General features: G+C 67.1%; 103 protein-coding genes and 8 tRNA genes. 47 read left to right on the top strand and 64 right to left on the bottom strand.

Going from position 1 to position 113,124, the window contains the following annotated elements; genetic code table 11:
• The coding region (locus LMJ29_RS21080) for a serine dehydratase beta chain (RefSeq protein ID WP_150124714.1) at positions 1–68 on the bottom strand (68 nt) is incomplete at its 3' end.
• Positions 69–338: 270 nt separating this feature from the next.
• Here LMJ29_RS21080 and LMJ29_RS12730 point away from each other — a divergent pair.
• The 8 genes from LMJ29_RS12730 to betA all read left to right on the top strand — a co-directional run bounded on the left by LMJ29_RS12730 (position 339) and on the right by betA (position 10,228).
• A complete protein-coding gene (locus LMJ29_RS12730; protein ID WP_229605889.1) occupies positions 339–1,253 on the top strand; it encodes a glycine betaine ABC transporter substrate-binding protein in 915 nt (304 codons plus the stop codon).
• A 683-nt stretch (positions 1,254–1,936) separates the two neighbouring features.
• A complete protein-coding gene (locus tag LMJ29_RS12725; protein ID WP_229605888.1) occupies positions 1,937–3,133 on the top strand; it encodes a quaternary amine ABC transporter ATP-binding protein in 1,197 nt (398 codons plus the stop codon).
• The gene (locus LMJ29_RS12720) at positions 3,133–4,026 is read left to right on the top strand and encodes an ABC transporter permease (RefSeq protein WP_229605896.1); all 894 of its coding nucleotides are present in this window, start codon (positions 3,133–3,135) and stop codon (positions 4,024–4,026) included. The genes LMJ29_RS12725 and LMJ29_RS12720 overlap by 1 nt, the downstream gene beginning before the upstream one ends.
• A gap of 35 nt (positions 4,027–4,061) precedes the next feature.
• The gene (locus LMJ29_RS12715; protein ID WP_229605887.1) at positions 4,062–5,012 is read left to right on the top strand and encodes a choline ABC transporter substrate-binding protein; all 951 of its coding nucleotides are present in this window, start codon (positions 4,062–4,064) and stop codon (positions 5,010–5,012) included.
• A 188-nt stretch (positions 5,013–5,200) separates the two neighbouring features.
• Positions 5,201–6,046, top strand: a complete 846-nt coding sequence (locus LMJ29_RS12710; protein ID WP_377657007.1) for a glycine betaine ABC transporter substrate-binding protein — start codon at positions 5,201–5,203, stop codon at positions 6,044–6,046.
• 147 nt (positions 6,047–6,193) lie between these two features.
• Entirely contained in the window at positions 6,194–6,784 is a 591-nt protein-coding gene (gene betI, locus LMJ29_RS12705; protein ID WP_229605885.1) for a transcriptional regulator BetI, read from the top strand.
• A gap of 231 nt (positions 6,785–7,015) precedes the next feature.
• Entirely contained in the window at positions 7,016–8,488 is a 1,473-nt protein-coding gene (betB, locus tag LMJ29_RS12700) for a betaine-aldehyde dehydrogenase (protein ID WP_229605884.1), read from the top strand.
• Positions 8,489–8,542: 54 nt separating this feature from the next.
• On the top strand, positions 8,543–10,228 hold the full coding sequence (gene betA / locus LMJ29_RS12695; protein ID WP_229605883.1) for a choline dehydrogenase: 1,686 nt from the start codon (positions 8,543–8,545) through the stop codon (positions 10,226–10,228).
• A gap of 182 nt (positions 10,229–10,410) precedes the next feature.
• On the opposite strand, the gene LMJ29_RS12690 is transcribed toward betA, so the two are convergent.
• The 9 genes from LMJ29_RS12690 to rnr form a co-directional block, all read right to left on the bottom strand.
• Positions 10,411–12,690 (bottom strand): YgiQ family radical SAM protein, encoded by a 2,280-nt coding sequence (locus LMJ29_RS12690; protein WP_229605882.1) that lies wholly within the window; start codon positions 12,688–12,690, stop codon positions 10,411–10,413.
• Positions 12,691–12,914: 224 nt separating this feature from the next.
• Positions 12,915–13,988 carry an alanine racemase gene (alr, locus tag LMJ29_RS12685; RefSeq protein ID WP_229605881.1) on the bottom strand — a complete coding sequence of 358 codons (1,074 nt, stop codon included), beginning with the start codon at positions 13,986–13,988 and terminating at the stop codon, positions 12,915–12,917.
• 336 nt (positions 13,989–14,324) lie between these two features.
• Complete coding sequence (gene dnaB, locus LMJ29_RS12680; RefSeq protein WP_229605880.1) at positions 14,325–15,719, bottom strand: replicative DNA helicase; 1,395 nt, start codon at positions 15,717–15,719, stop codon at positions 14,325–14,327.
• A 113-nt stretch (positions 15,720–15,832) separates the two neighbouring features.
• Positions 15,833–16,279, bottom strand: a complete 447-nt coding sequence (gene rplI, locus LMJ29_RS12675; RefSeq protein WP_229605879.1) for a 50S ribosomal protein L9 — start codon at positions 16,277–16,279, stop codon at positions 15,833–15,835.
• A 21-nt stretch (positions 16,280–16,300) separates the two neighbouring features.
• Positions 16,301–17,194 (bottom strand): hypothetical protein, encoded by an 894-nt coding sequence (locus LMJ29_RS12670; RefSeq protein WP_229605878.1) that lies wholly within the window; start codon positions 17,192–17,194, stop codon positions 16,301–16,303.
• A gap of 34 nt (positions 17,195–17,228) precedes the next feature.
• Positions 17,229–17,459 (bottom strand): 30S ribosomal protein S18, encoded by a 231-nt coding sequence (rpsR, locus tag LMJ29_RS12665; protein WP_229605877.1) that lies wholly within the window; start codon positions 17,457–17,459, stop codon positions 17,229–17,231.
• Between the two features lie 30 nt (positions 17,460–17,489).
• The gene (rpsF, locus tag LMJ29_RS12660) at positions 17,490–17,900 is read right to left on the bottom strand and encodes a 30S ribosomal protein S6 (protein WP_229605876.1); all 411 of its coding nucleotides are present in this window, start codon (positions 17,898–17,900) and stop codon (positions 17,490–17,492) included.
• 164 nt (positions 17,901–18,064) lie between these two features.
• Complete coding sequence (gene rlmB / locus LMJ29_RS12655; RefSeq protein ID WP_229605875.1) at positions 18,065–18,817, bottom strand: 23S rRNA (guanosine(2251)-2'-O)-methyltransferase RlmB; 753 nt, start codon at positions 18,815–18,817, stop codon at positions 18,065–18,067.
• A complete protein-coding gene (gene rnr / locus LMJ29_RS12650) occupies positions 18,814–21,462 on the bottom strand; it encodes a ribonuclease R (protein ID WP_229605874.1) in 2,649 nt (882 codons plus the stop codon). Before rnr ends, rlmB begins: the two co-directional genes overlap by 4 nt.
• 210 nt (positions 21,463–21,672) lie before the next feature.
• On the opposite strand from rnr, the gene LMJ29_RS12645 reads away from it, so the two are divergent.
• Positions 21,673–21,759 (top strand) — tRNA-Leu (locus tag LMJ29_RS12645).
• Between the two features lie 76 nt (positions 21,760–21,835).
• A tRNA-Leu gene (locus tag LMJ29_RS12640) sits at positions 21,836–21,922 on the top strand.
• A gap of 163 nt (positions 21,923–22,085) precedes the next feature.
• Here the strand turns inward: LMJ29_RS12640 and LMJ29_RS12635 are convergent.
• From LMJ29_RS12635 to LMJ29_RS12580, 12 genes are all read right to left on the bottom strand, one after another.
• Positions 22,086–23,381 carry an adenylosuccinate synthase gene (locus LMJ29_RS12635; RefSeq protein WP_229605873.1) on the bottom strand — a complete coding sequence of 432 codons (1,296 nt, stop codon included), beginning with the start codon at positions 23,379–23,381 and terminating at the stop codon, positions 22,086–22,088.
• Positions 23,382–23,435: 54 nt separating this feature from the next.
• Positions 23,436–24,623, bottom strand: coding sequence for an ATP phosphoribosyltransferase regulatory subunit (locus LMJ29_RS12630; RefSeq protein WP_229605872.1), 1,188 nt, complete (start codon positions 24,621–24,623; stop codon positions 23,436–23,438).
• 33 nt (positions 24,624–24,656) lie between these two features.
• Entirely contained in the window at positions 24,657–24,842 is a 186-nt protein-coding gene (locus tag LMJ29_RS12625) for a DUF2065 domain-containing protein (RefSeq protein WP_229605871.1), read from the bottom strand.
• A 105-nt stretch (positions 24,843–24,947) separates the two neighbouring features.
• On the bottom strand, positions 24,948–25,817 hold the full coding sequence (gene hflC, locus LMJ29_RS12620) for a protease modulator HflC (RefSeq protein ID WP_229605870.1): 870 nt from the start codon (positions 25,815–25,817) through the stop codon (positions 24,948–24,950).
• The gene (hflK, locus tag LMJ29_RS12615) at positions 25,817–26,974 is read right to left on the bottom strand and encodes an FtsH protease activity modulator HflK (protein WP_229605869.1); all 1,158 of its coding nucleotides are present in this window, start codon (positions 26,972–26,974) and stop codon (positions 25,817–25,819) included. Before hflK ends, hflC begins: the two co-directional genes overlap by 1 nt.
• A gap of 98 nt (positions 26,975–27,072) precedes the next feature.
• Positions 27,073–28,374 carry a ribosome rescue GTPase HflX gene (gene hflX / locus LMJ29_RS12610; RefSeq protein WP_229605868.1) on the bottom strand — a complete coding sequence of 434 codons (1,302 nt, stop codon included), beginning with the start codon at positions 28,372–28,374 and terminating at the stop codon, positions 27,073–27,075.
• Positions 28,375–28,389: 15 nt separating this feature from the next.
• Entirely contained in the window at positions 28,390–28,638 is a 249-nt protein-coding gene (gene hfq / locus LMJ29_RS12605) for an RNA chaperone Hfq (RefSeq protein ID WP_229605867.1), read from the bottom strand.
• A gap of 110 nt (positions 28,639–28,748) precedes the next feature.
• Positions 28,749–29,720, bottom strand: coding sequence for a tRNA (adenosine(37)-N6)-dimethylallyltransferase MiaA (miaA, locus tag LMJ29_RS12600; RefSeq protein WP_229605866.1), 972 nt, complete (start codon positions 29,718–29,720; stop codon positions 28,749–28,751).
• Positions 29,721–29,755: 35 nt separating this feature from the next.
• The gene (gene mutL / locus LMJ29_RS12595; protein ID WP_229605865.1) at positions 29,756–31,660 is read right to left on the bottom strand and encodes a DNA mismatch repair endonuclease MutL; all 1,905 of its coding nucleotides are present in this window, start codon (positions 31,658–31,660) and stop codon (positions 29,756–29,758) included.
• A complete protein-coding gene (locus LMJ29_RS12590) occupies positions 31,657–33,192 on the bottom strand; it encodes an N-acetylmuramoyl-L-alanine amidase (protein ID WP_229605864.1) in 1,536 nt (511 codons plus the stop codon). The genes mutL and LMJ29_RS12590 overlap by 4 nt, the downstream gene beginning before the upstream one ends.
• A gap of 3 nt (positions 33,193–33,195) precedes the next feature.
• The gene (gene tsaE / locus LMJ29_RS12585) at positions 33,196–33,663 is read right to left on the bottom strand and encodes a tRNA (adenosine(37)-N6)-threonylcarbamoyltransferase complex ATPase subunit type 1 TsaE (RefSeq protein ID WP_229605863.1); all 468 of its coding nucleotides are present in this window, start codon (positions 33,661–33,663) and stop codon (positions 33,196–33,198) included.
• On the bottom strand, positions 33,651–35,153 hold the full coding sequence (locus LMJ29_RS12580; protein ID WP_229605862.1) for an NAD(P)H-hydrate dehydratase: 1,503 nt from the start codon (positions 35,151–35,153) through the stop codon (positions 33,651–33,653). The genes tsaE and LMJ29_RS12580 overlap by 13 nt, the downstream gene beginning before the upstream one ends.
• Positions 35,154–35,215: 62 nt before the next feature.
• On the opposite strand from LMJ29_RS12580, the gene queG reads away from it, so the two are divergent.
• Positions 35,216–36,280, top strand: coding sequence for a tRNA epoxyqueuosine(34) reductase QueG (gene queG / locus LMJ29_RS12575; protein ID WP_229605861.1), 1,065 nt, complete (start codon positions 35,216–35,218; stop codon positions 36,278–36,280).
• A gap of 6 nt (positions 36,281–36,286) precedes the next feature.
• Here the strand turns inward: queG and LMJ29_RS12570 are convergent, their stop codons facing one another.
• Positions 36,287–37,048: a YdcF family protein gene (locus tag LMJ29_RS12570; protein WP_229605860.1), complete on the bottom strand. Its 762-nt coding sequence runs from the start codon at positions 37,046–37,048 to the stop codon at positions 36,287–36,289.
• 518 nt (positions 37,049–37,566) lie between these two features.
• Between LMJ29_RS12570 and leuS the strand changes: the two genes are divergently transcribed.
• From leuS to arfA, 4 genes are all read left to right on the top strand, one after another.
• The gene (gene leuS / locus LMJ29_RS12565) at positions 37,567–40,185 is read left to right on the top strand and encodes a leucine--tRNA ligase (RefSeq protein ID WP_229605859.1); all 2,619 of its coding nucleotides are present in this window, start codon (positions 37,567–37,569) and stop codon (positions 40,183–40,185) included.
• Positions 40,186–40,243: 58 nt separating this feature from the next.
• Positions 40,244–40,828, top strand: a complete 585-nt coding sequence (locus LMJ29_RS12560; RefSeq protein WP_229605858.1) for an LPS-assembly lipoprotein LptE — start codon at positions 40,244–40,246, stop codon at positions 40,826–40,828.
• A gap of 37 nt (positions 40,829–40,865) precedes the next feature.
• Complete coding sequence (holA, locus tag LMJ29_RS12555) at positions 40,866–41,903, top strand: DNA polymerase III subunit delta (protein ID WP_229605857.1); 1,038 nt, start codon at positions 40,866–40,868, stop codon at positions 41,901–41,903.
• Positions 41,904–42,000: 97 nt separating this feature from the next.
• Complete coding sequence (arfA, locus tag LMJ29_RS12550; RefSeq protein WP_229605856.1) at positions 42,001–42,177, top strand: alternative ribosome rescue factor ArfA; 177 nt, start codon at positions 42,001–42,003, stop codon at positions 42,175–42,177.
• A gap of 6 nt (positions 42,178–42,183) precedes the next feature.
• Here arfA and LMJ29_RS12545 read toward each other — a convergent pair whose 3' ends face one another.
• Genes LMJ29_RS12545 through LMJ29_RS12535 form a run of 3 tightly spaced genes read right to left on the bottom strand, consistent with a single transcriptional unit; the run spans position 42,184 to position 43,792 of the window.
• On the bottom strand, positions 42,184–42,906 hold the full coding sequence (locus LMJ29_RS12545) for an energy-coupling factor ABC transporter permease (protein WP_229605855.1): 723 nt from the start codon (positions 42,904–42,906) through the stop codon (positions 42,184–42,186).
• Positions 42,903–43,370, bottom strand: coding sequence for an FAD/FMN-containing dehydrogenase (locus LMJ29_RS12540; RefSeq protein ID WP_229605854.1), 468 nt, complete (start codon positions 43,368–43,370; stop codon positions 42,903–42,905). The genes LMJ29_RS12545 and LMJ29_RS12540 overlap by 4 nt, the downstream gene beginning before the upstream one ends.
• On the bottom strand, positions 43,367–43,792 hold the full coding sequence (locus LMJ29_RS12535) for a GNAT family N-acetyltransferase (RefSeq protein WP_229605853.1): 426 nt from the start codon (positions 43,790–43,792) through the stop codon (positions 43,367–43,369). Before LMJ29_RS12535 ends, LMJ29_RS12540 begins: the two co-directional genes overlap by 4 nt.
• A gap of 216 nt (positions 43,793–44,008) precedes the next feature.
• On the opposite strand from LMJ29_RS12535, the gene LMJ29_RS12530 reads away from it, so the two are divergent.
• Both LMJ29_RS12530 and LMJ29_RS12525 read left to right on the top strand, forming a co-directional pair.
• Positions 44,009–44,182, top strand: a complete 174-nt coding sequence (locus LMJ29_RS12530; protein WP_229605852.1) for a DUF3094 family protein — start codon at positions 44,009–44,011, stop codon at positions 44,180–44,182.
• 57 nt (positions 44,183–44,239) lie between these two features.
• Entirely contained in the window at positions 44,240–45,538 is a 1,299-nt protein-coding gene (locus tag LMJ29_RS12525) for an NAD(P)/FAD-dependent oxidoreductase (RefSeq protein WP_229605851.1), read from the top strand.
• Positions 45,539–45,661: 123 nt separating this feature from the next.
• Here LMJ29_RS12525 and LMJ29_RS12520 read toward each other — a convergent pair.
• The 3 genes from LMJ29_RS12520 to LMJ29_RS12510 all read right to left on the bottom strand — a co-directional run bounded on the left by LMJ29_RS12520 (position 45,662) and on the right by LMJ29_RS12510 (position 45,903).
• A tRNA-Lys gene (locus LMJ29_RS12520) sits at positions 45,662–45,736 on the bottom strand.
• Between the two features lie 5 nt (positions 45,737–45,741).
• A tRNA-Pro gene (locus tag LMJ29_RS12515) sits at positions 45,742–45,818 on the bottom strand.
• A gap of 9 nt (positions 45,819–45,827) precedes the next feature.
• Positions 45,828–45,903, bottom strand: a tRNA-Asn gene (locus LMJ29_RS12510).
• A gap of 174 nt (positions 45,904–46,077) precedes the next feature.
• Between LMJ29_RS12510 and LMJ29_RS12505 the strand changes: the two genes are divergently transcribed.
• Positions 46,078–48,474, top strand: a complete 2,397-nt coding sequence (locus tag LMJ29_RS12505) for a DUF1631 domain-containing protein (RefSeq protein ID WP_319942220.1) — start codon at positions 46,078–46,080, stop codon at positions 48,472–48,474.
• Between the two features lie 93 nt (positions 48,475–48,567).
• On the opposite strand, the gene clpB is transcribed toward LMJ29_RS12505, so the two are convergent.
• From clpB to rluD, 3 genes are all read right to left on the bottom strand, one after another.
• A complete protein-coding gene (gene clpB / locus LMJ29_RS12500; protein ID WP_229605849.1) occupies positions 48,568–51,132 on the bottom strand; it encodes an ATP-dependent chaperone ClpB in 2,565 nt (854 codons plus the stop codon).
• Positions 51,133–51,479: 347 nt separating this feature from the next.
• Positions 51,480–52,229, bottom strand: a complete 750-nt coding sequence (pgeF, locus tag LMJ29_RS12495; RefSeq protein ID WP_229605848.1) for a peptidoglycan editing factor PgeF — start codon at positions 52,227–52,229, stop codon at positions 51,480–51,482.
• The gene (rluD, locus tag LMJ29_RS12490; RefSeq protein ID WP_229605847.1) at positions 52,226–53,188 is read right to left on the bottom strand and encodes a 23S rRNA pseudouridine(1911/1915/1917) synthase RluD; all 963 of its coding nucleotides are present in this window, start codon (positions 53,186–53,188) and stop codon (positions 52,226–52,228) included. The genes pgeF and rluD overlap by 4 nt, the downstream gene beginning before the upstream one ends.
• Positions 53,189–53,329: 141 nt before the next feature.
• On the opposite strand from rluD, the gene LMJ29_RS12485 reads away from it, so the two are divergent.
• A complete protein-coding gene (locus LMJ29_RS12485) occupies positions 53,330–54,346 on the top strand; it encodes an outer membrane protein assembly factor BamD (RefSeq protein WP_229605846.1) in 1,017 nt (338 codons plus the stop codon).
• Between the two features lie 112 nt (positions 54,347–54,458).
• On the opposite strand, the gene LMJ29_RS12480 is transcribed toward LMJ29_RS12485, so the two are convergent.
• A complete protein-coding gene (locus tag LMJ29_RS12480) occupies positions 54,459–56,093 on the bottom strand; it encodes an NAD+ synthase (RefSeq protein ID WP_229605845.1) in 1,635 nt (544 codons plus the stop codon).
• 180 nt (positions 56,094–56,273) lie between these two features.
• On the opposite strand from LMJ29_RS12480, the gene LMJ29_RS12475 reads away from it, so the two are divergent.
• The 6 genes from LMJ29_RS12475 to LMJ29_RS12450 all read left to right on the top strand — a co-directional run bounded on the left by LMJ29_RS12475 (position 56,274) and on the right by LMJ29_RS12450 (position 63,465).
• Positions 56,274–56,498, top strand: coding sequence for a PP0621 family protein (locus LMJ29_RS12475; protein ID WP_229605844.1), 225 nt, complete (start codon positions 56,274–56,276; stop codon positions 56,496–56,498).
• Complete coding sequence (locus tag LMJ29_RS12470) at positions 56,464–58,086, top strand: sensor histidine kinase (protein ID WP_377656973.1); 1,623 nt, start codon at positions 56,464–56,466, stop codon at positions 58,084–58,086. Before LMJ29_RS12475 ends, LMJ29_RS12470 begins: the two co-directional genes overlap by 35 nt.
• 2 nt (positions 58,087–58,088) lie before the next feature.
• On the top strand, positions 58,089–59,438 hold the full coding sequence (locus LMJ29_RS12465; RefSeq protein ID WP_229605843.1) for a sigma-54-dependent transcriptional regulator: 1,350 nt from the start codon (positions 58,089–58,091) through the stop codon (positions 59,436–59,438).
• Positions 59,439–59,739: 301 nt separating this feature from the next.
• Positions 59,740–61,077 carry an NADP-specific glutamate dehydrogenase gene (gdhA, locus tag LMJ29_RS12460; protein ID WP_229605894.1) on the top strand — a complete coding sequence of 446 codons (1,338 nt, stop codon included), beginning with the start codon at positions 59,740–59,742 and terminating at the stop codon, positions 61,075–61,077.
• A gap of 246 nt (positions 61,078–61,323) precedes the next feature.
• A complete protein-coding gene (locus tag LMJ29_RS12455) occupies positions 61,324–62,175 on the top strand; it encodes a response regulator transcription factor (protein WP_229605842.1) in 852 nt (283 codons plus the stop codon).
• A 67-nt stretch (positions 62,176–62,242) separates the two neighbouring features.
• Positions 62,243–63,465 (top strand): IS3 family transposase gene (locus LMJ29_RS12450; protein WP_229605841.1). Its coding sequence is split into 2 segments (ribosomal slippage): positions 62,243–62,588 and positions 62,588–63,465, totalling 1,224 coding nucleotides; the frame shifts between segments, so codons are not numbered across the junction.
• Between the two features lie 135 nt (positions 63,466–63,600).
• Here the strand turns inward: LMJ29_RS12450 and LMJ29_RS12445 are convergent.
• The 14 genes from LMJ29_RS12445 to LMJ29_RS12380 form a co-directional block, all read right to left on the bottom strand.
• Positions 63,601–64,704: a tetratricopeptide repeat protein gene (locus LMJ29_RS12445; protein ID WP_229605840.1), complete on the bottom strand. Its 1,104-nt coding sequence runs from the start codon at positions 64,702–64,704 to the stop codon at positions 63,601–63,603.
• A 1-nt stretch (position 64,705) separates the two neighbouring features.
• Positions 64,706–65,668 carry a type II secretion system F family protein gene (locus LMJ29_RS12440; RefSeq protein ID WP_229605839.1) on the bottom strand — a complete coding sequence of 321 codons (963 nt, stop codon included), beginning with the start codon at positions 65,666–65,668 and terminating at the stop codon, positions 64,706–64,708.
• A 30-nt stretch (positions 65,669–65,698) separates the two neighbouring features.
• Complete coding sequence (locus tag LMJ29_RS12435; protein ID WP_229605838.1) at positions 65,699–66,685, bottom strand: type II secretion system F family protein; 987 nt, start codon at positions 66,683–66,685, stop codon at positions 65,699–65,701.
• Entirely contained in the window at positions 66,682–68,118 is a 1,437-nt protein-coding gene (locus LMJ29_RS12430) for a CpaF family protein (RefSeq protein WP_229605837.1), read from the bottom strand. Before LMJ29_RS12430 ends, LMJ29_RS12435 begins: the two co-directional genes overlap by 4 nt.
• Positions 68,108–69,343, bottom strand: a complete 1,236-nt coding sequence (locus tag LMJ29_RS12425) for an AAA family ATPase (RefSeq protein WP_229605836.1) — start codon at positions 69,341–69,343, stop codon at positions 68,108–68,110. The genes LMJ29_RS12430 and LMJ29_RS12425 overlap by 11 nt, the downstream gene beginning before the upstream one ends.
• Complete coding sequence (locus LMJ29_RS12420) at positions 69,337–69,837, bottom strand: TadE/TadG family type IV pilus assembly protein (protein WP_229605835.1); 501 nt, start codon at positions 69,835–69,837, stop codon at positions 69,337–69,339. Before LMJ29_RS12420 ends, LMJ29_RS12425 begins: the two co-directional genes overlap by 7 nt.
• On the bottom strand, positions 69,837–70,301 hold the full coding sequence (locus LMJ29_RS12415) for a TadE/TadG family type IV pilus assembly protein (RefSeq protein WP_229605834.1): 465 nt from the start codon (positions 70,299–70,301) through the stop codon (positions 69,837–69,839). Before LMJ29_RS12415 ends, LMJ29_RS12420 begins: the two co-directional genes overlap by 1 nt.
• 50 nt (positions 70,302–70,351) lie before the next feature.
• Positions 70,352–71,638: a pilus assembly protein TadG-related protein gene (locus LMJ29_RS12410; protein ID WP_229605833.1), complete on the bottom strand. Its 1,287-nt coding sequence runs from the start codon at positions 71,636–71,638 to the stop codon at positions 70,352–70,354.
• Positions 71,639–71,732: 94 nt separating this feature from the next.
• Positions 71,733–72,002, bottom strand: a complete 270-nt coding sequence (locus LMJ29_RS12405) for a hypothetical protein (protein WP_229605832.1) — start codon at positions 72,000–72,002, stop codon at positions 71,733–71,735.
• Positions 72,003–72,016: 14 nt separating this feature from the next.
• Positions 72,017–73,414 (bottom strand): type II and III secretion system protein family protein, encoded by a 1,398-nt coding sequence (locus LMJ29_RS12400; RefSeq protein ID WP_229605893.1) that lies wholly within the window; start codon positions 73,412–73,414, stop codon positions 72,017–72,019.
• Positions 73,415–73,630: 216 nt separating this feature from the next.
• Positions 73,631–74,440 (bottom strand): Flp pilus assembly protein CpaB, encoded by an 810-nt coding sequence (gene cpaB, locus LMJ29_RS12395; protein ID WP_229605831.1) that lies wholly within the window; start codon positions 74,438–74,440, stop codon positions 73,631–73,633.
• The gene (locus LMJ29_RS12390) at positions 74,437–75,792 is read right to left on the bottom strand and encodes an AAA family ATPase (protein ID WP_229605830.1); all 1,356 of its coding nucleotides are present in this window, start codon (positions 75,790–75,792) and stop codon (positions 74,437–74,439) included. The genes cpaB and LMJ29_RS12390 overlap by 4 nt, the downstream gene beginning before the upstream one ends.
• A gap of 36 nt (positions 75,793–75,828) precedes the next feature.
• Positions 75,829–76,326: an A24 family peptidase gene (locus tag LMJ29_RS12385; RefSeq protein WP_229605829.1), complete on the bottom strand. Its 498-nt coding sequence runs from the start codon at positions 76,324–76,326 to the stop codon at positions 75,829–75,831.
• Between the two features lie 52 nt (positions 76,327–76,378).
• Entirely contained in the window at positions 76,379–76,591 is a 213-nt protein-coding gene (locus LMJ29_RS12380; RefSeq protein WP_229605892.1) for a Flp family type IVb pilin, read from the bottom strand.
• Positions 76,592–76,921: 330 nt separating this feature from the next.
• Between LMJ29_RS12380 and cueR the strand changes: the two genes are divergently transcribed.
• Together cueR and LMJ29_RS12370 are read left to right on the top strand one after the other, a co-directional pair.
• Positions 76,922–77,335 carry a Cu(I)-responsive transcriptional regulator gene (gene cueR, locus LMJ29_RS12375; RefSeq protein WP_229605828.1) on the top strand — a complete coding sequence of 138 codons (414 nt, stop codon included), beginning with the start codon at positions 76,922–76,924 and terminating at the stop codon, positions 77,333–77,335.
• Positions 77,336–77,439: 104 nt separating this feature from the next.
• On the top strand, positions 77,440–78,768 hold the full coding sequence (locus LMJ29_RS12370; RefSeq protein WP_229605827.1) for a lytic murein transglycosylase: 1,329 nt from the start codon (positions 77,440–77,442) through the stop codon (positions 78,766–78,768).
• 127 nt (positions 78,769–78,895) lie between these two features.
• Here the strand turns inward: LMJ29_RS12370 and hemH are convergent, their stop codons facing one another.
• Both hemH and LMJ29_RS12360 read right to left on the bottom strand, forming a co-directional pair.
• A complete protein-coding gene (gene hemH / locus LMJ29_RS12365; RefSeq protein WP_229605826.1) occupies positions 78,896–79,921 on the bottom strand; it encodes a ferrochelatase in 1,026 nt (341 codons plus the stop codon).
• Between the two features lie 11 nt (positions 79,922–79,932).
• Positions 79,933–80,835, bottom strand: coding sequence for a TIGR01777 family oxidoreductase (locus LMJ29_RS12360; protein WP_229605825.1), 903 nt, complete (start codon positions 80,833–80,835; stop codon positions 79,933–79,935).
• Positions 80,836–81,030: 195 nt separating this feature from the next.
• Between LMJ29_RS12360 and LMJ29_RS12355 the strand changes: the two genes are divergently transcribed.
• On the top strand, positions 81,031–82,017 hold the full coding sequence (locus tag LMJ29_RS12355; protein WP_229605824.1) for an NAD(P)/FAD-dependent oxidoreductase: 987 nt from the start codon (positions 81,031–81,033) through the stop codon (positions 82,015–82,017).
• A gap of 156 nt (positions 82,018–82,173) precedes the next feature.
• Here the strand turns inward: LMJ29_RS12355 and LMJ29_RS12350 are convergent, their stop codons facing one another.
• The 6 genes from LMJ29_RS12350 to hemA form a co-directional block, all read right to left on the bottom strand.
• Complete coding sequence (locus LMJ29_RS12350; protein WP_229605823.1) at positions 82,174–82,689, bottom strand: acyloxyacyl hydrolase; 516 nt, start codon at positions 82,687–82,689, stop codon at positions 82,174–82,176.
• Positions 82,690–82,822: 133 nt separating this feature from the next.
• Positions 82,823–83,617, bottom strand: coding sequence for a glutamate racemase (gene murI / locus LMJ29_RS12345; RefSeq protein ID WP_229605822.1), 795 nt, complete (start codon positions 83,615–83,617; stop codon positions 82,823–82,825).
• On the bottom strand, positions 83,610–84,365 hold the full coding sequence (locus LMJ29_RS12340; RefSeq protein WP_229605821.1) for a molybdopterin-synthase adenylyltransferase MoeB: 756 nt from the start codon (positions 84,363–84,365) through the stop codon (positions 83,610–83,612). The genes murI and LMJ29_RS12340 overlap by 8 nt, the downstream gene beginning before the upstream one ends.
• Positions 84,355–85,215: a peptide chain release factor N(5)-glutamine methyltransferase gene (gene prmC, locus LMJ29_RS12335; RefSeq protein WP_229605820.1), complete on the bottom strand. Its 861-nt coding sequence runs from the start codon at positions 85,213–85,215 to the stop codon at positions 84,355–84,357. The genes LMJ29_RS12340 and prmC overlap by 11 nt, the downstream gene beginning before the upstream one ends.
• A gap of 112 nt (positions 85,216–85,327) precedes the next feature.
• Entirely contained in the window at positions 85,328–86,410 is a 1,083-nt protein-coding gene (gene prfA, locus LMJ29_RS12330) for a peptide chain release factor 1 (protein WP_229605819.1), read from the bottom strand.
• Between the two features lie 55 nt (positions 86,411–86,465).
• Positions 86,466–87,731: a glutamyl-tRNA reductase gene (hemA, locus tag LMJ29_RS12325; RefSeq protein ID WP_229605818.1), complete on the bottom strand. Its 1,266-nt coding sequence runs from the start codon at positions 87,729–87,731 to the stop codon at positions 86,466–86,468.
• Between the two features lie 167 nt (positions 87,732–87,898).
• Here hemA and LMJ29_RS12320 point away from each other — a divergent pair, with 167 nt between their 5' ends.
• The 11 genes from LMJ29_RS12320 to ctlX all read left to right on the top strand — a co-directional run bounded on the left by LMJ29_RS12320 (position 87,899) and on the right by ctlX (position 97,389).
• On the top strand, positions 87,899–89,623 hold the full coding sequence (locus LMJ29_RS12320) for a tetratricopeptide repeat protein (protein WP_229605817.1): 1,725 nt from the start codon (positions 87,899–87,901) through the stop codon (positions 89,621–89,623).
• A complete protein-coding gene (gene lolB / locus LMJ29_RS12315; RefSeq protein WP_229605816.1) occupies positions 89,620–90,234 on the top strand; it encodes a lipoprotein insertase outer membrane protein LolB in 615 nt (204 codons plus the stop codon). The genes LMJ29_RS12320 and lolB overlap by 4 nt, the downstream gene beginning before the upstream one ends.
• Positions 90,235–90,256: 22 nt before the next feature.
• Positions 90,257–91,123 (top strand): 4-(cytidine 5'-diphospho)-2-C-methyl-D-erythritol kinase, encoded by an 867-nt coding sequence (gene ispE, locus LMJ29_RS12310; RefSeq protein WP_090351734.1) that lies wholly within the window; start codon positions 90,257–90,259, stop codon positions 91,121–91,123.
• An 18-nt stretch (positions 91,124–91,141) separates the two neighbouring features.
• Positions 91,142–91,216 (top strand) — tRNA-Gln (locus LMJ29_RS12305).
• Between the two features lie 50 nt (positions 91,217–91,266).
• Positions 91,267–91,341, top strand: a tRNA-Gln gene (locus LMJ29_RS12300).
• Positions 91,342–91,437: 96 nt separating this feature from the next.
• Positions 91,438–92,379: a ribose-phosphate pyrophosphokinase gene (locus tag LMJ29_RS12295; RefSeq protein ID WP_229605815.1), complete on the top strand. Its 942-nt coding sequence runs from the start codon at positions 91,438–91,440 to the stop codon at positions 92,377–92,379.
• A 106-nt stretch (positions 92,380–92,485) separates the two neighbouring features.
• Positions 92,486–93,073 (top strand): 50S ribosomal protein L25/general stress protein Ctc, encoded by a 588-nt coding sequence (locus LMJ29_RS12290; RefSeq protein ID WP_229605814.1) that lies wholly within the window; start codon positions 92,486–92,488, stop codon positions 93,071–93,073.
• 34 nt (positions 93,074–93,107) lie between these two features.
• Positions 93,108–93,692, top strand: a complete 585-nt coding sequence (gene pth, locus LMJ29_RS12285; RefSeq protein WP_229605813.1) for an aminoacyl-tRNA hydrolase — start codon at positions 93,108–93,110, stop codon at positions 93,690–93,692.
• Positions 93,693–93,736: 44 nt separating this feature from the next.
• On the top strand, positions 93,737–94,837 hold the full coding sequence (gene ychF, locus LMJ29_RS12280) for a redox-regulated ATPase YchF (protein WP_229605812.1): 1,101 nt from the start codon (positions 93,737–93,739) through the stop codon (positions 94,835–94,837).
• 288 nt (positions 94,838–95,125) lie between these two features.
• Entirely contained in the window at positions 95,126–96,172 is a 1,047-nt protein-coding gene (locus tag LMJ29_RS12275; protein WP_229605811.1) for an ornithine cyclodeaminase, read from the top strand.
• A 299-nt stretch (positions 96,173–96,471) separates the two neighbouring features.
• Positions 96,472–97,389: a citrulline utilization hydrolase CtlX gene (gene ctlX, locus LMJ29_RS12270; RefSeq protein ID WP_229605810.1), complete on the top strand. Its 918-nt coding sequence runs from the start codon at positions 96,472–96,474 to the stop codon at positions 97,387–97,389.
• A 165-nt stretch (positions 97,390–97,554) separates the two neighbouring features.
• On the opposite strand, the gene rocF is transcribed toward ctlX, so the two are convergent.
• Positions 97,555–98,502 carry an arginase gene (gene rocF, locus LMJ29_RS12265; RefSeq protein ID WP_229605809.1) on the bottom strand — a complete coding sequence of 316 codons (948 nt, stop codon included), beginning with the start codon at positions 98,500–98,502 and terminating at the stop codon, positions 97,555–97,557.
• 157 nt (positions 98,503–98,659) lie between these two features.
• Between rocF and LMJ29_RS12260 the strand changes: the two genes are divergently transcribed.
• The 8 genes from LMJ29_RS12260 (at position 98,660) to LMJ29_RS12225 (ending at position 104,025) form a co-directional block, all read left to right on the top strand.
• Positions 98,660–99,091 carry an Lrp/AsnC family transcriptional regulator gene (locus LMJ29_RS12260; protein WP_229605808.1) on the top strand — a complete coding sequence of 144 codons (432 nt, stop codon included), beginning with the start codon at positions 98,660–98,662 and terminating at the stop codon, positions 99,089–99,091.
• A gap of 275 nt (positions 99,092–99,366) precedes the next feature.
• A complete protein-coding gene (locus LMJ29_RS12255) occupies positions 99,367–100,146 on the top strand; it encodes an ABC transporter substrate-binding protein (protein WP_229605807.1) in 780 nt (259 codons plus the stop codon).
• A 72-nt stretch (positions 100,147–100,218) separates the two neighbouring features.
• Complete coding sequence (locus tag LMJ29_RS12250) at positions 100,219–100,944, top strand: ABC transporter permease (protein ID WP_377656949.1); 726 nt, start codon at positions 100,219–100,221, stop codon at positions 100,942–100,944.
• Positions 100,941–101,654: an ABC transporter permease gene (locus LMJ29_RS12245; RefSeq protein ID WP_229605806.1), complete on the top strand. Its 714-nt coding sequence runs from the start codon at positions 100,941–100,943 to the stop codon at positions 101,652–101,654. The genes LMJ29_RS12250 and LMJ29_RS12245 overlap by 4 nt, the downstream gene beginning before the upstream one ends.
• Positions 101,655–101,753: 99 nt before the next feature.
• A complete protein-coding gene (locus tag LMJ29_RS12240) occupies positions 101,754–102,515 on the top strand; it encodes an ABC transporter ATP-binding protein (RefSeq protein WP_229605890.1) in 762 nt (253 codons plus the stop codon).
• Position 102,516: 1 nt separating this feature from the next.
• Positions 102,517–103,023, top strand: coding sequence for an Lrp/AsnC family transcriptional regulator (locus tag LMJ29_RS12235; protein ID WP_229605805.1), 507 nt, complete (start codon positions 102,517–102,519; stop codon positions 103,021–103,023).
• 148 nt (positions 103,024–103,171) lie between these two features.
• A tRNA-Met gene (locus LMJ29_RS12230) sits at positions 103,172–103,248 on the top strand.
• Between the two features lie 114 nt (positions 103,249–103,362).
• On the top strand, positions 103,363–104,025 hold the full coding sequence (locus LMJ29_RS12225) for a hypothetical protein (RefSeq protein WP_229605804.1): 663 nt from the start codon (positions 103,363–103,365) through the stop codon (positions 104,023–104,025).
• 8 nt (positions 104,026–104,033) lie between these two features.
• Here the strand turns inward: LMJ29_RS12225 and LMJ29_RS12220 are convergent, their stop codons facing one another.
• The 8 genes from LMJ29_RS12220 to LMJ29_RS12185 form a co-directional block, all read right to left on the bottom strand.
• Positions 104,034–104,942: a DMT family transporter gene (locus LMJ29_RS12220; protein WP_229605803.1), complete on the bottom strand. Its 909-nt coding sequence runs from the start codon at positions 104,940–104,942 to the stop codon at positions 104,034–104,036.
• Between the two features lie 174 nt (positions 104,943–105,116).
• A complete protein-coding gene (locus LMJ29_RS12215) occupies positions 105,117–106,439 on the bottom strand; it encodes a flavin monoamine oxidase family protein (protein WP_229605802.1) in 1,323 nt (440 codons plus the stop codon).
• A 68-nt stretch (positions 106,440–106,507) separates the two neighbouring features.
• Positions 106,508–106,960 carry a ribosomal protein S18-alanine N-acetyltransferase gene (gene rimI / locus LMJ29_RS12210; protein WP_229605801.1) on the bottom strand — a complete coding sequence of 151 codons (453 nt, stop codon included), beginning with the start codon at positions 106,958–106,960 and terminating at the stop codon, positions 106,508–106,510.
• On the bottom strand, positions 106,957–107,772 hold the full coding sequence (locus LMJ29_RS12205; RefSeq protein WP_229605800.1) for a hypothetical protein: 816 nt from the start codon (positions 107,770–107,772) through the stop codon (positions 106,957–106,959). Before LMJ29_RS12205 ends, rimI begins: the two co-directional genes overlap by 4 nt.
• The gene (locus LMJ29_RS12200) at positions 107,769–109,316 is read right to left on the bottom strand and encodes a 2-isopropylmalate synthase (RefSeq protein ID WP_229605799.1); all 1,548 of its coding nucleotides are present in this window, start codon (positions 109,314–109,316) and stop codon (positions 107,769–107,771) included. Before LMJ29_RS12200 ends, LMJ29_RS12205 begins: the two co-directional genes overlap by 4 nt.
• A gap of 134 nt (positions 109,317–109,450) precedes the next feature.
• A complete protein-coding gene (locus LMJ29_RS12195; protein ID WP_229605798.1) occupies positions 109,451–111,733 on the bottom strand; it encodes a PqiB family protein in 2,283 nt (760 codons plus the stop codon).
• Complete coding sequence (locus LMJ29_RS12190; RefSeq protein WP_229605797.1) at positions 111,726–112,346, bottom strand: paraquat-inducible protein A; 621 nt, start codon at positions 112,344–112,346, stop codon at positions 111,726–111,728. Before LMJ29_RS12190 ends, LMJ29_RS12195 begins: the two co-directional genes overlap by 8 nt.
• Positions 112,333–112,989, bottom strand: coding sequence for a paraquat-inducible protein A (locus LMJ29_RS12185; protein ID WP_229605796.1), 657 nt, complete (start codon positions 112,987–112,989; stop codon positions 112,333–112,335). The genes LMJ29_RS12190 and LMJ29_RS12185 overlap by 14 nt, the downstream gene beginning before the upstream one ends.
• Between the last annotated feature and the right edge of the window lie 135 nt (positions 112,990–113,124).

Here is a 113,124-nt window from a genome sequence, read left to right as displayed (position 1 = left end):
GGGCCGACGGTATGCGAGCTGGACGGGCCGATACCGATCTTGAACAGGTCGAACACGCTGATGGCCACGACGTTACTCCCGAACTGACTGATGGCGATGCGGCCATCTTCGGGATTTCCGCCCACGACGGTCGCCCGATACCGACCCGCGCTTATCCAAAGACGCCAGTAGGCACAGTCAACCACGCTGCGGCGAACGGCCGCTTCCCGATGCGACCTCCACTGCTCCGTCCGCGACACCCCCTCTGGACGCCGACCCGGCGCACCTGCCATTTGCATCGCCGCCTGCCACGCGCTGCCGCGCGACCAGGCCCCCACCCTCAGGAAAAGGATGCGCCCATGAACATGCTGTTCCCGCGTTGCCTGCTGCTCACCGCCCTCGCCAGTGCCCCGCTGGCCCAGGCCGCCGATCCGGCGACCTGCGACGTCGTGCGCTTCTCCGAAGTCGGCTGGACCGATCTGACCGTCACCAACACCGTCGCCCGCCTGCTGCTCGACGAGCTGGGCTACCGCACCGAGATCCGCCGCCTGTCGGCCCCCGACACCTACCGGGCGCTGAACGACGGCAAGATCGATGCCTTCCTCGCCAACTGGATGCCGACCTCGACCGCCGATATCCAGCCCTATCTGGACAAGGGCAGCATCGAGATGCTGGCGGTCAACCTGGAGGGCGCCAAGTACACCCTGGCGGTGACCCGCGAAGCCTACGAGGGCGGGGTGAAGAGCTTCGCCGACCTGGCGCGCCACAAGGAGCGCTTCAAGGGCGAGATCATCGGCCTGGAGCCGGGCAACAACGGCAACAAGCTGGTCAAGAAGATGATCGACGAAAACGCCTTCGGTCTCGGCGACTTCCGCCTGGTGGAGGCCGGCGAGACGCGCATGATGGCCAGCGTGCACCACGCCCAGGAACTCAAGCAGTGGCGGGTGTTCCTCGGCTGGGCGCCGCACCCGATGAACGACCAGATCGCCATGGAGTACCTGGCCGGCGGCGACCAGTACTTCGGCCCCAACTACGGCGGCGCCACCGTGTACACCAACATCCGCGCCGGCTACGCCGCGCAGTGTCCCAACGCGGCGCGTCTGCTGAAGAACCTCAAGTTCAGCATCGGCATGGTGAACCATCTGATGGTCGCGGTGCAGGCTGGCAACACCAACCCGCGCCGCGAGGTCAAGGCCTGGATGGAGGCCAATCCGCAGGCGCGCACGCAGTGGCTGGAGGGCGTCACCCGCCGCGACGGCAGCCCGCGTCAGTAACCCGCCGGCAACCCTCGCCCCACCAGGCTGGCGAACCCTTGCGGTTCGCCAGTCCTCCTCGCCAGCCGCCCGTGCCAAAAGCGCACCGCCCGCCTGCAGCCCGCGGCCGGCGCGGCCCTGGCCCGATGCGCGAAGGTCGCGCCCGGCGCTCGGGTCCTGCCCCGCAAGGCCCGATGTCGCCGCCCAGTACGCGAGGGTCGCAATTCGATAATTGCGACTATCCCAAGGCTATATCGTTGAGTCACAGATTACGTCGCTGCCGCCGCCGAACAGGCCAGGCAGACCGGAGCCCACCTCTCCGGACCGAGGATTAAATATGGCTGGCCTCCCTCCTTTCAGGCGCCAGCCCAACAAGAAATTTCGGATGTACGTGCACTCCGCCGGAAACCCCGGCGGAACTGGACTTCGAAACACTGCCAGAGGAATTGGAACGCGGTTTGCCTTGCGGCCGGACCCGGACCATTCGCCATTCGCTTGTCGTGCCCACCGACGCCCCCGCGGCGCCGGCGTCGCGGTGGGCGCTGCGCGAATGCCCGTCCCTGCTGCCCGGCAGGACGCTGCCCACGCCTCGAAACCGTGCCAACACCCAAACAGGCAATAACGGCCGTCCATACCCGCATTGCCACGAGGCGCAGTGCCTGGCAGGGCGCCGGTCCAATAGCCTTCTGAAGGGGAAACGTCCCATGCAGTCTGGAAAAATCGTGGTGCAGAACCTGTTCAAGGTTTTCGGTGAGCATCCACAACAAGCGATCGACATGCTCAAGCAGGGCAAGAGCAAGGAGCAGATCCTCGCCGAGACCGGCTCGGTGATCGGGGTCAGCGACGTGTCGTTCAGCGTCGAGGAAGGCGAGATCTTCGTCCTCATGGGGCTTTCCGGCTCCGGCAAATCCACCCTCATCCGCCTGATCAACCGGCTGATCGAACCCAGCGCCGGCGATGTCTACATCGACGGCCAGAACGTCGCCCGCCTGCCGCAGTCGCAGCTGATCGACCTGCGCCGCCGCGACATGAGCATGGTGTTCCAGTCCTTCGCCCTGATGCCCTCGCGCAGCGTGCTGGACAACGCCTCCTTCGGCCTGGAGATCGCCGGCATGGGCCGCGGCGAGCGCCACCGCCGCGCCATGGAGGTGCTCGAACAGGTCGGTCTGGCCAGCTTCGCCCACAAGTATCCCCACGAGCTGTCCGGCGGCATGCAGCAGCGCGTCGGCCTGGCCCGCGCCCTGGCGGTCAACCCGTCGATGATCATCATGGACGAGGCGTTCTCCGCCCTCGACCCGCTCAAGCGCCGCGAGATGCAGGACGTCCTCCTCGACCTGCAGAAGAAGCACCGCCGCACCATCATCTTCGTCTCCCACGACATCGAGGAAGCCATCCGCATCGGCACCCGCATCGGCATCATGGAGGGCGGCCGCCTGGTCCAGGTCGGCACCCCGCGCGAGCTGATCGAGAACCCCGCCGACGACTACGTGCGCAACTTCTTCGACACCGTCGACACCAGCCGCTACCTCACCGCCGGCCACCTCAAGGCCGACAGCGTTCCCCTCTACGTGCACAACGGCAAGGCGCCCGACACCCACAAGGTGTGCCGCGAGCTGCAGGCGATGGACAAGCACTACGCCTTCATCATCGACGAGCAGAAGAACTTCCGCGGCTCGATCAGCCTGGAGCGCGTCGCCCTGCTGCTCGAGGAAGGCCGCCATCCGCGTCTGGAGCAGGATCTGCTCAAGCAGATCGACCCGGTACCCGAGGACCTGCCGCTGGAGAAGGTCATCGAGCGCCTGGTGGTCAACGAAGGTCCCATCCCGGTGATCGACGGCCGCGGCCGCTATGCCGGCGCCATCAGCAAGGGCCGGCTGCTCAGCCGCCTGCAGGGGGAATGATCATGAGCGAGAAACTGGATCTGGGCAGCTGGGTCAACGACGTCGTCCAGCACCTGCTCGACAACTACAGCGGCGCCTTCGACAGCGTCGGCCAGGTGGTCAGCGGCTTCTCCGAGGCCATCGAGAAACTGCTCCTGCTGCCGCCGGCCTGGCTGCTGATCTCGCTGTTCGTCGCCCTCGGCCTGTGGCGCATCGGCGCCAAGTTCGCGGTGTTCACCGCGGCGTCCTTCGTGCTGATCGTGCTGACCGGCTTCTGGGAACAGACCGTGGTGACCCTCGGCCTGACCTTCTCGGCCACCCTGATCAGCCTGCTGCTCGGCGTGCCGCTGGGTATCTGGGCGGCGCGCAGCGAGCGGGTGGCGATGATCACCCGCCCGGTGCTCGACTTCATGCAGACCATGCCGGCGTTCGTCTACCTGATCCCGGCGGCCATGCTGTTCGGCCTCGGCCGCGTGCCGGGGATCATCGCCACGGTGATCTTCGCCATGCCGCCGGCGGTGCGCCTGACCAGCCTGGGCATCCGCCAGGTCAACAAGGAGCTGGTCGAGGCCGGCCAGTCGTTCGGCTGCACCAGCCGCCAGCTGCTGTTCAAGGTCCAGCTGCCCAGCGCGCTGCCGTCGATCATGGCCGGGGTCAACCAGACCATCATGATGGCCCTGTCGATGGTGATCATCGCCTCGATGGTCGGCGCCGGCGGCCTGGGCAACGACGTGCTGGCCAGTATCCAGCGCCTGGACATCGGCCTGGGCTTCGAGAGCGGCATGGCCGTGGTGCTGCTGGCGATCATCCTCGACCGCATCACCGAGAGCTTCGGCACCCGCCGTGCGGCGACCAGCAAGAGCCTGTTCGGCCGGCTGTTCTGCAAGCTGCAGCGCCCGCAGTCGGCACCGTGAATCCCGCTTTCCGCCACCCACACAGGGAGCCGCAGATGCACACGTTCAAGACCAAGAAGTTGATCGGCGCCGGGCTGTTGTCGCTGGCCCTGGCGCAAGGCGCCTGGGCCCAGGAGCCGCAGAGCTGCCAGCAGGTGCGTTTCGCCGAGATCGGCTGGGCGGACATCTCCGCCACCACCGGCGTGGCCATGACCCTGGCCGAGGGCCTGGGCTATGCGCCGAAGAAGGTGATGGCCTCGGTGCCGATCGCCTTCACCGGGGTGAAGAACAAGCAGATCGACGTGTTCCTCGGCTACTGGGCGCCGTCGATGGACAGCGTGATCGCGCCGTTCACCAAGGACGGCGGCGTCAAGGTGCTGGAGAAGGCCAACCTGGAGGGCGCCAAGTACACCCTGGCGGTGCCCAGCTACGCCGCCGAGGCGGGCCTGAAGAGCTTCCAGGACATCGCCAAATTCAAGGACCAGTTGGACGGCAAGGTCTACGCCATCGAGCCGGGCAACGACGGCAACCTGCTGATCGACAAGATGATCAAGGGCAACCAGTACGAGCTGGGCGGCTTCCGCATGGTCGAGTCGAGCGAGGCCGGCATGCTGGTGCAGGTGCAGCGGGCGATCAAGAAGAAGGAGCCGGTGGTGTTCCTGGCCTGGGCACCGCATCCGATGAACACCCAGTTCGACATCACCTACCTGGCCGGCGGCGACGAGGTGTTCGGCCCCGACTACGGCGCCGCCAAGGTCTACACCGTGGTGCCGCCGGACTACGAGGCGCGCTGCGCCAACGTCGGCAAGCTGCTCAACAACCTGCAGTTCAGCGTCGAGATGGAAAGCCAGCTGATGGAGAAGGTGCTGGCCAAGAAGGACCCGGTCGAGGTCGCCCGGACCTGGCTGAAGGCCAACCCGCAGTACCTCGACCAGTGGCTGGCCGGCGTCACCACCTACGACGGCCAGGACGGCGCCGCGGCGGTAAAGAAGCACCTCGGCCTGTGAACCTGACGGCGCGGCCCCGCCGCGCCAGCAGCCACGACATCGCAATCGATACCCGGGGCCGACGGCCGAGCCCCGGCCGGGCATAGCCTTGCCCGCGACCGGAGCACGTCGCCGGCCCGTTCCACCCGTACGAGCCAGTACCAGCACTGCCACTCAACCCGATGGAGCAACGAACGATGCGCAAACTGATGAACCGCTGCATGCAGGGCCTGGGCGCCCTGACCCTGGCCCTCGGCCTGTCCACTGCCATGGCCGCGGACAAGCCGACCCTGAAGATCGGCTACGTCAACGGCTGGGACGACAGCGTCGCCGCCACCTTCGTCGCCGGGGAAATCCTCGAAGCCAAGCTCGGCTACCCGGTGGAGCTGCAACCGCTGGAGCCGGCGATCATGTGGCAGGGCGTGGCCCGCGGCGACATCGACGCCACCCTGTCCGCCTGGCTGCCGGCCACCCACGGCGAGTACTACGCCAAGCTCAAGGACAAGGTCACCGTGCTCGGTCCCAACTACGAGAACGCGCGCATCGGCCTGATCGTGCCGGATTACGTGAAGGCCAAGACCATCGACGACCTCAATACCTACAGCAAGGACTTCGGCGGCAAGATCACCGGCATCGACGCCGGCGCCGGGGTGATGCGCCGCACCGAGGAAGCCATCAAGCAGTACGACCTCGACCTCAAGCTGATGGCCAGCTCCGGCCCGGCCATGGCCACCGCGCTGGCGCGCGCCGAGAAGGCCCAGGAGCCGATCGTGGTCACCGGCTGGATTCCGCACTGGATGTTCGCCAAGTGGAACCTGCGCTTCCTCGAGGACCCCAAGCAGGTCTACGGCGCCGCCGAGCATGTCGACACCGTGATCAACCCGGCGCTGGCCAACAAGGCCGCCGACGCCACCGCCTTCCTCAAGCAGTTCTCCTGGAGCGGCGCGGAAGTCGGCGCGGTGATGCTGGCCATCCGCGAGGGCGCCAAGCCCGAGCAGGCCGCCAAGGACTGGGTCGCCGCCAACCCGGAGCGGGTCGCCGGCTGGCTCAAGTAAGCTGACGCTGTAATGCGAAGAAGCGGGCCTCGGCCCGCTTTTTTATTTTCTGCCTCCACCGCACGGATATTCGACTTTTTACTTGATTGCCCGTTCAACAAAAAAACCTCAGACTAGGCGCCGTTTTCCTCGACAGCCGGAGGTCCCATGCCCAAGGTCGGAATGCAGCCGATCCGCCGTTCGCAGCTGATCTCCGCGACCCTCGAGGCGGTCGACCAGGTCGGCATGGGCGAGGCCAGCATCGCCTACATCGCCCGCCTCGCCGGGGTGTCCAACGGCATCATCAGCCACTACTTCCGCGACAAGAACGGCCTGCTCGAAGCGACCATGCGCCACCTGATGCAGGTCCTCGGCCAGGGCGTGCGCCGCCGCCGCGCCGCGCTCAAGGACCCCAGCCCGCGCGCCCACCTGCGTGCCATCGTCGACGGCAACTTCGACGCCAGCCAGGTCAGCGGGCCGGCGATGAAGACCTGGCTGGCGTTCTGGGCCAGCAGCATGCACCACCCCGCGCTGCAGCGCCTGCAGCGGATCAACGACCACCGCCTGTACTCCAACCTGTGCGGCGAGTTCCGCCGCGCCCTGCCGCTGGCCGACGCGCGCGCCGCCGCCCGCGGCCTGGCCGCGCTGGTCGACGGCCTGTGGCTGCGCGGCGCGCTGTCCGGCCAGGCCTTCGATACCCAGCAGGCGCTGCGCATCGCCTACGACTACGTCGACCTGCAGCTGGCCAAGGCCGGCTGAGCTCCCCTTCCCTCCTCCCGTGCGGGTTCCCCTGCCACCTGCGCCATGCGCCGGCGGTGCAGCCCATTGTTCCGTCCATCGCCCGGCTCGCGCTCACGACTGCCCGTGTCGCCCGCAGGCCTGCCCCTGTCGTTTTATTGAATGAACGTTCAATAAAAAAGCCGTAGCCTCGTCGGCAACATCCCCGCCCCGCGCCCGCCGCGGACGGACCACCGCCTACGAGGATTCGCCATGCCCCGCTTCGACGAACAGCAGCTCTACATCGGCGGCCGCTACGTGCCGGCCACCAGCGGCGCCAGTTTCGAGACCGTCAACCCGGCCAACGGCGAGGTGCTCGCCCGCGTGCAGCGCGCCAGCCAGGCCGACGTCGAGCGCGCGGTGGCCAGCGCCGTCGAAGGACAGAAGGTGTGGGCGGCGATGACCGCCATGCAGCGCTCGCGCATCCTGCGCCGCGCGGTGGCAATCCTGCGCGAGCGCAACTTTGAGCTGGCCGAGCTGGAAACCCTCGACACCGGCAAGCCGCTGGCCGAGACCCGCGCGGTGGACATCGTCACCGGCGCCGACGTGCTGGAGTACTACGCCGGGCTGATCCCGGCCATCGAGGGCGCGCAGATCCCGCTGCGCGAGTCGAGCTTCGTCTACACCCGCCGCGAGCCGCTGGGCGTGGTCGCCGGCATCGGCGCCTGGAACTATCCGATCCAGATCGCCCTGTGGAAGTCGGCGCCGGCGCTGGCCGCCGGCAACGCGATGATCTTCAAGCCCAGCGAGGTAACCCCGCTCTCCGCGCTAAAACTGGCCGAGATCTACACCGAGGCCGGCCTGCCCGACGGGGTGTTCAACGTGCTGACCGGCAGCGGCCGCGAGGTCGGCCAGTGGCTGACCGAACACCCGCAGATCGCCAAGATTTCCTTCACCGGCGGCACCAGCACCGGCAAGAAGGTGATGGCCAGCGCATCGAGCTCGACCCTCAAGGAGGTGACCATGGAGCTGGGCGGCAAGTCGCCGCTGATCGTCTGCGCCGACGCCGACCTCGAACGCGCCGCCGACATCGCGGTGATGGCCAACTTCTTCAGCTCCGGCCAGGTGTGCACCAACGGCACCCGGGTGTTCGTGCCGCGCGAACTGCAGTCCTCGTTCGAGGCGCTGGTGCTGGCCCGCGTGCAACGCATCCGCCTGGGCGATCCGCTGGACGAGGCCACCAACTTCGGCCCGCTGGTCAGCTTCGCGCACATGGACAGCGTGCTCGGCTACATCGACCAGGGCCACGCCGAGGGCGCGCGCCTGCTGTGCGGCGGCGCGCGGGTCACCGCCGGCGCCTATGCCAGCGGCGCCTACGTGGCACCGACGGTGTTCAGCGACTGCACGGACGAGATGAGCATCGTCCGCGAGGAGATCTTCGGCCCGGTGATGAGCATCCTGACCTACGACAGCGAGGAGGAAGTGATCCGCCGCGCCAACGCCACCGAATACGGCCTCGCCGCCGGCGTGGTTACCCGGGATCTCGCCGGCGCGCACCGCATCATCCACCGCCTGGAGGCCGGCATCTGCTGGATCAACACCTGGGGCGAGTCGCCGGCGGAGATGCCGGTGGGCGGCTACAAGCAGTCCGGGGTCGGTCGCGAGAACGGCCTGACCACCCTGGAGCACTACACCCGCCTGAAGTCGGTGCAGGTCGAACTGGGCGAGTTCCACTCGGTGTTCTGACCCACGATTCCCGCGCCCTCGCCGAGGGCGCCCCCGCTTACCGAGGGATGCTCCATGACCCAGGAATTCGACTACATCGTCATCGGCGCCGGCTCCGCCGGCAACGTGCTCGCCACCCGCCTCACCGAGGACGCCGACGTCAGCGTGCTGCTCTTGGAAGCCGGCGGCCCCGACTACCGCCAGGACTTCCGCACCCAGATGCCCGCCGCGCTGGCCTATCCGCTGCAGGGCCGTCGCTACAACTGGGCCTACGAGACCGATCCCGAGCCGTACATGAACAACCGGCGCATGGAGTGCGGGCGCGGCAAGGGCCTGGGCGGCTCCTCGCTGATCAACGGCATGTGCTACATCCGCGGCAACGCCCTGGACTTCGACCACTGGGCCAAGGCCAAGGGGCTGGAGGACTGGACCTACCTGGACTGCCTGCCCTACTTCCGCAAGGCCGAGACCCGCGACACGGGCGCCGACGACTACCACGGCGGCGACGGCCCGGTCAGCGTGACCACGCCCAAGGCCGGCAACAACCCGCTGTTCCACGCCATGGTCGAGGCCGGCGTGCAGGCCGGCTTCCCGCGCACCGCGGACCTCAACGGCTACCAGCAAGAAGGCTTCGGCCCGATGGACCGCACCGTCACCCCCGAGGGCCGCCGTTCGAGCACCGCGCGCGGCTACCTGGACCAGGCGCGCGGCCGGGCCAACCTGACCATCGTCACCCACGCGCTCACCGAGCGCATCCTGTTCAGCGGCAAGCGCGCCATCGGCGTCGCCTACCTGCACGGCGACGCCAGCCAGCCGACCACCGTGCACGCGCGCCGTGAGGTGCTGCTGTGCGCCGGCGCCATCGCCTCGCCGCAGATCCTGCAGCGCTCCGGGGTCGGCCCGGCCGCCCTGCTGCGCGATCTGGACGTCAAGCTGGTCTACGATCTGCCCGGCGTCGGCGCCAACCTGCAGGACCACCTGGAGATGTACCTGCAGTACGCCTGCAAGCAGCCGGTGTCGCTGTATCCCGCGCTGCAGCTGTGGAACCAGCCGGCGATCGGCGCGCAGTGGCTGCTCAAGGGCAGCGGCATCGGCGCCAGCAACCAGTTCGAGGCCGGCGGCTTTATCCGCACCCGGCCGGAATTCGCCTGGCCGAATATCCAGTTCCACTTCCTGCCGGTGGCGATCAACTACAACGGCAGCAACGCGGTGAAGGAGCACGGCTTCCAGGCCCACGTCGGTTCGATGCGCTCGCCGAGCCGCGGGCGCATCCACCTCAAATCCAAGGACCCGCGCCAGCACCCGAGCATCCTGTTCAACTACATGAGCCACGAGCAGGACTGGCAGGAGTTCCGCGACGCCATCCGCATCACCCGCGAGATCATGAACCAGCCGGCGCTCGACCCGTACCGCGGCCGCGAGCTGAGCCCGGGGCCGAACCTTACGAGCGACGCCGAGCTGGATGCCTTCGTCCGCGAGCACGCGGAGACCGCGTTCCACCCCTCTTGCTCGTGCAAGATGGGCGAGGACGACCTGGCGGTAGTGGATGGCCAGGGCCGCGTACACGGCCTGGAGGGGCTGCGGGTGGTGGATGCGTCGATCATGCCGGAGATCATCACCGGCAACCTCAACGCCACCACCATCATGATCGGCGAGAAGATCGCCGACCGCATCCGCGGCCGCCAGCCGCTGCCGCGCAGCCAGGCGCGCTACCACGTGGCGGGCGACGCGCCGGTGCGCGGCCGGCCGGTACGCGGCTGAAACCCGCCGGCGTGTGCAGCACGCCGGCAACACCCTATCTCAGAGCCTGTTCACGATCCTGCGAGCTAGAGCCAGGCAAGGCGAAATCGGTTGAGGAAGCGGAGTTTGCTGGCTGCAAATGAGCATTCCGAAACCGATTTCAACGCAGCATGGCCGACGCGCAGCTAATCGTGGGCAGGCTCTCAGCGCGCGCCGGGACGCTTGCCGGCCGGCTTCTTCTTGCCCTTGGCGAAGGCCTGCGCCTTGCCCTCCTCGCCCTTGCTCCACGGCTTGCCGCCGTCGCTGGCGCGCGGCGGCAGGCCGTTGTGCTGGGTGAGCAGCGGACGGCCCACCGCGGCGCCGACCTTCTTGCTGCCCACCGGCGTGGAGTTCTTGCGCCGCGCGCTCTGGTAGCTGCCGTCGCCCGCCGGCTGGGTGGCCGGAATCAGCTGGTGTTTGGCGGGACCGATCAGGTCGCTGCGGCCCATATCCTTCAGCGCCTCGCGCAGCAGCGGCCAGTTCTTCGGGTCGTGGTAGCGCAGGAAGGCCTTGTGCAGGCGGCGCTGGCGCTCGCCCTTGACGATGTACACCTCGTCGCTCTTGTAGGTGACCTTGCGCAGCGGGTTCTTCTTGCTGTGGTACATCGCCGTGGCCGAAGCCATCGGCGAGGGATAGAAGGCCTGCACCTGGTCGGCGCGGAAACCGTTGCGCTTGAGCCACAGGGCGAGGTTCATCATGTCCTCGTCGGTGGTCCCGGGGTGGGCGGCGATGAAGTAGGGGATCAGGTACTGCTCCTTGCCCGCCTCCTTGGAAAACTTCTCGAACATCTTCTTGAAGCGGTCGTAGGTGCCGATGCCCGGCTTCATCATCTTGTCCAGCGGGCCGCGCTCGGTGTGCTCGGGGGCGATTTTCAGGTAGCCGCCGACGTGGTGGGTGACCAGCTCGCGGACGTACTCCGGCGACTCCACGGCGAGGTCGTAGCGCAGGCCGGAGGCGATGAGGATCTTCTTCACCCCGGGCAGCGCGCGGGCGTCGCGGTACAGCTGGATCAGCGCCGAATGGTCGGTGTTGAGGTTTTCGCAGATGCCCGGGTACACGCAGGACGGCTTGCGGCAGGCGGCCTCGATCTCGCGGCTCTTGCAGGCGATGCGGTACATGTTGGCGGTGGGGCCGCCCAGATCGGAGATCACCCCGGTGAAGCCCGGCACCTTGTCGCGGATCTCCTCGATCTCGCGCAGGATCGACTCTTCCGAGCGGTTCTGGATGATCCGGCCCTCGTGCTCGGTGATCGAGCAGAAGGTGCAGCCGCCGAAGCAGCCGCGCATGATGTTGACCGAGAAGCGGATCATCTCGTAGGCCGGGATCTTCTCGCCGTTGTAGGCCGGGTGCGGCACGCGGGCGTAGGGGAGGCCGAAGACGTAGTCCATCTCCTCGGTGGTCAGCGGGATCGGCGGCGGGTTGAGCCAGACGTCCTGCTCGCCGTGGCGCTGCACCAGGGCGCGGGCGTTGCCGGGGTTGGTCTCCAGGTGCAGCACGCGGTTGGCGTGGGCGTAGAGCACCGGGTCGCCCTTGACCTTGTCGTAGGCCGGCAGGCGGATCACCGTCTTGTCGCGGGTGAGCTTGGGATGCGGCAGCAGCTCGACCGGCCTGGCTTCGTACGGATCGTCCACCTCGCCGCGGTCGGCCGCCCCCTTGGCCTGCTCGATGGCGCAGGCGGCGGTGTCCTGGGTGTTGACGTAGGGGTTGATGATCTTGTCGACGTGCCCCGGACGGTCGATGCGTGTGGAGTCGAGCTCGAACCAGCCCTCGGGGGTGTCGCGGCGCACGAAGGCGGTGCCGCGCACGTCGGTGATCGACTGGATCGGCTCGCCGGCGGCCAGGCGCTGGGCGACCTCGACGATGGCGCGCTCGGCGTTGCCGTAGAGCAGGATGTCGGCCTTGGCGTCCATCAGGATCGAGTGGCGCACCTTGTCCTGCCAGTAGTCGTAGTGGGCGATGCGGCGCAGCGAGGCCTCGATGCCGCCGAGCACGATGGGCACGCCCTTGTAGGCCTCGCGGCAGCGCTGCGCGTAGACCATGCTGGCGCGGTCCGGGCGCTTGCCGGCCACGCCGCCGGGGGTGTAGGCGTCGTCGGAGCGGATCTTCCGGTCGGCGGTGTAGCGGTTGATCATCGAGTCCATGTTGCCCGCCGCCACGCCGAAGAACAGATTCGGCGCACCGAGCTTCATGAAGTCGTCCTTCGACAGCCAGTCCGGCTGGCTGATGATGCCGACGCGGAAGCCCTGCGCTTCGAGCAGGCGGCCGATGATGGCCATGCCGAACGACGGATGGTCGACATAGGCGTCGCCGGTGACGATCACCACATCGCAGGAATCCCAGCCGAGCAGGTCCATCTCTTCCCGGCTCGTCGGCAGGAAGGGCGCGGGCCCGAAACACTCGGCCCAGTACTTGGGATAGTCGAACAGCGGCTTGGCGGCTTGCATGGCGATGACCAGGGAATCTCGGCGGGAATTGCGCGGGCGCGGAGGATAGCACAAAAAGTGAGCAAATCCGACGTCTGGAGTCGGGATTGGGCGAAGCTTCTGCCGCGGTTACGGCGCGCGTGCGTGGGAGGCCGTAGGGTGGACAACGGCGCAGCCTTGTCCACCACTCCGCATCGCTGCGGTGGGCAATCGCTACGCGAGTTGCCCACCCTACGGGACGACGATCAGTAGCTGTGGCGGCGCGGCACCCGCGCGGTGACCTTGCTGAGCAGCTCGTAGCCGATGGTGCCGCAGGCGCTGGCCACCTCGTCGACCGGCAGCTGCGCGCCCCACAGCTCGACCGCGGTGCCGACCTGGGCCTCGGGCACGTTGCTGAGGTCGACGGTGAGCATGTCCATCGACACCCGACCGACCAGCGGCACGCGCTGGCCGGCGACCAGTACCGGCGTGCCGGACGGCGCGCTGCGCGGGTAGCCATCGGCGTAGCCGCAGCTGATGGTGCCGATGCGCGTCGGCCGCTCGGCGACCCAGCTGGCGCCGTAGCCGACGCTCTCCCCGGCCGCCACCTCGCGCACGGCGATCAGGTGGCCGCTCAGGGTCATCGCCGGCTTGAGCCCCAGCTCGGCGGCCGACCGCTCGGCGAACGGGCTGGCGCCGTAGAGCATGATGCCCGGACGCAGCCAGTCCAGATGCGCCTCGGGACGGGTGAGCACGGCCGCCGAGTTGGCCAGCGAGCGGTTGGCGAAGGCCAGGTCGTCGAGGCTGCGGTAGCAGTCCAGCTGCGTCTGGTTGAGCGGATGCTCGGGCAGGTCGGCGCAGGCGAAGTGGCTGAGCAGGTTGAGCTCGCCGACCTGCTCGGCGCCGCAGAGCCGCGCGTGCCAGGCGCGCAGCTGGTCCGCGGCGAAGCCCAGGCGGTGCATGCCGGAATCGAGCTTGAGCCATACGTTCAGCGGCCGGACGAGGTGGCAGCCGAGCAGCGCCTCGGCCTGCTCGCGGCATTGCACCACCACGTCGAGGCCCAGTTGGGCCGCCATCAGGTATTCCTTGGCCTCGAAACAGCCCTGCAGCAGCAATATCCGCGCCTTGCCGTGCAGGCCGCGCACCTCGCCGGCCTCCTCCAGGCAGGCGACGGCGAAGCCGTCGGCGTCCGGCAGGGCACTGACCGCCTCGCGCGCGCCATGGCCGTAGGCGTTGGCCTTGACCACCGCAAACGCCCGGCACGCCGGTGCGCAGGCCTTGGCCAGCGCATAGTTGTGGCGGATAGCGGACAGATCGATGGTGGCAACCAGGGGACGCATGGCGGTTCGGCCTCGAAACGAAAACGGGCGCCCATCTTACCCGCTGGGCGCCCGTTTTCCTTGATCTGCCTACCGGTCAGAGTCTGCTCAGGGGCTCGCGAGCTAAGGTGAGGCAAGGCGAAACCGGCTGAGGAAGCGGAGTTTACGAGGTGTAAATGAGCATGACTCGCTCCGCTCGCCCCTTAGGGGCCGCCCTTGCGGGCGTTCAGTGGCAAGCCACTGTCCGAAGCCGGTTGACTCGCTTCGCTCGCCCTGCGGACCTGCCTTCGGCTGTTACTTCGCTTCGCTACGTTGCAACGCAGCATCGCCGACGCGCAGCAGCCCCTGAGCGGGCTCTTACTCGTCCTCGAAGTTGTACATCCCCGGGGCGAGGTTCTCGAAGCGCGTGTACTTGCCGAGGAAGGCCAGGCGCACGGTGCCGATCGGACCGTTACGCTGCTTGCCGATGATGATCTCGGCGACGCCCTTGTGCTCGGTCTCCGGGTGATACACCTCGTCGCGGTAGACGAACATGATCACGTCGGCGTCCTGCTCGATGGCGCCCGATTCGCGCAGGTCGGAGTTGACCGGGCGCTTGTTGGGGCGCTGCTCCAGCGAGCGGTTGAGCTGCGACAGGGCGATCACCGGGCAGTTGAATTCCTTGGCCAGCGCCTTGAGCGAGCGGGAGATCTCGGAGATCTCGTTGGTGCGGTTCTCGCCGCCGCCGCCGCCGAGCTGCATCAGCTGCAGGTAGTCGACCATGATCAGCGCCAGCTCGCCATGCTCGCGCACCAGGCGACGGGTGCGCGCACGCATCTCCGAGGGACTGATGCCGGCAGTGTCGTCGATGAACAGCTTGCGTTCGTTGAGCAGGTTGACCGCCGAGGTCAGTCGCGGCCAGTCGTCGTCGTCGAGGCGGCCGGAGCGCACCTTGGTCTGGTCGATGCGGCCGAGCGAGGACAGCATACGCATGATCAGCGATTCGCCGGGCATCTCCAGGGAGTACACCAGCACCGCCTTGTCGCTGCGCAGCACGGCGTTCTCCACCAGGTTCATGGCGAAGGTGGTCTTACCCATCGACGGACGGCCGGCGACGATGATCAGGTCGGCCGGCTGCAGGCCGCTGGTCTTCTCGTCCAGATCGGCGAAGCCGGTGGAAATGCCGGTGATCGCCTCGTGGGTGTTGAACAGGGTGTCGATACGGTCGATGGCCTTGGCCAGCAGTTCGTTGAGGCCCACCGGGCCGCCGGTCTTCGGCCGCGACTCGGCGATCTCGAAGATCTTGCGCTCGGCCTCGTCGAGGATCTCGTCGGCGCCGCGGCCCTGCGGGTTGTAGGCGCTGTCGCCGATGTCGTTGCTGATGCCGATCAGTTTGCGCAGGGTGGCGCGCTCGCGAATGATCTGCGCGTAGGCCTTGATGTTCGCCACCGAGGGGGTGTTCTTGGCCACCTCGCCGAGATAGGCCAGACCGCCGACCTGGCTCAGTTGGCCCTCCTTGTCCAGTTGCTCGGACAGGGTGACCACGTCGAACGGCTGGTTGCGTTCGGCCAGCTTGTAGATGGCGCGGAAGATCAGCCGATGGTCGTGGCGGTAGAAGTCGCCGTCGGAGACCAGATCCAGCACCCGTTCCCAGGCGTTGTTGTCCAGCATCAGGCCGCCGATCACCGCCTGCTCGGCCTCGATGGAGTGCGGCGGCACCTTGAGGGCGGCGGTCTCCAGGTCGTATTGCGCGGGGACACTGCTCTCGTTCATCGCTTCCCTACCTGTTCACGTAGTGCAGAAAGACAAAGGGCACGCCTGCAGGTGCAGGGCGTGCCCGATGTTAGCTGCCCGGCATCAGGGATGCACGGGCATCGATGGCGGCCTTAGGCGGCCACCACCACCACGCGAACGGTGGCGTCGACGTCGCTGTGCAGGTGCACGGCCACGTCGTACTCGCCGACCTGACGGATGGCACCGTTGGGCAGGCGGATTTCGCTCTTGGCCACTTCCACGCCGGAGGCGGTCAGGGCGTCGGCGATGTCGTGGGTGCCGATGGAGCCGAACAGCTTGCCTTCATCGCCAGCGGTGGCGGTGATGGTGACTTCCAGCTCGGCCAGTTGGGCAGCGCGGGATTCGGCGTAGGCCTTCTTCTCGGCAGCCAGCTTTTCCAGCTCGGCGCGACGGGCTTCGAACGCGGCAACGTTCGCGGCGGTAGCGGCGGTGGCCTTGCCCTGCGGCAGCAGGTAGTTGCGACCGTAACCGGCCTTGACGTTCACCTTGTCGCCCAGGTTGCCCAGGTTAGCGACTTTTTCCAGCAGGATAACTTCCATTTGGCATTAACCTCTTAACTTTTAACCTTCGCCGTTCGTGGGGCCATCGACGCCACTGCGTGCGGAGCGCCCACGAAAATCAATCAGACTGTCGACCACGGCCAACACGACCAGTAACGGATACACCAGCTGCATGAACAACAGCAGCGCCACGTACAACCCCACCAGCCAGAAGCGCGCCAGACGCTGCTGAGCCACCAGCCCGTGCAACAGGGCCACGCCGGCGAACGCCAGGGGCACGCTGCACAGCGGCGTCAGCATGGCCAGCTCGATGCTCACGCCCGGCAGCAGGAATATTCCCACCAGCAGGGCCACCGCCATCGGCGCCGGCAGACGCACCGCCTGGAACTCGCGGGCGAAACCACCCGGGTTGTACAACAACGCCTGCCAGTAACGGCCCAGCGTCAGGCACAGCAGGCTGAGCAGCTGCAGCAGGGCGGCCATCAGCCCGGTGAGTACCGGCGTCAACAGCTCGCCGAGGCGAGCCTTTTCGTCGGTGCCCATCTGCTGGTAGGTATCGCCCAGCATCTGCGGCATCAGCTCGAGCAGCTCGGCGGCGTTGCGCTTGACCGTCTCGCCGAACACGGCATCGATGGTCGCGCCATACAGCACGCCGATCAGCACACTGGTCAGCAGCACCCGCGCCCAGGAGACGCTGGTCCGCAACACCAGGGCCAGCACCAGGCTGCCCAACAGCACCAGCAACGGCCGTGGCTCACCGAAGTGCCACCACAGCAGGGTCGGCAGCAGCGCCCACAACACGATGCCCAGGGCATCGTTGAGACCGCGGCGCAGCAGGACCAGCGAGCCGGCGGCGGCACTCACCCAAAACAGCAGGGGTAGCGCCGCGCTGACGACCACCGCCAGGGTGGCCTGCAGGCGCCCACGCATGACAAAGTCAGCCAGTGCCCGCATGCATTACATCCGTTGACCTGTCGACAGCCTGGTCTTAACGACCGTGGCTGTCGGTGTAGGGCAGCAGGGCCAGGTAGCGGGCGCGCTTGATGGCGCTGGCCAGCTGACGCTGATACTTGGCTTTGGTACCGGTGATACGGCTCGGAACGATCTTGCCGGTTTCGGAGATGTAGGCCTTCAGGGTGTTGAGATCCTTGTAATCGATCTCCAGGACGCCTTCAGCGGTGAAACGGCAGAACTTGCGACGACGGAAGAAACGTGCCATGTGGTGGCTCCTCAATACTGGTTACGAAGATTACTCGTCGGCGCCTTCGCCGTCGGTGCCTTCAGCGACGCCTTCGGCGTTTTCGCTGCGGTCACGACGCTCGCGGCGCTCGCTGCGGCTTTCTTCGGCCTTCAGCATTTCGGACTGCTCGGTCACGGCGGCGTCGCGACGGATCACCAGATTGCGGATCACGGCGTCGTTGTAGCGGAAGTTGTCTTCCAGCTCGGCCAGGGCAGCGGCGCTGCACTCGACGTTCATCAGCACGTAGTGAGCCTTGTGGACGTTGTCGATGGCGTAGGCCAGCTGACGACGACCCCAGTCTTCCAGGCGGTGAACCTTGCCACCGTCTTCTTCGATGGTCTTGGTGTAACGCTCGACCATACCGCCAACCTGCTCACTCTGATCCGGGTGAACCAGGAAGACGATTTCGTAATGACGCATAAATGCTCCTTACGGGTTATGCAGCCTGCCGCGGGAAGCGGTCAGGCAAGGAGTGGATGTTTCGTTCGTGCTTGCCAAGGGCGGGCGCATTGACGCCTGCCGGGACGGCAAGGCGCAGCATTCTACGGAGAGGAAGGCCGCCCCGCAAGCGACGGGACGGCAATTCAGGCAGCCGGGGACGGCCGGCGCTGGCGCACCGCCTCGAACAGGCAGACGCCGGTGGCCACCGAGACATTGAGGCTGCTGACGCTGCCGCCCATCGGCAGCTTGGCCAGGTAGTCGCAGTGCTCGCGGGTCAGCCGGCGCATGCCCTTGCCTTCGGCGCCCATCACCAGCACGGTCGGGCCGCGCAGGTCGAGGTCGTAGATCTCCTGGGTCGCCTCGCCGGCGGTGCCGACCACCCACAGGCCCTGCTGCTGCAGCTTTTCCAGGGTCCGCGCCAGGTTGGTGACCGCCACCAGCGGCACCACCTCGGCGGCGCCGCAGGCGACCTTGCGCACCGTAGCGTTGAGGGTCGCCGACTTGTCCTTGGGCACGATCACCGCCTGCACGCCGGCGGCATCGGCGGTGCGCAGGCAGGCGCCGAGGTTGTGCGGATCAGTCACCCCATCCAGCACGAGCAGCAGCGGCACCGAGCCGCCGCGCGCCAACAGCTCCTCGAGGAAGTTCTCGCCCCACACCTGGCTGGGGCTGACCTCGGCGACCACGCCCTGGTGCACGCCCTCGGCCCATTCGTCCAACTCGCGCCGCTCGCGCTGGCCGACCGGCACGCGCGCCTCGTTGGCCAGCTGGACCAGCGCCTGCACACGCGGATCCTGGCGCCCCTCGGCCAGCCACAGCTGCTTGACCCGCTTGGGATGATGGCGCAGCAATGCCTCCACGGCATGCACGCCGTAAACCCGTTCCCACTGACTCATTGTTCGACCTTGCGTTTACGTATGGCTCGCCCGGCCGGCGCTTCGGCCGCGGGCGTCTTGCTTTTCTTCGCCTTGGGCTTGGCGCTCGCGGCCTTCTTCGCCTTGGCCTTGCCCTTGGCGGACTTGGCAGCCTGCGGCGCCTTGGCTTCCTCGAGCAGCCTCTTCTTCACGGCCCGACTCTTCTGCACGTCGACGTTGCCGAGCAGCACATCGGCCTGCTCGAGCAGCTCCGGCGCCACCTCCGGCAGCGCCTGTACCCGGCCGGTCTTGCGGGCCTCGCGACGCGACGGCACCGCCGCCTCGACCGGCGCCAGCTCGCGCGGCGCGCCGCGCTTGCGCGCCGGTACCTTGCCGGCCGCTTCCGGGCCCGCCCCCGCCTTGCCTTGGCGCTTGCGCGTCGGCAGCGCGGTGAGCGGGTTGTCGCTCAGCTCGAAGTCGATCTTGCGCTCGTCGAGGTCGACACGCGCCACCAGGATCTCGACGCTGTCGCCCAGGCGGAAACTGCGCCCGGAGCGCTCGCCGGCCAGGCGATGGTGCACCGGGTCGAAGTGGTAGTAGTCGGCCGGCAGCGCGGTGACGTGCACCAGGCCTTCCACGTAGATGTCGGTCAGCTCGACGAACAGACCGAAGCCGGTCACCGCGGTGACCACGCCGGGGAAGGTCTCGCCGACTCGATCGCGCATGTACTCGCACTTCAACCAGTTGACCACGTCACGGGTCGCCTCGTCGGCGCGCCGCTCGGTCATCGAGCACTGCTCGCCGAGCTGGGCGAGGCGTTCCTCGTCGTAGGGATAGATGCGCGCCTTGGGCATGCTCGCGGCGCCGACGCGCTGCACCTTGACGGTCTGCCGCTTGGAGCGGATCACGCTGCGGATCGCGCGATGCACCAGCAGGTCCGGATAGCGGCGGATCGGCGAGGTGAAGTGGGTGTAGGCCTCGTAGTTGAGGCCGAAGTGGCCGGCATTGTCCGGGCTGTACACCGCCTGACTGAGCGAGCGCAGCATCACCGTCTGGATCAGGTGATAGTCGGGGCGTTCGCGCACCGATTCGAGCAGGTTGAGGTAGTCCTTGGGCGTCGGCTCGCCCTGGCCGCGGTACAGGGTCAGACCCAGCTCGGCGAGGAAGGTGCGCAGCTTCTCCAGCTTCTCCGCCGGCGGCACGTCGTGCACGCGGTACAGCGCCGGAATCTCGTGCTCTTCGAGGAAGCGGGCGGTGGCGACGTTGGCGCACAGCATGCACTCCTCGATCAGCCGGTGCGCATCGTTGCGCTGGGTCGGACGGATCTCGGTGATCTTGCGGTCGGCGCCGAAGACGATGCGCGTCTCCTGGGTTTCGAAGTCGATGGCGCCGCGCACCTGGCGGGCAGCCAGCAGCGCCTTGTACAGCGCATACAGCTGGCGCAGGTGCGGCACCAGATGCGGCATCTGCTGGCGCTGGAACTTGGCCTCGCTGGAGTTGGGCTTCTCCAGCAGCTGGCTGACCTTGGTGTAGGTCAGCCGCGCATGCGAGTGGATCACCGCCTCGTAGAACTGGTAGCCGGTCAACGCGCCGCTCTTCGACACGGCCATCTCGCAGACCATGGCCAGACGGTCGACCAGCGGGTTGAGCGAGCACAGACCGTTGGACAGCTCCTCGGGCAGCATGGGGATCACCCGCTCGGGGAAGTACACCGAGTTGCCGCGCTCGATGGCCTCGGCGTCCAGCGCCGAGCCGACCTTCACATAGTGGGAAACGTCGGCGATGGCGACGAACAGGCGCCAGCCGCCCTTGGCCGCCTCGGCGTACACCGCGTCGTCGAAGTCGCGCGCATCCTCGCCGTCGATGGTGACGAAGGGCAACTGGCGCAGGTCGACACGCTTCTCCTTGTCCTTCTCCGCCACCTCGGGCTTGAGCTTCTTCGCCTCCTTGAGCACGCCCTCGGGCCAGACATGCGGCAGGTCGTAGCTGCGCAGGGCCACTTCGATCTCCATGCCCGGCGCCATATAGTCGCCGAGCACCTCGACCACCTCGCCCTGGGCCTGGCGGAACACGGTCGGCCACAGGTCGATGCGCACCTGGACGAACTGCCCGTGACGCGCCGCGCCCTGCTTGCCGGCCAGCACCAGCACCTGTTGCTGGATCTTCGGGTTGTCGGCGACCACCACCGATACGCCGCTCTCCTCGAAGAAGCGGCCGACCAGGGTTTCGTGGGCGCGACTGAGCACCTCGACCAGCGCGCCTTCGCGGCGGCCACGGCGATCGACGCCCGAGACGCGGGCCAGGGCGGTGTCACCGTCGAACACGAGGCGCATCTGCGCCGGACTGAGGAACAGGTCCTCGCTGCCGTCGTCGGGAATCAGGAAGCCGAAGCCGTCGCGATGGCCGCTGATGCGGCCGCGGATCAGGTCCAGCTTGTCCACCGGGGCGTAGGCGCCGCGGCGGGTATAAATCAGTTGGCCGTCGCGCTCCATGGCGCGCAGGCGGCGGCGCAGGGCCTCCTCGGCCTCCTCGCCGGCCAGGCCCAGCTCCTCGAACAGCTGCGCCCGCGTGGCCGGCGCGCCGCGCTCGGCCAGGTGGGCGAGGATCAGCTCGCGGCTGGGAATGGGGTTGTCGTATTTTTCCGCCTCGCGGGCGGCCTCGGGGTCGAGGCTTTGCCAATCGGCCATGTGTCGGGTTTCACCTTTGGTTGTCTTGCCCGTGCTCATGCTTATATTGAAGCGCGAAAGTGTCGCTTCGCGCAGCCGTGCCGGAACAATAAAATTTTTTCACATCAGGGGTTTACAAGCTTTCCAAGCCCCCGTATAGTTCGCGCCCACAGCAGCAGTGAACACTGCAGGCTGTAACGATAGAGCAGATGAGCGATCATCGCACTATTAGCCCAGGTGGCGGAATTGGTAGACGCGCTGGTTTCAGGTATCAGTGGTGGCAACACCGTGGAAGTTCGAGTCTTCTCCTGGGCACCAATTCCAAACAGACGCTTTTGCGGATGTTTGCAATAAAGAAGCAGTCAGGCTTCGCCGGTAACGGTAAACATGACACGCCCAGGTGGCGGAATTGGTAGACGCGCTGGTTTCAGGTATCAGTGGTGGCAACACCGTGGAAGTTCGAGTCTTCTCCTGGGCACCAATTCCAAAAGAACCGGATCGAAAGATCCGGTTTTTTTTCGCCTGCAGAAAAGTGGCCACCCTCCCCCGCAAACCTGACAGCTTGCCACCACCCCACCTGCCGCCACAGTTTATCCGGACAAAAAAAGACCGCCCGCAGGCGGTCTTCTTCATCACAGCAGCGATCAGGCGTACGGATGACGCAGCACGATGGTTTCGTTGCGGTCCGGGCCGGTGGAGATGATGTCGATCGGCGCACCGACCAGCTCTTCCACGCGCTTGATGTAGGCACGGGCATTGGCCGGCAGGTCGTCGATGGACTTGGCGCCCACGGTGGACTCGCTCCAGCCGGGCATTTCCTCGTACACCGGCTCCAGGCCGACGTAGCTGTCGGCGTCGGTCGGGGCCTCGCCGACGATCTCGCCGGCAGCGTTCTTGTAAGCCACGCACAGCTTGACGGTCTCCAGACCGTCGAGCACGTCCAGCTTGGTCAGGCACAGGCCGGAGATCGAGTTGATCTCGATGGCGCGACGCAGGATCACCGCATCGAACCAGCCGCAGCGACGGGCACGGCCGGTGGTGGAGCCGAACTCGTGACCGACCTTGGCCAGGCGGGCACCGACGTCGTCGAACAGTTCGGTGGGGAACGGACCGGAGCCGACACGGGTGGTGTAGGCCTTGGTGATACCGAGGATGTAGTCCAGATACAGCGGACCGAAGCCGGAACCGGTAGCGGTGCCGCCAGCGGTGGTGCTGGAGCTGGTCACGTACGGGTAGGTGCCGTGGTCGATGTCCAGCAGCGAGCCCTGGGCACCCTCGAACATGATGTAGGCGCCGGCCTTGCGCAGCTCGTGCAGGCGGGCAGCCACGTCGGTCACCAGCGGGCGCAGGATCTCGGCGTAGGCCAGGGCATCCTTGAGGGTCTGCTCGACGTCGACCGGCGCAGCCTTGTAGAAGTTTTCCAGCACGAAGTTGTGGTAGACCATCAGCTCGCGCAGTTTCTTCTCGAAGCGCTCGGCATTGAACAGGTCGCCGATGCGCAGACCGCGACGGGCCACCTTGTCCTCGTAGGCCGGGCCGATACCGCGACCGGTGGTGCCGATCTTGCCTTCGGAACGGGCCGCCTCGCGCGCCTGATCCAGGGCCACGTGGTACGGCAGAATCAGGGTGCAGGCCGGGCTGATGCGCAGGCGCTCGCGCACCGGTACGCCCTTCTCTTCCAGCTTGGTGATTTCCTTGAGCAGCGCGTCCGGCGCCACTACCACACCGTTACCGATCAGGCACTCCACGTTTTCACGCAGGATGCCGGACGGAATCAGGTGCAGCACGGTCTTCTCGCCATCGATCACCAGGGTGTGACCGGCATTGTGGCCGCCCTGGTAACGCACCACGGCAGCCGCCTGATCGGTCAGCAGGTCGACGATCTTGCCCTTGCCCTCGTCACCCCACTGGGTACCCAGGACCACGACATTCTTACCCATAACACTTGTCCCCTCGCGGAAGGTCGGTACCGGCCCGCAGGCCGGCAAAAGTACTCAGGAAGCCAGCGGCGAGACCTGCCAGCCACCCTCCTGTAAACGCAATTCGCTGTCGCAGCCGGATTCGCGGGCGTCAGCTGCGCTCTGGCCGGGCAGCGCCTGCACCACGCGGCGACCGTTGCGGCGCAGATCGAGGACAACCCGCCAGAGCTCGGCGCCGCCGTCGTGCGGCGCCCAGACCCCACCCGGCGCTTCGGCCTGGATGGTCTGCCCCAGGCTGACCAGGGTCTTCAGATCGGTAGAGAAGCCGGTGGCCGGACGGCCGCGGCCGAAGTCGGCGCCGATATCGTCGTAACGGCCGCCCTGGGCGATAGCCTGGCCGGCACCGGGAACGAAGGCGGCGAATACCGCGCCGGTGTGATAATGGTAGCCACGCAGTTCGCCGAGGTCGAAATACAGCGGCAGCGCCGGGTAGCGCGCGGCGAGCAGGTCGGCGATCGCCTCCAGCTCGGCCAGTGCCGCCAGCACCTCGGCCGGCGCAGCGGCGAGCAGGCTGCGCGCCTGCGCCAGCACCTCGCGGCCGCCGCACAGCTCGGCCAGGGCGCGCAGCATGGCACCCTCGCCGGCCGGAAGATCAGCGGTGAGCGCGGCAACCTCGTCGATGGCCTTGCGCTGCAAGGCGTCGAACAGCAGCTGCTCGGCTTCGCCGGACAGCCCGGCGGCACGCGCCAGACCACGGTAGATACCGACATGGCCGATATCCATATGCACATCGGGCACGCCGGCCAGCTCCAGCACCTCGAGCATCAGACTGATGATCTCGCTATCGCTGGCGGAGCTGGCATCGCCATACAGTTCGGCGCCGATCTGGATGGGACTACGCGAGGTGGACAGGGCACGCGGCCTGGCATGCAGCACACTGCCGGCGTAGCACAGGCGGCTCGGCCCCTCCTGGCGGTGGGTATGGGCGTCCAGACGCGCCACCTGCGGGGTGATGTCGGCCCGAAAGCCCATCTGCCGACCGGACAGCGGGTCGGTGACCTTGAAGGTACGCAGCTCGAGATCCTGGCCGGCTCCGGTGAGCAGCGACTCCAGGTATTCGATGTGCGGCGTGATGACCAGGTCATAACCCCAGTTGCGGAACAGATCCAGCACCTGACGACGAGCCGTCTCGATGCGCGCCGCCTCTGCCGGCAGCACCTCTTCGATTCCGTCCGGCAGCAGCCAGCGGTCCAGCGTTGCCATATTGCCTCTCCCCTTATCGGCCGGGCGTGATGTTCAACGAAGCCCGTACAACAGGGCCGTTCCCAGCAGCATGCTGCCCAGTCCGATCAGGCGCAGCTGGCGATCCCCCAGCCGGGCCAGACTGATGACAGCCTCGCGCCAGCGCCGCGGACTGAGGAAGGGCAGGATGCCTTCCAGTACCAGCAGCAGACAAAAAGCGATTCCGAGTTCTTGCCACATGGTTCCCGCAGACGCAAAAAAGCCGGGAAATCCCGGCTGCCCCATGATAACACGTTTTCCCGACGGTCACCCCGGCGGCTGCAGAACAGCCGCCGGGCGGCCCCCTCAGGGCTTGGCCTGCTCCAGATAGCGGAAGAACTCGCTCTTCGGATCCAGCACCAGCACGTCGCGCTTGTCGGCGAAGCTCTGCCGGTAGGCCTGCAGGCTGCGATGGAAGGCGTAGAACTCCGGCTCCTGCCCATAGGCCTGGGCGTAGATCGACGCCGCCCTGGCGTCGCCGTCACCGCGGACCTCCTCTGCCTGGCGATAGGCATCGGCGAGCAGCACGCGGCGCTGGCGGTCGGCGTCGGCGCGGATGCCCTCGGCGAGTTCGCGGCCCTTCGCGCGGTGCTCGCGGGCCTCGCGCTCGCGCTCGGTGCTCATCCGCTCGAACACGCTGCGGTTGACTTCCTTGGGCAGGTCGATGGCCTTGACGCGCACGTCGACCACCTCGATACCCAGCTCGCGGCGCGCCATGCGATCCAGCGACTGGGTGATCTCGGCCATCAGAGCATCGCGCTCGCCGGACACCACCTCGTGCAGGGTGCGCTTGCCGAACTGGTCACGCAGGCCGGCCTCCAGGCGCCGCGACAGGCGCTCGTCGGCGATCAGCTTCATGCCCGAGGTCGCGGTGTAGAAGCGCTCGGCGTCGGCGACCCGCCACTTGGCGTAGGCGTCGACCATCACCGCCTTCTTCTCCAGGGTGAGGAAGCGCTCGGTCGGCGAGTCGAGGGTCAGCAGGCGGGCATCGAACTTGCGCACCTGGTTGACGTAGGGAACCTTGACGTGCAGGCCGGGCTCGACGTCGGTCTTGACGATCTTGCCGAACTGCAGGAGCACGGCCTTCTCGGTCTGCAGAACGATGTAGAAGCAGTTCCAGGCCACCAGCGCCAGCACGGCGGCGGCGATCAGGGCGATCAGCGACTTGTTGCTCATCAGCGGCTCTCCCTCGAACGCAGATCACGCTGCAGATCGCTATTGGCGCGCGGCAGCGTCTCCGCCGCGCCGGACTGAACGCTCGGCGGCACCGGCGTGGCGGCCGGCGCACGACCATCGACCATCTTGTCCAGCGGCAGGTAGAGCAAGTTGTTCTGCCCTTCGCCACCGGATACCAGCACCTTGCTGGAGCTGCTCAGCACGTCCTGCATGGTCTCCAGATACAGACGCTGGCGGGTGACCTCCGGCGCCTTGCGGTATTCGGTGGCCAGCTTGGTGAAGCGGTCGGCCTCGCCCTGGGCACGCGAGACAACCTCCTCGCGGTAGCCGTTGGCATCCTCAAGGATGCGCTGGGCCTGGCCACGCGCCTCGGGAACCACGCCGTTGGCGTAGGCCTCGGCCTGGTTCTTCTCGCGCTGCTCGTCCTCGCGGGCACGGATCACGTCGTCGAACGCTTCCTGCACTTCGCGCGGCGCGGCGGCGCTCTGGATGTTCACCTGGGTCACGGTGATGCCGGTCTTGTAGGTATCGAGGAAGCGCTGCAGGCGCTCCTTGACGTCGGTAGCCATCTGCTCGCGGCCCTCGGTCAGCACCTGGTCCATCGAGGTGGAGCCGACGACGTGGCGCAGGGCGCTGTCGGTGGCATGCTGCAGGCTGATTTCGGGCTGATCGACGTTGAGGACGAACTCCTGCAGGTTGCTGACCCGGTACTGCACGGTCAGCGGAACCTCGATGATGTTCTCGTCCTCGGTGAGCATCTGGCCCTGCTTGCTATACGCGCGCTCGCGGGTGACGTTCTCCTGGAACTTGCGGTCGATCGGCGGGAAGTACAGGTTCAGGCCCGGCCCGACCGTCTCGTGGTACTTGCCGAAACGCAGGATCACCGCCTGCTCCTGCTCGTCGACCACGTAGACGGCGCTGTACAGCCAGAGTGCGGCGAGCACGACGAAGCCGATCATCACCAATCCCAGGCCGCCGCCCTTGCCCGTGCCGGAATCGTCGCCCGGCCGACGACGGCCGCCCATCAGGCGATTGAGGTTGTCCTGCAGCTTGCGCAGGGCTTCATCCAGATCCGGCGGCCCCTGGCGACCACCGCCACGACGACCGCCCCAGGGATCCTGGTCATTCGAGTTGCCACCCGGCTCATTCCAAGCCATAGCGTTCTCCCCACTGATAACGCACAAACGCGCATATGGCGCACTTCCGCCCATGCTACCGAAGCCCCCCGGCAGCGGCAAAGCCGGCCGGCGAGGCTTTATTGCAAAGTGTGTTGTGCGATGAACTCGTCCGGCACCCAGCCCTCGCGGCTGACCAGGCGATTGAGCTCCGCGCGCGGCAGACGCACCGTGAGCAGCGCTGCCCCTTCCTCGTCATGCCCCTCCTCCTGTACGGCGCCCAGGGCGAAGAACTGCGCACGCAGGCGTCCCAGCCGTTGTGGCAGGCGCAGGGTAGCGGCGAACAGGTCCTCGCAGAGCAGCTCGGCGATCGCCTGGCGCAACAGATCCAGGCCCTGCCCTTCGCGCGCCGACAGCCAGACGCGCACCGGCTTTCCGCTGTCGTCGCGCTGGATCTGCGGCGCCACGTCGGGCAGCAGGTCCAGTTTGTTGTATACCTCGAGGGTCGGCAGACTATCCGCGCCGATTTCCTTGAGCACCGAGTACACCTGCTCGATCTGCAGGTCGCGATCGGGCTCGTGGGCATCGATCACGTGCAGCAGCAGGTCGGCGTTGCTCGACTCCTCCAGGGTGGCACGAAACGCCTCCACCAGCTTGTGCGGCAGGTGGCGGATGAAGCCTACGGTGTCGGCGAGGATCACCGCGCCAACATCCTCGAACTCGAGACGACGCAGGGTCGGGTCGAGGGTGGCGAACAACTGGTTGGCGGCGTAGACGTCGGCCGAGGTCAGCGTGTTGAACAGGGTCGACTTGCCGGCGTTGGTATAGCCGACCAGCGACACCACCGGCACTTCCGCGCGCTTGCGACCGCGCCGCGCCAGCTCGCGCTGGCTGCGCACCTTTTCCAGGCGCTGCTTGATCTGGCCGATGCGCACGCGCAGCAGGCGGCGGTCGGTTTCCAGCTGGGTTTCGCCCGGGCCGCGCAGACCGATACCGCCCTTCTGCCGCTCGAGGTGGGTCCAGCCGCGCACCAGACGCGTGCTCATATGCTCGAGCTGCGCCAGTTCGACCTGCAGCTTGCCTTCGTGGGTACGCGCGCGCTGGGCGAAGATGTCGAGAATCAGCCCGGTACGGTCGAGCACCCGGCACTCGAACTCGCGCTCGAGGTTGCGCTCCTGGCTGGGAGTGAGGGTGTGGTTGAAGATGACCAGTTCGGCCTCGTCGCGCCTGACCTGCTCGCGGATCTCGTCGACCTTGCCGCTGCCGATCAGAAAGCGCGCGGTCGGCTGGTGCCGGGGAATGCTGACGAAGCCAGCAACCTCGGCACCGGCCGACCGGGCCAGTTCGAGAAACTCGTCGGGATCTTCACGCGCCTCGGGCGCCTGCCCTTCCAGATGGACCAGAATGGCCCGCTCGCCACCTTCATGGCGCTCAAAGAACAAGGCTGGCGACTCCGCTTATTCAGCGTTGCCCGTCTCGCCCGCCTCGCCACTGGGCAGACGGACCGGACGGCTGGGAACCACGGTGGAGATGGCGTGCTTATAGACCATCTGGCTGACGGTGTTCTTCAACAGAATCACGAACTGGTCGAACGACTCGATCTGGCCCTGCAGCTTGATGCCGTTGACCAGGTAGATGGAAACCGGGACGCGCTCTTTGCGCAGGGTGTTCAGGTAAGGGTCTTGTAGCGAATGCCCTTTTGACATTTTCCACACTCCTTCAGGGATTAATAATTATGGGTATTAAGTCGAAGTCGACCCAAAAGTGGCTCGTTCCTGCGCCTTGTTTCACAGGATAGCCGCATGCAGGCCAAAACTCAGCCTTTAATGGCGATCGCTTGCAGATATTTCAAGGTACGCGGCAGATTGTCGCAATCCTGACTGTCGAGCCAGTGTAATTGCGACCAGCTCCGCAGCCAGGTGAACTGTCGCTTGGCCAACTGGCGGGTAGCAATAATGCCACGCTCGGCCATCTCCTCCGGGGTCAGACTTCCTTCGAGATATTCCCATACCTGCCGATAACCCACGGAGCGGATCGAAGGCAGCCCCGGGTGCAGGTCGCCGCGCGCACGAAGCGCTTCGACCTCGGCGACCAGCCCTTGTTCCAGCATGAGATGAAAACGCCGGGCAATGCGCTCATGCAGCACCTGGCGCCGAGCAGGAGCTATGGCCAGGTGGGCGACAGTATAAGGCAAAGCCTGACCCGGCGACGTGGCACTGTGCAGATTTTGCAACACCTGAAGGCGACGGTGCTCACTCATCGACAGGCCGCTCGCCCGGTAGACCTCCAGGGCGCGCACCAGGCGCTGCGGATCGTTGGGATGGATGCGCGCAGCCGACTCCGGATCGACCCGAGCCAGCTCGGCATGCAGGGCGGCGAGCCCCTCGGCGGCGACCTGCGCCTCCAGTTGGGCGCGGATCGCCGGGTTGGCCGATGGCATGTCGGCCAGCCCCTCGAGCAGCGCCTTGAAATACAGCATGGTGCCGCCCACCAGCAACGGAACTCGCCCGGCCGCGGTGATCTCGGCCATCGCGGCCAGCGCATCGCTGCGGAACTCTGCGGCCGAATAGCTCTCGGCCGGATCGCGGATGTCGATCAGCCGGTGCGGGAACTCTTTGAGCAGCTCGGGCGACGGCTTGGCGGTGCCGATGTCCATGCCGCGGTAGATCAGCGCCGAGTCGACGCTGATGATCTCGCAGGGCAGCACCCGCGCCAGTTCGATGGCCAGGTCGGTCTTGCCCGAGGCGGTCGGACCCATGAGGAAGATGGCGGGGGGCAGCACGGACATCGGCGAACTCGTGATCGAAAGAGAAAGCGCGGCGCTCAGCGGCCGCGCAGGAACAGCTTGTCCAGCTCGTCCATACCCAGCTGGGTCCAGGTCGGCCGGCCGTGGTTGCACTGCCCGCTGCGCTCGGTGTGCTCCATATCGCGCAGCAGGGCATTCATCTCCGGCAGGGTCAGACGGCGGTTGGCGCGCACGGCGCCGTGGCAGGCCATGGTCGCCAGCAGCTCGTTGAGGTGCGCCTGGATGCGGTCGCTGGAGCCGTACTCGAGCAGGTCGCTGAGCACATCGCGCACCAGCTGGCTGGCCTCGGCCTGCTTGAGCAGCGCGGGTACCTGACGGATGGCCAGGGTTTCCGGCCCCAGGCGTTGCAGCTCGAAGCCCAGGCGCGCGAACCACTGGCCGTGCTCCTCGGCGCAGTCGGCCTCGCGCTGGCTGAGCGCCAGCGACTCGGGCACCAGCAGCGGCTGGCCGCGCAGGCCCTCGCTGGCCATGGCGCTCTTCAGCCGCTCGTAGGTGATGCGCTCGTGGGCGGCGTGCATGTCCACCAGCACCAGGCCGTGGGCGTTCTCGGCGAGGATGTAGATACCCTTGAGCTGCGCCAGCGCGTAGCCCAGCGGCGGCACGTCGCCCTGCGCCTGCGGCAAGGGCGTCGCCTCGCCGAGCGGAGCGAAGAACTCGCGGTAGGCCCCCTGCAGCTCGGCCTGCGGCTGCGCGCCGAGCGAGGGCGCCGGCCGATAGTCGCCACCGCCGCCGGTACGGATCTGCCCGCCGCTCGGCGGCTGCCACCGCGGCGCCTCGACCGCAGCGGACGGCACGTGCTCGGCCAGCGCCATCTCGTTCTGTCCGGCGAACTCGCCGGCCGCCAGGCCGCTGACCTGCGGCTCGCTGCGCGGCGCCGGCGCCGGCGCCGCAGCGCCCAGCTGATCTTCCGGGCGCACGTCGGCCAATGCACGGTGCAGGGTGCCGTAGAGGAAGTCGTGGACCATGCGGCTGTCGCGGAAGCGCACCTCGTGCTTGGTCGGGTGCACGTTGACGTCGACCACCGCCGGATCGATCTCGAAGAACAGCACGAAGGCCGGATGGCGGCCGTTGTACAGCACGTCGCGGTAGGCCTGGCGCACCGCGTGGGCGACCAGCTTGTCGCGCACCATGCGGCCGTTGACGTAGAAGTACTGCAGGTCTGCCTGGCTGCGCGAGAAGGTCGGCAGGCCGACCCAGCCCCACAGGCGCAAGCCGCCACGCTCGATGTCGATGGGCAGCGCCTGCTCGAGGAAGGCCGGCCCGCAAACGCTGGACACCCGCCGGGCACGGCCGAGTTCGTCGCCGGCCGGATGCAGGGCGAGCACGCTCTTGCCGTTGTGGCGCAGATGGAAGCCGACCTCGAAGTGGGTCAGCGCCAGGCGCTTGACCACCTCCTGCAGGTGGTCGAACTCGGTCTTCTCGGCACGCAGGAACTTGCGCCGCGCCGGGGTGTTGAAGAACAGGTCGCGCACTTCCACGGTGGTGCCGTCGGGGTGCGCCGCCGGCTGCACCGAGGTGGCCATGTCGCGGCCCTCGGCCTCGACCTGCCAGGCCTGCGGCGTGTCGCGCCGGCGCGAGGTCAGGGTCAGACGCGCCACCGAGCTGATCGAGGCCAGCGCCTCGCCGCGAAAGCCGAGGCTCAGCACCCGCTCGAGGTCTTCCAGCTCGCGGATCTTGCTGGTGGCATGGCGCGCCAAGGCCAGCGGCAGGTCGTCGGCGTCGATGCCGCCACCGTCGTCGCGTACGCGCAGGAGCTTGATGCCGCCCTGCTCCACCTCGACGTCGATGCGCCGGGCGCCGGCATCAAGGCTGTTCTCCAGCAACTCCTTGGCCACCGAGGCCGGCCGCTCGACCACCTCGCCGGCGGCGATCTGGTTGGCCAGCCGCGGACTGAGCAGCTGGATGCGCGCAGCCAGGCTCACGGCTGTACCGCCAGGGTCGGCGCCGGGACGATCAGCATCTGGCCGACCTTGAGGCTGTCGTTGCCCAGGCGGTTGGCGCTGCGCAGCGCCGCCTGGCTGACCTGGTAGCGCTGGGCGATCAGCGCCAGGCTCTCGCCGGGCGCCACGCGATGCTGGCGCTCGCCGACCTTGATCTTGCCCTGGTCACGCAGCCAGGCGATGTAGGTGCCCGGCGGCGGGTTCTCGTGGAAGAACTGGCGGATCCCGCTGTGGATCGAGTGGGCGAGCGCCTGCTGGTGGCTCTTGGTAGCCAGCTTCTGCGATTCGTTGGGGTTGGAGATGAAGCCGGTCTCCACCAGGATCGACGGGATGTCCGGTGACTTCAGCACCATGAAGCCGGCCTGCTCGACCCGCCGCTTGTGCAGCGGAGTGATCCGACCCATGTTGGACAGCACCTTGTGGCCGACGTCCAGGCTGGAGGACAGCGTGGCGGTCATCGACAGATCGAGCAGTACGCCGGCGAGCATGCGGTCCTTGTCGTCGAGGCTGACGCTGCCGACGCCGCCGACCAGGTCGGAGCGGTTCTCCGTATCGGCCAGCCAGCGCGCGGTCTCGGAGGTGGCGCCCCGGTCGGAGAGGGCGAACACCGAGGCGCCGAATGCGCTCGAGCTGGGCGCCGCGTCGGCGTGGATGGAAACGAACAGGTCAGCGCTCTTCTTGCGGGCGATCTCGGTGCGCTTGCGCAATGGGATGAAGTAGTCGCCGGTGCGCACCAGCTCGGCGCGGAAGCCACGCTCGCCATTGAGCTGCCGCTGCAGTTCGCGGGCGATGGCCAGCACCACGTTCTTCTCGTGCAGGCCGCGCGGGCCGAGGGCGCCCGGATCCTCGCCGCCGTGGCCGGCGTCGATGGCGATGACGATGTTGCGCTTGCCGCTGGGCAGCGGCTGGCGGACCGCCGCCGCGACCTCCTTGGATTCGTTGGCCGGTGGCGGATTGTTGGCCGGTGCCGGGCTGGGCGCTGGATTGGCTGGCGGATTGGCCGGGGTGGTCGCCTGGGTCACGGCGACCGGCGTCACAGCCGCGGGCTTGCCGTCGGGCTGGGTGGCGGGCTTGGCTGGAGCGGCCGGAGCAGCGTCCTCCTCGTGATCGAAGAGATCGACCACCAGGCGGTGGCCATATTGCTGGTTGGGCGCCAGGCTGAAGCTCTTCGGCGACACCGCAGCCGCCATGTCCAGCACGATGCGCAGCTTGCCCGGCGACTGCTCGGCGGCGCGCAGGCCGGTGATCGGCGTGCCGGCGATGGCCAGCTGTTCGAGGCGGCTCTTCAGCTGGGCGCCCTCGACATCGATGACGATGCGGTCCGGCGCGCTCAGGGTGAACACGCTGTGCTGCACCGGCGCGGTCAGGTCGAACACCAGTCGGGTATTGTCCGGCGCACGCCACAGGCGCACGCCGCGAATCTCGCTGGCCGCCAGCACCCAATCGCTCGCCAGCATCGCCAGCATCGCCCCCAGCGCGGCCAGCAGGCCACGCGGGCGGATCCCCCATTCCATTGTTCAGACTCCCACAGTCAAAGCGGCACACCAGGTCTCGCCCCGCGCGCTCCGCGGGGTCAGGCGCAGGGCACGCCCCGCTTCCTGCACGGCGATGACGATGTCCAGGTCAGCCTTCGGCAAGATACCGGCGCCGCGCTCGGGCCATTCGATCAGACACAGCGCGTCACCTTCGAAATAGTCGCGGATGCCGAAAAATTCCAGCTCCTCGGGATCGGCCAGGCGGTAGAGGTCGAAGTGATAGACCCGCCGCTCGCCCAGTTCGTAGGGTTCGACCAGGGTGAAGGTCGGACTCTTCACCGCCCCGGCGTGCCCCAGGCCGCGCAGGATACCGCGCGACAGGGTGGTCTTGCCCATGCCCAGGTCGCCGTGCAGGCAGATCACGCCGCGGCCTTCGCTCGCCTCGGCCAGGCGCGCCCCCAGGGCAAGCATGGCCGCTTCGTCGGCGGCGTACAGGGTCACTTCAGGCACGGACTGTGCTCCTCCAGCAATTCACGGATTACCTCGATCAGATCGGCGGCGGCCACACCGCGACCGGCGCGCCCCAGGCGCTCGCCGGCGCAGGCATGCAGCCAGACGCCCAGACGCGCTGCCGCGGTCACATCCAGCCCCTGCGCCAGCAGCGCACCGAGCAGGCCGGCGAGCACGTCGCCCAGGCCGGCACCGGCCATGGCCGGATGCCCACGGTCGCACAGATACAGCTCCCCAGTGGGCGTGGCCACCAGGCTGCCGAGGCCCTTGAGCAGCACCACTGCGTTGAGCTGGCGCGCCAGGGCCAGCGCCGCCGCCGGTCGGTCGGCCTGCACCGCGGCACTGTCGCAGCCAAGCAGGCGCGCCGCCTCGCCGGGGTGCGGGGTGATCAGCCAGTTGCCGGCCGGCGCGCTCAAAACGCCGCTGGCCAGTAGGTTAAGGGCATCGGCGTCCCATACCTGCGATCGCTCCAGCGCGCCCAGGCCGGCCAGCAGGTTACGCGCCCAGGGCCCCTGGCCGCTGCCCGGGCCAAGTACTAGTACGTCGACCTGCGGCAGCATGCCGTGCAACTCGAAGGACGACTGCACGGCGCGCGTCATCACCTCCGGGCGGCGCGCCAGCATGGCCGGCACGTGCTCGGCACGGGTGGCCAGGCTGACCAATCCGGCGCCGCTGCGCAGGCAACTCTCCGCGGCGAGCAGCGCCGCGCCGCCATAGCCGAGGTCGCCGCCGATCACCAGGACGTGGCCGAACCGGCCCTTGTGGGTATTGCGCGGCCGCGGCGGCAGGCGCGGCACGCTGGCGGCGGTGAGGCGCAGCGCGGCCGGAACCATTTCGGCGACCAGCGCCGGATCGGCGTGCAGATCGTCGAAGGCCAGCTCGCCGCAGCGATCCGGCCCGTCCAGGCAGAACAGGCCCAGCTTGAGGGCCAGCAGGGTGACGGTCAGCTCGGCCTGGATCGCCTCGCCGAGCACCCGGCCGGTGTCGCCGCACAGGCCAGAGGGCAGGTCCACCGCCAGCACCGGCAGACCGCTGGCGTTGGCCAGGCGGATCGCCTGGGCATAGGGCTCGCGCACTGCGCCGGACAAGCCGGTACCGAGCAGGGCGTCGACTAGCACGCCGGCGAGCGGCGCACATTCGCGCCACGGCTCGATGCGTACGCCGGCCGCCAGTGCCGCCGCGTGCGCCGCGGCGGCATCGCCGGCGAGCCGGGCGGGGTCGGCCACCGCCAGTACCCGCGCCTGCCAGCCGGCGCGCCGCGCCAGGGCGGCGACCAGATAGCCGTCGCCGGCGTTGTTGCCGCTGCCGGCCAGCACCGTGACCTCGCCGGCCTGCGGCCAGCGCCGGCGCAAGGCGCGCCAAATGGCATGGGCGGCGCGCTGCATCAACTCGCTGCCGGGCGTACCGGCGGCGATCAGCCGCGCGTCCAGGTCGCGGACCTGGGCGGCACGGTAGAGGGCAAGGGGCAAGACGGGGGCAGGTGGCGGCATGGACCATTCGACTCGAGGCTCTGGCACAATTATATCTTCCCTGCCCCGGACTTCCGCCAGCCATGTCGACCAGCGCTCCCGATCCCGCCGCCCTCGCCCAGGCGATCAAGACCTGGGGCCGCGAGCTGGGCTTCCAGCAGGTCGGCATCGCCGGCGTCGAGCTGGGCGAGCATGAGGCGCACCTCGAGCGCTGGCTGGCCGCCGGCTACCAGGGCGAGATGGACTACATGGCCGCCCACGGCCACAAGCGCTCGCGCCCGGATGAGCTGGTGCCCGGCACTCTGCGGGTGGTTTCCCTGCGCATGGACTACCTGCCCGGCGACACCCGCATGGCCGAGACGCTGGCCCAGCCGGAGAAAGCCTACGTGTCGCGCTACGCCCTCGGCCGCGACTACCACAAGCTGGTGCGCAAGCGCCTGCAGCAGCTGGCCGAGCGCATTCAGGCGGCCATCGGGCCATTCGGCTACCGCGCCTTCGTCGACAGCGCGCCGGTGCTGGAGAAGGCCCTGGCCCAGCAGGCCGGGCTCGGCTGGATCGGCAAGAATACCCTGCTGCTCAACCGCCAGGCCGGCAGTTGGTTCTTCCTCGGCGAGCTGTTCGTCGACTTGCCGCTGCCGGTCGATCCGCCGCACGAGCGCGAGCACTGCGGACGCTGCCAGGCATGCCTGGACATCTGCCCGACCGCCGCCTTCGTCGGCCCGCAGCTGCTGGATGCGCGGCGCTGCATTTCCTATCTGACCATCGAACTCAAGGGCAGCATCCCCGTGGAGCTGCGCCCGCTGATCGGCAACCGCGTTTTCGGTTGCGACGACTGCCAACTGGTCTGCCCGTGGAACCGTTTCGCCCGCCCCAGCGGCGAGGGCGACTTCCGGCCGCGCCATGGCCTGGACAACGCCGAGCTGGCCAGCCTGCTGCGCTGGAGCGAGGAGGAGTTCCTCGCCCGCACCGAGGGCTCGCCGCTGCGCCGCGCCGGCTACGAGCGCTTCCTGCGCAACCTGGCGGTCGGCCTGGGCAACGCGCCGAGCAGCATCCCGGTGCTCGAGGCGCTGCGTCTGCGCCGCGATCACCCCTCGGAGCTGGTACGCGAACACGTGGCCTGGGCGCTGGCGCGCCACGGCGCGGCCTGAGCCGGTTCAGCGATAGAGCAGCGGATAGAGCAGCAGCCCCACCGCCTCGTTGAGCAGCAGGCTGCTGTGCCAGATCGCCAGCGATTCCGGAAGCCAGCCGCCGAACGGCCGACCGTTGGGTACGCCGAGAAAGCCCAGCGGCGCCGGGATCACCTCGAAGCCCTGGCGCTCGAAGCACCAGCGCGCCCGCGGCATGTGCCAGGCCTGGGTGACCAGCACGATGCGCCCGACCCCGGCATCGCGCAGCCGCGGCGCACTCAGCACGGCGTTCTCCCAGGTGGTCCGACTGCGCCCTTCCAGCCAGCGCACGGTGACGTTGAAATCCTCGCTCAGCACGGCGGCGAGCAGTTCGGCCTCGCTGGGCGGGGTGCCGAAGTGCAGGCCACCGCTGACCAGGATCGGCAGGCCGCTGGCGCGCTGCAGGCGGGCGGCGAGACGGGCGCGTTCCATGGCCAGCAGGCTCGGTTGGTCGCTGCCCCAGGCCGAATCGCCCCGCGCGCGGCCGCCGCCGAGCACCACGATGGCGCCGGCGCGCTGCGCCAGGCCCGACCAGGCGGCCGGCGCCAAGGCCGGCTCGCGCTCGAGCAGCCGCGCGCCCAACTCGACCACCACCGGCAGGCTCATCAGCCACAGGCCGCCCAGCCCCAGCGACGCGCAGACCAGCGCCAGGCCCGGCCGGCGTACTCGCAACCACCAGGCCAGCAGCAGGAGCAGCAGCAGGCCACCCGGCGGCAACAGCAATTGCTTGAGCAGATAACGCAGCGGCACCCTGCCTCTCCTGTCGCTTCGACCTCTCCGCCCGGGGGACCTGCGGAGCACCCCGGACAGCCCATCGGGGATTCGCCCCCGTCCGACTCGTAGCATGGCGCATCCACCGCCATCCTGCAGGAGCCTTCCGCCCTGACCCTCCCGGCGGACATACCGATCCTGGTCGTCGCCAGTCAGGACAAGCCCGAGGCCACCGTGGCCGGCAGCCATCCTCCGCCCGCCCCGCTCGCTCCGCGCCCGGCGACGAGCTTGCCGACGGGTCGATCAGCACACACCTGCTGAACAGCACGGGGAAACGCCTGCAGGCCGGCATGAGCTTCAACGCCCACTTCACCAGCGTCGCCCGCCAGCAGGCGCCGGCAGCCCCGGCTATCCGCCCGGGCCGTTCGCCCGGCTGGCCCAGGACTCGGCACCTGCGGCGGCCAGGCTGCCCCGCGGATCAGGGTTTCCCCTCATCCGCGGGGGTCATGTATGCTTAGGGGCTTTCGTCACCCCCTCTTTTCCAGTCCGGCAGAGCCATGCACGAACAGTATCAGCCCCGCGAGATCGAAGCCGCCGCGCAGTCCCACTGGGAAGCGCACCAGTCGTTTGCAGTGAGTGAACAGCCCGGCAAGGACACCTTCTATTGCCTGTCGATGTTCCCCTACCCGAGCGGCAAGCTGCACATGGGCCACGTGCGCAACTACACCATCGGCGACGTGATCGCGCGCTACCAGCGCATGCAGGGCAAGAACGTGCTGCAGCCGATGGGCTGGGACGCCTTCGGCATGCCGGCGGAGAACGCCGCCATGCAGAACCAGGTGGCGCCGGCCGCCTGGACCTACGCCAACATCGACTACATGAAGACCCAGCTCAAAAGCCTGGGCCTGGGCATCGACTGGGCGCGCGAAGTCACCACCTGCAAGCCGGACTACTACCGCTGGGAGCAGTGGCTGTTCACCCGCCTGTTCGAGAAGGGCGTGATCTACCGCAAGAACGGCACCGTCAACTGGGACCCGGTGGACCAGACCGTGCTGGCCAACGAGCAGGTGATCGACGGTCGCGGCTGGCGCTCCGGCGCGCTGGTCGAGAAGCGCGAGATCCCCATGTACTACTTCCGCATCACTGCCTACGCGGAAGAGCTGCTGGCCGACCTGGACAAGCTCGACGGCTGGCCCGAGCAGGTCAAGACCATGCAGCGCAACTGGATCGGCAAGAGCTTCGGCGCCGACATCGAGTTCGCCTACGACGCGCCGAGCTGCGGCGGCGAGGGCCGCCTGAAGGTCTACTCGACCCGCCCCGACACCCTGATGGGCGCCACCTACGTGGCGGTGGCCGCCGAGCACCCGCTGGCCCAGCGCGCCGCCGAGCACAATGCCGAGCTGCAAGCCTTCATCGCCGAATGCAAGGCCGGCTCGGTGGCCGAAGCCGACATGGCGACCATGGAGAAGAAGGGCGTCGCCACCGGCCAGTTCGTCGTCCATCCGCTGACCGGCGATCTGCTCCCGGTATTCGTCGCCAACTACGTGCTGTGGGGCTACGGCGAAGGCGCAGTGATGGCCGTGCCGGCCCACGACGAGCGCGACTTCGAATTCGCCAACAAGTACGCCCTGCCCATTGTGCAGGTCTACCGTCCGGCCGCCGGCGAGGACAACTTCAGCGCCGCCGAGTGGCAGGCCTGGTACGCCGACAAGGCGGGCCTGGTCACCGTCAACAGCGGCAAGTACGACAACCTCGACTTCCAGGCCGCCTTCGACGCCATCGTCGCCGACCTGGAAGCCGCCAGCCATGGCGCGCGCAAGACCCAGTTCCGCCTGCGCGACTGGGGCATCAGCCGCCAGCGCTACTGGGGCTGCCCGATCCCGATCATCCATTGCGCGAGCTGCGGCGACGTGCCGGTACCGGCCGAGCAGCTGCCGGTGGTGCTGCCCGAGGACGTGGTGCCGGATGGCACCGGCAGCCCGCTGGCCAAGATGCCCGAGTTCTACGAGTGCAGCTGCCCGAAGTGCGGCGCCGCCGCCAAGCGCGAAACCGATACCATGGACACCTTCGTCGAGTCGTCCTGGTACTACGCGCGCTACGCCTCGCCCAAGTTCGAGGGCGGCATGGTCGACAAGGCCGCGGCCAACCACTGGCTGCCGGTCGACCAGTACATCGGCGGCATCGAGCACGCCATCCTGCACCTGCTGTACGCGCGCTTCTTCCACAAGCTGATGCGTGACGAAGGCCTGGTGGACAGCGACGAGCCGTTCACCAACCTGCTGACCCAGGGCATGGTGATCGCCGAGACCTACTTCCGCCCGCTGGAAGGCGGCAAGAAGCTGTGGATCAACCCGGCCGACGTCGAAGTGGAAACCGACGCCAAGGGCAAGGTGATCGCCGCGCGCCTGAAGAGCGACGGCCTGCCGGTGGAGATCGGCGGCACCGAGAAGATGTCCAAGTCGAAGAACAATGGCGTCGACCCGCAGACCATGATCGAGCAGTACGGCGCCGACACCTGCCGCCTGTTCATGATGTTCGCCGCGCCGCCGGAGATGAGCCTGGAGTGGTCCGACTCCGGCGTCGAGGGCGCCAGTCGCTTCCTGCGCCGCGTCTGGCGCCTGGCCCACGCCCACGTCGCCGCCGGCCTGCCGGGTGCGCTGGACACCGCCGCGCTGGACGACGCCCAGAAGGACGTCCGCCGCGCCATCCACCTGGCCATCAAGCAGGCCAGCCAGGACGTCGGCCAGCACCACAAGTTCAACACCGCCATCGCCCAGGTGATGACCCTGATGAACGTGCTGGAGAAGGCACCGACCGCCAGCGCCCAGGACCGCGCCCTGCTGCAGGAAGGCCTGGAAGCCGTCACCCTGCTGCTGGCGCCGATCGCCCCGCACATCTGCCACACCCTGTGGCAGCAGCTCGGCCATGCCGACCTGGTGATCGACGCGCCCTGGCCGGTGGTCGACGAATCCGCCCTGGTGCAGGACACCCTGACCCTGGTGGTGCAGGTCAACGGCAAGCTGCGCGGCGAGATCCAGGTCGCCGCCGCGGCGTCCCGCGAGGAGATCGAGGCCACCGCGCGCGCCAACGAGAATGTGCTGCGCTTCACCGAAGGGCAGACCATCCGCAAGGTGATCGTGGTGCCCGGCAAACTGGTCAACATCGTCGCCAACTGACGCCAGCATCCAACCTGCCGCCCGCCCCGTGCGGGCGGCTGCACACGAGGGAAGACCGATGAAACCTAGCCTGACCGGCCTGCTGCTGGTGATGATGGCCACCCTGCTCAGCGCCTGCGGCTTCCAGCTGCGCGGCACCGGCAGCGACGCTTTCGCCCTGCGCGAACTGGACCTCAAGGCCCGCAACGCCTACGGCGACACCGTCAAGGACGTGCGCCGCGCCCTGGAGAACAGCGGCGTGCGCGTGCACGGCGGCGCGCCCTACCAGCTGGTGCTGGTAAGCGAGGGCCAGAAGCAGCGCACCGCCAGCTACACCAGCTCGGCGCGCAGCGCCGAGTTCGAACTGAGCGCCACCCTCGCCTACGAGATCCGTGGCAACCAGCTGTCGCTGCTGCGCGACGAAGTGCAGAGCCAGAAGGTCTACGTGCACGACTCCAACAACCTGACCGGCACCGATCAGGAAGCCCAGCGCGTGCGCAGCGAGATTCGCCAGGAGCTGGTGCAGCAACTGATCCTGCGCCTGCAGGAGCTGACCCCGGAGCAACTGGCCGAACTGCAGGAAACCGCCCAGGCCAAGGCCGAGGCGGTGGCCAAGGCGGCCGCCGCCGCTCGCCAGGCCGCCCCGGCGGCGCCGGCGAACTGATCGACACGGGGCCTGCGGGCCCCGTTTTTCCCTGCCGATGAAACTCACCCCCGCACAACTGGCCAAGCACCTGCAGGGTCCGCTCGCCCCCGTCTACGTGGTCAGCGGCGACGAGCCGCTGCTCTGCCAGGAAGCCTGCGACGCTATCCGCGCCGCCTGTCGCGCCCGGGACTTCGGCGAGCGCCAGGTGTTCCATGCCGACGCCGGCTTCGACTGGAATCTGCTGCGCGAGGCCGGCGCCAGCCTGTCGCTGTTCGCCGAGAAGCGCCTGCTGGAGCTGCGCCTGTCCTCGGGCAAACCGAGCGACGAAGGCGTCGCCGTGCTGCTCGAGTATCTGGCCCGCCCCGCCGAGGACACGGTGCTGCTGCTCAGCCTGCCGCGCCTCGACAGCAAGGTGCAGAAGAGCAAGTGGGCCAAGGCGCTGATCGACGGCGAGCACAGCCAGTTCGTGGCGATCTGGCCGGTGGATGCCGCCCAGCTGCCGCAATGGATTCGCCAACGCTTGGCGCAGGCCGGGCTGGCCGCCAGCGCGGAAGCCATCGACCTGCTGGTCGCGCGTGTCGAGGGCAACCTGCTGGCCGCCGTGCAGGAGATCGAGAAGCTCAAGCTGCTGGTCGAGGGCAACCAGCTCGACGCCGCCACCGTGCAGGCCAGCGTCGCCGACAGCGCGCGCTTCGACCTGTTCGGCCTGCTCGACGCCGCTTTGGCCGGCGAAGCGGCGCACGCCCTGCGCATGCTCGAGGGCCTGCGCGGCGAGGGTGTCGAGGCGCCGGTGGTGCTCTGGGGCCTGGCCCGCGAGCTGCGTCTGCTCGCCACCCTGGCCCAGCAGCACAGCCAGGGCCTGCCGCTGGAGCGGCTGATCGCCCACGCCAAGCCGCCGATCTTCGGCAAACGCCAGGCCCTGGTCGGGCGCGCCGTGCAGCGACACCCGGCGAGCCGCTGGAACCAGCTGCTGGTCGCCGCCCAGCGCATCGACGAGCAGATCAAGGGCCAGGCGAGCGGCGATGCGTGGAGCGGCCTGGCCCAGCTGACCCTGCAGATCGCCGGCGTACGCCTCAATCTGCCCAGCGAATAACCCTGGTCGTTTTTCGCCCAACGCCACTGGACATTTTCCATACAGCGACCGATGATGCGCGCGCCTGCAGACCGCAGGCTCCACGCGAGGAAAGGTCATGGCCAAGCAACGCAAAACCGGCCCGAACAAGGCCAAATCCCTGGTGGCGCAACCGCTGTTCCGTTGTCGCCAGGAAAAACCCGCCAAAGGCAAAGGCAGCTACCGCCGCGAAGCCTTCCGGTCCACCGACCGGGAGGCTTTTTGCTTTATGGGCCCGGCCCGGCTGACCTCCTGACCGCGCTCAGCGCTTCCCTTCCCCCCTATCCTTTTCCTCCTCCTTGCTTTTTTCCTCCTCCTTCCACGGCGCCTGCAGATAGCGGGTACGGTTGAAGGTCTCCAGCCACTCCGGGTAGTACACCACCAGCGCGGTGACCACGGTGCCGTTGATGAACGCCTCGGGGAACATGATCAACCACAGGTAGGCGACGAAGTCGTCCAGCCAGGGCGGCATCTGGTAGATGCCATCGTGGAGCAGCACGCCGAGACCGGCGAGCAGCACCAGCAGCGCCACCAGCGCGGCCGGGAAGAAGCCGCTGCAGAAGATGTAGACGAACAGGTTGCGCGGCTGCAGGCGCTCGACGGCACGCGCGCAGGCCTCGGTAACCACGACGGGGATGAGGATCAGCAGCACGCCGTTGACGCCCAGCGCCAGGGCGTCCTGGCGCCCCAAGCCGACCAGCGCCAGTTGCGCGGCGAAGGCCGACAACACCGCCAGCGGCCAGTCGAGCAGCAGGGTCACCGCGGTCATGCCGATGAAGTGGAAGGACAGTCCGGACGGGAAGTCGCGCCGCACCAGCCAGAGCAGGAACAGCGCCAGCACGGTGCCGAACAACAGGTGCTGGCGCCGCGAATCGCTGAACAGCTCGACCCAGGGCGCATGCCAGAGCGCCGCGAGCAACAACGGCAGGAACAGCAGGGCGCCCAGCCACAGACTGGACGTGCTGAGCAAGGCGGCGGCGATCACGGCGCCACCTGCTCCAACGCAGCGCGCAGCGCCGCCGCGTCGGTGAAGAGGCGCCGCTCGCGCAGCACGCCCTGCTCCAACTGCAGCCAGAGCACGCCCTCCTCCGGCGCGGCGTACTGCGGCACCACCTGCGCCTCGCGATCGAGCAGCACGCGGTAGCGGTAGTCGCGCATCGCCGGGATGGCGAACAGCTTGCCGATCAGCCCGGGCATGCGGCTGATGTCGGCGACGAACTGCGCCCGGCGCGCCTCCAGATAGCCCTTGGGCCGCCCCTCCAGCGCTGCCTTGACCAGCTTGGCGCCGTCCATGCTGCGCGCCACCAGGAGGATGTGCAGCTGGTCGTCGAGGGTATAGGACCGATCGAACTGGTCGTTCAGGGTCCAGGGGGCCAGGCGCTCGCCGCTCTCCAGCGCCTGCGCGCTGCCGACCAGCAGGACCAGGCCCAGCAACAGCCAGACTCTCATGCAGGGTGCTCCAGGGTGGAAAATACGCGGATGTCGCGGCGTTCGCCCCAGCCCTCGCGGGCGCGCCAGAACGCCAGCGCCTCGGGCGCGGCGTCGAGGACGAACACGTGGCTTTTGGCAATGCCCTGCGCGGCCAGACGGGCCAGCACCGTCTCGATCAGGGCCGTGGCAATGCCGCGCCGCCGCCAGGCGGGATCGACCGTCAGGTGCTGCAGGTAGCCACGCCGACCGTCATGACCGGCCAGCAGGCAGCCGACCGGGACGCCATCGACCTCGGCGACCAGGCTGAGGCCGGGATTGCGCGCCAGATAGGCGCAGAAGGGCGCGCGGGCATCCTCGTTGCGCAACTGGATGCCTGGCGTGCGCGCCCACAAGTCGTGCAGCGCGGGGTGGTCGGCGGGGGTGGCATCGCGCAGGTGCATGTCCGGCTCCACAGGAACGATGCCACCAGTTTACACCGCCAGCCCCGCTCCAGAGCCCCGGCATCGAGCTGACAAGCGGCGCTCCGCACTCTAGGCTGATATACGAACAGCCCAGCCGCTCAGGCGCGCGAAGGGCCTATAAGCGACACTTCGGTAGCATTGAGCGACGCGCAACCGAGTGCGTACAATGGTCGAATTGCCTTCCTAGAGACTGCCATGTCCAGCCGTCTGACCCCCGAAGATCAGCGCCGCGTCGAGCACTACCTCAGCGCTCCGCAGCATCAGGTCAAGCGCCAGCCGTTCCGCCCCTGGCTGCTGATGCTCGCCCTGCTCTTCGTGGTCATCGGCCTGGGCCTGCTGAGCCGCCTGCTGGGCACCCTCGCCCAATGACCCCCCGCGCCAGCCGCCAGTCTCCGCCGGTTTTTCCAAGCCTTGCGAGACCTACCCATGAACCATCACATCGTGATCGTCGGCGGCGGCGCCGGCGGGATCGAACTCGCCACCCGCCTGGGCCGCCGCCTCGGCAAGCGCGGCCAGGCCCGCATCACCCTGGTTGACGCCAACCTCACCCATATCTGGAAGCCCCTGCTGCACGAGGTGGCCGCCGGCTCGCTGAACTCTTCGGAGAACGAGCTGAACTACGTCGCCCAGGCCAAGTGGAACCACTTCAAGTACCAGGCCGGCCGCATGTGCGGCCTCGACCGGGCGCGCAAGGTGATCCGCCTGGAAGCCATCCATGACGACAGCGGCGAGGAGCTCGTGCCGCCGCGCGAGATCGGCTACGACACCCTGGTGCTGGCGGTGGGCAGCAAGACCAACGACTTCGGCACCGAAGGCGCGGCAGAGCACTGCCTGTTCCTCGATTCGCGCGAGCAGGCCGAACGCTTCCACAACCTGCTGCTCAACCAGTACCTGTGCGCTCACGCCCACCCGCAGCGCGATGGCGCGGCGCAGATCAACGTGGCGATCGTCGGCGCCGGCGCCACCGGCGTCGAGCTGGCCGCCGAGCTGCACCATGCCGCCCTGCTGCTGGCCGCCTACGGCCTGGAGGGCATCCGCCCGCAGGATCTCAACCTGACGCTGATCGAGGCCGGCCCGCGGGTGGTGCCCGCCCTGCCCGAGCGGATCGGCCGTCCGGTACACAGCACACTGGAGAAGCTCGGTATCACGGTCCTGGTCAATTCGCCGGTCAAGGAAGTCACCGCCGAAGGCCTGCACACCGCCGATGGCCAGTTCATCCCGGCCACCCTCAAGGTCTGGGCGGCCGGCATCCGCGCCCCGGAGTTTCTCGCCGAACTGGACGGCCTGGAGAGCAACCGCATCAATCAGCTGGTGGTGCGCGCGACCCTGCAGACCACCCGCGACGAGCACATCTTCGCTCTCGGCGACTGCGCTGCCTGCCCGATGGAAGACGGCAAGAACGTGCCGCCGCGCGCCCAGGCCGCCCACCAGCAGGCCTCGCTGCTGGCCAACTCGCTGGCCCGCCGCCTGGAGGGCAAGCCGCTGCTGGACTATCGCTACCGCGATTATGGCTCGCTGATCTCGCTGTCCAGCTTCAGCGCGGTGGGCAACCTCATGGGCAACCTGACCGGCGACGTGATGCTCGAGGGCCGCCTGGCGCGCTGGTTCTACGTCTCGCTCTATCGCCTGCACCAGATGGCGCTGTACGGACCGTTCCGCACCCTGCTGCTGATGCTCAGCGACCGTCTCGGCCGCAGCACCGAGCCACGCCTGAAACTGCACTGAGTGCGGCCGCCGCCGGAGGGATTCCTTCCGGCGGCGATCTCGCCCCGGAAAAACGCGGACAAACAAAAAAGCCGGAAGGCCTTGCGGCACTTCCAGCTTCTTGTCCTTCCGGAGAAGGGAATGTGGTGGGTCGTGTAGGGGTCGAACCTACGACCAATTGGTTAAAAGCCAACTGCTCTACCACTGAGCTAACGACCCAAAACTGGTCGGGGTAGAGAGATTCGAACTCCCGACATCCTGCTCCCAAAGCAGGCGCGCTACCGGACTGCGCTATACCCCGCCTGGAAGTTGGCTCCGCGACCTGGACTCGAACCAGGGACCCAGTGATTAACAGTCACTTGCTCTACCGACTGAGCTATCGCGGAACATCGAGACTTCCAACCCTCTACGGTTATCAGCGTTGCTGATTTCCCGTGTCAGTGGCGCGGCATTTTACTGACCTGTCGATGTATGTCAAGCATTTCATTAGCTTTTTTTCCTATACTTGGCAGAAGCACAGTCACTTGTTATATGTGCAGCAACTCTGAGAGCGCTGGGCGATGGCCCGCCGGACCACCATGAGCCCTACCCCTCCGCCCGATCATCCTGCCCCGCCGTCACTGGCCGGTCGCAGCATCCGCCCGCGCTTCGGCCCGCTCGAGCAAAGCTGCCTCGAGTTGGCGATGAATCATCTCGACCAGTGCCTCGCCCACGCCCTGGATGCCGTGGACGACGCCCTGTTCGCTCAGGCCGACCGAGCCACGAACAACCTCGAACAGGCGCTGTTCTTCGATGGCATGCGCGCCCTGCGCAACCAGCGCCCACAGATCCTGCGCCGCTTCCACCAGCGCCTGAGCGGCTTCTTCGCCGCCTATCTGGAGGGACAGGAGCCGCAAATCCGCCCCAGCGCCAGCGAGCTGTCGCTGATCGGTCACGACGAGCATGAGGAGCGCCTGCAACTGGACCAGCTGGCGCGCCGCTGCCGCAGCCGCTGCGCCCGCGAGCTGGGCACCCTCGAACGCCGCCTGGCGCAACTCACGCCGCGCCCCGCGGCGGCGCTGCGCCAGGATAGCCCCTTCGCTCCGGAAACCCTCGCCGAATCCCTCCGCCTCGCCCTGGCCGGCGAACCGCTGCCCCTGCCGATTCGCCGGACCTTGTACGAGCTGGTGGAGCAGCAGGCCCTCGCCTGCCTGGACGAGCTGTATGCCGGCCTTAATCAGTTGCTGATCGACGCCGCTATCCTGCCCAACATCAGCGACCAACCGCCGCGCCCGCGCTCCCAGAGCAACGAGCCGCGCCCGCCCCGCCCGGCCAGCGACACCTCGCGCAGTCGCGAACCCGTCGCGGCCAGCAACCCTCCGCGCAGTCGCGAGCCCGCGGCAGCCAGCGAAAGCCAGCACAGTCGCGAATCCGCCGCAAGCGGTGATGCCTGGAGCGAGGAGCCGCGCAACGAGAACGAGCGCCTGTTCCGCGGCGTCACCCAACTGCTCAGCCGGCGCCACGACAGCCCCGCCCAGCACTCCATGCCGCCTGCATCGGCCGCCGCCGGTGAGCGGCCGCCGGAGAACGCTGGCGCAACGCCGCCGGCGGGCACCGGCACCCTCTACAGCGAGGAAGAACTGATCGCGGCGCTGACCCGCCTGCAGCAGGTCAGCGTCCGCGAGCTCGGCGACAGCGCCCTGCCGCGCCAGGACGCCCAGCAGCTCAAGGCCCGCCTGCACGCCGAGCTGGAGGCCGCCTGCACCCTGCCGGCGCGCCCGCAGCTGGAAGCCGATGCCGCCGACATCATCGACCTGGTCGGCATGTTGTTCGCCTTCGTCCTCGACGACCCGACCTTGCCGGACCGCTGCAAGACGGTGCTGTCACACCTGCACACGCCCTACCTCAAGCTCGCCCTGCGCGACCACCAGCTGTTCACCCAGGACATCCACCCGGCGCGCCAGCTGCTCGACAGCATGGCCAAGGCCGGCGCACGCTTTGCCGAAGACGACGATGCCTCCGGCCTGCAGGCCAAGATGCAGGAAATCGTCGAGCGCATCCTGCGCGACTTCGACAGCGACAGCAGCCTGTTCAGCGAACTGCTGGCGGATTTCGAGGAACATGTACGCCGCCTGCAGCAACGCGTGGAGCTGCGCGAGCGGCGCACCCTGGACACCGCACGCGGGCGCGACCGCCTGCACGTCGCCCGCCAGCAGGCCGCCGAGCAGATCCACCGGGTGCTGGCCGGCCGCACCCTGCCACAGCCAATGCGCGAGTTGCTGGAAAAAGGCTGGAGCGATGTACTGGCCCTTATCCATCTGCGCCAGGGCGAAGACAGCGAGGAATGGCTGCTCGGCTGTCAGGCCGCCGAACAACTGGCGTGGAGCTGCACGCCGCTCGGCCGCCACGGTCGCGAGCGTATGCAGCGCGAACGCCTGGGCCTGCTCGAGCGCCTGCGCGAAGGTCTGCAGCAGCTCGGCAGCCTGAGCGACGCCGACATCCGTCGCCTGCTACAGGACGTGGTCGCCTGTCAGCACGCCGTACAGGCCGGCCAGCCCGAACTGGTCGCCGAGCTGACGATCAAGCTTCCGGAGAGCAGCCTCGGCGCCCTGCTCCAGCCGCAGGCCGCTGCGGAGTCGCTGAGCGAGGAGGCGGAAAACCTGCCCCCCGAGCAGGAAGCCCAGCTGCGTCAACTCGAGGCTCTGCCGTTCGGCAGCCTGTTCGGCTTCCTCGAGGACGGCCAGGTGCGTCGCCTGCGTCTGTCCTGGTTCAGTCCGGCCAGCCGTCACTACCTGTTCATCGATCCGACCGGCGAGCACAGCCGCACCTGGTCGGCCGCCCGCCTGGCGCAGGGCCTGCATGACGGCAGCGTCTACCTGCTCGGCCAGCCGAGCGACAGTCCGCTGATGAAGCGTGCCCTGCAGGCGATCTACCGGGTGCTGCAGCGCCTGGAGGAGGGCCAGCCAGCTGGCGGCTGAGTCTCTTCCAAAAACAGCAAAAAAGGCACGGTTCCCGCGGAATCCGTGCCTTTTTGCTGCTGGGACCGGCAAATCGTCCGGCTCCGGCCGACCTCAGGCGAAGACGATCTGCTCCCCCTCGACCCGCGCGTGGATGGTCGCCCCCGGAACGAACTCGCCGGCGAGGATCTGCTGCGCCAGCGGGTTCTCGATCCAGCGCTGGATCGCTCGCTTGAGCGGACGCGCGCCATACACCGGGTCGTAACCGACGGCGACCAGCTTGTCCAGCGCCTCGGGCGACAGTTCCAGAGTCAGCTCGCGCTCGGCCAGACGCTGGCGCAGGCGCGACAACTGGATCTCGGCGATGCCGCCGATCTGCTCGCGGCCCAGCGGGTCGAACACCACCACCTCGTCGATGCGGTTGATGAACTCCGGGCGGAAGTGGTGGCTGACCGCATCCATCACCGCCGCGCGCTGCGCCTCGACATCGCCGACCAGCTCCTGGATCTGCGCCGAGCCGAGGTTGGAGGTCATCACCACCACGGTGTTCTTGAAGTCCACGGTGCGCCCCTGGCTGTCGGTCAGGCGGCCGTCCTCGAGCACCTGCAGCAGCACGTTGAACACGTCCGGGTGGGCCTTCTCCACCTCGTCCATGAGGATCACCGAGTACGGCTTGCGGCGCACCGCCTCGGTCAGGTAGCCGCCCTCCTCGTAGCCGACGTAGCCGGGCGGTGCGCCGATCAGGCGGGCCACCGAATGCTTCTCCATGAACTCGGACATGTCGATGCGCACCATGGCCTCCTCGGTGTCGAAGAGGAACTCGGCCAACGCCTTGCACAGCTCGGTCTTGCCCACCCCGGTCGGGCCGAGGAACAGGAAGGAGCCGCTGGGACGATTCGGATCGGCGAGCCCTGCGCGCGAGCGGCGCACCGCGTTGGACACCGCCACCACCGCCTCGTGCTGGCCGATCACCCGCTTGTGCAGCTCGGCCTCCATGCGCAGCAGCTTCTCGCGCTCGCCCTCCATCATCTTGGCCACCGGGATGCCGGTCCACTTGGACACCACCTCGGCGATCTCCTCGTCGGTGACGCGGTTGCGCAGCAGCTGCTTCTCCTTCTGCGCGCCGCTGTCGACACTGGCCAGCTTGCGCTCCAGCTCGGGGATGGTGCCGTACTGCAGCTCGGCCATGCGCTGCAGGTTGCCCTGGCGGCGCGCGTTGTCCATGTCCGCCTTGGCCTGCTCCAGTTGCTGCTGGATGTGCGCCGAACCCTGCACCTCGGCCTTCTCCGACTTCCAGATCTCCTCGAGGTCGGCGTACTCGCGCTCCAGCTTGCCGATGTCCTCCTCCAGTTTGGCCAGACGCTTTCTGGTGGCCTCGTCGGTTTCCTTCTTCAGCGCCTCGCGCTCGATCTTCAGCTGGATCAGGCGGCGATCCAGACGATCCAACTCCTCGGGCTTGGAGTCGATCTCCATGCGGATGCGACTGGCCGCCTCGTCGATCAGGTCGATGGCCTTGTCCGGCAGCTGGCGGTCGGTGATGTAGCGATGGCTCAGCTTGGCCGCAGCGATGATTGCACCGTCGGTGATGGTCACCCCGTGGTGGACCTCGTAGCGCTCCTTGAGGCCGCGCAGGATGGCGATGGTGTCCTCCTCGCTCGGCTCGTCGACCAGCACCTTCTGGAAACGGCGCTCCAAGGCGGCGTCCTTCTCGACGTACTGGCGGTACTCGTCGAGGGTGGTGGCGCCGACGCAGTGCAGCTCGCCGCGCGCCAGCGCGGGCTTGAGCATATTGCCGGCGTCCATGGCGCCCTCGGCCTTGCCGGCCCCCACCATGGTGTGCAGCTCATCGATAAACAGGATGATGCGTCCTTCCTGCTTGCCCAACTCGTTGAGCACCGCCTTGAGGCGCTCCTCGAACTCGCCGCGGAACTTGGCGCCGGCGATCAGCGCGCCCATGTCCAGCGACAGCAGGCGCTTGTCCTTGAGGCCGTCCGGCACCTCGCCGTTGACGATGCGCTGGGCCAGCCCCTCGACGATGGCGGTCTTGCCCACACCCGGCTCGCCGATCAGCACCGGGTTGTTCTTGGTGCGCCGCTGCAGGACCTGGATGGTGCGGCGGATCTCGTCGTCGCGGCCGATCACCGGGTCGAGCTTGCCCTCCTCGGCGCGCCTGGTCATGTCGATGGTGTACTTGTCCAGCGCCTGGCGCGACTCCTCGGCATTGGGATCGTTGACCGCCTCGCCGCCGCGCAGGTTGGCGACGGCGTTTTCCAGCGCCTGCTTGCTCACCCCCTGGGCCAGCAGCAGCTTGCCGAGGCGGGTGCCACTGTCCAAGGCGGCGAGCAGCACCAGCTCGCTGGAGATGTACTGGTCGCCCTTCTGCTGGGCCAGCCGGTCGGCCTGGTTGAGCAGGCGCGCCAGGTCCTGCGACATGTTCACGTCGCCGGTGGGGTTCTGGATCTTCGCCATATCGTCCAGCGCCTTGCCCAGCGCCAGGCGCAGGGCGGCGATGTCGAAGCCGACCTGCATGAGCAGCGGGCGGATCGAACCGCCCTGCTGCTCGAGCAGGGCGGACATCAGGTGCACGGGCTCGATGGCGCTGTGGTCGCGGCCCACGGCCAACGACTGGGCATCGGACAGGGCCAGTTGCAGTTTGCTGGTCAAACGGTCGATACGCATGGGTTCGTCCTTCGCAAGCAGCGGCGGAGCGGCCTTGCGGCATCCGCCGGGAAATTGGGATGCAGGATAGATAAGGACGATTGCAGACGATTCAAGGGGGAGGGATTTGATTGGCGTCAAGCGTGGCGCGACACCCTGCCGGGTGGGGGACGAACGCGGGAGCTTTTCCTCAGGCCGGAAGCAGGCGCGTACCGGAAAACCGCGGCGCGCGCTTTATCACCCAGCCCGCCAACCGCCACCCCCGTCAGGGCCGCAGGACAGAAGACTTGCGCAGCGACCGCCTACCGATGAGATGAGCGCAACCTCCTTGTAGGTAATCGCTTCGCGAGCGACTACCCTGGGCTCGCTCAGGCCGGCGTCGGCTCCAGCCAGACCAGACTGGCCAGCCGGCCGCTACGCGGCGCGCGGCGGTAGGAGTAGAAGCGCGTGGCGTCGCTGAAGGTGCACAGGCCGCCGCCGTACACCGCGCTGACGCCGGCCGCGGCCAGGCGGATGCGCGCCAGCTGGTAGAGATCGGCCATGAAACGGCCGGGATTGACGCTCGGCACGAAGGCCGCGGCGGCCTCGGGATGCTGGGCGAGGAAAGCTTCGCGCACCTCGGCGCCGACCTCGAAGGCCTGCGGGCCGATGGCCGGCCCCAGCCAGGCCAGCACCTGGTCCGCCGGGCAGCCCAGCGCGGCGACGCTGGCCTCCAGCACCCCGGCGACCAGCCCGCGCCAGCCGGCATGGACGGCCGCCACGCGCGTGCCGGCGCGGTCGCAGAACAGAACCGGCAGGCAATCGGCGGTCATCACCGTGCAGGCCACCCCCGGGGTGGCGCTCCAGCTGGCGTCGGCCTCGAGCACCCGATTCGGGTCGGCCTCGACCACGGCCACGCCGTGCACCTGGTCGAGCCAGGCGGCGCGGCAGCCGAGCAGCGCCTGCAGGCGACGGCGGTTCTCGGCCACCGCGAGCGGATCGTCGCCGACATGATCGCCCAGGTTGAGCGCATCGAAGGGTGCGGCGCTGACGCCGCCGCGGCGCGTGGTGACGCAGGCACGCACGCCGGCCGGCGCCGGCCAATCGGGGATCAGCAGGTCAGCCCAACCGAAGCTCATCCGATAAAGGCCTCGCGGTCGCCGCGCAGCAGGTTGAGCAGCTCGACGAAATCGTCCGGCAGCGGCGACTCCCAGCCCAGACGCTCGCCGGTGACCGGATGGTCCAGTTCGAGGAAACGTGCGTGCAGCGCCTGACGCGGGTAGTCGCGCAGACTCTGCACCAGCACCGGGTTGGCCGCCGGCGGAATGCGGAAGCGCCCCCCATAGACCGGATCGCCGACCAGCGGGAAGTGCTCGTGGGCCATGTGCACGCGAATCTGGTGGGTGCGCCCGGTCTCCAGCTTGACCCGCACGTGGGTATGCGCGCGGAAGCGCTCGAGTACGCGATAGTGGCTGACCGCGGGCTTGCCGGTGCTGGTCACCGCCATCTTCTGGCGCTGCTGGGGATGGCGGCCGATCGGCGCGTCGACCTTGCCGCCGGCGGTCACCACGCCGACCACGATGGCCTCGTAGATGCGGCTGACGCTGCGTGCCTGCAGCTGGGCGACCAGCTGGGTGTGCGCCTCGAGGGTCTTGGCCACCACCATCAGGCCGGTGGTGTCCTTGTCCAGGCGGTGGACGATGCCGGCGCGCGGCACGCTGGCCAGCCCGGGGGCATGGTGCAGCAGGGCATTGAGCAGGGTGCCGTCGGCGTGCCCGGCGGCCGGGTGCACCACCAGGCCAGCCGGCTTGTCGAGCACCAGCAACTGGTCGTCCTCGTAGACGATGTTCAGGGCGATGTCCTGGGCCTGGTATTCGACCTGCGCCTCGCGCTCGGCCTCGAGGCTCAGCACGGCGCCGCCGTGGACGATGTCGCGCGGGCGCAGCACGGCGCCGTCGACGGTGAGGCGACCATCCTTGATCCAGCCGGCCAGACGCGAACGGGAATGTTCGGGGAAAACCTGGGCGGCGACCTGGTCAAGCCGCTGACCGCCCAGATCGGACGGCACCTCGGCGCACAATTGGATGAGTTCGGACATGGCGGACATCGGGAGGGGCGTGCGGCTTTGGTTGGCCACAGGCTTGTGGTTAAATACGGCGTCTTTTTCCCCAGAGGATTCTGGGGCGCCAATCATATCAGGCCGGCCCCTGTCACGCACCGGCCCAGGAACCCTAGCGCCATGCACGTGAAACACCTGCTGCTGATCGCCACCCTCGCCCTTACCGCGGCCTGCTCGTCGAAGCAGGTGATCGACGAAAACCTCAGCGAGACCGAGCTGTACCAGCAGGCGCAGGAGCACCTGGACAACGATAGCTACACCAACGCCGTCGACACCCTCAAGGCCCTGGAGTCGCGCTATCCGTTCGGCCGCTACGCCGAACAGGCGCAGCTCGAACTGATCTACGCCTACTACAAGAACCAGGAGCCGGAAGCCGCACGCGCCGCCGCCGAGCGCTTCATCCGCCTGCATCCGCAGCATCCGAACGTCGACTACGCCTACTACCTCAAGGGCCTGGCCTCCTTCGAGCAGGACCGCGGCCTGCTGGCGCGCTTCCTGCCGCTGGACATGACCAAACGCGACCCGGGCGCCGCCCGCGACTCGTTCAACGAGTTCGCCCAGCTGGTCAACCGCTACCCGAACAGCCGCTACGCCCCGGACGCCAAGGCGCGCATGATCTACCTGCGCAATCTGCTGGGCGCCTACGAAATCCACGTCGCCCACTACTACCTCAAGCGCGACGCCTACGTCGCCGCCGCCAACCGCGGTCGCTACGTGGTGGAGAACTTCCAGGAGACCCCGGCGGTCGGCGACGGCCTGGCGGTGATGACCGAAGCCTACCAGCGCCTGGGCCTGGACGATCTGGCCGCCACCAGCCTGGCGACCCTCAAGCTCAACTATCCGGACCACCCGAGCCTGGTCGACGGCGAATTCCAGCCGCGCGAGGGTGCGGACGACGAACGCTCGTGGCTGAGCCGCGCCACCCTCGGTCTGATCGAGACCGAAGCGCCGCTGCCGCCCGGCCAGACCCGCGCCAGCCAGGACATGGAGCGCCAGTATCAGGAAGCGCTGGACGCCATCCCCGAGGAACTGGAGCCGAACAACGGCGCCGACGCCGATATGGAAGAAGCCGATGAAGAAGCCGAGGCACCCAAGCGTTCCTGGTGGAGCCGGCTGACCTTCGGTCTGTTCGACTGAGCCGAACGCTGCAATGAAAAAGGGAGGCCGGCGGCCTCCCTTTTTCATTGCCCCAGCGGCGACGCCCCGAAGCGGGGAACGCTGCGCGTATCCCGGGCCGGCGCCACCCGTCTCACTCGCCGAGCTGCCAGCCGGAGGTGATCGGGTAACGGCGGTCGCGCCCGAAGCCGCGCTGGGTGATGCGCGGCCCGACCGCGGCCTGGCGACGCTTGTACTCGTTGAGGTCGACCAGACGCAGGATCTTGCGCACGGTGTCGGCGGCGAAGCCGCAGGCGATGATGGCGTCGGCCGACTGATCCTCCTCGACGTACAGGCGCAGGATTTCGTCGAGCACCGGATAGGGCGCCAGCGAATCCTCGTCCTTCTGATCGGGGGCCAGCTCGGCCGACGGCGGCCGGTCGATCACCCGCTGCGGAATCACCTCGCCGCCCAGGCCGTTGCGGTACTCGCACAACCGGTAGACCAGGGTCTTGGGCACGTCCTTGAGCACGTCGAAGCCACCGGCCATGTCGCCGTACAGGGTGCAGTAGCCGACCGCCACCTCGCTCTTGTTGCCGGTGGTCAGCACCAGGTAACCCTTCTTGTTGGAGATCGCCATCAGCAGGGTGCCGCGGCAGCGCGCCTGCAGGTTCTCCTCGGTGGTATCAGGGGCCAGGCCGGCGAACACCGGCGCCAGGGTGGCCAGGAAGGCCTCGACCATCGGCTCGATCGGCAGCACCCGATAGGCCACGCCCAGGGTGCGCGCCTCGGCCTCGGCATCCTCCAGGCTCATCTGCGCGGTATAGCGATAGGACATCATCACCGCCTCGACCTTGTCGGCGCCAAGGGCGTCCACCGCCACCGCCAGGGTCAGCGCCGAGTCGACGCCGCCGGACAGGCCGAGCACCACGCCCTTGAAGCCGTTGCGCTGCACGTAGTCGCGCACGCCCAGCACCAGCGCCTGGTAGACGCTGGCCTCGACCGTCGGCAGCGGCGCGCAGTCGGCGGGCTGCGGCTGCACCAGATCCGCGTCCACGTGCAGCTCGGCGAGAAACAGCCCTTCCGCGAAAGCCGGCGCGCGCTGCAGCACGTGGCCGTTGGCCGCCACCACGCAGGAACCACCGTCGAACACCAGCTCGTCCTGGCCGCCGACCTGGTTGACGTAGACGATCGGCAGGCCGCCCTCGCGGGCCCGCTCCGCCAGGGTCGCCTCGCGCACGCGCTGCTTGTCACGATGGAACGGCGAAGCGTTGAGATTGAGCATCAGCCGGGCGCCGGCCGCCCGGGCCGCCGCGGTCGGCTCGGCGTGCCAGACGTCCTCGCAGATGGTCAGCGCCACCGGCACGCCGGCGATCGGAACCACGCAGGACTGAGAACCGGCGTCGAAGTAGCGCTTCTCGTCGAATACTTGGTAGTTGGGCAGCTTCTGCTTGTGGTAGCGGGCCACCAGCTGGCCGTCGTCGATCAGTGCGCAGGCGTTGTAGCGTCGCTCGCCCTCCTCCCAGGGGAAGCCGACCAGCAGGCGGATGCCGCGCACCTCACGGCACAACCGCTCCAACGCCGCCTCGATGCGCAGCTGCATGCTATCCCTGAGCAGCAGGTCCTCGGGCGGATAGCCGCACAGCGACAGCTCGGGGAACACGATGACATCGGCCTGCCAGCGCTGGCGCGCCTGCCCGGCGGCCTCGATGATGCGCTCGACGTTGCCGCGAATGTCGCCGACGCGCAGATTGAGCTGGGCCATGGCGACCCGCAGGACTTGACTCATGCTGCCCTCCAATTGACGACGCGCGCCGGGGTCAACCACTCCGCCCGGGGCGCCTGATGCAGGAGAGGCATTGTCCCGCACCGGCCGCAGCCGGCACAACGCACAGTCGCCGCGGACGGCGCTGGGCGCGCGCCACCGGCTTGGCTACACTGGCGCCTCTTTGCGCCGTTCGAGAGCACCATGGCTCGCCTACTCACCCTGATCGCCCTGTTCGTCCTCGCCTGGTGGCTGTGGCAGCGCTTCACCCGCCCGAAGAGACGGCGCCCTCCGACCGCCGTCAAGTCCCAGCCGATGGTGCGCTGCGCCCGCTGCGGCATGCACGTGCCGCAAGGCGAGGCGCTCGCCCACGACAACCGCTGGTATTGCAGCCGTGACCACCTCGAACAGGATCGCCCCGCTGGATAACGCCGACCTCTGGACCCCTGGGCACGAACAGGGGCAGCGCATCCTGCGCCTGTACCACCTCTATCGTCTGTGCGTCGGCCTGGCCACGGTGCTGCTGATCAGCAGCGACATGCACCTCGAACTGCTGCAGATGGCCGACGCGGACTTGTTCCGCTACACCGGCTGGACTTATCTCGCGCTCAACGTGGTGCTCGGCGTGCTGATGCAGCAGACCAGCCGGCCGCTGCCGATCTTCGGCCTGGCGCTGTCCGACATCAGCCTGCTCAGCGTGATGTTCTACGCCAGCGGCGGCCTGTCCAGCGGCATCGCGCCGCTGCTGGTGATCTCGGTGGCGATCGCCAACAGCGTGCTGCCCGGGCGCTTCGGCCTGCTGATCGCCGCCCTGGCCAGCAGCGCGCTGATCTACCTCACCTTCTACCTGAGCATTAGCCGCCCGGCCGCCGCCAGCCAGTACGTGCAGGCCGGCGCCCTGGGCGGCATGTGCTTCGCCGCCGCGCTGATCATCCAGGCCCTCGGCCGCCGCCTGCAGCAGAGCGAAACCCTGGCCCGCCGGCACGCCGCCGACGTCGCCGACCTGCAAGCCCTCAACGCCCTGATCCTGCAACGCATGCGCACCGGCATCCTGGTGCTCGATCCGCACAACCGCGTGCTGATGGCCAACCCCAGCAGCCTCACCCTGCTCGGCCAGGAGCGCCTGGTCACCCACGCCCTCGACGCGCACTGCCCGGCGCTGCTCGAACGCCTGCAGCAGTGGTTCGAAAACCCCGCCCTGCGCTCGCAGCCGCTGCAGGCCTTCGCCGAAGGGCCGATGCTGCAGCCGAGCTTCGTGCCCCTGCGGCGCAAGGGCGAGCGCGACATTCTGGTGTTCCTCGAGGACGTCTCGCAGCTCGCCCAGCAGGCCCAGCAGCTCAAGCTGGCCTCCCTCGGCCGGCTGACCGCCGGCATCGCCCACGAGATCCGCAATCCGCTGGGCGCCATCAGCCACGCCGCCCAGTTGCTGCAGGAAGCCGAGGACCTGTGCGCCGCGGATCGTCGCCTGACGCAGATCATCCTCGACCATTCACGGCGCATGAACCTGGTGGTGGAGAACGTCCTGCAGCTGTCGCGGCGGCGCCAGGCCGAGCCGCAACTGCTCGACCTGCGCTACTGGCTCCATCGCTTCGTCGCCGAACTGCGGCAGAGCCTGCGCGACGAGCCGACCATCCATGTGCAGAGCGAGCCCGGCTCGATCCAGACCCGCATTGATCCCCAGCAGCTGACCCAGATAGTGACCAACCTGGTGCAGAACGGCCTGCGCTACAGCACGCGCAAGCACGGCAAGGGTCAGGTGTGGCTCAAGCTGTTCCGCGACGGCCTGACCAACCTGCCAGTACTGGAAATCGTCGACGATGGCGACGGCATCGCCGCCGAGCAGCAGGTCAACCTGTTCGAACCGTTCTTCACCACCGAAAACAAGGGCACGGGCCTCGGCCTGTACATCTCCCGCGAACTGTGCGAGAGCAACCGCGCCCGCCTGGATTACGTCCCCCGCGAAGGCAGTGGCGCCTGCTTCCGCATCACCTTTGCCCATCCGAAGACCACGAGCTGACCATGGCGCAACGAGCACTGATCGTCGACGACGAACCCGATATCCGCGAACTGCTGGAAATCACCCTCGGCCGCATGAAACTGGACACCCGCAGCGCGCGCAACGTCAAGGAAGCCCGCGAGTGGCTGGCCCGCGAGCCGTTCGACCTGTGCCTGACCGACATGCGTCTACCCGACGGCACCGGCCAGGAACTGGTCCAGCTGATCCAGCAGCGCTATCCGCAAACCCCGGTGGCGATGATCACCGCCTACGGCAGCGTGGAGACCGCGATCAATGCCCTCAAGGCCGGCGCCTTCGACTTCCTCAGCAAACCGGTGGACCTTGCCCGCCTGCGCGAACTGGTGGCCACCGCCCTGCGCCTGCGTGCCCCCGAGGCTCAGGGCGAGGCGGACGGCTCGGTCGACAGCCGCCTGCTCGGCGACTCGCCGCCGATGCGCGCGCTGCGCAAGCAGATCGCCAAGCTGTCGCGCAGCCAAGCGCCGGTATACATCAGCGGCGAATCCGGCAGCGGCAAGGAGCTGGTGGCCCGTCTGATCCACGAGCTCGGTCCGCGCACCGAGCAACCGTTCGTGCCGGTCAACTGTGGCGCCATCCCCTCCGAGTTGATGGAGAGCGAATTCTTCGGCCACAAGAAGGGCAGCTTCACCGGTGCGGTGGAGGACAAGCCCGGCCTGTTCAAGGCCGCCGATGGCGGCACCCTGTTCCTCGACGAGGTGGCCGACCTGCCGCTGCCCATGCAGGTCAAGCTGCTGCGCGCCATCCAGGAAAAGGCCGTGCGCGCGGTCGGCGGCCAGCAGGAGATGGCGGTGGACGTGCGCATCCTCAGCGCCACCCACAAGGACCTGGCCGGCGAGGTCGCCGCCGGGCGCTTCCGCCAGGACCTCTACTACCGCCTCAACGTCATCGAGCTGAAGGTGCCGCCGCTGCGCGAACGCCGCGAGGACATCGCCCTGCTCGCCGAGCGCGCCCTGCAGCGCCTGGCGGGCGAATGCGGTCTGGAGCCGGCACGCCTCTCCGACGAAGCGCTGGAGAAGCTGAAGAACTACCGCTTCCCCGGCAACGTGCGCGAGCTGGAGAACATGCTCGAGCGCGCCTACACCCTGTGCGAGGACGACTGCATCCAGGCCAGCGACCTGCGCCTGGGCGACGCGCCCGCCGCACCGGGCAGCGGCGATGGCAGCGGCAACCTGGCGCAGATCGACGATCTCGAGGACTTCCTCGAGAACATCGAGCGCCAGGCGATCATGCAGGCCCTCGAGGAAACCCGCTGGAACCGCACGGCGGCAGCGCAGCGTCTTGGCCTGTCGTTCCGCTCCATGCGCTACCGACTGAAGAAGCTCGGCATCGACTGAGTCGCGGCCTCGATGCCCCCTGGCGGGGGCAGGAAGCCAAACGGGCGCCCGCTGCTCAGCTCACGACGCCGCACCACATTGGATCAATAGCACTCCGGTATCGCACCACAAAAGAACACTAGCATTTTCCTAAACCCCGCAAGAATAGGCCATTGAGCCATTGTGCCGGGCGAACAATTACAAAAAAGCACCAAAAAGATTCACAAATGCGTCACGATGCACTATCTTGGAGCCAGCTCACTAATTAACGGATCCCGCCTGCCGCAAGCGGCTGGACCGTGCTCATCGAAAACTCCGAGGCATCCCCATGTCCCTTGACGCCTTCCTGACGCAACTCAAGCGTCGCGATCCCGATCAGCCCGAATTCCACCAGGCGGTGGAGGAAGTGGTACGCAGCCTGTGGCCCTTCCTGCAGAGCGAGCCGCGTTACCTGAAGGCCGGCATCCTCGAGCGCATCGTCGAGCCCGAGCGCGCCATCCTGTTCCGCGTCCCGTGGGTCGACGACCAGGGCAACGTGCGCGTCAACCGCGGCTACCGCGTTCAGATGAGCAGCGCCATCGGCCCGTACAAGGGCGGCCTGCGCTTCCACCCGTCGGTCAACCTCGGCGTGCTGAAATTCCTCGCCTTCGAACAGGTATTCAAGAACTCGCTGACCTCGCTGCCCATGGGCGGCGGCAAGGGCGGTTCCGACTTCGATCCAAAGGGCAAGAGCGATGGCGAAGTGATGCGCTTCTGCCAGTCGTTCATGAGCGAGCTGTACCGCCACGTCGGTGCCGATCTGGACGTACCGGCCGGCGACATCGGCGTCGGCGCCCGTGAAATCGGCTACATGTTCGGCCAGTACAAGCGCCTGTCCAACGAGTTCACCTCCGTGCTGACCGGCAAGGGCCTGAGCTACGGCGGCAGCCTGATCCGTCCGGAAGCCACCGGCTACGGCTGCGTGTACTTCGCCCAGGAAATGCTCAAGCGCAGCGGCCAGGACTTCGACGGCAAGCGCGTCACCGTCTCCGGCTCCGGCAACGTGGCGCAGTACGCGGCGCAGAAGGTCATGGAACTGGGCGGCAAGGTCATCTCGCTGTCCGACTCCGAAGGCACCCTGCATATCGAGGCGGGCCTGACCGTCGAGCAGTGGGAATACCTGATGGACCTGAAGAACGTCCGTCGCGGCCGCCTCAGCGAGATGGCCGCCCACTTCGGTCTGGAATTCCTGGCCGGGCAGCGTCCGTGGCACCTGCCGTGCGACATCGCCCTGCCCTGCGCCACCCAAAACGAACTGGACGCCGAGGACGCCCGCACCCTGCTCAAGAACGGCTGCATCTGCGTGGCCGAAGGCGCCAACATGCCGTCGACCCTGGAAGCGGTGGATCTGTTCGTCGAAGCGGGCATCTACTACGCCCCGGGCAAGGCCTCCAACGCCGGTGGCGTGGCCACCAGCGGCCTGGAAATGAGCCAGAACGCCATGCGCCTGCACTGGAGTGCCGGCGAAGTGGATCAGCGTCTGCACGGCATCATGCAGAACATCCACAACGCCTGCGTGCACTACGGCGAAGAGAACGGCCGCATCAACTACGTCAAGGGCGCCAACATCGCCGGCTTCGTCAAGGTCGCCGATGCCATGCTGGCCCAGGGCGTGGTCTGAGTCGCCAGGCGACAGCCCCCGAAGAAGCCGGCCTTGCGCCGGCTTTTTCTTGCCCGGACTTCGCCGGAGGCGGATCCAACTTCCTCTCGCACTTCGCTCGTGCGCTATGGCCAGCGACACGCTGGCGGACAAATTATTCGGAATCCGCTTGAAAAGACTGATCTTTAGGAAGATTCAGTCTCACGACCGCTGCGCGCTTGACCTTAACTGACTGAGGAAAAAGAAGATCGCCGAGTAGTCACAGGAATGAGTACCAAGGCCATCCGCAAACCTCGTCTGTTGTGGTTCGATCTGAACAACACAGAAAACGCCGAGCAGTGCATCGAGCAGTTTCTTCCCCATTGCCACGTTAGCCTGGCCGGCGGCCTGGAAGACCTGACAGCGGATGGCGAACATCCGGTGCCGGATATGCTGTGCCTGCAATTCGATCGCCCCGACAGCAATGGTCTGAACCTGCTGCTGGAGATCAAACAGCGCTCGCCTTCGATTCCGATCACCATGCTCACCGTGCAGCATTCCGAGGAACTGGCAGTCTGGGCGTTCCGCTCGGGCGTTTGGGAATACCTGGTCCTGCCGCTGAGCAACTCCGAGCGCCAGCGTTATCTCAAGTCCCTGCGTGACCTGTGCGAGATGCGCTCCCGTCCGCCCGGCAGCCAGCGCCAGCGGCCGCGGCGTACCGACCAGTTGCCCGACTGTGTGCGCCTCAACCGCGAGCAGCATGCCCACCAGCCGCTCTATGCGGCGATTGCCCATATCGACAGCCACTTCCGCGAGCGGATCGACGAGACCGAGATGGCGGAACTTTGCACCATGAGCACCGTGCGCTTCAGCCGCCTGTTCAAGCAATACTGCGGCATCGGCTTTCAGGAATACGTCATGCGCAAACGCATGCAGGCCGCCGAAGAGCTGCTGTTCAACAGCGACATCCCGGTGTCCAGTGTGGCCTATACGGTCGGATTCAAGGACCCGTCCTATTTTTCCCGTGCTTTCCGCCAGCACTTCGGGCGCAGCCCCAGCGCTTGCCGCAACCACCGCCATCAATCGCTTCCCCTGCCGCTGGCCGCCCCCTTGGGCGAGGGGAGCGATCTGGGGGACTGAACAAGCCCCTTGAAACACAGGACACCGTTTCCCCCTTACCATAAGGGATAGGCAAACGACTGTGTTTATGACTACCAGCAGAGACAAAACCATCGAAGTGCTCGGCCAGGAGCGGCGTCGCCGCTGGAGTGTCGAGGAGAAACTGGCCATGGTGCGCGAAAGCCTGGAACCCGGGCAAAGCGTCTCAGTGGTGGCCCGGCGCAACGGCATCAACCCCAACCAATTGTTCCACTGGCGCAAGCTCTACCAGGACGGCAGCCTGTCGGCGGTCAGCGCTGGTGAAGCGGTGGTGCCTGCTTCCGAGTTGGCCGATGCCCTCAAGCAGATCCGCGAACTGCAACGGATGCTCGGGAAGAAGACCATGGAGGCCGAGATCCTCAAGGAAGCGGTGGAGATCGCCCGCTCGCGAAAATGGATTGCGCACTCACCCTTGTTGCCGGGGGACGACCAGTGAAGGCGGTCAGTGAGAGTCTCGGTGTGGCGCGCTCGCAATTGACGGCTCGACTCAAACAACCCGCGCCAGGGCTGCAACCCCGTCGGCGCCGAACGCTCAACGATGCGGCCCTGGTCGAGCAGATCAAGCAGGCAGTCGGCGCGTTGCCCAGCTATGGCTATCGTCGGGTCTGGGGTCTGTTGCGTCGGCAGCATGAGCAACAGGCCCTGCCACCGGTCAACGTGAAGCGGGTTTACCGCGTCATGCGTGACCACGCTCTGTTGCTGGAACGCCGGCGCAAACAGCCGGGCGTGGCGCGGCGTCACGAAGGTCGTGTTGCGGTGGATACGAGCAACACCCGCTGGTGCTCGGATGGCTTCGAGTTCCGCTGCGAGGATGGCGAAAAGCTGCGCGTGACCTTCGCCCTGGACTGCTGTGACCGCGAGGCCATCAGCTGGGTGGCCAGCCCAAACGGCTACAGTGGCGACGATGTCCGCGATGTGATGCTGGAAGCCATCGAGCAACGCTTCGGTGGTGAGCGGCCGGCGTCGCCAGTGCAATGGCTGAGCGACAACGGCTCGGCCTATACGGCCGAACAGACTCGAGCCTTCGCCCGGCAGATTGGCTTGCTGCCCCTGACAACCCCGGTGTGCAGCCCGCAGAGCAACGGCATGGCGGAGAGCTTCGTGAAGACCATGAAGCGCGACTACATCCGCCACATGCCCAAGCCCGATCGAGCGACGGCCCTGCGCAACCTGACCATCGCCTTCGAGCATTACAACGAGGAACATCCGCACAGTGCACTGAAATACCGCTCACCTCGGGAATTCAGACGCTTGGCTGAGGCATCAACCTAACGGGGTGTCGGTGTCCGGTTTGATAGGGGCAAGTCCAGGGACCGTCCGACCTAGGCGACACCACTGCCTGTGGAAAACGAAAAGCCGCGTCTCGACGCGGCTTTTCATTGGCTCGACGACAGGGATCTCCCAGGATTACGGCACGCCCACCTGCAATGGGGTCGGCAGGCTGACGGTCGACACCACCGGCGCCGGGACCAAGGACGCGGAAACAGGCGCCCTCACCGGCTGCGGATCGCTGGCGACGGGCGTAGCCTCGTTCACCCCGGAGTCATCGTTCTCGCGTAGACGGCGGATCTGCTGCACCCGCTTGAGATTCTGCCAGGCGACCTCGTAGTGGGAAGGCGACTGGTCGATGGCCGTGCGGAAGAACTGCTCGGCCTGCTCCAGCTTGCCCTCGATGAGACAGATGTAGCCCACGTCGTTGCTCGCCTCGGCGCGCGACTCGACCTGCTCGAAGGCCGACAATGCCTCCTCGTAGCTGCCCATGCGGGTCAGCAGCATCCCGTAGTTGCGCCACGCCGGCTTGTAGGTGGCATCGTAGCTGAGCGCCTGATGATAGGCCTGGCGCGCCGCCACCCAGTCACCGGCCAGGTAGAAGGAATAGGCCTGACTGTTGGCGACCATCGCCGAGCGCGGACTGATTTGCAGCGCCAGGCGGTAATACACCTGCGCGCTGGAGTAATCGTTGCGCAGATCGGCCAGGACCCCCAGGCCGTTGTAGACACGCAGCGGCGACGTGGCATCCACCTTCAGCGCCCCCAGGTTGGTCAGCTCGCCGCCACCGAAACGCTGCTGATCGATATGCAGGGCCGTCCCGAGAGTATCGGCCGCCTCCGGATAAAGACGCATGCCAATCTGTAGCGTTCCCAGTTCGGCCAAGGCATCGAGATTACCGGGATCGTCCGCCAGGACCTTGTGCAAGGCTACTTCTGCCAGCTTGTGATTGCCGCGCTCGCGGTGGATACGCCCAACCCACACCAGCGCCTCGTAGCGATGAGGATCCAGTTCACTGGCACGCAGGTACTGGAACAGGGCCTGGTCGGTATCGCCGGCGGCATAGGCTGTCGCCGCTATGCGCATGGCCTGCTCGGGGCTGTCCGCCCCTTTCTGTACTTCGTAGAGTACCGCCCTCCCGCCGTCGTACAACTCGTTGCGGCTTTTAACTACCCCTTCTCCCATGGTCTGACAGCCCGCCAGAGTGGCGGCAAGCGCCGCCAAAAGCGCAATCCTGTGCATCTCACAATCTCCCGAAGGCTCTGAGAACGCCGATGATTACCGGTCCGATCACGACCAGGAAAAAACTCGGCCACAGACAGAAGATTAGTGGAAATACCAGTTTGGTACCGAGTTTCGCTGCCTGCTCTTCGGCAGCCTGCATGCGGCGATCGCGGAACTCCTCGGCATAGACGCGCAAGGTATCGGCCACGCTGGTACCGAAACGAATGCTCTGCGCCAGCAGGCTGACCAGCCCATTGATATCGTCGAGCCCCGTACGTTCGGCCAGATGGCGAAGGGCCTCGGTGCTGGAAATGCCAGCGCGGATTTCGGCGTTGACCAGGGCTAGTTCCTCAGCCAGCTCCGCGTGACTCACCGTCATTTCTTGAGCGACCCGCTCGATGGATTGCGGCAGGGCCAGTCCCGACTCGACACAGACCACCAGCAAATCCAAGGCATCCGGGAAAGCTGCGCGCAGGGAGCGTATGCGGGCGCTTTTGCGCTTATCCACATAGATCGCTGGCAACAGCCAGCCGATCCCCGCCGCCAACGTCATCAGGAATCCCCCCCACAGCAATGACACTCCCTTGATGAAAGGCAGGGCCAAAACCACGATTCCCATCAAGATCAAGATCAACAACAACCGCGCAGACCAATACACCTGCGCCGCCGACGATTGGCGAAAACCTGCATGCATCAGCAGGGTGCGTGTCGACGAGTTCTGCCAATCGGTGTCACCGGCAAAGCGCTCCCCCACCTGGGCCAGCATCAATTGCAGGTTGCTGGGTGCTCCCTGCCCACTCCCTGCATGAGCCGTCTTGATACCCCTGAGCCGACGCTGCACCGGATCCTGCAGGCCGAACACCAGCAATGCTACCGTCACCACCGCCAGCACGGCACTCAAGGCCATGGCACCAACGAACAACAGTCGGGCCACTCCCTCATTCCCCACCGCACCATTGAGCAGACTCAGCAGATAGTCCATTTGCAGCCCCTCTCACGAATCGGTCAGGCCTCAGACCTGGATACGAATGAGCTTTCTGATCCAGAAAATTCCCAGCAACATGGCGACGAAGGATGCGCCAATGAGCTTATGACCAATCGGCTCCTTGAGCATCATCGGCAGATAGGTCGGCGAAGTAGCCATCAACGCAACTGTCAGGACAAAAGGAATGGCCACCAGGATCCACGCCGACATCCGCCCTTCCGCCGACAGCGTCTTGACCTTGCGCTGGAAGCGAAAGCGTCCCCGGATCAGCGAACTCAGACGCTCGAGTATCTCGGTCAGATTGCCACCCGTCTCACGGTGCAGCAGGATCGAGGTGACCAGCATCATCACCGTCATGCTCGGCATGCGCTCGAGCAGGCCGAGCATGGCCCGACGCACGTCATTGCCGTAGTTGATGTCGGCGAAGGTCATACCGAACTCGTGGGCTACCACCCCCTTCTGCTCCTCCCCCACCAGGCGTAATGTCTCGTTGAAGGGATGTCCCGCCTTGAGAGCGCGGACCATGGAATCCAGCGCGTCGGGCAACTGCTCTTCGAATTCGGCAAAGCGCTTGGCACGATCCTGCGACACCTTATAGATCGGCACCCAGAACGCCACAAACCCAGCCAGCAGGGCCGCCCACCACAGCGGGAAGAACAACCAAACCAGTAACGCAGCGCCCAAAGCCAATGCCCCACCGAGCAATACGACCCGATAGGCACGAAACTCATGGCCTGCCTGCTCGACCATCTCGCTCAGCTTTTCCATGCCCGGCAATTGCTCCAGCGCAGCTTCCAGCGGCGACAGGCGCTTGAGGTACTTCTGACGCAGTACCGTCTGCATGTTCGGCAGGTCGCTGGCCCGCTCCAGGGTGTTCAACCGCTCGCGAATACGTTTGCGCACCTTGCCGGCTTCGCCAAATACCGGCACCACCGTTCCCTGGGAGAGCAGGAACACCGAGAGAAACACCATACCGAGAAAGAGCAGGATGAACTCCGACGGGATCTGGCTCATGACTGCCCACCCTCCATCCATTCAGGCCGGAACAGGTTGAGGGGCAACTCGATGCCGTGCTTGCCCAGCACATCCCGGAATGATGGCACCATACCGGTCGGCTTGAAGTCACCGAGTACCTCGCCGTGCTCGCCAAGACCACGCCGCTCGAAGGTGTAGATTTCGGTCATGGTGATGATCTCGCCCTCCATGCCGTTGATCTCCTGCACGCTCACCACCCGGCGCTTGCCATCCTCCTGACGCTCAAGCTGCACCACCACATCGATGGCGGAGGCAATCTGCTGGCGCAGGGCCTTGATCGGGAAGGTGGCCCCAGTCATCGCCACCATATTCTCGATGCGGCCCAAGGCGTCGCGTGGGGTGTTGGCGTGGATGGTGGTCAACGAACCATCATGGCCGGTGTTCATCGCCGCCAGCATGTCCAGTGCCTCGGCACCGCGCACCTCGCCGATCACGATACGGTCGGGGCGCATGCGCAGACTGTTGCGCACCAGTTCGCGCTGGTTCACCTCGCCACGGCCCTCGATGTTCGACGGACGGGTCTCCAGACGCACCACATGGGGTTGCTGCAATTGCAGCTCGGCCGAGTCCTCGATGGTGACGATACGCTCGTTGTGCGGAATGAAGCTGGATAGCACGTTGAGCATGGTGGTCTTGCCGGTGCCGGTACCCCCGGAAACCAGCACGTTCAGTCGCCCCCGGACGACGGCCTTGAGCACCAGAGCGATCGCGGGCGTCATGGCACCGCGCTCGATCAAACTTTCGGTGTTGAGCAGATCCACGGCGAAGCGGCGGATCGACATGCTCGGCCCGTCGATGGCCAGCGGTGGAATAATGGCGTTGACCCGCGAACCATCCTTGAGTCGCGCATCCACCAGCGGCGAAGACTCGTCGATACGCCGTCCCAGGGCGGAAACGATGCGGTCGATGATATTGAGCAGGTGAGTGTCGTCACGGAAGCACACATCGGTCCGCTGCAACTTGCCGAAACGCTCGACGTAGACCGACTTGGCACCATTGACCAGGATGTCCGACACCGTGCGATCGGCCAGCAGCGGCTCCAGCGGCCCGAGACCGAGCACCTCGTCGGTGATCTGCTTGATGATCAACTGGCGGCTGGCGGTGCTGACTGGCGCGGAATGATCGTCCAGCAGCCGCTGACAGATGTCACGGATCTGCTTGGTCGCCTCCGCAGGCTCCAGACTATCCAGCAGCGAGAGGTCCATGACTTTGAGCAGTTGCTCATAGACCTTACCCCGCCACTCCACTTCCAGTGGATTGAGCTGCGTTCGAGTGTTGTAGGCTTCCTCGGGAGCGGCCTCTTCCCAGCTGAGCATGGTTTGCTCCTTGCCGGCCACCTCGCCCTCGGCCGCTTGGGACGCCCCCCCCTTCTGGGATGGTTGACGCAGGCGATTCCGCAATTCATTGAACATGACTGGATCCCCCGAACAGACGGCTCACGGCTCGCTTGAGCAGGCCGCCACGGTTGATTTCCTGCCCCCCTTGCAACTCCTCGGCGATCTGCTTCAAGGAAAGGGTGATGGCGGCGCGCGGTGCATGGACGGCCAGCGGCACACCGGCATTCTGACTCTCGCTGACCACATTGAAATCGTTGGGCAACTGCAGCAGATCCGGGCAGCGCAGCGCATCCTCGATATCCTTGAGGCTAACCGCGGAGTTCTTGCCGAACCGGTTGACCAACAGCTGCAGGCGATTAGCCTGGATACCCATGTCGTCGCGCAGGATACGCAACAGCCGATCGGCATCCTTGAGATGGCTGATGCTCTGCTGCAGCACCACCATCACCTTGTCGGCGTTCTCCAGGGCGGTCCCGGTGAGGTGATCGATCTGCCGGGGCAGATCCACCACCACCCAGTCGTAGGTGCTGCGCGCCAGATACAGCAGCGATTCCAGCTGCTCGGCCTGCACATCCTGCGGCAGGCACAGCTCGCTGTCCTTGCCACCCAGCACATGCAGATTGGGGCTGTAGTGGGTGCAGAAACCTCGCAACGCCACGCTGTCCAATTCGCCGGCCTGCTGCAATACATCGACATGGCTATGGATCGGCTGCACATCGAGATAGTGGGCGACGCTACCGAACTGCAGATCGAGGTCGACAAGCAGCACGCTGGCGTGCTGGCTCAGCTGTTGCGCCAGGTTGCAGGCCACCACGGTGGCCCCGGAGCCGCCTTTGGCATTCATGACCGCCAGCAGCTTGCCGGCCTCGCCATTGCTGGCACGGCGCTCCAGCACCATGCGCTGCAAGGCAGCACTCAGTTCGAGTTGGTTGAGCGGGTCGGGGAAAAAGTCGCGCGCCCCTGCCTGCATTGCCATCCGCAAGCCTTCGGCTTGATCCAGGGCCCCACATAGCAGCAAGGCTGGCCGATCTGCCGGCGAGCGTTGCAGCAGCGCAGCCAACTCCTCCCGCCATTGCCCGCTGACCCGCAACAACAGCAGGTCCGGCATCTGCTCCAGCCCGTACAAGGGATCGCAATGACCATTGGTGGCCAGGCGGGTGGAGACCTGGAGCCCCGGCACATGCTGGCAGATCGCCTGCAAGTCCTTGATGGCCTGGCCGTCCCGGCTACTGATCAGGAGCCGCAGACCGCGGCGGGATACGCTGTCCGTCATCGACGGAAATTCCCGGGATTTCAGCATGGCGTGATCTCCGGTGCTACGCCTTCCTCGGCGTGTCTGCCGAGGCTTTCGCGGGGAATGGTCGACCTGAACGATGGCAAAGTCAGTTCGCCAAAGCCAGGAATCAGCAGCTCGAACGGAAAGTTGTCCACCCGTAGCTGCACATAACGGATGGCACGGAAACCGGTGGCATTGACCAGATCATCCGGAGCGGCCACGACAGCTCCGTCCTCATCCAGATAAACCAGACTCAGATCGGCACTCTCCAGATAACCGATCAGCGAACTGGCACCGCTATCGTTGATGTCATTGAACATGGCCCGGCGCAGAATGCGTGGATCGCGGATATCACAAACCGCCGCCAACCGCGCGCCGCGCCGTACGACCTCGTCCAGACCATTGACGGTGAAATACAGACGCCCCATCTCCAGCACTCCGAACAGCAGCACGAAGAGCACCAGTCCGATGATGGCGAACTCCACCACGAACACACCGCGCATATGCCTTGCGTTCATTACAAGCCCCTCATCACGGTGGTGGCCACCAATGGGATACCCAGTGGAATGGCATCGCCAAGCAAGGCCGGCAAACCGTTGCCGATTACCGGTTGGAACACGTACTGGATGCGGACCTGCACATGCTCGGTCCCTACCGTGCTGACCTGCACGTCAGCCGTGGTCAGACCGGGCACTACCGTGCTGCTCTGTGGCGAGGGAGCGCCATAGACCGCAATGTTCTTGGCTCGCCCCTCCAATACCGAGTCGATCTCCACGCGGCCGAGATTGCTGTCCCAGGCCTGGCCGGCGACATAGCGCACTGCATCGCGATTGGCCTGCAACAGGTTGTTGTAGTGGTAGAGCATGCGGCCGAACTCACCGATGGCCAGCAGCAAGAACAGCAACAGCGGCAGGGTAATGGCGAACTCGACCATGGCCACGCCCTTCTGACTCCGACTGAGCTGCAGGGAGCAAGCTTGCATAATCACCTTTCCTTGCCGAGTCCCTCGGCAGGCTTGCGTTCGACAACGGCTCAGGAGTCGGTACTCGGCGTACGGTTATTGTCGATATAGGTCTTGTACAGCTGGATGATCACCGGCCCGACGTCGTCGGTCGGCACCGGACCGGCCACGCCGTCGCCCTCGCATTCCTTGACGAACTGGCCGAATACCTGGGCTTCGACACCCTGCTGGGCAACGGTCTGCAGCATGAAGAAACAACCGAAGTCCAGTACCGGCACACTGGTGGCGCCACCGGACTCGCCATCGCAATTGCCGATCACGATATTGAGCATGCGTCGCTCGGCGGCACCCGTGCAGGAACCCGACACGGCACAGGCCGCACTGTCGTCCTTCCAGTCGTTGACGTCGTACAACGGGTTTCCACCCGCCGTCAGGTCCCCACCGCTGGAAGTCACCTGCTGCCCCTGATAAAGCACCTGACCAGTGCTGCCGTCGTAAGTCATCTTGGGGGTGCTGTAGGTGGTAACCCAATCCGGTGGGTAATCGGCGGAATTCATGCCCGGACCGTTGTAGACCCCGAAACGGGTGTTCAGGCCCTGGGCCACGGGACCGACCGAGTTACCGGGTTCGGTCGCCACCTCCTCGCCCACCACATTGCACTTCTCGATGCCGCCGGCCAGCGCGGTGCGCAGGTCATTGGCGCCGGAGGAACCATCGAGACGCAGCATCTGGAAGTTGCCCGGGCCGATGGCCGGGGTATTGCCGGCCGCGCTCTTCAACACCTCCAGATCGCCGTAGCTATACCCCCAGTAGGAAGTCCCGCTGTTTTCCGCAGGGTCATCGTTGGGATCGCCGCACACCATGATGGGTTCGATCTTGCACGGGCTCGCGGACGGGCTCGGTCCCGCGGTGGCGATAGCCGCCACGGCCTTGTCTCCCAGACCGCCAAAGACCTGGGCGACTCCCCACAGGAACCCCGTCAGCGGGTAGTTCGGTACCGATACCCGGACGTACGTGGCATCCGCCGGCCCGGCGGCGGAAAAGGGACCGTAGACACTGTTGGAAAAGGTGACCTCGGTGTAGCCCCCGACCGCTGCCGCCGTAGTGCCAAAGGCCTCTCCCAACTCGCCATTTCCATCGGCGGCGGCATTGCGCGCCAAGGTATCCAATGCCGAATCACGGGCCAAGGTGGAGGCGAGAGGGCTGCCGAATGAAGTTTGCAATGTCTTCGCGCCACTCAGGGCGGCAGCGTCGACAGCATTCTGCAGCCGTGTCTTGTTCAGCAGCAGGTGCCCCCCATCCAGGGCCAAGGCGCCCATGAGGAGTATGGCCGCCAGGGCGATGACCACCAGTACCATTACGGCCCCCCGCTGCCTTCCTGGCCAGTGTTGCAAGTGGTTGGGTTTCGTCAGGGGGGTCATAGCGGCTACCTCATATGCTGTCAGTTCAACTTCAATTGCTCATTTGGATTTGAATGGGTTGGGCTACTTCGGCAGCATCGCCGGTGACGCCGCGATAGCCGTCCATCACGCTCTCGGTCAGCGGGCCGTCGACGCCCGTTGGCGAAACTTCGGTGCCCGGGTTGGCGGCGACCTCCTTGTCGGCGATCTGCTGGTAGTGGGTGGCGTAAACAGTCGAGCCCAGTTCACCGACCCGACCTTCTTCATAGGTCATGCAGCCGGCCAGCGTACCCAGCAGCAAAAGCGGAATAATTGCTTTCATAGTCAGAACTCCCTTCAATCCAGATCGTGGCCGAAATTGCCTTCGCTGACGCCCAGGCTCACCGGAACACTGCGTCCCGGCCCATTGCCTTTGGTCTTGCCGAGCAGATAGAAGTCCAGATCGCTGGGCTCGACGAAACGCTCGGTGGGCAGACGCACGGTCCGCGCGTCGATCGGCTTGGCCAGATGCGGGGTGACCAGGATCACCAGTTCGGTTTCACCGCTCTGGAACTGCTGGCTGCGGAACAGATGGCCCAGCACCGGCAGGTCGCCCAGACCAGGGAAACGGCTGACCAGATCCTTGGTGTTTTCATTGATGAGGCCGGCGATGGCGATGGTCTGGCCATTGCCCAGCTCCACGGTGGACTGCGCACTACGCTTGGTCAGCGAGGGGATGATCTGCGCCACGCCCTCACCCAGTACGCTGTCAATACCGGTATCCAGCGCCAGTGCATTGGTGTTGGAAAGTTCGCTGACCGACACGTTCAGGTTGAGGTTGATCCGTCCGGAGTCGAGCACCACCGGCAGGAACTTCACCCCCACACCGAATTCCTTGTATTCGATGGTGATGCCATCGTCCTCGGTGACCGGAACAGGGAACTCCCCACCGGAGATGAACTCGGCCTGCTGCCCGGTCAGGGTGGTCAGGGTGGGCTCGGCCAGGACCTTGGCCGAACCGTTGTCCTTGGAGGCTTCCAACACCATGTTGAAGAGGAATTCGTCGGACAGGAATTGGCCGAGAATGCCCTTGCCATCCCCGAACATAGTGGTCGGATTGAGCAGGCCATCCTCGTCGAAACCGAGGCCCTGACCGTTATTGAAGCCGCCCGTCGACCAACGGCTGGAAGAGCCGAAGTCCAAGGCGTTAAAGCGCACGTTCAGCGACTTGAACAGACTGCGCTGCATCTCGGCCACCTTGACCTCCAGCATCACCTGCTGGCTGCCCCCTACGGTGAGCAGATTGATCACATCCAGGCTCTTGCTCGGCGCCGCGGAAGCCTCCTCGGCCTTGCCCTGGGCGATGCTCTGACTCTGCGCGGTATAGGTCTTGGCCACCTTGACCGCCGTATCCATGGCCGCGGCACTGGATACCTGGCCACGCAGCACCAGCGCGCCCTGGGCGCTGAACACCGAGATCTTCTCGTTGGGCATCAGTTCGTGCAGCTTGGTCTTCAGCGCGGAGAGGTCATGCACCACTTCAAGATCGAGGCTGTCGATCAGCTTGCCACTGCCATCCCACAGCAGCACGTTAGTGCTACCCAGCGAGCGCCCCAGCAGGTACAGCTCGCGCGGATTGGTGACCAGCACGTCGGCGATTTCCGGATTGCCGATGGAAACCTTGCGCACCGCCCCCCGGGTGGCCAGCACACGTGACTTGTAAAGGGGCACTTCGACGTTGGTGATGCCCCCCATAGGCACGCCGGAGGTTGCTTCGTAAGAGTCGGCTGCCTGTACAGCGAACGCCAGCAACAACCAGGCCGCCACTGTGCATAGCGTGTATGAGCCGAGTCTGCGGATGGTGTCCATGTCTGCTCCTTATGGTTTTTCAACGCTTGCCTGCTTGGTGACGAACGCCGCACTTCGTGCGGCGGCGTCTACGACCTACCACCTCACTACCCCGCTTGCTGCTTACCGCTGAACGCTCACGTTCTCCACTTCGGTGCCCCGGATGATGGTTACCTGCGCGCCAGCAATACCGCTGCTGCGACGGACCACCGGCTTCGGCGGTGGCGGCGGCGCCACGGCGACGACCGGAGCCGGCTTGGGCTCCTCGATCTTTTTCTGGTCATCCAGCGGGTTGCGCAGGGCCAGCTGGAGCTTGCCTTCGGTTTGCGACTTGACCAGGATTTCGGCCTCTTCCGAGGTCATTTCCAGGGTGACGGCACGCACCACCACCGGCTGGGTCTTGTCGGTACTGGCGGTCTGGTCTACCGCCAGTACCCGCAGGTCGTAGAGGATGGTTTCCGACTCGGCCACATTGGTGGAGCCAGAAACCTTCCTGGTCGCCAGCACATCGACCCGGTTGCCCGGCAGCAGGAAGCCGCCGACGCCCACCACGTCATCCACCCGCACCGAGATCGCCCGCTTGGTCGGCTCGATCAGCGAAGCCAGAGTGCTGCCCCCAAGATGCTCGGCCAGCCTGGCGCTACGCAGGATGTCGCCCTGCAACAGAGTGAAGGTAGCAATCCGTCCCGTGACCTTTTCCACAGAATCGAAAGCATCGCCCGGGGCTGTCCCTTTGGGCATGAGGACTGCCTTGACGTGCTGAGGCTCGACCATCTGGCCGAAGGGGATTTCCACGGCGGCCACCACGACGTTTTCCATATTGGAATCGGCGGTGGTGTTCAGCCGCGCGGACAACCAGTTGTTGGCCATCCAGGCCGCCCCAAGGCCTAGGACCATCGACAGCGCGATCAACACCAATGTGCGGGAATTCATTGCTTATCTCCTTGCTCAGCACCCGGCAGCCTGACGAAGTAGTTACGCCAGGCCCACTCCAGCTCCTGCGGCGTCAACGGCCCGGAGCTCCCCTGATAACGCTGCCGGTCCCGCGCCATGCCCAGCAGGTCGCGGGGATGGCAGGGTGCCAGCGGCACCTTTTCCGGTTGATGCAGGCCTTCGATGACATAACGGAGCAACAACGGATCGAAGGGAATCTCCAGTTTCTCCACTTCCTGGCGCCAGATTCGCTCGTACTCGTGGCGGGTCAGGTAGTCGAAATGCAGCTTGTAGCCAATCCGGCGCAGGAAGGCCTCGTCCGCCAGTTGCAGCGGGTTGAGGTTGGTGGAGAAGACCAGGATCAGGTCAAAAGGTAGTTCACAGTGGCGACCGCCACCGAGATTGAGGAAATCTTTTTTCTCCTCCATCGGCACGATCCAGCGGTTGAGCAACTCGGCCGGCGCCATGCGCTGGCGGCCCATGTCATCGATGATGAACATGCCGTTGCTGGCCTTGAGCTGCAGGGGCGCCTGGTATTGGCGACTGTAAGGGTCGTAGCGGATATCCAGCTGGTCCATGGTCAGCTCGCCGCCGGTGACCACCACCGGGCGCTTGCAACGCAACAGACGACGATCATGGCCTTGGTCCAGGCGTAGGCTCGGCTTGGCGACCTCCTCTTCCACCCGCTTGTGCACCTGGGGATCGAAGATTTCGATGATCGCCTCGCCGATGGCAATGGCATGGGGCACCCAGATGCTCTCGCCGAACAAGCGGATCAGCTTGCTACTGATGAAGGTTTTGCCGGTACCGGCGGGGCCGTAGATCATGATCGCCCGCCCGGAATTCAGTGCAGCCCCCAACTGGTCAAGCATGCCTCCGTGCAACACCACCCCAGTGAAGGCGCCCTGCATTTCCTTGCCGGTGACGCCGCCATGGTGGATGGTCTGCTGCCGGAGCAGCTCCCGATAGCGCTCGACGGGATAGGGTGCGGGCCCGATATAGCCGCTGCGCGCCAAAGCATCGCGAGCACTGCCGCGACCCCGCTCGGTCAGACCGTAACGCAGGCCACCACCACCATTGGGCGACTGCCCCAATACCTCGATACGCCCGTCCTTGCGCAGGAAGGCCAGCAACTCATCGAGCACCGGTCCGGGCAGCGCAACGCGCTCTATGAGCCGGGCAGTATCCAGGCTCCCGGCGTCATAGAGATGTTTGCAGAGCAGATCGATCAGCAGCGTGTCGGAAAGCCCCGTCTCCGCCAGCGTGCGTGGTTGATTCGAATTGAAAGCATTGCCCCCACCGGAGTTGTCTACCCCGGCATCTTCGACCTTGGCAAACCCCGGCTTATTCATGGCCTGCTCCCTGCTGTTATCAGAAGATTTACATTGTTAAATCGGCGTCCAATACAAACTCAGCAAAGTTCCGGTCGCAATAGCGATTGCATAAGGGAATCGATGTCTCGCGGCATCGTCGGCCGCTGCGGAAATACGAGTTCGCGTAACTGCCATTGCGTAGTAACGCGAAACCAACCTGCCCAAGCCCTTCTTATAAATCAGATAGAAAACCCCTATTAATCCCCCGGCAAGGAAACTGAAAGCCGCTGCCCACAACACTGCCTCGGCGTCCAGAAAGCTGCCGACTACCGCCATCAACTTCACATCGCCAGCGGCCATCCCCCCCAGGATGTAAAGTGGAATGAAGACAGCGAACCCCACCAGAAAGCCTTCGCCCCCTATTCGTAAGCCGCTCCACCCCACCATGTCGACCTGGTAGTACAGCCCCACCAGCAGGCCAAGGAGGAGGTAATAATTGGGGAGTCGGTGGCTTACGAGGTCATAAACCACCGCCCCCAAGAGGAGCACTGACAACAATGCAATCAACAGCATCAGAAGCCCCCGAAAAATTGGAACTACAGAAAATAGTTAGTTCTACAAGTCGTTACGCACCAGCACCACCACCACCGCAGGCATTGCCCATTACAGCATCAGCCAGGCAGTTGATCTGCGTGGCTACGTTCCCCCCCAGCAGAATGAATGCTGCAACGGCCCCCAAGGTGACCAGACCACCGGCCACCGCATATTCAACGATGGTCAGGCCCTCTTCGTCCTTAATGAACTTGATTACAGCCTGCTTGATTGTTTGAAGTTCCATTTTCTCCACCTCACAAATTGTTTCTGGACTGTTCACGGCCGTTAACCTGCCGTAACACTCAAGCTAGACGCTGAAACAGTGGGCGGTTAGGAGAATTTTGCGAATTACAGGTACTTTTTTGCAGCCCCGACCAGCGGCGCCCGATACCGGGCCAAGTAGCCGCCAAAGCCTGCCCCAGTCGAGGCATAGCGGTAGAGGAGCCCCGAGATCGTGGCAAATCGGTACAGATCAGATCCCCCTTGACCTTCCCCATATGGCAAGGTTGATCCTTAAGCATGCGAAAAACGACGGCCACCCCGAGGGGGGCCGCCGACGAACGGAGGGTTCCCCATGAACATCGGCCAAGCCGCCCGGCAATCCGGCCTCAGTGCCAAGATGATCCGCCACTATGAGAGCATCGGCCTGCTCCAGCCGGCCGGGCGCGGCGACAACGGCTATCGCCACTACAGCGCGCAGGACCTGCATCGGCTGACCTTCATCAAGCGCGCCCGCGACCTGGGTTTTTCCCTCGAGGAGGTCGGCAAGCTGCTGCAGCTGTGGCAGGACCGCCAGCGCGCCAGCGCCGACGTGAAGGCCCTGGCGCTCGGCCACATCGCCACCCTGGAACGCAAGATCGCCGAGCTGGTCAGCCTGCGCGACACCCTCGGCGAGCTGGTCGAGCACTGCCAGGGCGACCAGCGACCGGACTGCCCGATCCTCCATTCGCTCGAGTGTGGCGCCACCCGCTGCGCCCCCGAACAGTGAACTCCGCCCGACGAACGAGCTCTATCTCCGACATGCCATGTAAAGCCAACCCCGCCAGTGCATGTTAAGGTTGCCCCTTGTTTTGCTTTACCGTGGAAGTCGTTATGCCCTATCCGTCCGCAGGGCGTCGGTTGCGTCGGCGCCTGTTCGGCAGTAGCGCCCTGCTGCTGGCACTGGTCCAGCTCAGTGCCTGCGCCGAGCCGCCCGCCAACCGTGCCGTGCACGCGGCGCCGATGCTGGCGACCGCTACTCCCGCCGCCAGGCCCGCCGTCGAGCCGCTCGCCTCACCGGCGGCCATGCCGCGCAGCTTCAGTCAGTGGCGCGAGGACTTCCGTCGCATCGCCCTGGCCGCCGGCATCGGTGCCGACACTTTCGAGCGCGCCTTCGCCGGCATCAGTCCCGACCCGGCGGTGATCCGCGCCGACAGCAGCCAGCCCGAGTTCGCCCGCCCGGTGTGGGAATACCTCGACAGCGCCGTTTCGCCGCAGCGCGTGGTCAAAGGCCAGCAGTTGCTCGACGAGCATGCCGCCACCCTGGGCGCCATCGAGCGGCGCTACGGAGTCGAGCGGCATACCCTGGTGGCGGTGTGGGGCATGGAAAGCAACTTCGGCAGCAACATGGGCAACATGAACGTGATCCGCTCGCTGGCCACCCTCGCCCACGAGGGACGCCGCCCGCAGTTCGCCCAGGATCAACTGCTCGCCGCGCTCAGCATCCTCGAGCACGGCGACGTGCAGCCGCAGCGCATGCTGGGCTCCTGGGCGGGAGCGATGGGCCAGACCCAGTTCATTCCGACCACCTACCAGCGCCATGCGGTGGACTTCGACGGCGACGGCCGCCGCGACATCTGGGACTCCACCGCCGATGCGCTGGCTTCGACCGCCAACTACCTGCGCGCCTCCGGCTGGCAGCCGGGCCAGAGTTGGGGCATGGAAGTGCGTCTGCCCCAAGGCTTCGACTATGCGCTGGCCGACCCGGATACCCGCAAGACGGTCGGCGAATGGCTGCAGCTGGGCATCCGCCCGCTGGCGGAGAACGCCCAGGTAGAGGCCGCCCACATGCAGAGTGCAACCCTGCTGCTGCCGGCTGGCCACCTCGGCCCGGCGTTCCTGGTCCAGGACAACTTCCGCACCATCCTCAAGTACAACAATTCCACCGCCTACGCCCTGGCCATCAGCCTGCTCGGCGAACGCTTCAGCGGCGGCGGCCAGGTCCTCGCCGGCTGGCCGCGCGGCGAGCGGCCGCTGTCGCGCAGCGAACGCATCGAACTGCAGGAACGCCTGGCGCAGCGCGGCTTCGACCCCGGCACGCCGGACGGCATCATTGGTGCCAACACTCGCCGCGCGGTACGCGCCAGCCAGCAGCAACTGGGCTGGCCGGCCGACGGTTATCCCAACCATCGCCTGCTCGAACAGTTGCGCCAGCAACCCTGAGCCGGACGACAAGGTGACCCGCGGATCAAGGGCTCCACTGTAGAGGCGAATTCATTCGCCCACGGGTTTTGCGAGGCGAAGGAATTCGCCCCGACAAGACCCGTGGACGCCCTATTGGCTTGCTTGATCAGATCGCCTGCGGCATTCGCTCGCACAGGCGCACCAGCGCCTCCACCCATTGCGGCTGGTCGTTGAGACAGGGCACCAGCACCAACTCCTGACCTCCTGCCTCGCGGAACTGCTCGCGTCCGCGCTCGCCGATCTCCTCGAGGGTTTCGATGCAATCGGCGACGAAGGCGGGGCAGAGCACCAGCAGCTTCTTCACTCCCCGGGCAGCCAGTTCCTCGAGCGCCGCCTCGGTGTAGGGCTCGATCCACTTGGCCCGCCCCAGCCGCGACTGGAAGGACACCGACCACTGTCCCTCGCCCAGCCCGGTACGCTCGACCAGGCCGCTGCTGGTGCGCAGACACTGGGCGCGATAGCAGCTGGCGAGCAGGGCGCCGCTGGCTCGCTGACAGCAGTCGGCGCTCCGCAGGCAGTGGCTGCCGGTGGGGTCGCTCTTGTGCAGGTGGCGCTCGGGCAGGCCGTGGTAGCTGAGCAGCACGTGGTCAAAACCCTGCTCGAGATAGGGCGCGGCGCTGGCCGCCAGCGCATCGAGGTATTCGGGCTGGTCGTAGAAAGGCGGCAGAACGTCCGTCTCCAGCCTGAGCTGACGGCTTTGCAGCACCCGGCGGACCTCCTCGAGCACGGTGGTCACGGTACTGTCGGCAAACTGCGGATACAGCGGCACCACGGTCACGCGGCGCACGCCGGCACCGGCCAGGCGTTGCAGAGCGCCATCGATGGAAGGCTCGCCATAGCGCATCGCCAGTTCCACTGGACCGTGCGACCAGCGCTCGGCCACCTTGGCTTGCAGGCGCCGGCCGAGCACCAATAGCGGCGAGCCCTCTTCCCACCAGATCGAGCGATAGGCCTCGGCCGAGGCGGCCGGGCGCCTGACGAGGATCAGCCCCACCAGCAGCCGGCGCAGCGGCCAGGGCAGGTCGACGACATGCGGGTCCATCAGGAACTGGTTGAGGTAGCGACGCACGTCGGCCACCGCGGTGGAGGCTGGCGAACCGAGGTTGACCAGCAGCAGCGCGTGATCGGTCATGAATGTCCTTGTCAGTGAGAACCCAGCAGATCGGACAGGGCCGTCTCCAGGTGGGGAAAACGAAATTGGTAGCCAGCCTCCAGCGTGCGCTGCGGCTGCAGATGCTGGCCGCCGAGCAGCAGGCCGGCCATCTCGCCGAATACCAGGCGCAGCATGTAGGCCGGCGCCGGCAGCAGCGCCGGACGGTGCAGCACACGCGCCAGGATGCGGGTGAACTCGGCGTTGCGCACTGGGTTCGGCGCGCAGGCATTATAGGGACCGCGGCACTCCTCGTGCTGCAGGAGAAAATCGATCAGGCCGACCTCGTCATCTATATGGATCCACGGCATCCATTGCCGGCCGCTGCCCAGGCGCCCTCCCAGGCCCAAGCGGAACGGCGGCAACAGGCGCCCCAGCATGCCGCCCTCGCGCGCCAGCACCGGCGCGGTGCGGATCAGTACCACGCGGATGCCGAACTCCTCGGCCTGCAGCGCCGCCGCCTCCCAGGCGGAACACAGATCGCTGGCGAAGTCCTCGCGTCCCGCCGGGCTCTCTTCGGTGAGCCGCCGCTCGCCGCCGTCGCCGTACCAGCCGACCGCCGAGCCGGACAGCAACACCCGCGGCTTGGCCGGTCGGGCGGCCAGCCAGTCGACCAATTTACGGGTCAGGGTCACCCGACTTTCCCACAGCAGGCGTCGCCGCGCGGCAGTCCACGGCCGGTCGGCGATGGGCGTTCCGGCTAGGTTGATCACCGCATCCAGTGGCGCCGCGTCATCCAGCTCCTCGAGACGACCGATGCCTCGCGCGCCGCTGCACACCGCAGCCACCTTGGCGGGGTTACGACTCCATACCAGCAGCTCGTGTCCTGCGGCCGTCCAGTGGCGGCACAGTGCCCGCCCGATCAGTCCGGTACCGCCGGTCAGCAGAATGCGCACGACTGTATCTCCTTCTCTACCTGCAAGCGTCAGTTCAGAGTCTGGTCCACACTGGAATTACCGGCCAGCCAGCAGTAGCCTGCGAAGAGGCCGGGTTCATGGCTGGAGTGGACCAGGAAGTTTTGTACAGATTCTAGGCATTGTATAAGTCGCGTCCAAGGATTAGCCTGAAGTCCCAGCAATAGAGGTGACGTCATGAACACTCCCATCGCCATTATCGGCAGCGGCATGGCCGGGCTTTCCGCGGCCAACGCCCTCGCGGCGGCGGGGTTAGCCGTGCATTTGTTCGACAAGAGCCGCGGCAGCGGCGGACGCATGTCGAGCCGGCGTACAGAAGCCGGCGACCTCGACCTCGGCGCACAATACTTCACCGCCCGCGACCGCCGCTTCGTGGAAACCGTACAGCAGTGGCAGGCCAACGGTTGGCTGGCCGAATGGAAGCCGGCCCTGTACCAGTCCCAGGCCGGCGAACTGACCCCTTCGCCCGACACCCAGCTGCGTTTCATCGGCGTGCCGCGCATGAGCGCGCTCACCCGCAACTTGCTCGGCGAGCTGCCGATCACCTTCGCCTGCCGCATCACCGAGGTGTTCCGTGGCGAGCAGCATTGGCACCTGCAAGACTCCGACGGACAGAGCTACGGTCCCTTCAGCAAGGTGATCGTCGCCACCCCCGCGCCGCAAGCCACTGCCCTGCTCTCCGCCGCGCCCAAGCTCGCCGCCACCGTGGCCAACGCGGTGATGGATCCGGTGTGGGCCGTGGGGCTGGCCTTCAACAAGCCGCTGGACACCGCGGTGGAGGGTTGCTTCGTGCAGGACAGCCCGCTCGACTGGGTGTCGCGCAACCGCAGCAAGCCCGGCCGCGCGACCGAACCGGACGTCTGGGTGCTGCACGCCAGCAACCCGTGGAGCCGCCAGCACCTTGACCTGCCGCGCGAGTCGGTGATCGAACAACTGCGCTGCGCCTTCGCCGAGCTGATCGGCTGCGCCGTGCCGGAAGCCGATTTCAGCCTGGCGCACCGCTGGCTCTATGGTCGCCCGGCGCACGCCCACCAGTGGGGCGCGCTGGCCGACGCCGACCTCGGCCTGTATGCCTGTGGCGACTGGTGCCTGTCCGGCCGGGTCGAGGGCGCCTGGCTCAGCGGCCAGGAAGTGGCTCGCCGCCTGCTCGAGCACGCGGCCTGAAGACCCGCGGCGCGGACACGCTTCGCCAGGGAGCCTGATCAAACCGCGCCCCATCCGTGCGGGATTGCCTCGCTCCCGCGGGCAATCGCATCCGCCCACCGCACGCAGCACAGGCACAGCCGGGGAATCCCCGGCTTTTTGTTGAGCGTGCCCGGCTCAGAACGCGGTGCGGTAGTGCAGGGTGTAGGTCTCCGCGCCTTCGTTGGGATTCTTGATCCCGGCGTTGGAGTAGTGGATGGCGCGCAGGCCGATTTCCTGGCCGGCGAAGCGCAGGCCGAAGCCCAGCCGGTCCTCGAACTGGAAGGCGGTGCTGAGGTCGTGGCTCTCGTGCTCGGTGCTGGAGAACAGCGCCACGCCGATGCCGGCCTCGATGTAGGGTCGCAGCGTCGCGCCGGCGAACTCGTAGACGAATACCGGCGCCACCGACAAGCTGTGGCTGCTGGCCGACTGTTCGCCGAACCAGTAGGTGTAGCCACCATCCCAGTAGCCGGTCAGCCGGCCGCTGGGGCTCTGCCACCAGCTGCGCTCGAAATCGCGCTGCAACCCCAGACGCACCACCTCGGTGGACTCGCGGGTCACCCCGGCGGCGAGGGTCACATCCCAGGCACTGGCCGGCGCAATCGCGCCGAAGGTCAATGTCATGACTGCAGCGCTGCTCAGCAATCGCTTCATGATGAACAACTCCTTGTTATCGTTCTGCGCGAAAGGAGCGTTCGCCCGGCATTTCCGACCAGTCTCCCCCGAGCGACGGCACCCGCTGACTTGCAGTATAGGAACCGTTCGTCGGGGTGAACATAGGGCGTACTCAGCAGCCCAGCCCGGCGACGGCGGCCGGCTCTCCCCACAGTACCGGCAGCACCCGCGCCAGAGCGGCCGGCCCGCTGCTGGACCAGAAGCGCGCCGGCTGCGCCGGCCCCTGCGCCAGCAGATCGCGCTCGCCGAGCAGGCGCTCGAGCTGGCGCGCCACCGCCGCGCCGGTATCGATCAGCTCGACTTCGACCGGCACCAGCTGACGCAGCAGCGGCTTGAGGAAGGGATAGTGGGTGCAGCCGAGGATCAGGGTGTCGCAGCCCTCGGCCAGCAGCGGCCGCACGTAGGACTCCAGCAGCGCACGGGCCTGCGGGGCCAGCAGCGCGCCCTGCTCGACACACTCGACCAACCCCGGACAGGGCTGGGTGAGCACCCGCACGTCGCCTGCGAAGCGGTCCAGCAGGGCGGCGAACTTGGCGCTCTTCAGCGTGCCGGTGGTGGCCAGCACGCCGACCACGCCGCTGCGGGTGGCCGCCGCCGCCGGCTTGACCGCCGGTTCCATGCCGACGATGGGCAGTCCGGGATGACGCTCGCGCAGCTCCGCCACCGCCGCCACGGTGGCGGTATTGCAGGCCACCACCAGCGCCTTGGCGCCCCGCTCGAGGAGGAAGTCGGCGATCTGCCGGCAGCGCGCGCGGATGTAGTCGGGACTTTTCTCGCCGTAGGGCACGTGCCCACTGTCGGCGACATACAGCAGCGACTCGTTGGGCAGGCGCGCGCGGATTTCGCCGAGCACCGACAGGCCGCCCACCCCGGAGTCGAATACGCCGACCGGCGCCTCGCTACTCATGCCGCGTACCGCAGACGGCGCACTGCGGGTCGCGCTTGACGCGCAGCTCGCGGAAGCGGCTGCCCAGCGCATCGACCAGCAGCAGACGGCCGACCAGCGGGGTGCCGAAGCCGGCCAGCAGCTTGAGGGTTTCCAGCGCCTGCAGGCTGCCGACCAGGCCGACCAGCGGGCCGACCACGCCGGCCTCGCTGCAGGTCAGCTCTTCCTCGCTGCCGGCCCCGTACAGGCAGTGGTAACAGGGGCTCTGCGCATCGCGCGGATCGAACACCGACAGCTGGCCTTCCAGGCGGATCGCCGCCCCGGACACCAGCGGCGTGCCGCTGGCCACGCAGGCAGCGTTGACCGCCGTACGGGTGGCGAAGTTGTCGCAGCAGTCGACCACCACGTCTACCGCGGCCACGGCGGCGGCCAGGCTGTCGGCGTCCAGCGCCTGGCGCAGCGGCACCAAGTGCACATGCGGATTGAGCGCGGCCAGGCGCGCCATGGCCGAGTCGACCTTGCCCTGGCCGACGCTCTGGCTGTCGTGGATCACCTGGCGCTGCAGGTTGGTGAGATCGACGCTGTCGAAGTCGGCCAGGTGCAGCTCGCCGACCCCGGCAGCGGCCAGGTACAGCGCCACCGGCGAACCGAGGCCGCCGAGGCCGATCACCAGCACCCGACCGGCCTGGATGCGCAGCTGGCCGTCGATGTCGATCTGCGGCAGGAGGATCTGCCGGCTGTAGCGCAGCAGCTCGTCGTCACTCAGCATGAGGTTCTCCTTGTCCGGGCTCGCCCGGCCAGCGGCCGAGGGTGATGCGTTCGTGGCCGCCCAGATCGCGCCGGCTGTCCACCGCGGTGAAGCCGCGGGCGGCGAACAGCGCACGCACCACCGCGGCCTGGTCGAAGCCGTGCTCCAGCAGCAGCCAGCCACCGGCTTCGAGATGCGCGGGTGCCTGCGCGACTATCTCGCGGATATCGTCCAGGCCATCGCGTCCGGCCACCAGCGCGCTGGCCGGCTCGAAACGCACGTCGCCCTGAACGAGGTGCGGGTCGTCGGCGGCGATGTAGGGTGGGTTGCCGACGATCAGCGCAAAGCGCTCGCCAGCCAGCGCGGCGAACCACAGGCTTTCCAGGAAGCGGACGTTGTCCAGCTTGAGACGATCACGATTGCGCTCGGCCAGCCTGACAGCCTCGGCCACGCGATCGACGCCCAGCAGCTGCCAGGCCGGCCGCTCGCAGGCCAGCGCCAAGGCGATGGCGCCCGTACCGGTGCCCAGATCGAGCACCCGCGCCGGGCCGGCCGGGCCCAGCGCCAGCGCGTTCTCCACCAGCAGTTCGGTGTCCGGACGGGGAATCAGGGTATGCGGCGCCACCTCCAGCTCCAGGCTCCAGAAGCCCTGGCGGCCGAGCAGGTAGGCGACCGGCTCGCCGCTGCGGCGGCGCGCCAGCAACGCGGCGAAGGCCGCACACTGCTCGGCGGAAGGCTCCCGCTCCGGCCAGGTGCGCAGGTAACTGCGCGGCTTGCCGAGCACGTGGGCGAGCAGCAGCTCGGCGTCCAGGCGGGCGCTCGGCGAATCGGGCAGCTCGGCAGACGCGAGCAGGGCTTCGATGGTGGGCATCAGCGGCGTTCTCCGGGGGAGGCGCGTTCGAATCTAGGGTGGACAACGCGCCGCGTCGCCCACCACGGACATCACGGTGGAAAACCGCTGTGCGGGTTTTCCACCGGCGGGATCAATCGCCCAGCGCGGCCAGTTGGTCGGCCTGGTATTCGTGACGCAGCGGCTCGATCACCTGCTCCACCGCGCCGCCCATGACCTCGCCCAGCGAGTAGAGGGTCAGGTTGATACGGTGGTCGGTGACCCGCCCCTGCGGGAAGTTGTAGGTGCGGATGCGCTCGGAACGATCGCCGGAGCCGACCAGCAGCTTGCGGGTCTCGGAGATCTCCTTGTGCGCGGCGGCCTCCTGCTGATCCTGCAGCTTGGCCGCCAGCCAGGCCATGGCCTTGGCGCGGTTCTTGTGCTGCGAACGCTCCTCCTGGCACTCGACCACGATGCCCGAGGGGATGTGGGTGATGCGGATCGCCGACTCGGTCTTGTTGACGTGCTGGCCACCGGCGCCGGAGGCGCGATAGGTGTCGATGCGCAGGTCGGCCGGGTTGATCTCGATGGCTGCCTGCTCGTCGGGCTCGGGCAGCACCGCCACGGTGCAGGCCGAGGTGTGAATGCGACCCTGCGACTCGGTTTCCGGCACGCGCTGCACGCGGTGCGCGCCGGACTCGAACTTGAGCCGGGCGTAGACGTTGTCGCCCTCGACGCGGGCGATCACCTCCTTGTAGCCGCCGTGCTCGCCCTCGTTCTCGGAGAGGATCTCGACGCGCCAGCCCTGCTTCTCGGCATAGCGCGAGTACATGCGGAACAGGTCGCCGGAGAAGATCGCCGCCTCGTCGCCGCCGGTGCCGGCGCGGATCTCGAGGAACACGTTGCGGCCGTCGTTGGGGTCCCGGGGCAGCAGCATGCGCTGCAGGTTGCCCTCCAGCTCCTCGAGCTGGGCTTTGGCCACGGCTACTTCCTCCTCGGCCATGGCACGCAGGTCGGGGTCGCTGTCCTTGAGCAGCGCCTGGGCGCCCTCGAGGTCGTCCTGCACCTTGCGGAAGGCGCGGAAGGCCGCGATCACCGGCTCGATCTCGGCGTACTCGCGCGAATAGGCGCGGAACTTCGTCTGATCGCAGATCACCTCGGCGTCGCCGAGCAACGCGGTCAGCTCCTCGAAGCGGTCCTGCAGGGTGTCGAGCTTGTTCAGCAGCGAGGCTTTCATCGGTGCGGTTTCACCATGGCGGGTGCGCGGCGGATTGGCCGCGGCACGCGGGGCGTTAGCGATGCTGCTCGCCTTCGAGGTCGAGCAGTTCCTGGGCCACGGCCAGCGCATCCTGGCGGCCGGCGGCGGAAAACTTCTTCAGTTGCACGCTGGGCGCGTGCAGCAGCTTGTTGGTCAACCCGCGCGCCAGCTGGGCCAGCGCTTCCTCGGCCGGCGTGCCGTTGCCAAGCAGGCGCAGCGCCTTGGCCAGTTCGTCGTCGCGCAGCTGCTCGGCGCGCTGCCGATAGCTGCGCAGCAGGTCGAGGCTGTCGCGCTCGCGCAGGCGCAGCATGAATTCGCCGACCCCGGTGACCACCAGCTCCTCGGCGGCGCGCGCGGCATCCTGACGGTTGCGCAGGTTCTCGGCGATCACCTCGTGGAGGTCGTCGACGGTGTACAGGTAGACGTCGTCCAGTTCGCCGACTTCGGGCTCGATGTCGCGCGGCACGGCGATGTCGACCATGAACACCGGGCGGTGCTTGCGCTTCTTCAGCGCGCTTTCCACCGCGCCCTTGCCGAGGATCGGCAGCGGGCTGGCGGTGGAGCTAATGACGATGTCGCTGTTGACCAGCTCCTCGGGGATCGCCGAGAGCAGCACGGCATGCCCGCCCACCTCGCCGGCCAGCGCGCTGGCGCGCTCGAGGGTGCGGTTGGCCACCACGATGCGCTTGACTCCCTGCTCGTGCAGGTGGCGGGCGACCAGGGCGATGGTCTCGCCGGCGCCGATCAGCAATGCCTGACTGCGCTGCAGATCGCTGAAGATCTGCTTGGCCAGGCTCACCGCGGCGAAGGCCACCGACACCGGGTTCTCGCCGATGCGGGTGTCGGTGCGCACGGTCTTGGCGGTGCTGAAGGTGGCCTGGAACAGGCGGCCGAGCAGCGGCCCCAGGGTGCCGGCCTCGCGCGCGGTGGCGTAGGCGTCCTTCATCTGGCCGAGGATCTGCGGCTCGCCGAGGATCATCGAGTCCAGTCCGCAGGCCACGCGCATCATGTGGCGCACGGCGTCATCGTCCTGGTGGATGTAGGCGCAGGCGCGCAGCTCGTCCAGGTTGAGGCCGTGATAGCCGGCCAGCCAGGCGAGGATCGCCTCGGCGGTGGCCTCGTCCAGCGCCAGGTACAGCTCGCTGCGGTTGCAGGTGGAGAGGATCGCCGCTTCGCGACAGGGCGTGACCCGGCACAGCTGCTGCAAGGCGTCGACCAGCTGCTCGGGGCCGAAGGCCACGCGCTCGCGGACCGCCACCGTTGCGGTTTTATGGTTGATGCCGAGGGCAAGAAAAGCCATGCGGGGATGCTTGGGTAACCTGAAAGCGGACAATTGTCCTACGTAGGCCGATGCAGGACAACTGCCTCGCCGCCGCCCCGCTGACGAGGCTCCTCGGCGCCCATGGGATTGACCGGGCGCTTGTGTCATGATTGCCCGACCTGCCGGTGAACCCGCGTATGCCTGCCATGAACAAATCCCTTGCGCTGCTGACCACCCTGACCTTGCTGGGGGGGTGCCAGATCCTGCCTTCCACCGCCCCCGACCAGACGCCGCCCGCCACCAGCGCGCCCGCGGCGCAGCCGGCGGCCGTGCCCAGCGCCTCGTTCAGCCCGGACACCCTGTACAGCCTGCTGGCGGCCGAGCTGGCCGGCCAGCGCGAGCGCTACGACATCGCCCTGGCCAACTACATGGAACAGGCCCAGGCCACCGGCGACCCGGCGGTGGCCGAGCGCGCCTACCGCATCGCCGAGTACGTCGGCGCCGACGACGCCGCCCTGGACGCCGCGCTGATCTGGGCCGACAACGCCCCGACCAACCTCGACGCCCAGCGCATCGCCGCCCTCCAGCTGGCCCGCGCCGGCCGCCAGGACGAGGCCATGCGCTACATGGAGCAGGTGCTCAATGCCCAGGGCGATACCCACTTCGATTTCCTCGCCCTGACCGCCGCCCAGACCGATCCGGAAACCCGCACCGGCCTGCGCCAGAGCTTCGAGCGCCTGCTCGAGCGCTATCCGGATAACGCCCAGCTGCTGTTCGGCCGCGCCGTGCTGTTGCAGCAGGACGGTCGCAACGCCGAAGCCCTGGCCAGCCTGGAAGACCATCCGGCCGGCAGCAACGAGGTCGCCCCGCTGCTGCTGCGCGCTCGCCTGCTGGCCAGCCTGGATCGCGAAGAGGAGGTGCTGCCGCTGCTCAAGGACGGGGTACGCCGCCATCCGGACGACAAGCGCCTGCGCCTGGCCTACGCCCGCCAGCTGCTCGAGCAGAACCAGCTGGAGGCCGCCCGCGAGCAGTTCGCCGAGCTGCTGCGCCGCTACCCCGAGGACGACGATATGCGCCTTTCGCTGGCGCTGATCAACCTGGAAGCCAAGGAGCGCGACGAAGCCCGCACGCAGTTGCAGACGCTGATCGAGCGCGACGCCCACAGCGATACCGCCCACTTCCAGCTCGGCCGGCTCGCCGAGGAGGAGAACGACGCCAATGCCGCGCTGGAGCAGTATGCCGCGGTCGGCCCGGGCGACGAGTACCTGCCGGCGCAGGTGCGCCGCACCGCCCTGCTGGTCAAGGCCGGGCAGGCCGCCGAGGCCCGTCGCCTGCTGGCCAGCGCCCGCGAGAGCCAGCCGGACGTCGCCCTGCAGCTGTACCTGATCGAAATCGAGAGCCTGACCAACCAGGAACGCCTGGGCGACGCCTGGCAGGTGATGGGCGAAGCGCTGCAGCGCTACCCCGACGATCTCAACCTGCTCTACACCCGCGCCATGCTGGCCGAGAAGCGCGGCGACCTGGCCAGTCTGGAACGCGACCTGCGCGTCATCCTGGGCCGCGAGCCGAACAACAGCATGGCGCTCAACGCCCTCGGCTATACCCTGGCCGACCGCACCACCCGCTACGCCGAAGCGCGCGCGCTGATCGAAAAAGCCTACGCGCTGAACCCCGACGACCCGGCGATCCTCGACAGCCTCGGCTGGGTCAACTACCGCCAGGGCAACCTGGCGGCGGCCGAGGAACTGCTGCGCCGGGCCTTCAAGCTGATGCCCGACCACGAGGTCGCCGCCCACCTCGGCGAAGTGCTGTGGGCCGCCGGCAAGCAGGACGAAGCGCGCGAGGTGTGGCGCAGCGCGCTGGCCGACACCCCGGACAGCGCCATCCTGCGCGGCACCCTCAAGCGCCTGACCGGCAAGGTGAACCCGTGAAGCTGCAGCACCTGCTGCTCGCCGGCCTGCTGCTGCTCGCCGGCTGCACCGGCCTGACGCCGCGCGAGGATCTCGGCGGCCAGGGCGACCCCCGCGCCTGGCGCCAGCACAAGGCCGAGGTCGCCGCCATCGACGGCTGGCAGATCAACGGCAAGGTCGGCATCCGCGCGCCGCAGGATTCGGGCAGCGGCGTGCTGTTCTGGCTGCAGCGCCGCGACTACTACGACATCCGCTTGTCCGGCCCGCTGGGCCGCGGCGCCACCCGGCTGACCGGGCGCGAGGGCGACATCCTCCTCGAGGTGGCCAACCAGGGCCGCTACCAGGCCGCCTCCCCCGAGGCGCTGCTGGAAGAACAGCTCGGCTGGCGCCTGCCGGTCTCCCACCTGCTGTGGTGGGTGCGCGGCCTGCCGGCGCCGGACAGCAAGAGCCAGCTGACCCTCGACGCCGACAGCCGCCTGGCGCGCCTCGAACAGGACGGCTGGCGGGTCGAATACGCCGACTATCGGCAGCAGGGCGGCTTCTGGCTGCCGCAGCGGCTCAAGCTGTCCGGCGAGGACCTCGACATCACCTTGGTGATCAAGGAGTGGCTGCCGCGCCGCCTCGGCCTGTGATCGCCACCTGCCCATGACCGACATGCACGACGCCACCCTGATCCTGCCGGCCCCGGCCAAGCTCAACCTGTTCCTGCACATCCTCGGCCGCCGCCCCGACGGCTACCACGAGCTGCAGACGGTGTTCCAGTTCCTCGACCACGGCGACCAGCTGGGCTTCCGACTTCGTGCGGACGGCGAAATCCGCCTGCACACCGAGGTCGCGGGGGTGCCCCACGACAGCAACCTGATCGTGCGCGCCGCCCGCCGCCTGCAGCAGGCCGCCGGCACGCCGCTGGGCGCCGACATCTGGCTGGACAAGCGCCTGCCCATGGGCGGCGGCATCGGCGGCGGCAGCTCGGACGCCGCCACCACCCTGCTCGGCCTCGACCGCCTTTGGCAACTGGGCTTCGATCTCGACCGCCTGGCCGCGCTCGGCCTCGAACTCGGCGCCGACGTCCCGGTGTTCGTGCGCGGCCGCGCCGCCTTCGCCGGCGGCGTCGGCGAGCAACTGGTGCCGGTTGCCCTGGAGGAACCCTGGTTTCTCGTCGCAGTGCCGCAAGTGTCTGTCAGCACAGCAGAAATTTTCTCTGCGCCGGAGTTGACACGCGATACCCCGGCCATTAGAGTTTGCGGCCTTCCCGCAGGGGGCGGTCGTAACGACTGCCAGCCGGTGGTCGAGCAGCGTTACCCTGCAGTTCGTAACGCCTTGAACTTGCTGAACAAATTTGTTCCCGCAAGAATGACCGGCACCGGAGCTTGTGTGTTTGGGAGCTTCCCAAACCGCGACGAGGCTGATAAAGTTTCGCGCCAGCTTCCGGCCACACTGCCAAGCTTCGTAGCCCAGGGGCGCAACGTTTCGATGTTGCACCGCAAGCTCGAAGAGCTGGCAAGGGAAGTGAGTGCATAGCACTGGGTTGTACGATACAGGGGCGTCGCCAAGCGGTAAGGCAGCAGGTTTTGATCCTGCCATGCGTTGGTTCGAATCCAGCCGCCCCTGCCATAACCTCCTTGAGGTTATACGCAGCCAGTCAGCAGTTGTTTATACGCCACAGGGGCGTCGCCAAGCGGTAAGGCAGCAGGTTTTGATCCTGCCATGCGTTGGTTCGAATCCAGCCGCCCCTGCCATATTCCAGAAAAACCTTTGTGGTTTTGCGGTGGAGACCGCGAGGTCACAAAGGTTTTTTGTTCGTCAGGTCTACCCTCAGTCGGCAGGTACTGCGCGTGTCCAAGATGATGGTCTTCACGGGGAACGCCAACCCCGATCTCGCCCGCCGTGTCGTGCGTCAGCTGCACATTCCCCTCGGTGACGTTTCCGTAGGCAAGTTCTCCGACGGCGAAATCAGCGTCGAAATCAACGAGAACGTGCGCGGCAAGGACGTGTTCCTGATCCAGCCGACCTGCGCGCCGACCAACGACAACCTGATGGAGCTGGTGGTGATGGCCGACGCCTTCCGCCGCTCCTCGGCCAGCCGCATCACCGCGGTCATCCCCTACTTCGGCTATGCCCGCCAGGACCGCCGTCCGCGTTCCGCCCGCGTGGCGATCAGCGCCAAGGTGGTGGCCGACATGCTGACCGTGGTCGGCGTCGACCGCGTGCTCACCGTCGACCTGCACGCCGACCAGATCCAGGGCTTCTTCGACATCCCGGTGGACAACATCTACGGCTCCCCGGTGCTGGTCGACGACATCCAGGATCAGCGTTTCGAAAACCTGATGATCGTCTCCCCGGACATCGGCGGTGTGGTCCGTGCCCGCGCCGTGGCCAAGAGCCTGGGTGTCGACCTGGCGATCATCGACAAGCGTCGCCCGAAGGCCAACCAGTCCGAGGTGATGCACATCATCGGCGACGTGGAAGGCCGCACCTGCATCCTGGTCGACGACATGGTCGATACCGCCGGCACCCTGTGCCATGCCGCCACCGCGCTGAAGAAGCACGGTGCAGCCAAGGTGTACGCCTACTGCACCCACCCGGTGCTGTCGGGCCGTGCCATCGAGAACATCGAGAACTCCGTGCTGGACGCCCTGGTGGTGACCAACACCATCCCGCTGTCCGCCGCCGCCCAGGCCTGCGAGCGTATCCGCCAGCTGGACATCGGTCCGGTGGTCGCCGAAGCCGTGCGTCGCATCAGCAACGAGGAATCCATCAGCGCCATGTTCCGCTAAGGAACGGGCGCCGATACAACCGCCCCGCCCTGCGCGGGGCATTCAGCCAACCGCCCGAACGCTGGTCGCAAGCGTCTCGGGCGCGTTGTCATTTTGGAGAAATGCAATGACCGATTTTGCCCTGAATGCCGAAGTGCGTTCCGACCTGGGGAAAGGTGCGAGCCGCCGCCTGCGTCGTAACGCCAACCTGGTTCCCGCCGTTGTCTACGGTGGCGACAAGGCTCCGCTGTCCGTCAGCCTGCTGGCCAAGGACGTCGCCAAGCTGCTGGAGAACGAGGCTGCCTACAGCCACGTGATCACCCTGAACGTCGGTGGCAGCACCGAGACCGTGCTGATCAAGGCCCTGCAGCGCCATCCGGCCAAAGGCTTCGTGGTGCACGCCGACTTCCTGCGCGCCGTGGCCGACCACAAGCTGACCACCACCGTACCGCTGCACTTCATCAACGCCGAAACCGCTGATGCCGTGAAGCTGCAGGGTGGCGAAGTCTCCCACACCATGTCCGAAGTGGAAGTCTCCTGCCTGCCGAAGGATCTGCCGGAGTTCATCGAAGTCGACCTGGCCAAGGTCGCCCTCGGTCAGACCGTGCACCTGTCCGACCTGACCGTTCCGGCTGGCGTCGAGCTGGTGGCCCTGGCCCACGGCAACGACCTGGCTATCGCCAACATCCACGCTTCCCGCGTGCAAGGCGAATAAGTCACTCGTTGACTGAACCAAGAGAGCCCCTGTCGTGACTGCCATCCAACTGATCGTCGGCCTCGGTAACCCCGGTCCGGAATACGAGCAGACCCGGCACAACGCAGGGGCTCTTTTCGTCGAGGAGCTGGCCCGCAAGCTGGGCGTCAACCTCGCCGCCGACAAGAAGTACTTCGGCCTGGTCGGCAAGTTCAGCCATCAGGGTCGCGACGTCCGTCTGCTGATCCCCACCACCTACATGAACCGCAGCGGCCAGTCCGTGGCGGCGCTGGCGAACTTCTTCCGCATTCCGCCGGCAGCCATCCTGGTGGCCCACGACGAACTCGACATGCCTCCCGGCACCGCCAAGCTCAAGCAGGGCGGCGGCCACGGCGGGCACAACGGCCTGCGCGACATCATCGCCCAGTCCGGCAACCAGAATTCCTTCTATCGCCTGCGGCTCGGCATCGGCCACCCCGGCGACAAGAACCTCGTCTCCGGCTTCGTCCTCGGCCGGGCCCCGCGCAGCGAACAGGAAAAGCTCGAGGCGAGCATCGACTTCGCCCTCGACGTGCTGCCGGAAATGCTCGCCGGCGACTGGACCAAGGCCATGCAGAAGCTGCACAGCCAGAAAGCCTGACGCCTTCTCTTCACGACCGAATTCATCTCCGCGAGGGATACACCATGGGATTCAACTGCGGCATCGTCGGCCTGCCCAACGTCGGCAAGTCCACCCTGTTCAACGCCCTGACCAAGTCCGGCATCGCCGCGGAGAACTTCCCGTTCTGCACCATCGAGCCGAACAGCGGCATCGTGCCGATGCCCGACTCCCGCCTCGACGCCCTGGCCGCGATCGTCAAGCCCGAGCGCGTGCTGCCGACCACCATGGAGTTCGTCGACATCGCCGGCCTGGTCGCCGGTGCCTCCAAGGGTGAGGGCCTGGGCAACAAGTTCCTCGCCAATATCCGCGAGACCGACGCCATCGCCCACGTGGTGCGCTGCTTCGAGGACGAGAACGTGATTCACGTGTCCAACTCGGTCGATCCCAAGCGCGACATCGAGATCATCGACCTCGAGCTGATCTTCGCCGACCTCGACAGCTGCGAGAAGCAGCTGCAGAAGGTCACCCGCAACGCCAAGGGCGGCGACAAGGAAGCCCTGGCACAGAAGGCCATCCTCGAGCAGCTGATCCCGCACTTCAGCGAAGGCAAGCCGGCGCGCTCGCTGATGAAGAACATGGATGCCGAGCAGAAGCTGATCATCCGCGGCTTCCACCTGCTGACCAGCAAGCCGGTGATGTACATCGCCAACGTCGCCGAGGACGGCTTCGAGAACAACCCGCACCTCGACGTGGTCAAGGCCATCGCCGAGGAAGAAGGCGCCATCGTGGTGCCGGTGTGCAACAAGATCGAGGCGGAGATCGCCGAGCTCGACGAGGACGAGGAAAAGCAGATGTTCCTCGAGTCGATGGGCATGGACGAGCCGGGCCTCAACCGCGTGATCCGCGCCGGCTACCAGCTGCTCAACCTGCAGACCTACTTCACCGCCGGGGTCAAGGAAGTGCGCGCCTGGACCGTCAAGGTCGGCGCCACCGCACCGCAGGCCGCCGCCGTGATCCACACCGACTTCGAGAAGGGCTTCATCCGCGCCGAAGTCATCGCCTACGACGACTTCATCCAGTACAAGGGCGAAGCCGGCGCCAAGGAAGCCGGCAAGTGGCGTCTGGAAGGCAAGGACTACATCGTCAAGGATGGCGACGTCATGCACTTCCGCTTCAACGTGTAAGCCTCCCCCGCTTGCCGACAAGCCCCGCCCCGTGCGGGGCTTGTGCTTTCTGGCGAGATCATCCCCCCCTCTGCCCCCTCCGGGCTCGCGCACCGACAGCAGAATCGGCTGTCGCGCCCCGCGCTTCAGCTTTCCAGGCTGGGCGACGTCGGCAGTTCAGCCGGGATTGTCGGCTCCGCAGGCAGACAATAGCGGCATCGCCAGACGCACATCGCGGCCTGGCAGCGAGCCAGAACCAGGCCCCCGCGCCGCTGGCCGCCCGAGCCGATAGCCTAGAGGAACAACAAGATGACCCGCTATATCGACGTCAACGACCTGAGCCGCCTGGTTGCCCGCCAAGGCCTGACCACCTGCCTGGCCGAGATGACCGAGTACCTGCGCCAGGACTACCTGCGCTGGCCGGAGTTCGAGAAGTGCGCGCGTGTGGCCAACCACTCGGCCGACGGCGTGATCGAGCTGATGCCGGTGTCCGATGCCGCGCTGTACGCATTCAAGTACGTCAACGGGCATCCGAAGAACACCCGCGACGGCATGCTCACCGTGATGGCCTTCGGCGCCCTCGGCGACGTCGCCACCGGCAAGCCGGTGCTGCTCAGCGAACTGACCCTGACCACCGCCCTGCGCACCGCCGCCACCTCGGTGCTGGCCGCCAGTGTGCTGGCGCGCAAGAACGCGCGCAGCATGGCGCTGATCGGCAACGGCTCGCAGAGCGAGTTCCAGGCCATCGCCTTCCACAGCATCCTCGGCATCGACGAGATCCGCCTGTACGACGTCGACCCGCACGCCTCCCGCAAGCTGGCGCGCAACCTGGCCGGTTTCCCGGGCATCAAGGTGATCATCGCCGAGTCCACCGCCGAGGCGGTGCGCGGCGCCGACATCGTCACCACGGTGACCGCCGACAAGACCAACGCCACCATCCTCACCCCGGAGATGATCGAGCCGGGCATGCACCTCAACGGCGTGGGCGGCGACTGCCCGGGCAAGACCGAGCTGCACCGCAGCATCGTCGAGACGGCCAGCGTGTTCGTCGAGTACGAGCCGCAGAGCCGCATCGAGGGCGAGATCCAGCAGCTGCCGGCCGGCTCGCCGACCACCGAGCTGTGGCAGGTGCTGAGCGGCGCCGCTGCCGGCCGCCGCAGCGAGACGGAAGTCACCCTGTTCGACTCGGTGGGCTTCGCTCTCGAGGACTACTCGGCTCTGCGCTACGTGCGCGACGTCGCCGAGCGCCTGAACATCGGCAGCCTGATCGAGTTGGTGCCCAGCCCGCGCGATCCGAAGAACCTGTTCGCCCTGCTCGCCGAGGGCGCCGAACAGCCGCTGCTCAAGCGCGCCTGATCGCTCCCGACACAAGACGCCCCGCGCCCCACGGCCCGGGGCGTCTTGCCGTTTCTCGCCCACGCTCGTCCCTGGACTGCCGCCCCCGTCACAGTCACTGCGCCAAGCCCGCGCATGCCTGGTCGCGCGGAGCCGGCAAGCCGCTCCCGGCCCCGCAGGAGCCGCGTCCGAGCGGCAACTGAATCGGCTGCGCCCCCAAATCATTCGGCGCTCCAGGCTGAGCCGAACCAGCAGATCAGCCGGGATCGCTGCGGTCGCGGGCCGACAATGGATCATCGCCAACCACCGGATGATGCCCCATGCAAACCACCGATACCGTGCTGATGATTCGCCCCGCCGGGTTCGCCTTCAACCCCGACACCGCCGCTAACAACCTCTTCCAGCAGGCCCTGCTGGAGCCCGCGGAGGCCCAGGCCAGAGCCCTGGAAGAATTCGACGGCTACGTCGCGACCCTGCGCGGCGCAGGGGTGGACGTACTGGTGGTGCAGGACAGTCCGGCGCCGCACACCCCCGATTCCATCTTCCCCAACAACTGCTGGAGCAGCCATGCCGACGGCCGGCTGGTGGTCTACCCGATGGAGGGCGCGAACCGCCGCCTCGAGCGCCGCAAGGGCGTGCTCGAGGCGCTCGACCGCCACTTCCGGATCAGCGAGACCATCGATCTCAGCCCCCTGGAGGAACAGGGGCTGTTCCTCGAAGGCACCGGCAGCATGGTGCTGGATCGCGAACACCGCATCAGCTACGCCTGCTACTCCGGACGCACCCACGCCAGTGCACTGCGCCAGTTCGCCGAGCGCCTGGACTACCGCCTGTGCGCCTTCCATGCCGTGGACCGCGGCGGCGCGCCCATCTATCACAGCAACGTGATGATGAGCGTCGGCCGCAGCCTGGCCATCGTCTGCCTGCAGGCCGTACGCGACGACGACGAGCGGCTGCAGCTCGAACGCCAGCTGCGCGACACCGGCAAGGACATCCTGCCCCTGGACTGGGCCCAGCTGGAAGGCTTCGCCGGCAACATGCTGGAGCTGCACAACAAGGACGGCCAGCCGCTGCTGGTGATGTCGCGCAACGCCTGGCAGTCGCTCGCTGCGGCGCAGCGCCGGTTGATCGAGCGGCACGCCCGCCCGGTGGTGGTGAACATCGACACCATCGAATGCATCGGCGGCGGCAGCGCGCGCTGCATGCTGGCGGAAGTCCATCTGCCCACGCGTCATTGACGCATTGCCGATAGCCACGCCGACACCGAACCGAGGTGTCTTACCATCCGGAGCAGGGAGGCTCCGGGCAAGCGGTGCGCATCAGCGACGCACCACCGGCATGCAAACGACCGAGACCGCCCTATGGCGGTCTCGGTCGTTGTGGCATGGCCGCAGAATAGGGAATCAGCGCGCGGCGCGCATCAGCGTCGACTTGCCGAACAGGCTCTCGGTCAGCTCCACCGCCACCCGGGCGGTGCGGTTGCAGTGGTCCAGCGCCGGGTTGAGCTCGACGATGTCCAGCGAGCGCAACAGGCCGGTGTCGGCGATCATCTCCATGCACAGCTGCGCCTCGCGGTAGCTCGGCCCGCCGGGCACCGTGGTGCCGACGCCGGGGGCGATCTCCGGATCGAGGAAGTCGACGTCGAAGCTGACGTGCAGGTGGGTGTCCTCGTCGAGGTCGGCCAGGGCCTGCTGCATGGCCGCGCGCATGCCGACCTCGTCGAGGTAGCGCATGTCCATCACCTCGAGGCCCGCCTCGTGGACGCGCACGCGCTCGCCCTCGTCGACGCTGCGGATGCCCACCTGGCGGATCCACTGGGGCTGGATCGCCGGAACCTGACCGGCCATCTCCACCAGCTCCCGCGGGCCATCGCCGCACAGGCAGGCGACCGGCATGCCGTGCAGGTTGCCCGACGGGGTGAGATCCGAAGTATTGAAGTCGGCGTGGGCGTCCAGCCAGATGATGCGCAGCTTCTTGCCGGTGTCGCGGCAATGGCGGGCCACCGCGCTGATCGAGCCGACGCCCAGGCAGTGGTCGCCGCCGAGCAGGATCGGCAGGCGCTCCTCGCGCAGCTCGGCGTAGATGGCGTCGTGCACCGCCTGGTTCCAGGCGATCACCTCCGCCAGGTGACGGTAGCCCTGCCGCGGCGGCAGCCAGGGATTGGCCGGGCCGCTGAGGTTGCCGCGGTCGAGCACGTGGAAACCGCGCTCGCGCAGCGCGCGCTCCAGGCCGGCGACGCGCAGGGCCTCGGGCCCCATCGAGGCGCCGCGGGCGCCGGCACCGACATCGGTGGGGGCGCCGACCAGGCTGACGATCTTGGGCAGGGGGGACGGGACAGGCAAGGCAGACACGATGGCGACTCCGACTGAGTGAAACGGTCGGACAATTTTAAGAAAGAGCACGCCTAGCAGAAAGATAGATAAATTACATTTTGCACACCACAATAAAGCAGAATGATAGAATCGACTGGCAGTTTGCCCAAAGCCCTTTCCATGCCCGGTGACGCCCATGTCCGACCAACCCGATGACCTCGACCGCCGCCTGCTGGCCCTGCTGCGCGAGGACGGCCGCGCCTCCACCGCCGCCCTGGCCGAGCGCCTCAAGGTGTCGCGCGGCACCGTGCAGAACCGCATCGACCGCCTGCAGCGCTCCGGTCTGCTGGTCGGCTTCACCATCAAGCTGCGCAACGAGCTGGAGAACATCGGCGTGCGCGCCATCACCATGATCGAGCTGCGCGGCGGCGCCAGCGACGCGGTGATCGCCGCCCTGCGGCAGATCCCCGAGGTGGTGCAGGTGCATACCACCAACGGCCGCTGGGACCTGGTGGCGGAAATCCATACCCAGACCCTCAGCGAGTTCGACCGGGTGCTGCGCGAGCTGCGTGCTCTCAAGGGAGTCGCCAACTCGGAAAGCAACCTGCTGCTGGCCGCCTACAAGTGAGGCGGTCGTTCCCCTGCCGGCGTACAGATTTGCGACAACCGGGCGGCGCGAGGACATAAAAGCCGCCAGTCACAGCCGATTCTGCTGTTTGCGTTTTTTTTACAGCTATTCCTGCCTCCTCCCCAGCGCTTAACGACACCAAAAGCACCGAGCCGCCGGGCATTCTCAGTCCCCAGTCGAGCCGGACTCGCCGGTCATCGACAACCGCCACGCACAGCCAGTCCCCCTGGCTGCTGGCCGCCCAACAAAAACAAGACCCATAGTGGAACAGCCCCATGAAAAAGCTCTGCACGCTGGTCGCCGCAGTCGTCCTCCCCCTGTCCGCCGGTCTGGCCCACGCCAAGGAGTGGAAGGAAATCCGCTTCGGAGTGTTCCCCGACTATCCGCCCTTCGAATCGGTGGCCGCCGACGGCAGCCTGAAGGGTTTCGACATCGAGCTGGGCAACGCCATCTGCGCCAAGCTGGCGGTCAAGTGCACCTGGGTGACCAACGACTTCGACGGTCTGATCCCGGCCCTGCGCGCCCGCAAGTTCGACGGCATCATGTCGTCGATGGCCGTCACCCCGGCCCGCGAGCAGCAGATCGCCTTCTCCGACAAGCTGTTCCTCAGCCCCACTTCGATCATCACCCGCAAGGACGCTGGCTTCGGCGACACCCCGCAATCGCTCGAAGGCAAGCAGGTCGGCGTGCTGCAGGGCTCCATCCAGGAGGTCTACGCCCGCGCCAAGCTGGCGCCGGCCGGCGCGCAGATCAAGGCCTACCAGTCGCAGGACCAGAACTACGCCGACCTCGCCAACGGCCGCCTCGACGCCATCGTCACCGACAAGCTGGAAGCCGAGCTGAACTTCCTGTCCCTGCCCAAGGGCCAGGCCTTCCACAGCGGCGCGGCGATCAACGATCCCGGCCTGCCCTCGGTGATCGCCATCGGCCTGCGCAAGAACGACGACGAGCTGCAGGAACTGATCAACAAGGGCATCGCCGCCCTGCACGCCGACGGCACCTACAAGGAAATCGAGCGCAAGTACTTCGGTCCGCAGGACATCTACAACGAGTAACCGCGCCAAAGCCCGGCCGGCCCGCCACGGCGGCCGGGCACCGTCCTCGCTTTCCCGAACAGGTGTTCCATCGTGAATGACCTTTTGCACTCCCTCGGCCTGCCGGTCATCGACCTGCAAGGTTTCGGTCCCCTGCTGCTGCAAGGCATCTGGATGACGCTGAAGCTGGCCACGCTGTCCATGCTGCTCAGCATCGCCCTCGGCCTGTTCGGCGCCTGCATCAAGCTCGCGCCGATGCGCTGGCTGCGCCTGTTGGGCGCGGGCTACACCACGCTGATCCGCGGTGTGCCCGACCTGCTGCTGATCCTCTTGATCTTCTACAGCCTGCAGACCTGGCTGAACGACCTGACCGACCTGCTGGGCTGGGACTACATCGAGATCGACCCGTTCAGCGCCGGCGTGGCCACCCTCGGCTTCATCTACGGCGCCTACTTCACCGAGACCTTCCGCGGCGCCATCCTCAGCGTGCCGCGCGGCCAGCTGGAGGCGGCCACCGCCTACGGCCTCGGCCCGCTCAAGCGCTTTCGCCTGGTGCTGTTCCCGCAGATGATGCGCTTCGCCCTGCCGGGCCTGGGCAACAACTGGCTGGTGCTGCTCAAGGCCACCGCGCTGGTGTCGATCATCGGCCTCTCCGACCTGGTCAAGGCCGCGCAGAACGCCGGCAAGACCACCAACGACCCGCTGTACTTCCTGATCATTGCCGGCCTGGTCTACCTGCTGATCACCAGCCTGTCCAACCTGGTGTTCCGCCGCCTGGAGCGCCACTACAACACCGGAATCAAGGGGCTGATGCCATGATCGAACTGCTGCAACAGTACGGCCAGGCGTTCCTGTGGAGCGACGGCTACAACCTGTCGGGCCTGGCCATGACCCTCTGGCTGCTGGTCGCCTCTATCGTCCTGGGCTTCATCCTGTCCCTGCCGCTGGCCATCGCGCGGGTCTCGCGCAACCGCCTGCTGCGCTGGCCGGTACAGTTCTACACCTACCTGTTCCGCGGCACGCCGCTGTATATCCAGCTGCTGATCTGCTACACGGGCCTGTACAGCCTGGAGGCGGTGCGCAACCAGCCGCTGCTCGACGGCTTCTTCCGCGAGGCGATCAACTGCACCATCCTGGCCTTCGTGCTGAACACCTGCGCCTACACGGTGGAGATCTTCGCCGGCGCGATCCGCAACATCCCGCACGGCGAGATCGAGGCCGCGCACGCCTACGGCCTGAGCGGCTGGCGCCTCTATGTGCACCTGATCATCCCCTCGGCGCTGCGCCGGGCGCTGCCGCAGTACGGCAACGAGGTGATCCTCATGCTGCATGCCACCTCGCTGGCGTTCACCGCCACCGTGCCGGACATCCTCAAGGTCGCCCGTGACGCCAATGCCGCCACCTTCATGACCTTCCAGGCATTCGGCATCGCCGCCCTGCTCTACATCCTGCTCTCCTTCCTGCTGGTCGGCCTGTTCCGCTTCGCCGAACGCCGCTGGATGACCTTTCTCGGCCCTACCCGGGGGTAACTCGTGATGAACCAGACCGCCTACGCCATGCCCGCCAACCCGGCCGGCCTCCGCTCCACCCGCCCCGAAACCCACGCCCGCAGCGCCGCCGGCACCAGCCTGCACAAGCTGCAGGTGGAAGACCTGCACAAGCGCTACGGCGACAACGAAGTGCTCAAGGGCGTGTCGCTGCACGCCAGCAGCGGCGACGTGATCAGCCTGATCGGCACCAGCGGCTCGGGCAAGAGCACCATGCTGCGCTGCATCAACTTCCTCGAACAGCCCGACGCCGGCCGCATCACCCTCGACGGCCAGACCATCGCCATGCGCCAGACCCGCGGCGGTACCACGGTGGCCGACAAGGCCCAGCTGCAGAGCCTGCGCACCCGCCTGGCCATGGTGTTCCAGCACTTCAACCTGTGGAGCCACATGAGCGTGCTGGACAACATCACCATGGCGCCGCGCCAGGTGCTCGGCGTGCCGGCCCGCGAGGCCGAGGAGCGCGCGCGCGCCTACCTGGACAAGGTCGGTCTGCCGGCGCGGGTCGCCGAGCAGTATCCGGCCTTCCTCTCCGGCGGCCAGCAGCAGCGCGTGGCCATCGCCCGCGCCCTGGCCATGGAGCCGGAGATCATCCTGTTCGACGAGCCAACCTCGGCGCTCGATCCGGAACTGGTCGGCGAGGTGCTCAAGGTGATCCAGACACTGGCCGAGGAAGGTCGTACCATGATCATGGTCACCCACGAGATGGGCTTCGCCCGCCAGGTTTCCAGCCAGGTCCTGTTCCTCCACCAGGGCCGCGTCGAGGAGCAGGGCAGCGCGCGGATCCTCGACAACCCGGCCAGCGAACGCCTGCAACAGTTCCTGTCCAACCGACTGAAGTGACATGCGCCCGAAAGACACTCCCGACTCCGGCCCCGACCACAGCCTGACCCTCGACCGCATCGACCAGGCGATCATCGAGGTGCTGCGCCACAACGGCCGGATCACCTACCAGAAGCTCTCCGAACTGGTGCACCTGACCCCGCGGCCCTGCCTGGAGCGGGTGCGCAAGCTCGAGCGCATGGGGGTGATCCTCGGCTACGGCGCCATCGTCGACCTGCAACAGGTCTCCCCCGGCCTGTCGCTGCTGGTCCTGGTGGCGCTGTCCAACCAGAGCGGGCGCGCCGCGCAGAAAGCCTTCGAGAGCTGCATGCGCGCCTGCCCGCAGGTCCTCGAATGCCGGCTGATCAGCGGCACCTTCGACTACAGCCTGCGCATGCGCTGTCGCGACATGGAGCACTACCGCGTGCTGACCGAAACCTGGCTGGACAACCCCGAGCTGCACATCGACAAGCTGGTCGCCCACCCGGAGCTGGCCACGGTGAAGAATCCCGCGCCCATGCCGGGCTGACGCCTCAGCCCGCAGCCGTCACGGACGACGGCCGCGGGGGCTGATCGAGGAGGCCCGACAATCCTTGGCAAGCGCTTGATCGGATTGGGATTTTTCTGCACTTGAGGGGTTGACAGGCGATCCGCCGGAGAGAATAATGCGCGCCGTTGGCTACGTAGCTCAGCTGGTTAGAGCACGGCATTCATAATGCTGGGGTCCGGGGTTCAAGTCCCTGCGTAGCCACCACTAATTCCGAAAGGGCCTGCAGCGATGCAGGCCCTTTTTCGTTGTGCCGAGAAAAACCTCCGGCTACGCTGGGCAGCCCCAAGGATCGGGGCGTCGCCACGGCCAGGAGGCCCCATGCACGCAGACCGGGATGATGCGCCCTTCCCCCATCGCGCCCCACGCCGCCATGGCGTACTGCTGGCGCTGACCCTACTTGGCGGTGCGGCCGCGGCCGTCGCGTTGCATGTGCCGGAGCGGCTGACGGCCCTGGTGTCGCCCACCACGCCAGCGACGCCGACACCGCAGTCCTTCACGGCTCCCGCGCCCGCTCCCTCCCTGCCCGCCGCTGCGGTTGCCCCGCGTGCGCAGTCCCAGGTCGTCGCGCCCCCAGCGCCGCAGATCCATGCCTACCGCCCTGCCCCGCGTGCCGACGCCGCCGGCCCCCGCCAGACCGAATTCAACGAGAACACTTTCCAGCCGCGGGAAATCGTCAACCGCCTGCCGGCGGTACGGCCGTCGAGCGTGGAGCGTCCGCAGCCAATCCGGCGGACGAAAACCGTCACCCGCTCGGCCAAGTGGTCGTGGAAGACCCGCGACGGCATCGTCCGCGGCACCTTCAAGTGGCGCGAACAGGGTGGGCGAATCGACTACGCCAGTGTGTGCATGAACGAGCAGCGCGGTTCGCTGCGCTACCGCGATTGCCGCAAGGGCGCGAAGGTGGCCTTCGCCAAGCGCTGCCGGAAGCAGCACGACGCGGCGGCCTGCCATGCCGAGAACAATTATTCGGCGCTGCGCTAGGCTCCCGGCTAGCGAGCGGCGCCCCTGGCCGGGCGGGTGGCCACCAGCAGGCCGGCGAAGATCAGCCCGCCGCCCAGCCAGTGGTAGAAGGCCAGCCGCTCGTCGAGCAGCAGCCAGGCCAGCAGTGCGGCGAACACCGGCATCAGGTAGCTGAACAGCGAGGCGCGCGCCGCGCCGAGCACCTTGAGGCCATGGTTCCAGGCCAGATAGGCGACCAGCGAGGCGAACAGCGCGGTGTAGCCGATTGCCCCCAGGCTGGTGGGCGTCGGGCTGAAGCCCCCCACCCGCAGCAGTTCGAGCAGGTAGAACGGCAGCATCAGGATCAACCCGAACAGCACCATCACGCCCAGCAGCGGCAGTGGCGCCAGGCCGAAGCCCGCACCCCACAGGCGCATCAGCAGCGAGTACAGCGCCCAGGCCGCCACCGCCAGCAACATGAGCAGGTCGCCGCGATAGAAGTCCAGGGCCAGGAAGGTGGTCAGGTCGCCGCGGCCGATCAGCAGCAGCAGGCCGAAGGCGGCCACCGCCATGCCGAACCAGGCGCGGCGCGCCGGCCATTCGCCGAACAGCAGACCGGCACCGAGGAAGGTGGCCAGCGGCAGGCAGGTGTTGAGCAGGGTGATGTTGATCGCCGAGGTGCTGTGGGCGGCGTGGTAGAGCAGTGAGTTGTAGCTGGCGATGCCCAGTCCGGCGACCAGCCACAGACGCCAGCCGGCCGCGCGGACCTGGGCCCGCTGGCGCCACAGCGGGCGGCCGACGAAGGGCAGCAGGATGGCGAGCGCCAGCGACCAGCGCCAGAACGCCAGCGACATCGGCGGGATACTGTCGGCCACCGCCCGCGCCACCAGGGCGTTGCCGGCCCAGCACAGGCAGGACAGCATCAGGCCGACCGCAGCCCACCCGCGGGACAGGTTCATCGCAGCCCCTCGCACTGGAGCGAATGAGCTGGACATGACAGTGGGGTGGCGGATAGGTGCCACAGGCTAGCGGCGAGGGACATGGACAACTCCTGGTGACAAGGCGGGCACCTTACGAAGCCTCCCCGGCGCCTGGCAAGCCCGCCGCCAGCCAGGATGCGCCGGGAACGCGGCTCAACCCAGCGCCAGCACCTCGTCGGCCGCCCGCTCGCCGGCCTCGACCGCCCCTTCGAGCGTACCCGGCCAGCGCAGCGCCAGGTCGGCGCCGGCGAAATGCACGCGCCCCAGGGGGCGAACCAGTTGCGGTGCCTGCACGCTCCAGCCGCCGGCCGGCCAGAACGGCGCCGCACAGCGCAGGAAGGGCTCGTCGCTCCAGCACTGCAGCAGGCACTCCAGCGGGCTGCGCGCCGGCTCGCCGAGCCCCCTGCCCAGGGTGTCGAGCAACAGGGCCTGGCGCGCCGGGGCGGAGAGCGGCTGGCAGCGCCGGGCCAACTCGCCGCTCAGGCGCACGCGCAGCGCGCCCTCGCCGGCGCGCTGCGGCGCCTGCTCGACGACCAGGCAATCGCCGACGCTGCGCGGCAGGTCGACGTAGGGCAGGCGCTCGCGCCAGAACGGCCGTTCGTAGCGCAATTGGGCATCCACACTGGCCTGCGGCAACAGGTGGCGCAGGACATGCTCGTGCCAGCCGGGCAGCGCCGGCGCAAAGCCCAGACGGGTGAGCATCAGGACCGGCAGCGCCAGTACCACCCGCCCGGCGCGCCAGCGGCCGTGGGCGGTGAGCAGCTCGACGCTCTGGCCATCCTGCTCGACGGCCAGCAGCGGCGTGTCGAGATGCAACGCATCACCTAGGCGCTGCACCAGCGCCTGGCAGATCGTCTGCATGCCGCCCGCCGGCCGCGCGACGCAGCCAAGGCGCAATTCGAGCAGGCCGGCGCCGCCACCATGGCGACGCAACTGCAGCTGGGCTTGCAGCAGGGACTGTTCCTGCGGCGCGGCGAACAGGCACTCGGCCATCTGCCCGGCCAGCTGACGGACCGCACCGCCCAGCCAGCGCCGGTCCAGCCAGGCGGCCAGGCTGAGGGCATCGCGGGTTCGCGCCAGGGCATGTTCGGCAGCCGGCTGGGGCGGCAGCCGGGCGGCCTGCTGCTCGAGCTGCCGCCACAGATACCTGAGCTGCTGGCGAGCCAGCCAACCCTGCTCGCCGAGCGCCTGGGCATACAGCCGATCGAAACCGACCGGCGCGTCCGCCGGCGCCTGCAACGCGAGGCCCAGTTCGCCGACCAGCTGGCGCAGTCGCCTCTGGCGTGCGCCGATACCGGCAGCGCCCAGCTCCACGGGCGTCCCCGTGCTGAACGCGCGGGTCAGGATGCGTCCACCGAGACGCCCACCGGCCTCCAGCACGTGCACGTCCTTGCCGGCCCAGGCCAGGCGCCAGGCCGCGCTCAGCCCGGACAGGCCGGCGCCGACCACGACGACTTCGGCGGTTTGCAGCGTCATCCCAGGCGCTCCCGGCACAGGTCAGAAAGAAATGGATGGGATCCCGCCAAGGGCGGGCTGGCCACGGCTCAGTCGAACAGCGGGCAGGCCATCACCAGCGCATCCTCGCGCCCGCCCACCGCCGGATAGTAGTCGCGGCGGCGGCCGATCTCGTTGAAGCCGAAGCGTTCGTAGAGACGATAGGCCGACTGGTTGGAGGCGCGCACCTCGAGGAAGCACTCGCTGCCACCGCGCTCGCGGGCGCGCAGCATCAGGTGGGTGAGCAGGCGCAGGCCGAGACCGCGGCCCTGGCTCTCGGGTTTGACGGTGATGTTGAGCAGGTGCGCCTCGTCGGCGATCAGGTTGATCACGCCATGGCCGACCTGCTGGTGGCCTTCGAACATCAGCCAGCATTCGTAGGAGTTGAGGGCATCGGTGAAGATGCCGCGGGTCCAGGGATGGCTGAACGCGGCGTATTCGATCTTCAGTACCGCATCCAGGTCGGCGGCGGTCATCCGCCGGAAACTTACCGCATCAGTCATGCTTCGCTCGTCCAGCGGCGCCTCGCGCGCCGCATGCTTTGCCACAGCTCGGCCTTGAGGGGCGGAGCTTCCATCAGTTGTTCCAGGCCCGGCAGGCTCCAGGCCACGCCCAGGCCGTCCAGATCGAGTTCCCGGCAGACCGGCGGCGCGTCTTGGTCGCCGGCAAAGCGCGCCGCCGGGGTGCCGATCAGCCAGGTGCAGGCTGCCGCTTCCTGCTCCAGTTGTCCCTGCAGCACGGCGCGCACATAGCCGCGCGCCGCCGCCGGGCCCTGGTCGAATTCGCGGTTGCCGCGGATCAGCGGCCAACGGATCGGCTCGCCGAGCGGCCGCGGGCTGTCCGGCAGATCGGCGGCACGCAGCAGGTCCTTGAGCAGGCGGTAGGCCGGATCGCGGCCGGCGAACGGCTCGCCGGTCGGCAGCTCGACCAGCAGCAGACAGTTGCCGGCCCGCAGCAGCTGCAGGGCGAAACGCGGCGCGGGCTCGCGGCGCGGCGCCGCGGGAGTCTCCTCGACCGCCTTGGCAGGCAGCGGCTCGGCAGCCGGCCGGAGCGGCACCACCGGCGCCTTGCGCGGTGTGGCGGGCGTCGGCGTCGGCGTCGGAGCCTGCGGGGGGGATACTGCACCTGGAGCCGCGGCACTCGGCGCCGGGCCGGGTGCCGCGGGGCGCGGACGGCGCGGCGGCTCGACCGCTGGCGCCGCCACGGCCAGCAGCTCGGGACGCGAGGGCGCGGCGAACGGCAGCGCCACGCGCGGCAACCAGGTGGTCACCTGCATGGCGTCCAGGTAGGCGCGGCGCTGTTGCTCGTCGATCAAACGTCGGCCGCCTGCGGGTGGGTCTTGTGGCCGCCGGCCTGCATCAGGTTCAGCGCGTTGAGATAGGCCTTGGCCGAGGCGGCGAGGATGTCGGTATCGGCGCCGCTGCCGTTGACGATGCGCCCGCCCTTCTCCAGGCGCACGGTCACCTCGCCCTGGGAGTCGGTCCCCTGGGTGATGGCGTTGACCGAGTACAGCTGCAGGTTGGCCTGCGAGCGGGCGATCGCCTCGATGGCCTTGAAGGTGGCGTCCACCGGACCGGCGCCGCTGGCCGCGACCTTCTGCTCGACGCCATCGACGCTGAGCACCACCTCGGCATGCGGCACCTCGCCGGTACGGCTGGCGACCTCGAGGAAGACCAGCTTGAAGTGCTCCGGCGCTTCCTCGCCAAGGCTGTCGGAGACCAGCGCCTGCAGGTCCTCGTCGAAGATCTCGTGCTTCTTGTCGGCCAGCTCCTTGAAGCGGGTAAAGGCGGCATTCAACTCGGCCTCACCGGGCAGCACGATACCCAGCTCCTCGAGACGCGCGCGGAAGGCGTTGCGCCCGGAGTGCTTGCCCATGACCATCTTGTTGGCGTTCCAGCCTACCGACTGCGCCGACATGATCTCGTAGGTCTCACGGTGCTTGAGCACGCCGTCCTGGTGGATGCCCGACTCGTGGGCGAAGGCATTGGCGCCGACGATGGCCTTGTTGGGCTGCACCGGGAAGCCGGTGATACCGGAGACCAGCCGCGAGGTGCTGAGGATGTGCTCGGTCTCGATGTTGGTGTAGACGCCGAGCAGGTCCTTGCGGGTCCTGATCGCCATGACGATCTCTTCCAGCGCGGCGTTGCCGGCACGCTCGCCGAGGCCGTTGATGGTGCACTCCACCTGGCGGGCGCCGGCCACCACGGCGGCCAGCGAATTGGCCACGGCCAGGCCGAGGTCGTTGTGGCAGTGCACCGAGAACACCGCCTGGTCGGCGTTGGGGATGCGCTCGAGCAGCTGACGCAGGGTGTCGGCGTACTGGTGCGGGATGGCGTAGCCGACGGTATCCGGGATATTGATGGTGCGCGCGCCGGCGTCGATGGCCGCCTCGATGATCCGGCAGAGGAAATCGATCTCCGAGCGACCGGCGTCCTCGCAGGAGAACTCCACGTCGGCGCACAGGCTGCGCGCCTTCTTCACCGCGCGCACCGCCTGCTCGATCACCTGCTCCGGCTGCATGCGCAGCTTGTACTGCATGTGGATCGGGCTGGTGGCGATGAAGGTGTGGATGCGCCCGGAGTTGGCGTTCTTCAGCGCCTCGGCGGCGCGTTCGATGTCGGCGTCCAGGGCCCGCGCCAGGCTGCAGACGGCGCTGTCCTTGATCGCCTCGGCGACCGCCTTGACCGCCTCGAAGTCGCCCGGGCTGGCGATGGCGAAGCCCGCCTCGATCACGTCGACGCGCATGCGCTCCAGCGCCTTGGCGATGCGCAGCTTCTCTTCCTTGGTCATGGACGCGCCGGGACTCTGCTCGCCGTCGCGCAGCGTAGTGTCGAAGATGATGACGCGGTCGTTGCTCATGTCGGTCTCCTGGTGATCCCGTCGCAGGCACGGGCGTGTCCATGCACGCCGGTTATTTCTTGAATTGTGGCGTGAATCCCGCTGCCGGGAAAGCGCTGCACCCGGCAGTCGACTGACGCCCGCTCCCCGGTCGGTCACGGCCGCAGCGGAATCTTCGGCGCCCAGCGCAACCACTCTTCCTGCGCCTCGTCGAACAGGGCGAAGGTCTGGCCGGGGTGGGCCGGGCTGGTGTCCTCGGGTGTGGCGAAGGCGATGCCGCCCTCCAGCAGCGCCTCCAGCGATTCGGTACGAATCTGCGCGCCCTTGAGCAGACCGAGGTCGACACCGATGCCACTGGCGTTCCAGAAGCGACTGCCGCCACGCACCAGCGGCGCGTAGCGCGGCTCGATCAGGATGTGCACCAGCACGCGATCGGCGGTGGGCCCCAGCTCGAGGCGGGTGACCTTGCCCACCGCCATCTCGCGGTAGGTCACCGCCACACCGGGCTTGAGCGAGCCGCGGCGCGACGCGCTCAGCACCAGCGCCAGGCCGGCCTCTTCGCCAGCCGCCTGGGGCGCCTGGGGCAACAGGGAGAAGCGGGTCTGCCGCTCGCCGGCACGGGCGGCCGGTTGCACCTCGAGATAGGGGCCGCTGACCAGGGTATCCAGATTGGCGGTGCGCACCAGTCCCAGCTCCGGACGCACGATCCAGAAGCGGCTGCCGGCGCGCGCGATGCGCTCCGCCGCGGCGGTCACCCGCACTTGAAGCAGGACGCTGGCCAGGTCGTCGGCGAGGCACACCGCCTCGACCTGCCCCACCTCCAGACCGCGGTAGCGCAACGGCGTGCCCTCGCGCAGCCCGTCGCCGCGCTCGACGCGCAGTTCGATTAACTGGCCGCCGGCATGGGCCTTGTCCTCGTCGGCGAACAGCGCGAAGCGGTGGAAGCGTTTCACCGGAGCGGCCACGCGCTCCGGCGTATCGAAGGCGATGCCGCCCTGCAACAGGGTCTGCAACGACTCGCTCTTCACTTCCACGCCGCTCAGGTCGCCCTTGAGGGTGACGCCGCTGGCATTCCAGAAGCGCGTCGACGCATTGACCAGGCCGGCGTACTCCTGCTCGATGTGCACGTCGAACAGTACCTCGCTGCGATCACCGGAAAGCTGGAAGCTCTGCACAGTGCCGACCTGCAACTGGCGATAGAGCACCGGGCTGCCGACCGCCAGGGAGCCGAGACGGTCGGCAGCGAGCAGCAGATGCAGACCGGGCGCATCCACATTCAGCGGCGGCGCCTTGGAACTGACGGTGAACTCGCGGCTCTGTGCACCGGTCTTGCCGAAGCGCACGGCCAGATAGTTGCCCTGCACTAGCGCCTCGAGGCCGGTGATGCCGGCCAGGGATATCGACGGCTTGACCAGCCAGAATTCGCTGCTTTCCAGCAGCAGTTCCTCGGTGCGCGGGTCCATGGTCAGCTCGGCCATCGGCTGGGCGAAATTCTTGCCCATGTCGATGCTCTTCAGGGTGCCGACCTGCACGCCGCTATACATCACCGGGGTCCGGCCCGGCTGCAGGCCACTGACGTCGCTCAGCTTGAGCATGACCTTGAGGCCGGCCTCGGCCGCCTCGAAGTCGTCGTACAGCCGGAATGGGATGGCCGGATCCGTCGGCGGACTGTCCTCGCGATGCTCCGGCGTGGAGAAGGCAATACCTCCCGTGGCGATGCTCACCAGCGACTCGGTGCGCAGCTTGAAGCCGGACAGGCCACCACTGAAATTGATGCCGCTGGCATTCCAGAAGCGGGTGTGCTTGCGGACCAGGTGGACGTAGGCCGGTTCGATGTAGATCTGCACCTCGACCGTGCGCTGGTCATCGCCCAGACGGTAGCTCTTCACCTGACCCACCTTGATCTGCCGATAGAACACCGGGCTGCCCTCGTCGAGCGACCCCAGGCGATCGGCCTTCAGGGTGATGTGCAAACCAGGCAATTTGTCGGACAGCGGCGGTGGTTCGCTGAGCGCCTGAAACTCGTGGACAGCCTCGCCCTTGACCGGATCGACGGCGATATAGATGCCGGATACCAGGGTTTCCAGACCGGTCACTCCGGCGAGGGAAACCCTGGGCTTGACCAGCCAGAAACGGGTGTCCCGGCTGAGGTAGTCCTTGGCTTCGCGGTTGATCTCGATGGTGGCGTCGACTCCCTGGATGTCCTGACTGACGCGCAGATCGATGACCTTGCCCACGGCGATGCCCTTGTACATCACCTGGGTCTTGTTGGCCTGGATGCCCTCGCCGTCGGCGAAGTGCACGCGAATCTCCACGCCCGCCTCGCTGAGGGCGCGCCAGAGCAGCCACAGGCCAATGACCAGGGCCAACAGCGGCAGGACCCAGATGGCGGACCAGTTGCTGGTCTTCCGGATGTCGGGATGGGCAAGCTCACTCATGGGGATCTTCTGCGTCGGTGTTATCCCAGATCAACCGGGGATCGAAGGTGATGGCCGCCAACATGGTCAGCACGACCACGCCGGAAAAGGCCAGAGCGCCGGCACCGGCCTCGATGCTGGCGAGATTGCCGAAGCTGACCAGAGCCACCAGGATGGCAATCACGAATATGTCGAGCATCGACCAGCGGCCGATCCACTCGATGAAACGAAACATGAGAATGCGCTGGCGTGCCGAGAGCGGCTGATGACGCTGGACGGAGTAGAGCAGCAGTGCGATGCCGACCAGCTTGAAGGTCGGCACCAGGATACTGGCCAGGAATACCACCAGGGCGATCGGCAGCATCTGGGCGTGGATCAGCTCCATCACCCCCTCCATGATGGTCGCCGGAGTGCCCTGGCCGAACAGGCTGACGGTCATGATCGGCAGCAGGTTGGCCGGTATGTAGAGCAACGCCGCCGCCAGCAGGAGTGCCCAGGTGCGGGCGATGCTGTTCGGCCGGCGTGGATGCAGAAGCGCTCCACAGCGTCGGCAGTGCTGCCGGGTGCCCGGCGCCCAGCGGCTGAGCTGATGGCACTCGCCACACACCAGGATGCCGGCATCAAGGGCGCGCATGGCTATCCTCGAGGGCCGCCCAAATCTGATGCGGCGACATGCTGACTTCCAGCCAGACCTGGGCGAGTAACAGAGCGATGAAGCAGAACAGCCCCATTCCCAGCGTGAGGTCAGCCATGTCGATCAATTTCACGATCGAAACCAGAATCCCCATCAGGTAGACCTCGAGCATCCCCCACTCGCGCAGATGGTGGTACCAGCGATACAGCCAACGCCCCCAGCTCAGCGCCACCTGCCAGCGGATACACAGCAGCACCAGCAGTTGGCACAGCAGCTTGAGCAGGGGAACCACCATGCTGCAGAGGAGCACGACGCCGGCAACCGCCGGCATGCCGCTGCGGTAGAGCGCGACCACGCCACTCCATACCGTATCCTGGGTCGTCTGCCCGAGCAGATTGAGCTGCATGATCGGCAGGAAGTTGGCGGGCAGGAACAGCATCAGGGCGGTCAGTGCCAAGGCCAGACTACGCCGCTCCACCTGCGCGCGATGGGCGATCAGCTCGAAGCCACAGCGTGGGCAACAAGCCTTCTGCTCCGCCTGCAGCTCGGGCTTGCGCATCAGCAGATCGCATTCATGGCAGGCGATCAGCTGGGCAAGCGGCAGCTGGGCGAGGGCGGGAGGCGATGCTGCGGAATCAGGCATGGAAACACCGGGGATGACGCATTGGCGCTATCTTAGCCGAGCTGGACGCTTAGGATCAGCTTTACGGCCGCAAAGACGAACCCCCGACCAGCGCGAGCTGATCGGGGGTTCGGTATAGGTGCTTGACGATGACCT

It is taken from the genome of Pseudomonas oryzagri (genome assembly GCF_020831405.1).
GTDB lineage: Bacteria > Pseudomonadota > Gammaproteobacteria > Pseudomonadales > Pseudomonadaceae > Geopseudomonas > Geopseudomonas oryzagri.
Note: the sequence above shows the minus strand (reverse complement) of the source record. Positions and strands in the feature narration are given on the sequence as shown.

Coding starts and splice junctions, on each gene's coding strand:
- LMJ29_RS12380 (WP_229605892.1), bottom strand. CDS start 76,591: ATGGAACTTCAAACAATCAAGCAGGCTGTAATCAAGTTCATTAAGGAC.
- dnaB (WP_229605880.1), bottom strand. CDS start 15,719: ATGAACGAGAGCAGTGTCCCCGCGCAATACGACCTGGAGACCGCCGCC.
- hfq (WP_229605867.1), bottom strand. CDS start 28,638: ATGTCAAAAGGGCATTCGCTACAAGACCCTTACCTGAACACCCTGCGC.
- LMJ29_RS12715 (WP_229605887.1), top strand. CDS start 4,062: ATGCACACGTTCAAGACCAAGAAGTTGATCGGCGCCGGGCTGTTGTCG.
- LMJ29_RS12535 (WP_229605853.1), bottom strand. CDS start 43,792: ATGCACCTGCGCGATGCCACCCCCGCCGACCACCCCGCGCTGCACGAC.
- rluD (WP_229605847.1), bottom strand. CDS start 53,188: ATGTCCGAACTCATCCAATTGTGCGCCGAGGTGCCGTCCGATCTGGGC.
- LMJ29_RS12320 (WP_229605817.1), top strand. CDS start 87,899: ATGAACAAATCCCTTGCGCTGCTGACCACCCTGACCTTGCTGGGGGGG.
- LMJ29_RS12390 (WP_229605830.1), bottom strand. CDS start 75,792: ATGAATAAGCCGGGGTTTGCCAAGGTCGAAGATGCCGGGGTAGACAAC.
- pgeF (WP_229605848.1), bottom strand. CDS start 52,229: ATGAGCTTCGGTTGGGCTGACCTGCTGATCCCCGATTGGCCGGCGCCG.
- hemH (WP_229605826.1), bottom strand. CDS start 79,921: ATGACCGATCACGCGCTGCTGCTGGTCAACCTCGGTTCGCCAGCCTCC.
- LMJ29_RS12425 (WP_229605836.1), bottom strand. CDS start 69,343: ATGCTGAAATCCCGGGAATTTCCGTCGATGACGGACAGCGTATCCCGC.
- clpB (WP_229605849.1), bottom strand. CDS start 51,132: ATGCGTATCGACCGTTTGACCAGCAAACTGCAACTGGCCCTGTCCGAT.
- LMJ29_RS12725 (WP_229605888.1), top strand. CDS start 1,937: ATGCAGTCTGGAAAAATCGTGGTGCAGAACCTGTTCAAGGTTTTCGGT.
- LMJ29_RS12420 (WP_229605835.1), bottom strand. CDS start 69,837: ATGAACGCAAGGCATATGCGCGGTGTGTTCGTGGTGGAGTTCGCCATC.
- prmC (WP_229605820.1), bottom strand. CDS start 85,215: ATGCCCACCATCGAAGCCCTGCTCGCGTCTGCCGAGCTGCCCGATTCG.
- LMJ29_RS12455 (WP_229605842.1), top strand. CDS start 61,324: ATGAGTACCAAGGCCATCCGCAAACCTCGTCTGTTGTGGTTCGATCTG.
- LMJ29_RS12290 (WP_229605814.1), top strand. CDS start 92,486: ATGACCGATTTTGCCCTGAATGCCGAAGTGCGTTCCGACCTGGGGAAA.
- betI (WP_229605885.1), top strand. CDS start 6,194: ATGCCCAAGGTCGGAATGCAGCCGATCCGCCGTTCGCAGCTGATCTCC.
- rlmB (WP_229605875.1), bottom strand. CDS start 18,817: ATGAGTCAGTGGGAACGGGTTTACGGCGTGCATGCCGTGGAGGCATTG.
- LMJ29_RS12475 (WP_229605844.1), top strand. CDS start 56,274: ATGGCTCGCCTACTCACCCTGATCGCCCTGTTCGTCCTCGCCTGGTGG.
- miaA (WP_229605866.1), bottom strand. CDS start 29,720: ATGTCCGTGCTGCCCCCCGCCATCTTCCTCATGGGTCCGACCGCCTCG.
- LMJ29_RS12220 (WP_229605803.1), bottom strand. CDS start 104,942: ATGAACCTGTCCCGCGGGTGGGCTGCGGTCGGCCTGATGCTGTCCTGC.
- LMJ29_RS12540 (WP_229605854.1), bottom strand. CDS start 43,370: ATGAGAGTCTGGCTGTTGCTGGGCCTGGTCCTGCTGGTCGGCAGCGCG.
- LMJ29_RS12385 (WP_229605829.1), bottom strand. CDS start 76,326: ATGCTGTTGATTGCATTGTTGTCAGTGCTCCTCTTGGGGGCGGTGGTT.
- LMJ29_RS12530 (WP_229605852.1), top strand. CDS start 44,009: ATGTCCAGCCGTCTGACCCCCGAAGATCAGCGCCGCGTCGAGCACTAC.
- prfA (WP_229605819.1), bottom strand. CDS start 86,410: ATGAAAGCCTCGCTGCTGAACAAGCTCGACACCCTGCAGGACCGCTTC.
- betB (WP_229605884.1), top strand. CDS start 7,016: ATGCCCCGCTTCGACGAACAGCAGCTCTACATCGGCGGCCGCTACGTG.
- LMJ29_RS12465 (WP_229605843.1), top strand. CDS start 58,089: ATGGCGCAACGAGCACTGATCGTCGACGACGAACCCGATATCCGCGAA.
- LMJ29_RS12710 (WP_377657007.1), top strand. CDS start 5,201: ATGAACCGCTGCATGCAGGGCCTGGGCGCCCTGACCCTGGCCCTCGGC.
- LMJ29_RS12200 (WP_229605799.1), bottom strand. CDS start 109,316: ATGAGCAACGACCGCGTCATCATCTTCGACACTACGCTGCGCGACGGC.
- queG (WP_229605861.1), top strand. CDS start 35,216: ATGTCGACCAGCGCTCCCGATCCCGCCGCCCTCGCCCAGGCGATCAAG.
- rplI (WP_229605879.1), bottom strand. CDS start 16,279: ATGGAAGTTATCCTGCTGGAAAAAGTCGCTAACCTGGGCAACCTGGGC.
- hflK (WP_229605869.1), bottom strand. CDS start 26,974: ATGGCTTGGAATGAGCCGGGTGGCAACTCGAATGACCAGGATCCCTGG.
- rpsR (WP_229605877.1), bottom strand. CDS start 17,459: ATGGCACGTTTCTTCCGTCGTCGCAAGTTCTGCCGTTTCACCGCTGAA.
- cueR (WP_229605828.1), top strand. CDS start 76,922: ATGAACATCGGCCAAGCCGCCCGGCAATCCGGCCTCAGTGCCAAGATG.
- LMJ29_RS12670 (WP_229605878.1), bottom strand. CDS start 17,194: ATGCGGGCACTGGCTGACTTTGTCATGCGTGGGCGCCTGCAGGCCACC.
- LMJ29_RS12440 (WP_229605839.1), bottom strand. CDS start 65,668: ATGGACTATCTGCTGAGTCTGCTCAATGGTGCGGTGGGGAATGAGGGA.
- LMJ29_RS12340 (WP_229605821.1), bottom strand. CDS start 84,365: ATGCTGAGTGACGACGAGCTGCTGCGCTACAGCCGGCAGATCCTCCTG.
- LMJ29_RS12235 (WP_229605805.1), top strand. CDS start 102,517: ATGCGCCCGAAAGACACTCCCGACTCCGGCCCCGACCACAGCCTGACC.
- arfA (WP_229605856.1), top strand. CDS start 42,001: ATGGCCAAGCAACGCAAAACCGGCCCGAACAAGGCCAAATCCCTGGTG.
- LMJ29_RS12430 (WP_229605837.1), bottom strand. CDS start 68,118: ATGTTCAATGAATTGCGGAATCGCCTGCGTCAACCATCCCAGAAGGGG.
- LMJ29_RS12260 (WP_229605808.1), top strand. CDS start 98,660: ATGTCCGACCAACCCGATGACCTCGACCGCCGCCTGCTGGCCCTGCTG.
- LMJ29_RS12625 (WP_229605871.1), bottom strand. CDS start 24,842: ATGTGGCAAGAACTCGGAATCGCTTTTTGTCTGCTGCTGGTACTGGAA.
- LMJ29_RS12635 (WP_229605873.1), bottom strand. CDS start 23,381: ATGGGTAAGAATGTCGTGGTCCTGGGTACCCAGTGGGGTGACGAGGGC.
- LMJ29_RS12445 (WP_229605840.1), bottom strand. CDS start 64,704: ATGCACAGGATTGCGCTTTTGGCGGCGCTTGCCGCCACTCTGGCGGGC.
- betA (WP_229605883.1), top strand. CDS start 8,543: ATGACCCAGGAATTCGACTACATCGTCATCGGCGCCGGCTCCGCCGGC.
- LMJ29_RS12560 (WP_229605858.1), top strand. CDS start 40,244: ATGAAACCTAGCCTGACCGGCCTGCTGCTGGTGATGATGGCCACCCTG.
- rimI (WP_229605801.1), bottom strand. CDS start 106,960: ATGACTGATGCGGTAAGTTTCCGGCGGATGACCGCCGCCGACCTGGAT.
- rpsF (WP_229605876.1), bottom strand. CDS start 17,900: ATGCGTCATTACGAAATCGTCTTCCTGGTTCACCCGGATCAGAGTGAG.
- cpaB (WP_229605831.1), bottom strand. CDS start 74,440: ATGAATTCCCGCACATTGGTGTTGATCGCGCTGTCGATGGTCCTAGGC.
- LMJ29_RS12350 (WP_229605823.1), bottom strand. CDS start 82,689: ATGAAGCGATTGCTGAGCAGCGCTGCAGTCATGACATTGACCTTCGGC.
- LMJ29_RS12405 (WP_229605832.1), bottom strand. CDS start 72,002: ATGAAAGCAATTATTCCGCTTTTGCTGCTGGGTACGCTGGCCGGCTGC.
- LMJ29_RS12690 (WP_229605882.1), bottom strand. CDS start 12,690: ATGCAAGCCGCCAAGCCGCTGTTCGACTATCCCAAGTACTGGGCCGAG.
- LMJ29_RS12730 (WP_229605889.1), top strand. CDS start 339: ATGAACATGCTGTTCCCGCGTTGCCTGCTGCTCACCGCCCTCGCCAGT.
- alr (WP_229605881.1), bottom strand. CDS start 13,988: ATGCGTCCCCTGGTTGCCACCATCGATCTGTCCGCTATCCGCCACAAC.
- LMJ29_RS12370 (WP_229605827.1), top strand. CDS start 77,440: ATGCCCTATCCGTCCGCAGGGCGTCGGTTGCGTCGGCGCCTGTTCGGC.
- LMJ29_RS12245 (WP_229605806.1), top strand. CDS start 100,941: ATGATCGAACTGCTGCAACAGTACGGCCAGGCGTTCCTGTGGAGCGAC.
- LMJ29_RS12190 (WP_229605797.1), bottom strand. CDS start 112,346: ATGCGCGCCCTTGATGCCGGCATCCTGGTGTGTGGCGAGTGCCATCAG.
- LMJ29_RS12590 (WP_229605864.1), bottom strand. CDS start 33,192: ATGGAATGGGGGATCCGCCCGCGTGGCCTGCTGGCCGCGCTGGGGGCG.
- LMJ29_RS12195 (WP_229605798.1), bottom strand. CDS start 111,733: ATGAGTGAGCTTGCCCATCCCGACATCCGGAAGACCAGCAACTGGTCC.
- LMJ29_RS12525 (WP_229605851.1), top strand. CDS start 44,240: ATGAACCATCACATCGTGATCGTCGGCGGCGGCGCCGGCGGGATCGAA.
- LMJ29_RS12415 (WP_229605834.1), bottom strand. CDS start 70,301: ATGCAAGCTTGCTCCCTGCAGCTCAGTCGGAGTCAGAAGGGCGTGGCC.
- hemA (WP_229605818.1), bottom strand. CDS start 87,731: ATGGCTTTTCTTGCCCTCGGCATCAACCATAAAACCGCAACGGTGGCG.
- murI (WP_229605822.1), bottom strand. CDS start 83,617: ATGAGTAGCGAGGCGCCGGTCGGCGTATTCGACTCCGGGGTGGGCGGC.
- leuS (WP_229605859.1), top strand. CDS start 37,567: ATGCACGAACAGTATCAGCCCCGCGAGATCGAAGCCGCCGCGCAGTCC.
- LMJ29_RS12630 (WP_229605872.1), bottom strand. CDS start 24,623: ATGGCAACGCTGGACCGCTGGCTGCTGCCGGACGGAATCGAAGAGGTG.
- LMJ29_RS12225 (WP_229605804.1), top strand. CDS start 103,363: ATGCACGCAGACCGGGATGATGCGCCCTTCCCCCATCGCGCCCCACGC.
- LMJ29_RS12410 (WP_229605833.1), bottom strand. CDS start 71,638: ATGGTACTGGTGGTCATCGCCCTGGCGGCCATACTCCTCATGGGCGCC.
- LMJ29_RS12185 (WP_229605796.1), bottom strand. CDS start 112,989: ATGCCTGATTCCGCAGCATCGCCTCCCGCCCTCGCCCAGCTGCCGCTT.
- LMJ29_RS12355 (WP_229605824.1), top strand. CDS start 81,031: ATGAACACTCCCATCGCCATTATCGGCAGCGGCATGGCCGGGCTTTCC.
- ychF (WP_229605812.1), top strand. CDS start 93,737: ATGGGATTCAACTGCGGCATCGTCGGCCTGCCCAACGTCGGCAAGTCC.
- hflC (WP_229605870.1), bottom strand. CDS start 25,817: ATGAGCAACAAGTCGCTGATCGCCCTGATCGCCGCCGCCGTGCTGGCG.
- LMJ29_RS12485 (WP_229605846.1), top strand. CDS start 53,330: ATGCACGTGAAACACCTGCTGCTGATCGCCACCCTCGCCCTTACCGCG.
- LMJ29_RS12215 (WP_229605802.1), bottom strand. CDS start 106,439: ATGACGCTGCAAACCGCCGAAGTCGTCGTGGTCGGCGCCGGCCTGTCC.
- LMJ29_RS12400 (WP_229605893.1), bottom strand. CDS start 73,414: ATGGGGGGCATCACCAACGTCGAAGTGCCCCTTTACAAGTCACGTGTG.
- rnr (WP_229605874.1), bottom strand. CDS start 21,462: ATGGCCGATTGGCAAAGCCTCGACCCCGAGGCCGCCCGCGAGGCGGAA.
- LMJ29_RS12275 (WP_229605811.1), top strand. CDS start 95,126: ATGACCCGCTATATCGACGTCAACGACCTGAGCCGCCTGGTTGCCCGC.
- LMJ29_RS12480 (WP_229605845.1), bottom strand. CDS start 56,093: ATGAGTCAAGTCCTGCGGGTCGCCATGGCCCAGCTCAATCTGCGCGTC.
- holA (WP_229605857.1), top strand. CDS start 40,866: ATGAAACTCACCCCCGCACAACTGGCCAAGCACCTGCAGGGTCCGCTC.
- LMJ29_RS12505 (WP_319942220.1), top strand. CDS start 46,078: ATGGCCCGCCGGACCACCATGAGCCCTACCCCTCCGCCCGATCATCCT.
- LMJ29_RS12255 (WP_229605807.1), top strand. CDS start 99,367: ATGAAAAAGCTCTGCACGCTGGTCGCCGCAGTCGTCCTCCCCCTGTCC.
- LMJ29_RS12580 (WP_229605862.1), bottom strand. CDS start 35,153: ATGCCGCCACCTGCCCCCGTCTTGCCCCTTGCCCTCTACCGTGCCGCC.
- LMJ29_RS12435 (WP_229605838.1), bottom strand. CDS start 66,685: ATGAGCCAGATCCCGTCGGAGTTCATCCTGCTCTTTCTCGGTATGGTG.
- ctlX (WP_229605810.1), top strand. CDS start 96,472: ATGCAAACCACCGATACCGTGCTGATGATTCGCCCCGCCGGGTTCGCC.
- ispE (WP_090351734.1), top strand. CDS start 90,257: ATGCACGACGCCACCCTGATCCTGCCGGCCCCGGCCAAGCTCAACCTG.